Genomic DNA, 115,343 nt, shown 5'->3' with positions numbered 1-115,343 from the left:
CACGAACTTTACCTTGATTGCCTGTTGCTAATACGATTTTGCTCATAATGATTCTCTTACTCTTCTACGTAGAACTTTTGATTGAATTTTAATTTGCCTGCGCCTTTGGTATCAGCGGATACATCAATATCGAAACGGAAGGTTTCTTCGTTAGTGATTGGCAACTCAGCAATGTAATAAATAGCGTTTTGTTCCTTAATTTCACGGAAGGTTAACGTTTTCATTTGGCCAAGTAAATTTTTAGCGGTACCTGTTACTTTTGCCGCGATTGCTGGCTTTCCTGCTTGAGAGGTGTCTAAGACGCTAATATTAATTAATGCATTGTAACCAGAGCGCTTTAATTGATAAGCGCGCGCTACTTTTGGGGTAAGAAAGGTTGAGTTAAACGCAGAGTAATGCACCTCGACATTTTTTATTTGTACAAATTGTCCTGCAAAAGTGGGTAAGCTAAAAAGAAATAGGGACAAAAGTAAGGTTATTTTTTTCATAACGATCCTCATATAAAAAGATTTCCATATAAAAAAGCCGAGGGTTAACTCGGCACTAGTATTATTTTGATGGTAACAGCTGCTTAATTGCTTCTGGAATAATGTCTGGTGAATGAATTCGAACTTGCTTGTGACGATTCAGTTCTCCTTTTTCTACCGTAATTTTTCCTTTAGCAACTTTAAACAGTTTGGAGAAGTACTTAATTAAATGTGCGTTCGCCTTTCCATCAACAGGAGGAGCGGTAATCGCTATTTTGAGCTCTTCACCATGTATTCCTACAATTTGATCTCGACTGGCTTTAGGTTGTAAATACAGTCGTAAGATCAAATCATCGTTATCGTACTTAATCGGCATAACAGGATTACAAGCTATACCAAAGAGGACCAATTAGATCGCCCATCAAGAAATTAGCAAATTGAAGCACAATGAACAGCACTAATACGCTTAAGTCTAGTCCACCCATTTGAGGAAGGATTTTACGAATAGGAGCAAGCATTGGTTCTGTTAATTGGTGCATAACATACTCAATTGGACTGCGGCCTTGGCTCACCCAACTTAGGATGGCACGTACTAATAAGATCCAGAACAGTAAACCACCAACGGCTTTTGCTAGGGCAATTAAACCAATAAGTAAGAACTCAGGGCCAAATGTAATACCGCCTGCGACAACCATTTGAAGCGCAACAAATTTAACGACACATAGAACATAAGCAAATAATACGGTTGCTAAGTCTAGGCTGCCAATTGACGGAACAATACGACGTAAAGGAGAGACGATTGGTTGCGTTGCTTTTACGATAAATTGTGAAAATGGATTATAAAAATCAGCACGTGCGACTTGTAACCAAATTCGTAGGATCACGACCATGATGTATAAATCAAAAACGGTCGAGATTAAAAAGCTCATTGCATTCATAGTTTATTAACCTTAAAAATCATTGGTTTTGTAAATAGAGTAATTGAGTAGAGAAGGGTATCTTAAAATAACGATTCCATCTCTTCTGCACGAGAGACTGCGGCTTGCATAGCTTTAGCGACAATATCTTGCAGGTTGTGTTCATTAAACGTGCGTAGTGCTTCTGCGGTAGTACCACCTTTTGAAGTAACTTGCTCACGCAGTGTTGATAGTTCTGTTTCAGGGTTTGCAACCACCATTTCAGCAGCACCAAGAGCCGCTTGTTGTACTAATAGGCGAGCTGTATCTGCATCAAAACCTTGTTTAATTGCTTCTGTTTGCATCGCTTCCATAAATAAGAAGAAATACGCTGGAGCGCTTCCTGCTGCCGCAATAACAGAATTAATACCTGATTCTTTCTCAACCCAACAGACTTCACCTACCGCTGAAAGTAAGTTACCCGCATAGGTTTTGTCTTGTTCTGAGGTATGTTCTACCGCAAACAGACCACTCATGCCTTTACCCACTAATGCAGGTGTATTTGGCATGACTCGAACTAGATTTAATGTTGTTGCAAACATTTTGTTTAAACGCTGTGCTGAAATACCTGCCGCAATAGAAATGACCAATTTATCCGAGAAATCGACCGTTTGCAGAGGCTCTGCAGCACTGGCCATCATTTGTGGTTTTACCGCAAGAACAACGACATCTGCATGTTGAGTTGCAATAAGATTGTCAGTGCTGGTATTGATGCCATAACAGGTTTTCAAATGCTCAAGTTTCTCAGTACTTGGATTTGTTGCCGTGATCTTTTCTTTTGGATAACCACTGCTAATTAAACCCGCGATAATAGAGCGAGTCATGTTGCCCGCACCAATAAAAGCAATATTGCGATGTTCCATTCGTCTTCCTTACTTTATACCTATCATTCTATAGAGATTGGTATCATTCGAGTTGAGGTTTTTTTATTTTTACAATCTCTGGCACTAAAATCTTAGCCTCTAGTACCAAAAATAGCAGTGCCAATTCGAACCATTGTTGAGCCAGCTTCAATTGCAGCATCCATATCACCGCTCATTCCCATTGATAGGGTATCCACTTGAGGATATTGTGCGCGTAATTGATTTTGAATGGAAGCAAGTTGTGTAAATGCAGCCAGTTGTTCATCGTAATTAGAGACATTCGCAGGGATCGACATTAATCCGCGTAATGTTAGATTTGGCATGGCATTAATTGCTGCTGCAAGTTCCATTACTTCGTCGCTTGTCGTCCCAGATTTACTTTCTTCTGAACTAATATTGACCTGAATAAGAACATTTAGTTCGCCAAGTTCTTTTGGGCGCTGTTCATTTAATCGCTGTGCAATTTTTAGACGCTCAACAGAGTGAACCCAATTAAAATGTTCCGCTATTGGACGAGTTTTATTAGATTGAATAGGACCAATAAAATGCCATTCTAATGGTGTGTCAGAATGGTTTTTTTGGAAGTATTGAACCTTTTCAATGCCTTCTTGAACGTAGTTTTCACCAAAAGCACGCTGACCAGTTTCTATCGCTTGTTCGAGTAACTCGATAGGTTTGGTTTTGCTTACTGCTAACAATTGCACTGAATTTTGGCGTCGACCACATTTTTGAATGCTATTCTCTATCTGAAGAGTGATCTGGTGGATATTTTGCTTAATACTAGTCATAGAAACGATTACCGAGGAAAATTATGGACATCACAGAACTACTGGACTTTAGTGTAAAACAAAATGCATCAGATCTACACCTATCTGCAGGAGTTCCTCCTATGGTACGTGTTGATGGAGAAGTTCGTAAACTAACATTACCTGATTTTACACACGCAGAAGTTCACCGTTTAGTGAGTGACATTATGAATGATGCTCAGCGTAATGAATTTGAAGAAAAGCTAGAAGTCGATTTTTCATTTGAATTACCTAACGTTGGGCGTTTTCGTGTCAATGCATTTAACCAATCGAGAGGTTGTGCTGCGGTATTCAGAACGATCCCGGTAGAAATTCCATCGTTAGAGCGACTGGACGCTCCCGATATTTTTACGACGCTTTCAAATTACCAAAAAGGATTGGTATTAATTACCGGCCCTACAGGGTCAGGTAAATCAACAACCCTTGCAGCAATGGTTGATTACATCAATGAAAATCACAATAAGCATATATTAACGATTGAAGATCCGATTGAATTTGTTCATAAAAATAAAAAATGTTTGATTAACCAACGTGAAGTTCATCGTGATACTCACAGTTTTAACGCCGCTTTACGTTCTGCATTACGTGAAGATCCTGATGTTATTTTGGTTGGAGAATTACGAGACCAAGAAACGATTAGCCTTGCACTAACAGCGGCTGAAACTGGGCACTTAGTTTTTGGTACTTTGCATACCAGTTCGGCAGCAAAAACTATCGACCGTATTATTGATGTATTTCCTGGCAGTGATAAATCCATGGTCCGTTCTATGTTATCAGAGTCATTAAGAGCAGTAGTTGCTCAAACATTAATAAAACGCATTGGTGGTGGTCGTGTCGCATGTCATGAAGTGATGATAGCAACCCCTGCGATTCGCAATTTAATTCGTGAAGATAAAGTCGCTCAAATGTATTCAATTATTCAAACCGGATCATCTTTTGGTATGCAGACAATGGAGCAGAACGCGAAAAAAATAATTGCCCAAGGCTTAGTTGATCCTGATGAAGTTGCAAAAAAAGTTGAAATAACAAGCATGGGGTTTTAATTATGATGTTGGATGAATTACTGCATCAAATGGTTCAGCAAAAAGCATCAGATATTTATTTAACCGTGGATGCTCCCTGTTTATTACGAGTAGATGGTGAACTTAGAGCGATTGGCCATAAGCAAACTAACGACTCAGTTTCTGCTTTACTTGCAGAAATGATGGATGATGATCGTCAAACTGAATTTAACCAAACATTAGAAGCCAATTTTGCCATTGTAAAGAATGAAGGGCGATTTCGCGTAAGTGCGTTTTGGCAACGTGAACAACCAGGTGCGGTAATTCGTCGAATTGAAACAACAATACCATCGATGGAATCTTTGTATTTACCTGAGGTTATGAAGACGTTAGCGATTGCTAAACGAGGTTTAGTTCTTGTTGTTGGGGCTACGGGGTCAGGTAAATCGACAACAATGGCAGCCATGACAGGGTATCGTAATGCACATAAAACAGGTCATATATTAACGGTGGAAGACCCGATTGAGTTTGTTCATCCACACAATAAATGTATCGTTACTCAGCGTGAGGTTGGGTTAGATACAGAAAGCTATGAAACGGCTTTGAAAAACTCGTTACGACAAGCGCCAGATATGATTTTGATTGGTGAGATCCGTAGTCGAGAAACAATGGAATACGCAATGACTTTTGCGGAAACGGGTCACCTTTGTATGGCGACGCTTCATGCTAATAATGCTAACCAAGCATTAGAACGTATTCTTCATTTAGTGCCTAAAGATAATAAAGAACAGTTCTTATTCGATCTATCAGCTAACCTTAAAGGAATTATTGCTCAACAATTAATTCCTGATGTTAATGGCAATGGGCGTCATGGTGTTTTTGAGGTGTTATTAAATACCCCGAGGATTTCTGACTTAATTCGTCGAGGCGATCTCCACGAATTAAAAGCAACCATGACTAAATCACGAGAATCTGGGATGCAGACATTTGATCAATGTTTATTTGATTTGATAGTAGCAGATAAGATTTCAGTCGATGAGGGACTACACAGTGCGGATTCTGCTAATGATTTAAGATTGATGCTGAAGACGAAGCGTGGTGATTCATTTACGACATCGAAGTTTGATAATGTATCTATTTCGTTAGACTAAAAGCGACACGCTTCGCTAACTAGAAGGCTACGCTCTAGAAACGATAAGAGCAGTAATACCTAAAATTATTACTGCTCTTAATATCTGTTTTTGATCTTATAGGAGCGAAGCGTTCTAGTTTCTAGTTTCTAGCTCCATTGACTCTCAAACCAGCTTTCTAAAATAACCACCGCTGACTGACAATCAATATTGCCTTTCGATAACGCTTTATAGCCACCAAACTCAAATAAATCAGCACGAGCTTCTGCTGTTGATAAGCGTTCGTCGTGAAGCTCCACTTGATTACCAAAACGGCCATGTAGACGATTAGCAAATTTCTTTGCTTTTGGCGTGATGGTTTCTAATTCTTTACCATGAAGATCAGTTGGTAGGCCAACAACGATTAAATCGGGTTGCCATTCTTTAATTTGTTTTTCAATATCATCCCAGTTAGGGGTGCCATCTTGAGCTTTAAATGCTTTTAATGGACTTGCAGTACCTGTGATTTCTTGGCCAATGGCAGAGCCAATACTTTTGGTGCCAAAATCAAATGCCATGATGGTACGTGAACTCATGCGTGTCCAACCTCGCTGGATAAATTTGCAGGATTAATACCTAATATTTCAATCGCTTTTCGCCAACGATCGGGGATAGGGGTATCAAAAATAACTGAAGGATCTGCCTCTAGAGTTAACCACGTATTCTCAGATAGCTCTTTTTCTAGTTGACCAGCGTCCCATCCTGAATAACCAAGAGCAACCACATATTTATGAGGTTGAGATTCAGTACCTAATGTCGCTAAGATATCTTTTGATGTCGTAACGTATAATTCATTGGTGACACGTATACTTGATGTATAAATATCTTTTTCAGAGTGAAGAACAAAACCGCGGTCGTCAGAAACCGGCCCACCATTAAGCACTGGCTGAGTTAACGTATGTGGAAACACAATAGGAGATGGATTATCTAGTTTTATTTGATCTAGCATACCTTTCAATGAAATAGGAACGGTTTCATTAATACGTAGGCCCATGGTTCCTTCGGAATCATGTTCACAAATATAGATGACACTTCGTTGAAAGAAAGGGTCTTTCATATTAGGCATTGCGACTAAAAAATGGTTTTTTAAATCCACAGAGCCTCCTAAATAATTCAATTATTATTAAAGGGAGCTATGCACTCCCTTTATATTGCCTAGTTCAATTAAGCGTTAATTCGGCGCTCTATAGCGTCCATTAACTTGCCTGTAATTGAAATATCAAATGCAGCTTCGATTTCTTTGATACAAGTAGGGCTCGTAACATTGATCTCAGTTAGTTTGTCACCAATAACATCAAGGCCAACAAAAATTAAGCCTTTTTCTTTTAACGTTGGTGCAACGGCATTCGCAATTGCCCAATCAGTTTCACTCAGTGGGCGAGCCTCACCAGTACCACCTGCCGCTAAGTTACCGCGTGTTTCCCCTTTTGCAGGAATACGAGCTAAGCAATAAGGCATTGGCTCACCATCAACAACAAGAATACGCTTATCACCATTACTAATATCAGGAACAAATGTTTGCGCCATGCAGTAGTTTTGCTCGTGGTTAGTTAACGTCTCGATGATAACCGACACGTTTGGATCGCCTGCTTTCACACGGAAAATAGAGGCGCCACCCATGCCATCAAGAGGTTTAAGGATGATGTCACCATGCTCCTCACGGAACGCTTTGATCTTTTCTGATTTACGAGTAACTAGCGTTGTTGGTGTTAATTCAGGGAACCAAGCCGTAAACAGTTTTTCGTTACAATCACGTAGGCTTTGTGGTTTATTTACAATTAAAGCACCTTGAATTTCTGCGCGTTCAAGAATGTAGGTCGCGTAGATGTATTCAGTATCAAACGGAGGATCTTTGCGCATTAATACCGCGTCAAGATCAGCAAGGTCGATAGTTTGCTCTGATTTGAATTCATACCAACCGGTAGGATCTTCTTTCAGTTCAACGATTTTGGTATCAGCGACTGCTTTACCTTGGTCTAGGTGTAGGTCGGCCATTTCCATGTAATGGATTTCCCAGCCACGCTTCTGAGCTTCAAGCATCATGGCAAAGCTAGAGTCTTTCTTGATGTTAATGGATGAGATAGGATCCATTACGATACCGAGTTTGATCATTGTGTTTCTCCAGTTAACCAAGATCGCCGAAACGAACTTGTAAGGCTGTAATTGCGGTAAGCGCTGCGGTTTCTGTTCTTAGAACTCGAGGACCAAGCAACGTTTCTTCAAATTGATATTGTTCTGTCATGTTAATTTCATCAGACGATAAACCGCCTTCAGGGCCGATTAACAAGCGTACATTAGTGACAGGTTCCGGTAATGTATTGATAGAGTATTTTGCTCTTGGATGAAGATTTAGCTTTAATCCTTCATACTCTTCTGCACACCATTCTTCTAACGACATAATTGGACGAATTTCAGGAACGATATTTCGGCCAGATTGCTCACATGCTGCAATCGCAATTTTTTGCCATTGGTCGAGTTTCTTTTCAAATCGTTCTTTGTTTAATTTGACACCACAACGTTCAGAAATCAAAGGGGTAATAACATTAACACCTAATTCGACTGATTTTTGAATGGTGAATTCCATTTTATCACCACGAGAAACCACTTGGCCTAAGTGTAAATTTAATGGCGATTCGCTGCTGCGTTCAACACGCTCGCTGATCTCAACTTCGACACTCTTCTTTGACGAAGTGGTAATTAATGCTGGAAATTCAGCACCACTACCATCAAATAACAATACTGATTCGCCCTCTTTCATTCGCATAACACGGCCAACATGGTTGGCGGCATCGTCACTTAAATTAACTTTTCCTTGTGAAGGAAGCAGTTCTGGATGATGGATTCTTGGTATTCTCATGGTCTACTTTTCTTTAACTATCTTACATTTAAGGATGGAGGTTAAAATGTGCTTTTTCAACCTCTATTTAGCTGAATCTAATTTATTTAACACACGCTTTATAGACAAACTGATTATGGTTACCTTGAATTTTTGCAATACGCTTGTCTCTTTCGCATTCCCAAGCGGAAACAGGGTATTGTTTATTCCACGCTTCCATTAGTTGGCGCTGTGCTTTAGATAAATTAAAGCGATACTCTTTATTCATATACATATAGGTACGGGCAATCGCACCTCGTGATTGCGCTGGTGGCTCAGCAACGCGACCTTTAAAATCGACTTTAAAGCTACATTGACCATAATTAGCCCCTTTACTGCCATTCCATTGTGAAAAACGAAAGTTAGAACGGTCGCCATTTACTTCACCAATGGCAGGGACAAGGTTATGTAGATCCGCTTCCATTGATTTGAATTGTTTGTCGTTTTTGGTGCAATTTTTACGACCACCATTTTGCCAACATTGACGCTGGTGCCCAAACTGCCAGGCAGGTACTACGTGTTCCCATTCAATACGGCTGGCTCGTTTTTCTTGTTTACGAACTTGGTAGCCACAGCTTTCTAGATCAGGAATGCCTTTCTTTTTATTTTTCCAAGTGATGTCACACCCACAATAAAAAGAGGTTGGGTGATCAAGATAGATTTTTACAGCTTCTTTTTTTGCTTTTGAGAATGAAGAAGGAGGCGCAGCGAAAACATGGAAAGTGATACTAAAAATAAAGGTGGCAATAGCTAAGCGAATTAATCTCATAAGAGGCTCTACTGATTATTGTATTAATGCAGTAAGAGTAGCCTATTGTTAATTCGCATTATAGATAATTCAATAAACAGAATGGGAAATCTGATTACTTTTGAATTTTATGTCTACGAAGCTTGGCGCTTAGATAATTTTAGTGGTGATTGGCATGCTTTACAAAGGTATTGTGTTTCTTTGCGCTGAACTCTGTTGTGACGACGCACTGTCAGTTCATGCTGTGAGCATTTACAACGATATGGAAAGGTTTGCCCTTTAACTGATTCAATATTAAAACGGTGTGTTGTGCGTGCAGGTAAATTGAATACTTGATTCATTATCCCTTGCCATTCCTTACCATGAGGTCGTACTCGGCCATGTAATCTGAATGCGATTAGATGGGCAATTTCATGAGGGATCACTTCATTGATAAAAGTGTACTCATTTTCTTCTAGCAGGATAGGGTTAATTCGTACTTCCCAGCCTTGTAGACGGGCAGTACCGGCAATTTTCCCACGTTGAGTAAAGTTAATCGCGGGTAGAGAAAATGGACGATTAAAAAAAGTGGATGCTTGTTGAATACACTGCTGCGCTTTGGCTACGGATGCTTGTTGAAGTGGGGTCATTAAATCTCTTTATCTGAATATCAAATTAACGCTTTAACTATAAAGAGTATATGGGGTTAGAAAACAAAAAAGGAAGCCGAAGCTTCCTTTTTAAAAGAGTTCTTAAGTCTTGAATTACTTAATGCCAGCGAAATCACGAAGGATTTCTGCTTTATCTGTCGCTTCCCAAGGGAATTCTTCACGACCGAAGTGACCGTATGCTGCCGTCTTCTTGTAGATAGGCTGAAGAAGGTTAAGCATTTCTTGTAGGCCGTATGGACGTAGGTCAAAGTGCTGACGAACCGCTTCAATGATGATGTCGTGAGATACTTTTTCAGTACCAAACGTTTCAACCATGATTGATGTTGGATCAGCAACACCGATAGCGTAAGAAAGTTGGATTTCACAACGATCAGCCATGCCAGCTGCCACGATATTTTTCGCTACGTAACGTGCTGCGTATGCTGCTGAACGGTCAACTTTTGATGGATCTTTACCAGAAAATGCACCGCCACCGTGACGAGCTGCGCCGCCGTAAGTATCTACGATGATTTTACGACCAGTCAGGCCACAGTCACCCATTGGGCCACCGATAACAAAACGACCTGTTGGGTTAATAAAGAATTTAGTTTCTTTACTTAGCCATTCAGCAGGCAATACTGGTTTGATAATTTCTTCCATTACTGCTTCACGTAGATCGGCTGTTGTTACAGAATCGCTGTGTTGAGTTGAAAGTACAACCGCATCAATACCAACAATTTTACCTTGGTCGTATTGGAACGTTACTTGAGATTTTGCATCTGGACGTAAGAAGTCCAGCTTGCCGCTCTTACGTACTTCCGCTTGCTTTTTAACAAGTAGGTGAGAGTAAGTAATTGGTGCAGGCATTAAAATTGGTGTTTCGTTCGTTGCGTAACCAAACATGATACCTTGGTCACCAGCGCCTTGATCTCTTGGATCGGCTTTATCAACACCTTGGTTGATGTCTGGAGATTGCTTACCAATTGTGTTTAATACTGCACAAGAGTTAGCATCAAAGCCCATATCTGAATGAACATAACCAATTTCACGAACGGTTTCACGAGTAATTTCTTCGATATCTACCCATGCTGAAGTTGTTACTTCACCACCGACCATAACCATGCCAGTTTTTACGTACGTTTCACAAGCAACACGAGCTTTTGGATCTTGCTCTAGGATTGCATCAAGTACGGCATCTGAAATCTGGTCGGCAATTTTATCTGGATGACCTTCTGATACTGACTCAGAGGTAAATAGGTGCTTAGCCATTAAAGGAGCTCCAATTTTATAAATAATAAGTTCTAAAAATACCCACAATCTATATAAGTCTATACGTATAACAGTGTAGGTGTTTTTCCATCTAGACGGCTATAATAGAGAAAAACTGATTAATTACAACCCATTTCAACGAATGATATGAATATAAGACATAACCAATCGTTTGCGTTTAACAATCAGATTTATCTATAGAAATCTGATTTTCTTTCAAAATAGTGAAAAAAAGCACTTTATTTCCTAAGTAATCGTTTGCAGTGCAGATAAGGCTTTGCGACAATACGGCGCTGCAAATTTAAGTTAATCCATAAATATGGGTAACTAATCAAGAGTTAACTAGCTCAATAAATATATAGTCCTTCGAATTTTCAGGAGCAGGCATGTCTTCACGTAAACATTTAGCAAATGCAATCCGCGCTTTAAGCATGGACGGTGTACAACAAGCAAATTCTGGTCACCCAGGTGCACCAATGGGCATGGCAGACATCGCTGAAGTATTATGGCGTAGTCACCTAAATCACAACCCACAAAATCCAGAGTGGGCTGATCGCGACCGTTTCATTCTTTCGAATGGTCACGGTTCAATGCTGATTTATTCTCTGCTTCATCTTTCAGGTTACGACCTGTCTATCGAAGACTTAAAGAACTTCCGTCAATTGCATTCTAAAACTCCAGGTCACCCTGAGTACGGTTATGCACCGGGCATCGAAACAACAACTGGCCCATTAGGCCAAGGTATTACTAACGGTGTTGGTATGGCGATGGCTGAAAAAGCATTAGCTGCACAATTTAACCGTGAAGGTCATGATATCGTTGATCACAACACATACGTGTTCATGGGCGATGGTTGTTTAATGGAAGGTATTTCTCATGAAGCGTGTTCTTTAGCGGGTACATTAGGTCTTGGTAAGCTGGTTGCTTTCTGGGATGACAACGGTATCTCTATTGATGGTCATGTTGAAGGTTGGTTCTCTGACGATACGCCTAAACGTTTTGAAGCGTACGGTTGGCATGTAATCCCTGCTGTAGATGGTCACGATGCAGATGCAATCAATGCAGCGATTGAAGCAGCTAAAGCTGAAACGGGCCGTCCAACGCTTATTTGTACTAAGACAGTAATTGGTTTTGGTTCTCCAAATAAGCAAGGCACGCATGATTGTCACGGTGCTCCACTAGGTGCTGATGAGATTGTTGCGACTAAAGCGAAACTTGGTTGGGAATTTGGTCCTTTTGAGATCCCTACTGATGTATACGCTGAATGGAATGCAAAAGAAGCGGGCACAGCAAAAGAAGCGTCTTGGAATGCTAAATTTGATGCCTACGCTACTGCACACCCAGAATTGGCTGCTGAATATAAGCGTCGTGTAAACGGTGACTTACCTGCTGAGTGGGAAGAAAAAGCCTCTGCAATCATTGCTGATCTTCAAGCGAACCCTGCAAATATCGCATCACGTAAAGCCTCTCAAAATGCACTAGAAGCATTTGGTGCTATGCTACCTGAATTCATGGGCGGCTCTGCTGACCTTGCACCGTCTAACTTGACGATGTGGTCTGGTTCTAAGTCATTAACTGCAGATGATTTCTCTGGCAACTACATTCATTACGGTGTACGTGAATTTGCGATGACAGCAATCATGAACGGTATCGCTCTGCACGGTGGTTTCGTACCATACGGCGCAACGTTCCTAATGTTCATGGAATACGCACGTAACGCAATGCGTATGGCTGCACTGATGAAAATTCAGAACATCCAAGTGTACACTCACGATTCAATCGGTCTAGGTGAAGATGGTCCAACTCACCAACCTGTTGAGCAAATTGCGTCACTACGTTTAACTCCGAACATGAGCACATGGCGTCCATGTGACCAAGTTGAGTCTGCTGTTTCTTGGAAACTAGCGATTGAACGTCGTGATGGTCCATCAGCACTTATCTTCTCTCGTCAAAATCTTGCACAACAAGATCGTGATGCTGAGCAAGTGGCTAACATCGCAAAGGGTGGCTACATCCTGAAAGATTGTGAAGGCCAACCTGAGCTTATCCTTATAGCGACGGGTTCTGAAGTAGAACTAGCGGTTGAAGCTGCGGCTCAATTGACGGCTGAAGGTAAATCAGTACGTGTTGTTTCAATGCCATCAACAGATGCATTTGATAAGCAAGATGAAGCGTACCGTGAAGCGGTTTTACCATCATCGGTAACTAAGCGTATCGCTGTTGAAGCCGGTATTGCTGACTTCTGGTACAAGTACGTTGGTTTCGGTGGCAAGATCATCGGTATGACAACGTTTGGTGAATCAGCGCCTGCTGACGAGCTATTCAAAATGTTTGGTTTCACTACTGAAAATGTAGTAAACACAGCAAAAGAGCTTTTAGCTTAATCAAAAGTCATTCGCTTAATAAAAGTGAGTAACTGAATAAAAAGCGAAGTTATCGAAAGGTGGCTTCGCTTTTTTGATCCTTTAAGAAAAAAGCGAAAAGAGTACAATAGGCGACAAATAAATCTGAGTGAATGGAATTATGTTAAGAGTGGCGATAAATGGATTTGGTCGAATTGGTCGTAGTGTTCTTCGTGCTTTATATGAAAGCGGAAAACGTGATCAAATAGAAATTGTGGCTGTGAATGAATTATCACAACCTGAAGGGATGGCACACCTTTTTCAGTACGATTCAACTCATGGACGCTTCCAACATAAAGTGACTCATGATCAGGAATATCTTTATATCGACTTACCTGATGGCTCTCAAGATCGAATTCGTATTGTGCATCAAGCGAATATTTCCCTTTTGCCATGGCAATCATTGCAAGTGGATTTAGTCCTGGATTGTACAGGTGTTTATGGGTCTAAAGCGGATGGCGAGAGACACATTGATGCGGGCGCTAAAAAAGTGTTGTTTTCACATCCAGGAAGCGCAGACTTAGATAACACTATTATTTACGGTGTTAATCATGACACATTGCTTCCAGAGCATAGAGTTGTCTCTAATGGATCTTGCACTACCAACTGTATTATTCCTGTCATTAAAGCCATTGATGATGCGTTTGGTATTGATTCGGGTACGATTACGACAATTCACTCAGCGATGAATGATCAACCTGTTATTGATGCATACCATTCTGATTTACGACGTACACGAGCGGCAAGCCAATCTATTATTCCGGTTGATACCAAATTGCATAAAGGTATTGAACGAATTTTCCCGAAATTTTCTAACAAATTTGAAGCGATTTCCGTGAGGGTGCCGACGGTAAACGTCACTGCGATGGATTTAAGTGTAACAATTAATACAAATGTGAAAGTTAATGACATAAATCAAACCATTGTTAATGCATCTCGGTGTACATTACATAACATTGTTGACTATACTGAAGCGCCGCTTGTTTCTATCGATTTTAATCATGATCCCCACAGTGCGATTGTCGATGGCTCACAAACAAGAGTAAGTAATGGGCACTTAGTTAAAATGCTGGTTTGGTGTGATAACGAATGGGGATTCGCTAATCGAATGCTAGATACCGCATTAGTTATGAGAAAATAAAAGCGTCATTCAAGAAATTTGTGATGGAAAGAGAAAAAAGATTAATTATCACCTTGAAAAAAGTGAACTCCATCCCTATTTACTGAATAATGCAGTAAGAATTTAATCGGTTTGGCAATGATGCCGAACTTGAAAACTTTTTATTATTTAATTGAGAGGACAAAAAATGTCTGTAATCAAGATGACTGACCTGGAACTTGCAGGTAAACGCGTATTTATCCGTGCTGACCTAAACGTACCAGTTAAAGATGGTAAAGTAACTTCTGATGCTCGTATCCTAGCATCTCTACCAACGATCAAGCTTTGCTTGGAAGCTGGCGCTAAAGTAATGGTTACTTCTCACCTAGGTCGTCCAACGGAAGGCGAATACAACGAAGAGTTCTCTCTAGCTCCTGTAGTTAACTACTTAAATGACGCGCTAGATTGTGACGTTAAACTAGCTAAAGATTACCTAGATGGTCTTGAGTTAAACGCTGGTGAGTTAGTTGTTCTTGAAAACGTTCGCTTTAACAAAGGCGAGAAGAAGAACGAAGAAGAGCTTTCTAAGAAATACGCAGCATTATGTGACATCTTCGTGATGGACGCATTTGGTACTGCTCACCGTGCTCAAGCATCAACTCACGGTGTTGGCATGAACGCTCCTGTAGCGTGTGCTGGTCCTCTTCTAGCTGCTGAACTTGAAGCACTAGGTAAAGCAATGGACAATCCTGCTCGTCCACTTGTTGCAATCGTTGGTGGTTCTAAAGTATCAACTAAGCTAACGGTTCTTGAGTCTTTATCTAAAATCGCTGACCAACTTGTTGTTGGTGGTGGTATCGCGAACACATTCATCGCAGCTCAAGGTCACAACGTAGGTAAGTCTTTATACGAAGCTGACCTAGTTGAAACGGCTAAAAAACTGATGGTAGAGTGTGCAATTCCTGTTGCTACTGACGTTGCGTGTGCAAAAGCATTTGATGAAAACGCTGAAGCTGAAATCAAAAACGTTGCAGACGTTCAAGATGACGACATGATCTTTGACCTTGGTCCAGATTCTACTGCAGTACTTGCAGACATCATCAAGAATGCAAAAACAATTCTTTGGAATGGCCCTGTTGGCGTATTTGAATTCAAAAACTTTGAAGCGGGTACTGCTGGTATTTCAAAAGCAATCGCTGATTCTGAAGGTTTCTCTGTAGCAGGTGGCGGTGATACGCTAGCGGCTATCGATAAATTCGGTATCAAAGCTGACGTTTCTTACATCTCTACTGGTGGTGGTGCATTCCTTGAGTTCGTTGAAGGTAAAGTACTTCCTGCAGTAGCTATGCTTGAAGAGCGTGCTAAAGCATAATTATTTGAAAAGCGGGAATCTAAACATTCCCGTTTTTTACGTTTGTTGATGACAATTTTTATTGATACAATAAGAAAAGTTGTGAGCAAACGTTTGCAAAAATTTGAACGTAAGTTTTTTAATTTTAAAACGATAGAATAAATAGGACTATTTCCATGTCTAAGATCTTCGATTTTGTAAAACCTGGTGTTATTTCTGGCGACGACGTACAGAAAGTATTTGCAGTAGCAAAAGAAAACAAATTTGCTCTTCCTGCGGTAAACGTAGTGAATACTGATACTATCAATGCTGTTCTTGAAGCTGCTTCTAAAGCTAAAGCGCCAGTTGTTGTTCAGTTCTCTAACGGCGGTGCTGGTTTCTTCGCTGGTAAAGGCGTTCAACTTGAAGGTCAAGGTGCACAAATCCTTGGCGCTGTAGCTGGTGCAAAATACGTTCACGCAGTTGCTGAATCTTACGGTGTTCCAGTTATTCTTCATACTGACCATGCTGCTAAGAAACTTCTTCCTTGGATCGACGGACTACTAGACGCAGGTGAAGTATTCTTCGCTGAAACTGGTAAGCCTTTATTCTCTTCACACATGCTAGACCTTTCTGAAGAGTCTCTAGAAGAGAACATCGAAACTTGTGCTAAGTACCTAGAGCGCATGGCTAAAATGAACATGACAATCGAGATTGAACTTGGTTGTACTGGTGGTGAAGAAGACGGCGTTGATAACTCTGATATGGACGCATCTGAGCTTTACACTTCTCCTGAAGATGTTGCATACGCATACGAGAAACTAACGGCTATCAGCCCACGTTTCACTATCGCGGCATCTTTCGGTAACGTACACGGTGTTTACCAAGCAGGTAACGTTGTTCTTACTCCAACGATCCTACGTGATTCTCAAGCTTACTGTGCTGAGAAATTTGGTATCGCATCTGACGCACTTAACTTCGTATTCCACGGTGGTTCTGGTTCTTCTGAAGCAGAAATCCAAGAGTCTATCGGTTACGGCGTTATCAAAATGAACATCGATACTGATACTCAGTGGGCTTCATGGGATGGCGTTCGTGCATACGAAGCTGAAAACCGTGATTTCCTACAAGGTCAAATCGGTAACCCAACTGGCGAATCTGCGCCTAACAAGAAGTACTACGATCCACGCGTTTGGTTACGTGCAGGTCAAGCTTCAATGGTTGCACGTCTTGAAAAAGCATTTGCTGACCTTAACGCAATCGACGTACTATAATTTTTATTATAGACCGCTCGAATTGAGTTAATCAAAAACCCGCTGATGGCGGGTTTTTTTATGTCCCTAGTTCCTAAGTGACTTCTAATAAAAAAGCAGCCTGTAAATACAGGCTGCTTTTATTGTTTTAGATCGTAGCGTTATAGCTAGCGAAGCGTATAGAAATTACTTTTTCTTTTTCTTCTTTGGTGCGTTTTTCTTCGCTAAAGCCGCTTTTTTCTTCGCGTTCTTTTTCTGCTTATTCTTAAATACCGCTTTTTTATGTTGTGGTTTTAATCCTTCAACAAAGCGCTCTTTAATGATCTCATCTTCTTCTTTAACGTAGCGACCAACGCGTTCCATCATATTTTGGTCATGCGCTTCAATCAAAGAAACCGCATTACCTTTCTTACCTGCGCGAGCAGTACGGCCGATACGGTGTAAATACACATCAGCGGTACGAGGCATATCAAAGTTAATTACATGGCTTACATCAGGTAAATCGATACCACGAGCAGCAACATCCGTTGCTATCAATACGTTAACTTTGCCATCACGGAAACGAGTGATTGCGTTATTTCGGCTTTCTTGAGGCATTTCACCTTGTAACCAAGCACATGAAATCTTAGCTGTTTCTAAGTGACCACGAAGTTCAGCAAGACGTTCACGCGTTTTTACAAACACAATCGCGCGCTCAGTTTGGTTCGTTAGAATACTTTTCAGTAGTTCTATTTTATGCGGCAAGCTATCTGCACGATGATACCACTGAGTGATTTTTTTACGTTCACGGCGAGATGGCTCTGCGATGATTTTTGCTGGTTCGTTTAATAGATCAGCAGTAAAACCATCAACACCACGACCTTCTAATGTTGCAGAGAACAAGAAGGTTTGTTTACGCCAACGGCATTCTTTTGAAAGACGGTCAACAACAGGACCAAAGCCCATATCCAACATACGGTCAGCTTCATCAAGGATCAGTGTTTCAATAGCACGACAATCAAAGCGTTCAGCTTCGATGTATTCCATTAAACGTCCTGGAGTTGCTACAACGATATCTTGAGTTCTTGCAAGAATATCAGCGTGTTCTTGATAGCTGATACCACCGGTAATGGTGAATACTTTATGGTGAGTATATTTTGCTAACTCACGAGCTTCATCAGCGACTTGAATAGCAAGTTCACGTGTCGGAGTCAGGATTAATACGCGAGCAGGACCTGGATCACGACGTGGGAAATCGTCAAGATGCTGTAAAGCCGGTAATAAGAAAGCGGCAGATTTACCAGTACCAGTTGGAGCAGAAGCAAGGATATCTTTACCTTCTAATGCTTCAGGGATAGCCATAGCCTGAACTTGAGTTGGACGTTGATAACCAATCTCCTCAAGAGCGCGCAGTAGGTTAGGGGATAGATCGAGATCAGCAAACGTTTTGATCACTGTTGGATTCTCCGTTCAGGTCTAAAGAGTATAAATATGATGTTAGCCAGACATTATAATGATTTATTAGAGATGGATCCCGATCTTTTAATCCATATTGAGATAAAAACATCTAGTTAGGTTAATAAAGGCATCACTATAACTATTTTTGTTATGAATTATTAATGTAGTCTCTTGATAAACATAAGGAAAAAGAGATAGCTCTATTAGTAAGCGAGAAACGGATTTTTTTTCTGTTGTTTTTATTTTAGTTAGCTTAGTTAGCTTAAAATCGTGATTTTTAGCTATTTCAATAAATTTTTCGCCTTCAATGAGCGGAAGAATGAAACTGGCACGCCCCTGTGAAGAAAGTAATTTTTTGCATTGTGCTAGTAAATCAACAAATGGCAAGGCGTCAGTATGACGAGCAACAGAGCGCTCCCCCTTCTGTGATTGCTCTCCACTATTAAAATAAGGAGGGTTACAAATGATGGAATCGTATTTTTTTTGTGGAGAAAAAGAGAGAATATCTTGATGGAATAAGGTTATTTGTTTTGTCCATATACTATTTTGGAAGTTTGTTTGAGCGACCTCTACCGCAACAGGCATTAATTCAACCGCATCAATTTGACTTAATGGCTCTCTTTGAGCACACATCAAGCTTAATAATCCAGTTCCACAACCGATATCTAAGATCGATAGGCTGTTATTTATCGTTGCCCACGCACCTAATAAAACACCGTCAGTGCTTACTGGCATACCGCATTGCCCAATATCGATACGAAATTGTTTGAAAGTGAAACTTTTATTCATAATTAGCTCAATATGAGTGTGGTTGTTAGTGTTGTAATTTATATGTTAAATAGTGTGATATTCTATTTTTGATATTTTGTTGAATCTTTGAATGCTAATTGATCACTCTTTTATAAAACTAATTAATAGTGAATAACACTGCTTATTGGCTTTTTAGCAATTTGATTATGGTGTTTTTCTCTAGACTATTGCGAATTATTGATAATTTGTTCATTATTCTGACATAAATATCGAAAAAGATATAAAAACAACATTAAATACACACAACATTATACAAGGGTTTCCTATGAAACAGTCATTAAAACTCGCCGATATCATCGCCGTTGGCTTTATGCTTTTTGCCTTCTTTTTAGGCGCGGGTAATATCATCTTCCCACCAATTGCTGGTCAAATGGCTGGTGAACATGTTTTCAGCGCGATGAGTGGATTTTTAATTACAGCCGTTGGTTTACCACTATTTACGATTATTGCTATTGGTGTGTCTGGTGGTTCTTGGCATCATCTTACTCGCGATTTACCACCTAAAGTTGCAATGATAATGGCGATCTTAATGTTCGTTATTATTGGTCCGGCTTTTGCCGCGCCACGTACAGGATTGGTTGCCTATGAAATGGCGGCAAAACCTTTCCTTGGAGCTGATGCGGGTCAACTTTCTCTAACATTATTTTCAATCGCATTCTTTTCAATCGCAATGTTCTTTGCATGGTCTCAAGGTAAACTTATCGATACGATTGGTAAGTTCTTAACACCTGCATTATTTATTGGTTTAATTGTGTTAGCTATTGCTGTGTTTGTTAACCCTCAAGGTGAGATTGTTGCAGCAACAGGAAACTACATTGATAGCCCTTTAACTACGGGATTCTTTGAAGGCTATAACACCATGGATACCTTTGGTGCATTAATGTTTGGTATTTTGATCATTGATGCGTTAAAGAGCAAAGGAATTACTGAACACAAAGCAACAACTAAGTATTTAACTATTGCTGGTTTAATTGCCGCATCGGGCTTGGCATTTGTTTATATTTCACTATTTTATTTGGGAGCAACCTCAAGTGCAGTAGCGGGTGGCGCAGATAATGGTGGGGTTATTTTAACGGCTTACACACATGCATTATTTGGTTCTTCTGGCCAAATTGTACTTTCTATTATTGTTTTGATTGCTTGTTTAACAACAGCTATTGGTTTGATTTCAGCATGTGCAGATTACTTTAGCTCAATTTGTAAAGTAACGTATAAAACATGGGTTATTATTGTTGGTGTGGCATGTGCAGTGGTAGCTAATGTTGGTTTAAGCCAGTTAATTACATTGTCTGTACCTGTATTGTTCTTACTTTACCCGATAGCTATTGCTCTGGTTGTATTAGCTTTTGTGCGTAAGTTTATGCCAAATCCTCGCCTTGCTTATCAAGTTGTCATTTTAGTGGCTACGCTTTTTGCAATATTAGACGCTGCAAAAGTAGCGGGTGCGGATATGTCTGTATTCTCTATGTTACCAATGTTTGATCATGGTATGGCTTGGGTTATCCCAACGTTTGCATCGATGATTATAGTTCGTTTTGTTGGTAAGAAAGAAGACGAATTAGTAACTAAGAATGCATAATTCTAGAGATTAGAGACTATAAGAGCGAGTGTAACTGTTTAAGTTTACTCGCTCTTTTCTTTTATAGGAGCGAAGCTATCTAGTTAGTGAAGCGTATCGTTTCTAGTTTTAAAGTGAATCGTGATACTCAACTAACACCTGTTCACACCACTGCTCAATACGCTCATCACTCTTATCATATTGACTGTCTTCATCTAGCGCTAAACCTACAAAGTGAGATTCATCTTCAGTTAATGCTTTTGATGCATCAAATAGATAGCCTTCATTCTTCCAATAACCGATAAACTTAGCATCCGTTGATTTCAGTTCGTCATGCAATAAACCCATCGCATCTAAGAACCATTCGCCATAGCCTTCTTGATCACCTAACCCAAATAGAGCGATTGTTTTACCTTGTAAAGAAAGGCCATCAAGTTCTTCCCATACGGCCAACCAATCTTCTTGAATTTCACCAAAATCCCATGTGGAAATGCCAAGTAGCAATAGGTCATAATCGTTCATTGTAACCACTGGGGTCTCTTTAATATTGTAGATATCAACCAACTCTTCGCCCATTGTTGCTCTGATTTTTTCAGATGCCATTTCGGTGTAACAAGTGGAAGAGCCGTAAAACAGACCAATTTTCATTTTAACTACCATAATTAAAGAGGACGAAAGTCTAGTGTACCGCAAATGATAATTAAAATTAAACTTGCATTGAAAGCGCGTAAAATTGTTTAATACTGTGATTCTAACCAGTATTTTTTGGTTTTCAGTAAATGGTGATGGTAATGAACAGTGATATGGCTTTAATTGAGCGTTTTTTAGATACCATGTGGATGGAACGTGGATTATCAGAAAATACGTTGGCTTCGTATCGAAATGATTTGGTGAAATTACTGCAATGGCTAGAAGATAATCATTATAAATGCGCCTCTATTTCAGCGATGGGTCTAAATGAATATCAAGCATACTTGGTAGATAAAGAATATAAGCAGACTTCACGAGCGCGTATGTTGTCAGCACTTCGTCGATTTTTCCAATACTTACATCGAGAAAAAATTCGTGGTGATGATCCAACCGCTTTATTGATTAGCCCTAAATTACCGCAAAGGCTACCAAAAGATTTAAGCGAAGATCAGGTTAATGACCTATTGGAAGCCCCAAATGTAGAAGATCCATTAGAGCTCCGTGATCGCGCTATGCTAGAGCTGCTCTATGCAACGGGTTTACGTGTTACTGAGCTTGTGAGCCTAACTATGGAGAATTTAAGTTTGCGTCAAGGAGTCGTGCGGGTTACGGGTAAAGGGGACAAAGAACGTTTAGTGCCGATGGGTGAAAACGCGGTTGATTGGATCCAAACTTTTCTAGACCACGGCCGCCCAGCGTTGCTTGGCGAAAAAAGCTCGGATGTGGTTTTTCCAAGTAAACGTGCCCGACAAATGACAAGGCAAACCTTTTGGCATCGTATTAAACATTATGCAGTGATTGCTGGTATTGATTCTGATAAATTATCACCACACGTTTTACGCCATGCTTTTGCGACTCACTTGCTAAACTATGGGGCAGATCTTAGAGTCGTACAAATGTTGTTAGGACATAGTGATCTTTCGACGACACAAATATATACTCATGTTGCAACGGAACGTTTAAAACAGATCCATCAAGAGCATCACCCTCGTTCATAGTGTTCAGGGAACTTCTTGCTGGTTTATTACTCTAAAATTTAAACCTTCTACTTTTACTTTTTTTATAGGTACATTTTATGTCATTTATTCGCCGTACTAGCGCGATGTGTATTGCTTTATTGAGTGTGATTTCTTTTACTGCATGTTCTGATGAGCAAGCAAAAGAAAAAGCAGTATCGACATCAGTCGTTGAAGTATCCCAGGCTGATTCAGAGCAAGCCATTACTCAGCGTTTAACGACATTAGGTTTACCAGTTGAAGCAATTCACGACTCAGAAGTTGATGGTTTTAAACAAGTTGAAACCCCATTTGGTATTTTTTATGTATCAGATGATGGTAAGCACTTCATTCAAGGTCGTATTTTTGAATTTGATGAAAATGGCAACATGAAAGATTTGTTAGCCGCTCGGTTTGCGAAGCTAGTTGATAGCCAAAGTGAGAACATGATTGTGTTCCCTGCGAAAAACGAAAAGCATGTAATTACCGTCTTTACTGACATCACCTGTGGCTACTGTACAAAGCTTCATAAAGAGATGAAAGACTATAATGATGCCGGTATTACTGTGCGTTATTTAGCGTATCCTCGCCAAGGTTACCAAGGTTCTGTTGCGGATAAAATGGCTCAAATTTGGTGTGCAGATGATAAGCAACAAGCAATGGAAGACGCTAAATCAAACCGTGATATTAATGGTTCAAAACCAGCCACAGCACAGTGTAAAAATATCATCAAAGAACAATATTTATTAGGTCGTAAAATGGGTGTGAATGGTACACCTGCTATCGTACTTCCTAATGGCGATCTCGTTCCTGGTTATAAACCAGCACAAGAGCTTTTGAAAGATTTAGAAAAGTAATTCTTTCTGAACTTAATTTAAATCCCCGCACGACTTATTTTATATAAGCATGGTGCGGGGATTTTTTTATCTTAGTACCCCCTAACTTTAGGCTATTGTCATGATTGAAGTGAAACGTCGTCTTATTCCTGAAATACCTGCTTTACCAAGTTCAATTCCTTCAATCTTACAACGGATTTATGCTGCTCGTGGCATTACATCAAACGCTCAGTTAGACCGTGGGGCGAGATCGCTACTGTCATTTCAATCTATGCATGGCATTACTAAAGCCGTTGATATTTTAGTTGAGGCGATAGCAAAGCAAACTCGTATTATCGTTGTGGGTGATTTTGATGCTGATGGCGCGACGAGTTCGGCATTATCTGTCATGGCATTTCGATTAATGGGCAGCAGTAATGTTGATTACTTAGTGCCTAACCGTTTTGAAGATGGTTACGGATTAAGCCCTGATGTTGTCGACCAAGCCAAGGCTATGGGCGCAGAGATCATAATGACAGTGGATAACGGGGTTTCTTCTATTGAAGGCGTTGCCGCAGCGAAAGCCTATGGAATGCAAGTGGTTGTAACCGATCACCATCTACCGGGGTCTTCTTTGCCAATTGCAGATTCAATTGTTAACCCCAATCTTGAAGAATGTGCGTTTCCATCAAAATCATTAGCAGGCGTTGGTGTTGCTTTCTACTTGATGCTGGCTATCCGTGCTCGTTTACGCGAAAACAATTGGTTTGAAACTCAAAACATTCCAATTCCAAACCTGGCTGATCTATTGGATTTGGTGGCTTTAGGTACCGTTGCTGATTTAGTGGCTCTGGACGAAAATAACCGCATTTTGGTACATCAAGGTATTCAACGTATTCGTGCAGGAAAATGCCGTCCGGGTATTCAGGCGCTAATTGAAGTGGCGAATAAAGTCCCTTCTCGTATTGTTGCTTCTGATTTTGGTTTTGCGCTTGGGCCAAGAATTAATGCTGCTGGCCGATTGGATGATATGTCATTTGGTGTTGAGCTTCTTATGTCCAACAACATTCACGCTGCGCGTCGAATGGCTTCTGAGCTGGATGCGTTGAATCAAACTCGTAAAGAGATAGAGCAAGGCATGAAAGAGGAAGCGATGGCAATTTGTGAGCGCTTAGAATTTGGTGCACAAAGTGAATTGCCTTTTGGCTTGGTCTTATTTCAACGAGATTGGCATCAGGGTGTGATTGGAATTCTTGCTTCTCGTATTAAAGAAAAATATCACCGTCCTGTGATCGCCTTTGCTGATGGTGGTGATGGGTTTATTAAAGGGTCGTGTCGTTCAATTGCAGGGTTCCACATGCGTGATGCATTGGATTTAATTGATACCCGTAATCCAGGCTTGATTCTAAAATTTGGTGGTCATGCAATGGCGGCAGGCTTAACCATTAAAGACGTTGATTATAAGAAATTTAGCCAAGCTTTTGATGATGTGGTTCGAGAATCCGTAGAAGAAGAGGCGCTAAATGGGATTGTATTATCTGATGGGGAATTAACGCCAGAAGAATTTACTTTAGGCACCGCTGAAATCATTCGAGCAGGTGGGCCATGGGGACAAGCTTTTCCTGAGCCTACTTTTGATGGTGAGTTTAAAGTATTGAATCAACGATTAGTGGGTGAGAAGCATCTTAAACTGATGTTGGAACCTATTCATAGAGATTTTCCGACCAATAAAATGGTAGATGCCATTGCCTTTAATATTGATATTCGCCGCTGGCCTGATGCATCGGTGCAAAAAGTAAAATTGGCGTATCGTTTAGATATCAATGAATTCAGAGGCAATCAAACATTACAGTTAATGGTTGAATACATCGAACCTATATAAATAAACAATAGAAAAGCCTCTTATAAAAACGGCAAGGTTAATCATTACTTAACTTGTCGTTAAGAAATACCTAATGACATGTTAATGCTTTGCTTTGTATGAAAATGGAAAGGCTCGTATTCCGAGCTGAGGTTAAATAAAAATAAATTTGATGTGATTAAATTTACACCATTTTCTCAATACTTATTGTTCTTGCTTTCAAAGGGTGAAATACCTCGATTTCTATCACACTTTTGGTTAAAATCACTCGGTTATTTTTTATTCGGCGATGATAAACACCATGTTCGAAATTAATCCTATTAAAAACCGCCTACAGGATGTGTCTGATCGCACAAATATCCTGAGGGGGTACCTTTGACTATGATGCGAGAAAAGAGCGTCTAGAAGAAGTCAATGCAGAGCTAGAACAACCAGAAGTATGGAATGAACCAGAGCGCGCTCAAGCGCTAGGTAAAGAACGTGCCTCTTTGGAAGCGATTGTTGAAACAATTGATCAGTTAGATCAAGGCGGCGAAGACGTTGAAGGTTTACTTGAGTTAGCTGTTGAAGAGCAAGATCAAGAAACTTTTGATGAGATTGAACCAGAGCTTGCTGACTTAGAAGACAAATTAGCGAAATTAGAATTTCGCCGTATGTTCTCTGGTGCGCATGATTCTTCTGATTGTTATATTGATTTACAATCGGGTTCTGGCGGTACAGAAGCGCAAGATTGGACATCTATGATGTTGCGTATGTATTTGCGTTGGGCGGAAGCAAAAGGGTTTAAAACTGAGATTATCGAAGTTTCTGATGGTGATGTTGCAGGCCTTAAAGGCGCAACAGTACGTATCTCTGGTGAATATGCTTATGGTTGGTTACGTACCGAAACGGGTGTACACCGTTTAGTTCGTAAGTCTCCATTTGATTCAAGTGGTCGCCGACATACCTCATTTGCTTCAGCGTTTATCTATCCTGAAATAGATGACAACATTGAAGTGGATATTAATCCTGCTGATTTACGTATTGATGTATACCGAGCTTCTGGCGCGGGTGGTCAACACGTAAACACCACTGAATCTGCGGTACGTATTACTCACGTTCCGACAAATACAGTAGTGCAATGTCAAAATGATCGTTCTCAGCATAAAAACAAAGCACAAGCGATGAAGCAGTTGAAAGCGAAACTGTTTGAACTTGAGCTTCAGAAACAAAACGCAGAGAAACAAGTAAACGAAGATTCTAAATCCGATATTGGGTGGGGCAGTCAGATTCGCTCATACGTATTGGATGATTCGCGCATTAAAGATTTGCGTACCGGCATTGAAAATCGTAATACGCAAGCCGTATTAGACGGTGATTTAGATAAATTTATCGAAGCCAGCTTAAAATCTGGATTATAAGAAAGGGTTCATTATGACTGACCAAGTACAACTAGATGAAAACAAACTGATTGCAGAACGCCGTGGTAAATTAGACCATATCCGTCAAGCATGTAAGGCTAATGGCCACCCGAATGACTTCCGTCGTGACAGTCTTGCTGCGGATCTTCAATCGGAATTTGGTGAAAAGACCAAAGAAGAGCTAGAAGAATTAAACCACATTGTAGCAATTGCTGGCCGTGTAATGGCGAAGCGCGGTCCTTTCTTATTGATCCAAGAAGTGTCTGGCAAGATCCAAGCTTACGCATCAAAAGATGTGCAAAAAGAGCTTAAAGAAAAATACCAAGGCCTAGATATCGGTGACATCATCGGTGTTAAAGGTGCTCTACATAAATCAGGTAAAGGCGATCTTTACGTGAATATGGAAGAGTTCGTACTGCTAACTAAAGCACTACGTCCATTGCCTGAAAAATTCCACGGTTTAACTGACCAAGAAATGCGTTACCGTCAGCGTTATGTTGACCTTATCGTAAATGAAGATTCTCGTACTGCATTTATTATCCGCTCTAAAGTGGTTTCTGCAATTCGTAACTTCATGGTTGATAAAGGCTTCATGGAAGTTGAAACGCCAATGATGCACGTTATCCCTGGTGGCGCATCGGCTCGTCCATTCGTTACTCACCATAATGCACTTGATGTTGACATGTACTTACGTGTTGCACCTGAGCTTTATCTTAAACGTCTAGTTGTTGGTGGTTTTGAGCGTGTATTCGAAATCAACCGTAACTTCCGTAACGAAGGTCTATCTCCACGTCATAACCCTGAATTCACAATGATGGAATTCTACATGGCGTACGCTGATTACAACGATCTGATGGATCTAACTGAAGCAATGCTATCTCAAGTGGCAACATCTGTACTAGGCAGTGACAAAATGCCTTACGGTGAAGCGACAGTTGATTTTGGTGGTAAATATGCGCGTATGAGCATGTTAGACGCGATCAAAATGTACAACCCAGAGCACGCAGAAATCCAAGCGCTAACATATGAAGGCGTTCAAGATCGTGACTTAATGGTTTCTATTGCGAAATCAGTTCATGTTGAAGTTGAAAGCTTCTGGACATGTGGTCAGCTTTTAGAAGAGATCTTTGGCGAAACGGCTGAACCTCAACTAATGCAACCAACGTTCATTACAGAATACCCAGCAGATATCTCACCATTAGCACGTCGTAACGACAACAATGATTTCATTACAGACCGTTTTGAATTCTTCATTGGTGGCCGTGAAGTAGCGAATGGTTTCTCTGAGTTGAATGATGCACAAGACCAAGATGAGCGTTTTAAAGCGCAAGTTAACGCTAAAGAGTCTGGTGATGATGAAGCAATGTATTACGATGCAGACTACATTACAGCTCTTGAACACGGTTTACCGCCAACTGCGGGTCAAGGTATTGGTATCGACCGTTTAGTGATGCTATTCACTAACACTCACACAATTCGTGACGTAATTTTATTCCCTTCTATGCGCCCACAAGCATAATTTAGAATAAAATGTAGAGAAGAGCGGCTTAATAGTCGCTCTTTTTTTATTCTATTTTCTAACATATACGTATAAATCAAAAATTAATGACTTTCATATATCAATTGACCTAATTTTTACAATTCATTTCTTTCCCCATTTAATCTACTAAAAGTAATTAAAAAATTGTCTTTTATACTAAAAATATTTCAATTTCTTATAAATGAGTCAGTTTTTGTTCTGTTATGTTAACTATCATTTGTTTTATATTTTTTATTGTGTGTTTTTTGTTAAAAGAATGACGGGCATCTCATTTGTGAGACCTGGGTTCGTCTTAAAACCTGTATAGTTGCTCTATAAAGATTTTCAGTTGATTTATTTTAAAGAATTTTAGAGGTAAGGCTTATGGGTACTCAGTTTCGTATGGATTCTGTTCCAGGTTCATTAGTGGTTGTTGGCGGAAGTTATGAACCTTGGTTAGCAGTATTAGAACAAGTTGGTTGGCGTTGTCATCGTTGTTATGATCTTCGAGCAGCACAAGTATTGTTTGACGAAATTGGCCCATGCATTGGTATTGTAGATTTAAGCCAAGATGATTTTAGCCTTAATGGCATCGCCACGTTAGTTAATAACAATAAACAAGTACGCTGGATGGCATTCATTCGTGAATCTCAATTAAGCTCAGATACTATTTGTCAATTTATCGTTAATTTCTGTATTGATTTTTTCACAGCCCCAATCCCTGATGCACAACTGTTAAGTACGATTGGACACCAATTAGGTATGTTGAAGCTTGAACGTAAAGTTTGGCCTAATATGGGGACAAAATCAGATTTAGGTATTCTTGGTGAAGCACCTGCCGTTAAGCGTTTACGAGATCAAATTCGCCGAGTTGCACCAACGGATGTATCAATCTTAATTTCTGGTGAAAGCGGTGTAGGTAAAGATGCGGTAGCTAGAGCTGTCCATGATTCATCTGGTCGTAATAAAGGCCCGTTTATTTCTCTAAATTGTGGTTCATTATCTGAATTAAAAATAGAGCAAGAATTGTTTGGTCTCCATCTTTCTGAATATGAACAATCAAAGCTGTTTCAAGCGAATGGTGGTACATTATTCTTAAATGATATAAGCGATTTACCGATAAGCCAGCAACAACTGTTATTACGCTTCTTACAAGAAGGGAACATTGAAACATCGCAAGGTTTTATGGATATTGATGTGCGAGTTATTGTTGCTAGTCATATTGATCTTGAAAAAGCGATAGAAGAAGGTGGATTTAAAGAAGAACTTTATTACCGCTTAAATGTACTTCGTATTCATGTACCGTCATTAAAAGAGAGAAGCTCGGATATTATTATTTTAGCTGAACATTTTCTTCAACGTTATGCTAAAGAGTATAATACTCAGGCACGTACATTCTCTGAAGATGCGATGCAAACGATGCTGCATTACCCGTGGCCAGGAAATGTTCGTGAACTAGTAAACCAAGTGAAACGAGCAGTTCTTCTTGCAGATAGTATGACGATAGATCTTGAGCATTTAGATCTTCCTCAGCGCAACGATACAAAACGTAGTTTACGAGTAATCAGAGAAAACTCAGAACGAGATGCATTATTAATGGTTCTAGAGTCTCATGATGGTCAAGTTTCTTCAGCGGCAAAAGAGCTAGGGGTTTCTCGAGCGACAATGTACCGTTTATTGAATAAACACAATTTAATCTCTGAACCAAGAAGCTATAGCTAACGTAAGAAGCGAAAGCGAATTTAAAAAAGCGTAATCAACCGAAAAATCAAAAAGGCTTATCTCATTGAGGTAAGCCTTTTTTAATTAAAAAATGAGGTCAAAATAGCGTGAGTAAAATGAGTCTTTAAATAGAAACCTCTTGGTAAGGTTTTAATTGGTTGACCATTCTCTCCATAAGCCTCAGTAAGGGCTCGGCTGTTTGCCGCTTTAGGTCTTAGTTGTAAAACTTCACCGTGCTTTGCGGTAATAGATTCAACTTTACCTAGAACGATTAAATCCATTAGCTCTTCCCAATCTTGTTTTAGCCGTTGCTCTTCTTCTAATGAAGGTTGCCATAAAACAGGATAACCAACACGTCTATCGCCAACGGGGATCTCCCTTTCTCCCTCTACAGGGATCCACAAAACATGCGCTAATTTATGACGGACATGTGATTCTTCCCAACGTAAGCTATGAACCCCTGTTAGCGGAGCAACAGAAACAAACGTAGTTTCAAGAGGTTTTCCTGTGTGGCTGATCGGAATGGTCTTTAACTCAATACCAAGATCAATGAAATCTGGAAGGGGTTTACTGCCCGCAGAAGCACCTAGATGCCACTCTAATAATTGGCCAACCCATCCTTTATCTCTTTTTAAATTTTCAGGTACGGAAATGTGAGCTTGTTTAGCAAGCTCAGCTAACGTGTAGCCTGCAATATTTTCAGCTCTTGTTAGCAGTTCGCTAATTGTTGCAGGAGGTTGGTTCATAGTTGCTCATTAATAAGGGTTAAGAGGTTAGATTATCATATTAATTTAGAGTTTTAGTGTTCTTAATTGGATCTAATTAAGTTATCCACATTCACGATTGTTTATTAATCGATTTCTATTTTTATGGATCCATATACAGTATTATATTTATGAATAAGTTGTTGACTTTCAGGTGTATAGCACATTAAAGAGGGGGTTGTTGTGGGTAATTATAGGATTGCTCGATCTTTAACCGATCTGTAGTTATATTAATCGCAGGCTTTTTTTTGAAAAGATCACTCAAAGGATCTTTAATTTAACTTTTTGTTTAATATCATTTTTATTGATATTTACTTTTTCCCTCCCTCTTATTGATAAAATGATTTTTATCGTGTGATTTCGTTTGTTTTTATCTTCTTCACAAAGTTATACACAGAAAAGGTGAATAAATGTGGGGCAGCTCTCATTGTTATGTTGATAAGTGGTTAATTGATTAAAAGTTATTCAAGATTCGAGGTTATTTTAGTAAAACGTGACAAGAAAGCGTGATCCTGTTTGCTCAAAGAGGCGATCTGTGAAAAAATCAAAGGAATATAAGTTTATGATGAGGTCATCCAGTGATAGATGGCGATGGTTTCCGCCCGAATGTCGGGATAGTGATATGCAATAGCCATGGTCAAGTATTCTGGGCGAAACGATACGGACAACATTCTTGGCAATTTCCACAAGGTGGCATTGATGATGGTGAGACACCTGAACAAGCAATGTACCGAGAATTGTATGAAGAAGTTGGCCTGACTAAAAATGACGTACGTATTTTAGCAAGTAGCCGACATTGGTTGCGATATAAATTACCGAAGCGCTTAGTTAGATGGGATTCAAAACCTGTCTGTATTGGACAAAAACAAAAATGGTTTTTGTTACGCTTGGAATGTGACGAATCCAAGGTGAATATGCAAAGAGATCGCTCGCCGGAATTTGATGGCTGGCGGTGGGTTAGTTATTGGTACCCAGTAAGACAAGTTGTTTCATTTAAACGTGATGTTTATCGTCGAGCCTTGAAAGAGTTCGCGGTTATTGCCATGCCGTTTAAGGAACGAAAATTTAAAAGGAAAGGTAAAAAAGGGTAAGCTGTCTATACCTTATCACCTTAAGGATTGTTTAGTATGCTTACTCAACTCAGGGATATAGTTGATCATGTAGCTAAAGCAGAATCGTTAGATGATGCTTTAGCACTATTGGTGAAAAATACTCGACATTCGATGAGAACCGAATGCTGCTCAGTTTATTTAATGAGTAATGATAATCTTCGTTTAGAACTGATGGCAACGGAGGGCTTAAAAGCTAAGCCTAATACCGTATCGTTAGGTATTGATGAAGGGCTTGTTGGTCTTGTTGCACGCAGTTGTGAGCCGTTAAACCTTGCGAATGCATCAGTACATCCATCCTATAAATATATTCCAAGCATTGCTGAATATAAATTTAATTCATTTCTTGCTACACCAATTATCTATCGTCGTCAGAATTTAGGTGTATTGGTCGTTCAACAAAAAGAAAAACGTCAGTTTACCGAGATTGAAGAGTCATTCTTAGTGACACTTTCCGCTCAACTTGCGGTGGTGTTAGCATACGCTAAGGCCCATGAAAGTTGGTCGACTCAGTTGCAAGCTTCTTCTACACAACAAAAGCAGTTTAAAGGCATTTCGGCCTCTAATGGCGTTGGAATAGCCCCGCTGTGGTTTGATGATGCACAACCTAAAATTGAGGCAATTTTACCAAGTTCATGTATTGATATTGAGCTAGAAAAAGATCGCCTTGGTAATGCCGTCGAACTTGCTTTAAAAGATTTCCGACGAGCAAAGAAACGTTTTGAACAGGAATTAAATAGTGATACGTTAGCTATTTTTGATCTCTTTAGTCATTTGCTGAATGATCCTATGTTAAAGGCTGATCTTAAAAAACAGATCAATCAAGGTGACTCTGCTGAGTGGGCATTGCGTCAAGTCATAGAGTCTTATGCTGGACGTTTTGAGAGAATGAGCGATTCTTATTTAAGTCAGAGAGCAAATGATGTTCGAGAGCTTGGGCAAAGATTACTCTATTTTCTGAACTATGAAGATAAATTAGATATTGATCTTTCACACCCAGTAATTCTTGTTACGACTCAGCTAACTGCATCTATGTTAGCTAGCATCCCTAAAGATAAATTAAAAGCAGTTATTTCTCTCGAAGGGGCAGCAAACTCACACGCCGCTATTTTATCTAAGGCTCTTGGCATTCCAGCGATAATGGGGGTTGAGTTTAATCCTGCTCATTATCATAAATCACTAGCTATTGTGGATGGTTACAGTGGTTTACTCTATATCAAGCCAACTGAAGCCTTAATTCAAGAATATACCGATCTACAAAATGAAGAACTAGAGTTATCAAAACTCATAACTTTGGATCTTGATAAGCCAACACTAACGCTTGATGGCCATTTAATGAGCATTCATTTGAATGCCGGTTTAAGTATCGATTCCAATATAGCGGTTAATAAAGGGGTTGATGGCGTCGGTCTTTATCGTACGGAAATACCGTTTTTGCTTCATCAACGATTTCCATCAGAAGAAGAACAATATCTACAATATAAAGCGATTCTAGAAACTTACCCTCAAAAGCCGGTGGTAATGAGAACGCTTGATATCGGTGGAGATAAACCATTACCTTATTTACCTATCGAAGAAGATAACCCATTTTTAGGATGGCGTGGTATTCGATTTACTTTAGATCACCCAGATATATTTTTATTGCAGCTTAAAGCGATGATAAGAGCGAATATAGGAAATAATAATTTATCCATAATGCTGCCGATGATTTCGGGTATCCCTGAATTAAGACAGGCAAAAGCGTTTATTAACCAAGCTTATGAAGAAGTATTGAGTGAATCTGAAATTGATTTCTCTAAACCTCGTATCGGTATGATGGTTGAAGTGCCATCTATGCTCTATCTCTTACCAAGAGTGGCAGGGTTTGTTGATTTTATTTCTGTAGGCACGAATGATTTAACTCAATATTTGTTGGCAGTAGATAGAAATAACTCTCGAGTTTCGCACGTTTATGAGTCTTATCATCCGGCAGTGCTGTTGGCATTGAAACAGATTATAGAAACGGCAAATCAACATAATTTGCCTGTCAGTGTTTGTGGCGAATTAGCGGGAGATCCTATTGGGTGCTTACTCTTAATTGGGCTTGGTTATCGTAATTTAAGTATGAATACTTCCAACGTTGCTAAGATTAAGTACATTATTAGGCAAATAACATTAACTGAAATTGAAAGTATGACAAATATTCTTTTACATCATGATGATGCGGAGACAATTTTAACTGATATGATGTCTTTTTTTGAACAGAAAGATCTTTTAGGGTTTATTCGAGCAGGTAAATAAATGTCAGTGGATTTTTGGTCTATTTTCGCACTATATCTTTTACTTGGTAGTGTCGTTGGTGTAATGGCTGGTCTATTAGGTATTGGTGGTGGATTACTTGTCGTTCCCGCGCTGTTGTGGTTATTGCCTTTGGCTGGCATTGATTCGAGCATAGCGATGCAAATGGCGCTCGGTACATCATTAGCGACAATTATATTTACATCAAGCTCATCGGCATTGAACCATTTACGTTTGGGTAATGTCGAAGTGGGGTTAATTAAAAGTTTAGCACCCGGTGTTGTCGTTGGTGGCTTTATTGGTAGTTATCTTACTGAATTAATACCGACACAATATTTACCTAAAGTCTTTGGTATTATCGTGCTTTTATTGGCTCTACAGATGCTATTAGCACTTAAATTTACAGCAACAAGAACAATGCCATCGCCTCTTAAAACAGCGGCCTCTGGTGGAGTTATCGGTGTTGTATCTAGTTTAGCGGGTATTGGCGGTGGTTCACTTACGGTACCTTATTTAAGCTTTTATGGTATTGAAATGAGAAAAGCCATTGGCAGCTCTTCATTGTGTGGCACATTAATCGCGATAGCTGGCATGATAGGTTTTGTCATACATGGTGTAAATGTAGCAAACCTGCCAACGATGAGTTTAGGTTATGTTTATTTACCGGCCTTATGTGGCATAAGCATCACTTCTATTTTAACCACTAGAATTGGCGCTAAATTAGCATCGCATTTACCAACATCAACATTGAAAAAAATCTTTGCCGTATTTCTAGTATTTATCGGCAGTAAAATGTTCTTAGGATAAGAGAGTAGTCATGAGTCAGGGGTATTTAAACTTCCCACATATCGATCCGATATTATTTGAAATTGGTCCATTAGCAGTGCGTTGGTATGGCTTGATGTATCTTTTTGGTTTTATGTTTGCTTTATGGCTTGCAAATAAACGTGCAGATAAGCCGAACAGTGGCTGGACGAGAGATCAAGTCAGTGATCTTCTTTTTGCTGGCTTTCTAGGGGTCGTTATTGGCGGGCGTGTTGGTTATGTTTTATTTTATAACTTCGGTTATTTCTTAGATAACCCACTGTACTTATTTGAAGTCTGGACAGGCGGAATGTCTTTCCATGGTGGATTGCTTGGTGTGATCACCGCAATGCTTTGGTACGGTTATAAGAATAATCGTAGCTTTTTTACCATTGCTGATTTTGTCGCACCATTAGTGCCATTTGGTTTAGGGGCTGGTCGCCTTGGTAACTTCATGAATGGTGAACTATGGGGCCGTGTTACTGACGTGCCGTGGGCGATGGTATTCCCAACAGGTGGACCTTTCCCTCGTCACCCATCGCAGCTGTATGAATTTGCACTTGAAGGCGTTGTTTTATTCTTAATTCTAAATTGGTTTATTCGTAAACCTCGTCCATTAGGCGCAGTCTCTGGCTTATTCCTATTTGGTTACGGTACATTCCGCTTCTTAGTTGAGTATGTTCGTCAACCGGATGCACAATTAGGTTTATTTGGCGATTGGATCTCAATGGGACAAATACTGTCACTACCAATGGTGATAGGTGGTCTGTTGATGATGATTTGGGCATTTAAGCGTAATCTTTTTGCGACTGATTTGAAGAATAGTGGTACTAAGTCAGAGAAATCTAAACAAAAAGCAAAATAAACAAACTAAGAAAAATACGCTAGAATAGCGATAATAACGATTTATAGTAATGGCCTCTTCGTTTGAGGCCATTTTTTTAAGCCAATTTTAGAGAGCATGACCGTGAAGCAGTATTTAGATTTATGCCAACGCATTGTTGATGAAGGTCACTGGATTGAAAACGAACGCACTGGAAAGCGCTGTTTGACGGTGATTAATGCCGATTTAACCTATGATGTTGCCAATGGTGAGTTTCCATTAGTAACGACACGTAAGAGTTTCTGGAAATCAGCCGTTGCTGAAATGATTGGTTATATTCGCGGTTATGATAACGCAGAAGATTTCCGCAAAATAGGTACTAAAACTTGGGATGCGAATGCGAACCTAAACGACGTTTGGCTCAATAGCGCTCACCGAAAAGGTGAAGATGACATGGGCCGAGTATATGGGGTTCAAGGTCGTTCGTGGGCAAAACCAAATGGTGAGTTTGTCGATCAATTGAAAAAAATCATTGATGATTTAAGCAATGGTATTGACGACCGTGGTGAAATTTTAAATTTCTATAATCCTGGTGAGTTTGATATGGGCTGCTTACGCCCGTGTATGTACTCACACCACTTTTCACTATTAGGTGATACATTGTACTTAAATAGTACTCAACGTTCGTGTGACGTTCCGCTAGGCCTTAATTTCAATATGGTTCAAGTCTATTTTCTGTTGGCTATTGTGGCTCAAATTACAGGGCATAAAGCAGGTAAGGCCTATCATAAGATCGTTAATGGCCATATCTATGAAGATCAGCTTGAGTTGATGAAAGAAGTTCAGTTAAAGCGTAAGCCATTGAAGGCTCCAATCTTTAAAATAAACCCTAAGATTAAATCATTAGAAGATTTAGAAACATGGGTAACTATGGATGATTTTGAAGTGATTGGCTATGAAAGCCATGAGGCGATTAAGTATCCTTTTTCTGTGTGATTTTAAGATAGCCCTTTTAAGTAAGGGCTTTTTATTGGCGGTCTTTATTTAGAAATAAGTCCTTTTTTTAATAAAATCTCTCTTAGCTGCTCAACTCGCTTTCTATTTACACCAAAGTCAGAGTGCCCTGTTCGTGATTCAGAACGAACAATAAGTGTATCTCCTGATATTCGTAGCTCTAAATCATCAACAAATCGAAAAACTAAGCTCGTACATTCGATATGTACATAGTCATTGTCGGTAAAAACAACTTTTGCACCTTTTAGTTGCAGCGCTGCTGCGGCAATATTTTGGGTATTTGCAGTATTTGTTAGAGTAAAAGAAGGGATAGAAAATGTCTCACGATTTTCAAGAGTAGAAACGCAATTAGGTTTGTTTCCACACAGTTTTGTTGATTTATCCATTGTGATATCTGCCTTTTGGCTACAAGCTGATAATGCTAGTACTATAAAGATACAAGTTATTGGTTTTTTCATAAGTAATAAACGCTAATTTTAATTATGGATATTAGTAATATAGAACAAGTCAGTATGTTGTTGTATTTTGTTTTATACATTAGAACAAAAAAGGCCAACATCGAAATGTTGGCCAAAGGTTCGGAAGGAAACCTGAATTAATCTATTTCAAAAACTACGATGCTGATAGCATTAGCGAATCCGCTTTTGCTTCTAGATTCGAGTTACCCATAAGGTAAGCATCAACTTCTCTAGAACATTCACGGCCTTCATTAATACAACGAACAATCAGGGATTGACCAGTACGCATATCACCCGCGACAAAAACACCTTTTTGATTGGTTGCATAGCCATCGGTTGCTACGTTGCCACGATCATCAAGTTTGATATCTAACTGAGCCAATACACCCGTTGGTTCTGGATGTAAGAACCCCATCGCTAAGAATGCCTGATCACAAGGGATCACTCGCTCACTATTAGCGACTTCATCAAATCCTGGGCGTTCACCTGGTTTTGCATCTTGCCAAACGATGTCAGCAATACGAAGACCTGTCACATTACCAGCATCATCAGAGATGAATTCTTTGGTTAGAATATTCCAGTGGCGCTCACAGCCTTCTTCGTGAGACGTAGTTGTCTTCATGATCATTGGGTATTGAGGCCAAGGCATATTCGCAGGGCGTTTCTCTGGTGGGATCGGCATGATCTCAACCTGAGTAATACTTGTTGCACCATGACGATTCGACGTACCAACACAGTCAGAACCCGTATCGCCACCACCAATAACAACAACATGCTTACCTTTAGCATGGATCTCTTTAGTTTTAAGATCCATGTTATTAGCACGACGGTTGTTTTGACCTAAGAATTCCATAGCAAAGTGAACGCCATTGAGTTCACGTCCTGGAATGGGTAGATCTCTTGGTACTGTAGAGCCACCAGTGAGTAGAACGACATCGAAGTCTTGGCGTAATTGCAGTGCATTAATATCGACACCAATATGAGCATTAACTTCAAACTTGATACCGGCATCAGCCATTAAGTTGATTTTACGATCAATGATATCCATGCCTAACTTGAAGTCAGGAATACCAAAGCGTAGTAGACCACCGACTTTTTCATCGCGTTCGTATACAGTTACAGAGTGGCCTGCACTGTTTAGTTGTTCTGCTGCGGCTAAACCTGCAGGACCTGAACCGATAATAGCAACTGTTTTACCTGTACGAGAACGAGGTTTTTTAGGTTGCGCGTACCCTTCACGGTACGCGGTTTCTACAATCGTTTTTTCGATATTACAGATAGTGATTGGGTCTTGGTTAATACCAAGAACACAGGCACTTTCACAAGGAGCAGGACACACTCGGCCGGTGAACTCTGGGAAGTTATTGGTTGAACTTAAGATCTTCCACGCTTCTTCCCAGCTATCACGATATACCGCATCATTAAACTCAGGAATGATGTTACCAATAGGGCAACCGTTGTGACAAAACGGCACACCACAATCCATACAACGTGATGCTTGTGTACCAATCTTGTCAGCAAATTCATCATTCAATACAAATTCTTTATTGTCTTGAATTCGAACTGTTGGGTCGAGTTTCTTTGGTAGCTCACGACCATGTTCTAAAAATCCAGTAGGCTTACCCATTATACTGCCTCCACTTCTTCCGTTTGTGCCTGTTGTGCTTCAGCTTTACGCTTTTGAAGAACCGCTTTGTAATCACGCGGCATCACTTTAGCCAGAGAGGCCAAGTTTGCTTCAAAGTTATCTAGGAAAGACTGAGCAACTTCACTTCCTGTGAATTCAACATGCTTAGTTAGCATTTCTAATAGAAGATCTTTATCTTCTTGTTCAATAGGGTCTAGGTCAACAAGTTCAGAATTGAGTTTCGATTCAAAATCACCAGACTTATCCCAAACATAGGCAACACCACCACTCATACCTGCCGCAAAGTTACGACCTGTAGAGCCAAGGATTAGTGCGACACCGCCAGTCATGTATTCACAACCGTGGTCACCCACTCCTTCAACGACAACTTTTGCGCCTGAGTTACGCACACAGAAACGCTCGCCAGCCATGCCGCGAATATAAGATTCGCCAGAAGTCGCGCCGTAGAAACACACGTTACCTACAACAATGTTATCTTCAGCTACAATCGTTGATTTTACGTTTGGATAAAGCACTAGCGTACCGCCAGATAAGCCTTTACCCCAGTAATCATTCGCATCGCCTTCGACTTCAAATTTCACGCCTTTAGCAAGGAAAGCACCTAGACTTTGGCCTGCAGAGCCGTTGAACTTCACGTTCATTGGTTGCGGTAATCCGTGATCTTTATAGACTTTAGATATTTCATTTGAAAGCATCGTTCCGACACTTCGGTCAGTATTTAGAATATCAAATTCTGCATTAACCGGTTTACCTTCTTCGAGTGCTGGTTTGGCAAGTTTTATAAGTTTGCGATCCAATACATCTTCAAGGTTATGCTGTTGTTTTATTTGATTAAAAATACCATCTTCAGCACGAGGTTGTTCAACGTGCAGTACAGGAGATAAATCTAAGTTTTTGTATTTCCAGTGGCCGATATCATCACGAACTTTCAGTTTATGAGATTGACCAACCATTTCATCAATAGAGCGGAAACCCAGTTCTGCCATTACTTCACGTAGACCTTCAGCCATGTACTGGAAGAAAGTAACCACGTCTTCTACGCGACCGTCAAAGCGCTCACGAAGTGTTTTGTTTTGTGTTGCGATACCAACAGGGCAGGTATTCTTATGACACTTACGCATCATGATACAGCCTTCAACAACAAGAGCAGCAGTTGCTACGCCCCACTCTTCAGCACCAAGAAGTGTTGCTACTGCAAGATCTCGAGGTGTTTTCATTTGGCCATCAGACTGAACAACGATACGGTTACGTAACCCATTTTTCAGTAGTGTTTGGTGTGTTTCTGCCAAACCAAGTTCCCAAGGAAGACCAGTATGACGAATTGAAGACATTGGTGATGCCCCCGTTCCGCCATCAAAACCTGCGATAAGAACGACGTCTGCTTTTGCTTTAGCTACACCAGAGGCGATAGTACCAACACCGGCTTCAGATACTAACTTAACGTTAACGCGGCCTTTACGGTTGGCGTTTTTCAGATCGTAAATAAGCTGTGCTAAATCTTCGATTGAATAAATATCATGATGTGGTGGTGGTGAAATTAGACCAACTCCAGGAGTTGAGTGGCGTGTTGCACCAATCCAATCATCGACTTTATCACCAGGTAGTTGACCACCTTCACCAGGTTTCGCACCTTGAGCCATCTTAATTTGTAGCTCATCAGCGTTAGTTAGGTAGTAAGATGTCACACCAAAACGACCAGAAGCCACTTGTTTAATTGCTGAACGTTCCCAGTCACCATTGTCTTTTTTCTCAAAACGAATCGGGTCTTCACCACCTTCACCTGAGTTAGATTTAGCACCGATACGGTTCATAGCAACAGCAAGTGTTGAGTGAGCTTCGTGTGAGATAGAGCCAAACGACATTGCACCAGTAGCAAAACGTTTTAGGATTTTCTCAATAGGTTCTACTTCTTCTAAAGGAATAGATCCAGCTGGATTTTTGATGAAATCTAATTGGCTACGCAGTGTTGCTGCATCATCACCTTGGTCATCAACGGCTTTCGCGTATTTCTTGAATTGACCGTAATCTTTATTACGCGTTGATTCTTGAAGTAGAGAAATAGTTTCAGGGTTGAACAGGTGCTTCTCACCACGTTGTTTCCACTGATATACACCACCCACATCAAGCACTTGAACTGGGATCTCACGAGTTGGATAACCAACACGGTGACGAATTAGCACTTCTTTGGCGATATCATCAATCGTTAGACCTTGGATACGAGAAACGGTACCGGTGAAGTATTTATCAACCACTGATTTACTGATACCAAGTGCTTCAAATATTTGAGCGCCATGGTATGACTGCAGTGTTGAAATGCCCATCTTAGAGAAAATCTTAAGTAGGCCGCCGTTAACCCCTTTACGGTAGTTATCAAACAATTCTTTTGGATGTACCGTCGGATCTAGCTTTTTAACACGTTGAAGTTCAACAATCGTTTCAATCACTAGGTATGGGTTAACCGCATTTGCGCCATAGCCAACCAAGGTTGCAAAGTGATGAGTTTCACGAGCATCGCCCGTTTCAATCACGATGTCACACTTAGCACGTAACCCTTTACGGATTAGGTGATGATGAACCGCACCAACGGCAAGCATTGCAGGGATAGCAGCGTGGTTTGAGTTTACCGCGCGGTCTGTTAGTAGAATGATAGAGTAACCATCAACGACGGCGTCTTCAGCATACTGACAGATACGTTTAAGTGCACGCTCAAGCTTTCCTGAATCTTCATTGGCTTGGAAAACGATATCCAGTGTTTTTGCTTGTAGATGTTCGTTATCAATAGCACGCAGTTTTTCTAGCTCAGAGTTAGAAAGAACCGGTGATTCAAGCTCGACTTTCTGACAGTGCTCAGGCGTTTCAGCAAGTAAGTTTTGGTCTTTACCTAAGTAGGTGTTTAGCGACATAACCATACGCTCACGGATCGGGTCGATCGGTGGGTTAGTTACTTGGGCAAACAACTGCTTAAAATAGTTAGATAAATGCTGAGATTGATGAGAAAGGATCGCTAGTGGCCAATCGGCACCCATTGCAGTTAATGGCTCATAAGCCGTTTTCGCTAATGGTAGGATGATCTCATTCACTTCTTCTGAGGTAACACCAAACGCTTGTTGACGGTTGAGTAGGCGCTCAGGAGAAGGCTGGCTGTATTGGTTTGTTGCTTCAGGCAGTTTATTTAAGCTTAGAAGATTCTCTTCAACCCATTTTTCATAAGGTTGTGATTTCGCAATGCCATCTTTTACTTCTTCATCAGAAATAATACGGCCTTGTTCTAAGTCAGCAACAAAGATACGACCAGGTTGTAGACGACCACGGAACTCAATGTTTTCTGGTGCTATTTTTACAACGCCAGATTCTGATGCCATCACAAGGAAGTCATCTTTTGTCACGGTATAACGAGAAGGACGAAGACCATTACGGTCAAGTGTTGCACCTACTTGAACACCATCGGTGAAACAAACAGACGCAGGGCCATCCCAAGGTTCCATTACGTTCGCGTGGTATTGATAGAACGCGCGACGGGTAGGGTCCATGTTTTTATTTTCTTGCCACGCTTCAGGGATCATCATCATTAATGCGTGTGGCAAGCTACGGCCAGAAAGAACAAGCAGTTCTAGCGCCATATCGAAATTCGATGAATCTGAGCTGCCTTCCTGACAAATCGGAAGCAGCATATCCATTTCTTGCTGGCTAAAGAGATCAGACTCTATAATAGCTTCACGCGCTTTCATCCAGTTCAAGTTGCCACGAACTGTGTTGATCTCACCATTATGAGCAATGTAACGGAATGGTTGAGCCAGACGCCAGCGAGGGAAAGTATTCGTAGAGAAACGAGAGTGAACCAGCGCTAATGCCGTCACCATCGTTGGATTTTGTAAGTCTAGGAAGTACTGTGGAACTTGTTCAGTCGTTAATTGACCTTTATAAACAAGTGTTTTGTACGATAGAGAGTTGATGTAGAAATCATCACCAATATTAGAAATACTTTCCAAGCATACTCGAACGGTGTAGTTACGTAGAACATACAATTTACGTTCAAGTTCTTCTGGGGTCATTGATGGGCCACCAGAAATAAATACATGCTCAAATTGAGGCTCAGTACTTAGGGGATCGTCGCCTAGCATTGAATTATCGACAGGAAGAACGCGATAGCCAATGATTTCTAAATCAAGACGTTGAGCATTACGCTCTAAAATATCTCTGCATTGTTGACGTTTATGTTCGTCTTTAGGGAATAAGACAACACCGACACCGTATTTTTCAAAAGAAGGCAGCTTGATACCTAGTTTAACGGCTTCTTCTAATAAAAACTCATGTGGCTTTTGTAATAGAATACCTGCGCCATCGCCACTGCATGGATCACAGCCTTGACCACCACGGTGTTCCATACGAGCAAGCATATCAAGTGCTTGAGTAACCACATCATGAGATTTACGGTTTTTAAGGTGAGCGACAAAACCGATACCACACGCATCATGCTCCAATTCAGGAGTATACATGCCCTGTGTACTCTGCTCTCTATCTACCATAGATACATCCTTCCAGTATTATGCAGACACAACTTCTCTACGTAAGTTTCTGTCTAGTCCTTTGCTAATTTTCAAATCGAACTTGCTGTGAGTTAGCCTCAAGAGGTAGCAAGTTTGAATCCATTCTGGTGTTTGCTGGCATCACTTATTATGACGTGCAAACTAACCCATCCATTGTGATATCAATCAAATACAGTTTTATCCGTTGTATTTGTGGTTTGAGGGTAGATACCACTATCGAAACACATCAACATTCGTGTTGATGGCAAATTAATCTATTTAACGATGTAACTATCCTACATTTTTGTCATATTAAATACCAACGAAAGTTACACGTAATCTTCACTTTTTTTACTCAAAATGAATAAGTATTTATAATAAATGGGCTTTTTAACGATTAAATCGCCACTTTATGCGTCTTTTATTGATATAAATTAGAGTTAGGAATGGTTTATTTAGATATTATTTACGGTCTTTTTTTACAAACGAGTTAGCAACTTTCATAAATAGAAGTGAGACTTCTTTTTATTTGTGAACTAAGTGCTTGATTTACTTAATTGGTTATCGCAATGCAACTTCATGAATTAGCAAATACATTTGGTCAAGATTTACAACGTCGCTATGGCGAGAAAGTACATAAACTGACGCTTCATGGTGGTTTTAGTTGCCCAAATAGAGATGGGACCATAGGTAAAGGTGGGTGCACATTTTGTAATGTTGCCTCTTTTTCTGATGAGACAGAACAATTTAAATCAATCCATGACCAATTGACTGATAGAGCAGGGGAAGTGCAGCGTGCTAAAAAGTACCTTGCTTATTTTCAAGCTTATACAAATACCTTTGCTGAAGTTCAAGTACTTAAAAATATGTACGAAGAAGCACTTAAGTCAGCAAACATTGTTGGCTTATGTGTTGGTACGCGCCCAGATTGTGTACCTGATGCGGTGCTAGACTTATTGAAGGGATATGTTGATGAGGGTTATGAGGTTTGGTTAGAGCTTGGATTACAGACGGCCAATGATAAAACGTTAAAACGAATTAATCGCGGTCATGATTTTGCTTGTTATGATGTTATTACTCGAAAAGCCAGATCGCTTGGTATTAAGGTGTGCACTCATTTAATTATGGGGTTGCCAGGAGATACTCGAGATGATTACCGAACAACGTTAGCGAAAGTGCTCGAGACCGGAACAGACGGACTTAAATTACATCCTTTGCATATTGTTGAAGGAAGTACGATGGCGAAAGCATGGCGAGCAGGAAAAATTGAAGCGCCAGAAATGGATGATTATGTTGATATTGCTTGTGAAATTATTCGATTAACGCCACCTGAAGTGGTTTATCACCGTGTGTCTGCTACCGCAAGAAGACCAACGTTACTTTCTCCTTTGTGGTGTGAACCTCGTTGGTTAGGATTAACTAATGTTGGAATGGCATTAAATAAAAAAGGAGCACAAGGCTCTTTGATTAACCAACCCTTCAAATATACCCAGCCAATACTGAAAAAATAACTCAAATAGACTTAACCCTGATATTATTTAGCTGAATACTATCAGGGTGTGTTTATGAAGCAGTTAAAAATTCTCGCGCAATTTTATGTCGATCTCATGGTGAGACTTGGCATCGTTCGTTTTAGTCTCTTACTCGCTATAGCCTTAGTGGCGCTAGCTGTTATCGTTCAAGTCGGGGTTACACTTTTCTTGAGTGGGGAAGTGACAGACTTAGATATTGTTCGTTCTGTTTTCTTTGGTTTATTAATCACGCCTTGGGCGGTTTTTTTCCTCTCCGTTGTTGTTGAACATTTAGAGGATTCTCGCCAACGATTGTCTAAATTAGTCAGTAAAATGGAAGAAATGCGTACGCGTGACTTGGATTTAAATAAAAAATTACAAGGCAACGTAAAGAAGCTAAATCAAGAAATTGAAGAACGAGAAAAAGCAGAAGATGCTCGACAAGAAGCAATGGAAGATCTTGAAAATGAAGTTTTTCAACGTGAAAAAGCACAATTAGAATTAGCGGAACAAACGGCATTGTTACGCTCCTACTTAGATACCTCTCCAGATATCATTTATTATCGTAATGAATCCGGCTTATTTTCTGGTTGCAATAAAGCAATGGAAGATCTTATCGGTAAAACAGAGAAAGAATTGATTGGTCTATCGCCTAAAGATGTTTACAACGAAGAAGTCGCTGTAAAAGTTATAGATACGGATAGACAGGTACTAACCGGTAATCAAGCTTTAACTTACGAACAATGGCTTGATTATCCTGATGGGCGAAAAGCATGCTTTGAATTAAGTAAGATCCCATTTTATAGTAAAGGTGGACGCCATCTTGGTTTAGTCGGTTTTGGTCGAAATATCACCGACCGTAAAAGTTACGAAGAGGCGCTAGAAAAAGCCAGCCGTGATAAAACCACTTTTATTTCAACCATTAGCCATGAGTTACGTACTCCATTAAATGGCATTGTTGGTTTAAGTCGTATGTTGTTAGATACTCGCCTTGATGATGAACAACATAACTATATGAGAACCATTAATGTCAGTGCGATCACTCTTGGTAATATCTTTAACGACATCATTGATATGGATAAATTTGATCGTCGAAAATTAGAACTCCTGCCTAAGCCTCTTGATTTCCTTAGTTTTGTTACTGAAATGGAAAATATATCAGGACTAATGGCAGAACAAAAAGGTCTTCGTTTTGATTTGGAAAGACTAAGTGTTTTGCCTCCCCATATTATTGTAGATAGTACTCGATTGCGCCAAGTGCTTTGGAATCTGATTGGTAATGCGACTAAATTTACTAAAGAAGGTGGCGTAGTCCTGTCAGTTAGTGCGGATATTGGTCAAGATAATGCGGAAATAACCTTTGAAGTTGAAGATACTGGCATTGGTATCCCTGAATCTGAATTAGATAATGTTTTTGCTATGTATTATCAAGTGAAACAAGGTAAAGATAATTTACATGCGGTAGGTACAGGTATTGGGCTTGCTGTATCTAAAGAGTTAATTAATTTGATGGGCGGAGATATTACAGTAACCAGTGATATTGGCTTTGGTAGTACGTTTATAGTAACGATTAATGTGCCTTTAATTGATCATGTTGAAGAAGAGGAGGCAATGCCTGAAGTTAAGAGTGCCAAATCATTGCGTATATTTATGTTGGAAGATATAGAGCTAAATGTCACGGTTGCTCGTTCATTGCTAGAAAGTTTGGGACACACTGTCGAGGTTGCTATGTGTGGCGAAGATGCTTTAAAGCAATTTGACCCAACGAAATATGACCTGGCATTACTTGATATTCAACTACCAGATATGACAGGGTTTGATGTTGCTCAGGCATTACGAGAAAAATTTGATGAGTTGCCTCCTCTGGTGGCATTAACGGCTAATCTTTTAAAAGAAAAAGATGAGTATTTTGAAAAAGGCATGGATGAAGCGATCAGTAAACCATTAAGTGTTAAAGCACTGACAGAGGTTCTTGAGTTATTTTCAATGTCAGATAAGAAAGAGCTTAAAAAGAAATTAAAACAGCCAGTCAAAACACAAGAGCAATTAGATAATGAACAACTGATAGATCGTTTACTCGATATAGAAATGTTAGAGTCTTATATTGATATTGTTGGAACTAAACCAGTATATGCCAGTATTGAAATGTTTGAAAAAAGTATGAAAGAGTACATTCAAATATTGGATACTAATATGACGGCAAGAGATCAAGACGGTATCGTATTTGAAACTCATAAAATGAAAGGAGCGGCGGGATCTATTGGTCTTAAGCATATTCAGCAAGTCGCTCAAAAAGCGCAATCACCGGATCTTCCTGCATGGTGGGAAAATATAGATGATTGGGTTGAAGAAATTAAAAATGAATATGAAAATGATATTCAAATATTAAAAAGCTGGTTAGAGCAGCAAGCTAAATAAGGAATTCTATGAAAAAGGTACTATTTACTTCTGTAATGATGATGGCACTATCTGGATGTCAAATGACATCAGAATCTACAGTTGATTGGCAACAAGACAATAAAGTAGAAATCATGAACACTCAAATTCAGCTTAGTTCTGCGGTATGGATTGACCAAATGCCGACGATTGGCTCAGAAGAAGATGAGAGTAAGTTCAATGTGGCACTGACATTATCGTCAAAGCAAGTAATCGCTCCTGAACTAACTATTGAAAAAGTAGTTATGCGTCAAGGTGAGGAATCATGGGTTTTAACGGATGATGAATTTGAAGTTCGTGTTCATGATAATCATACGTGGGAAATTGCAGGTCAATCATTTCACACACTAGATTCAGCTAAATTATTAGACATTGCTGTTCAAGTAAATGATGAATGGATCATTGAAAATAATATTCAAATTGATACGGTGTATTAATTAATACAGATATAAAAAATGCCCAGCTAGTGATAGCTGGGCATTTTTATTTAGATGGGTTTAAGAAGAAATCTTATGCTTCTTCTAAATCACCACAAAAGCGGTAACCTTCACCGTGAATCGTAGCAATGATTTCTGGAGTATCAGTTACAGATTCAAAATGTTTACGGATACGACGAATCGTCACATCAACAGTACGGTCATGTGGCTTAAGCTCACGACCTGTCATCTTTTTCAGAAGATCTGCACGAGTCTGGATCTTACCTGGGTTTTCACAGAAGTGAAGTAAAGCACGGAACTCTGAGCGAGGAAGCTTGTAGCTTTCACCGCTTGGGCTAACAAGAGAACGGCTATTAATTTCTACTGTCCAACCATTGAATGCATAGCGCTCAACTGTTTTCTTATCTTCAACAGTTGTACTTTGATTCATTGAACGAGTTAATAAATTACGTGCACGAATAGTAAGTTCGCGAGGGTTGAATGGTTTAGTGATGTAATCATCTGCACCAATTTCTAGACCTAAAATTTTATCAACTTCATTGTCTCGACCTGTTAGGAACATAAGAGCCATATCACCACGCTCACGAAGTTCACGAGCAAGTAGAAGACCATTTTTTCCTGGAAGGTTGATATCCATAATCACTAGATTAAGTTGTTGCTCAGAAAGCACTTTGTGCATTTCTTCGCCATCGCTCGCTTCAAAAACATTGTAGCCTTCAGCTTCAAAAATGCTTTTAAGTGTATTACGAGTTACGTGTTCATCTTCAACGATTAGGATCTGAGGGGTTTGCATGGGCGGTACCTAACTAACTGATTAAAGTCAAAAGTAGAATTAAAAATGTTAATTCTATAATAAAAAATTTACAAATAGGAAATAGACTCTTCAATAGTAGACTAAAATGTCAAATGAAGAGTAAATACCTAAACGGTACGCCATCCTTGGTGGTTGTTATTGAATATATACCCAATAACATGAAAAAGCTCTAATTTTGTAAAATATTAGATGAAACTCCATTAGAAGGGAGATTTTAATCCTTTAACACCACTCTAACAATAAGCTATTTTTATTTCCATACATTTTATTGATTTAAGTCAATAGCAACCGATGTCAATACAGTGTAGTTATAAATAGAGGGACATACCTATATTATAATTGTAAATATTTATGCGAACTATCGATAATTACTTTAACAAATGTTGTTATTTTAGAAACGATTTTACAAACAAGGAGAAAATGAAATGGATTTATTACCTGATATTTGTGACCAATTTGAAGATAAAGTACAGCTCATTGATGTTGAGTTTAAAAATTATGGTGGAAAAGTGTGCTTTTATGGTGAAATTGTAACGGTACGTTGTTATCAAGATAATTCTTTAGTTAGAGATGTTTTAAAAACAAATGGACAAGGCAAGGTATTATTCATTGATGGTAACGGTTCTTGTCAAAAAGCACTGCTTGGTGATCAAGTTGCTACGTTAGCAGTACAGAATCAATGGGAAGGCGTGGTTGTTTTTGGAGCAGTCAGAGATGTTGGAGCGATAAAAATGATGCCTCTTGGTTTAAAAGCATTAGGCGCTTCTCCGTTTAAAACAGAAAAAAGAGGCGCGGGTGAGCAACAAGTATCCGTGACCATTAATACTCAAATAATTTCTCCAGGAGATTATATATATGCCGACCTTAATGGTGTATTGATGAGTAAAGAGTTGTTAATTTGATAACAAGTTAAAAATATTTAAATGTGAATTTAATAATTTTAAATCAATAGCTTAGCGTGATTTTTACTGCTTTTGTTAAATCGGTTGGGGAATTTCCCATTGACTTGTTAGAGAGAAGTAAGGTAATTATTGTACATCGTAAGTATTTATTTAGAGTTTTCATTAATATGTTCACTATCAGCTCAATGATTATTACCACAACAATTACCTGCACTATGGTTGCTGGGGTGGGCTGATACGCATAAGTATTTTAAAGAAGCCCGCACTGATTATCAGAGCGGGTTTTTTTTTGTAATTTTGTTACTAATTTTTAACTGCATTCTTTTATTATCAACTGAAAAGGTTATGATGCTAGGTATGCAGTAAGGATATTGCAGTAACACTCGTTTTAGGGAGGATAGTCATGCGAGTATTAAAATTTGGTGGTTCGTCATTAGCAGATTCAGATCGTTTTTTGCGCGCCGCAGATATCATTGCCAATAATGCACAGCAGCAAGATGTTTCTGTTGTTTTATCGGCACCAGGTAAGGTAACTAATAAATTAGTTTCTGTGGTAGATAATGTTCTAACCAATGGAGAAGCTGAATTACAAATCGTAGAGTTAGAAACTGTTTTTGTTCAGTTATTTAATGGAATTTCTACCGCACTTCCACAAGTTGATCTTAAAACGCTTGAAAATAAGCTTAAAGATTCACTGTCTCAGCTTCGTCAATACGTTCATGGGATCACCCTATTAGGCATGTGCCCTGATAACGTATACGCAAAAATCATCAGTAAAGGTGAACGCATTTCAATCGTTACGATGAAAGCGGTTCTTGAAGCAAAAGGACAGCCGGCTAGCCTGATTGACCCTGTTAAATATCTATATGCGCGCGGTGACTTCCTTGAAGGTGCTGTTGATGTTGATATATCTACCCTTAACTTTAGAAATGAACCGCTACCCATTGGTCATGTAAATATCATGCCTGGTTTTACCGCTGGTAATTCAAAAGGGGAGCTAGTAACACTAGGTCGCAATGGTTCTGATTATTCAGCAGCTGTACTGGCTGCCTGTCTTCGTGCTGAATGCTGTGAAATCTGGACAGATGTGGATGGAGTATATAATTGTGACCCTCGTTTGGTTGATGATGCTCGCTTATTAAAATCATTAAGTTATCAAGAAGCGATGGAGCTTTCTTATTTTGGAGCATCTGTTCTTCACCCTAAAACCATCGCACCTATTGCACAATTTCATATTCCTTGCTTAATTAAAAACAGTTTTAACCCTCAAGGCCCTGGCACTCTTATTGGTCAAGATACCGGTGAAGACAATCTTGCGATTAAAGGTATTACTACATTAAATAACCTAACAATGGTTAATGTGAGTGGCCCTGGCATGAAAGGCATGGTTGGAATGGCGAGCCGTGTATTTGGCGCTATGTCTACCGCCGGTATTTCTATTGTATTGATTACACAATCTTCTTCAGAATACAGCATTAGCTTTTGTATTGAAGCGGACGATAAAGCGCAAGCAGAACAAGTACTAAGAGAAGCTTTTGAGCTTGAATTAAAAGATGGTCTATTAGAGCCTGTTGAGTTCATGGATAACGTTGCAATCGTAACCTTAGTTGGTGATGGTATGCGCACATCGAAAGGTGTTGCCTCTCAGTTCTTTACTTCTTTAACTGAAGTTAATGTCAATATTATTGCGATTGCACAAGGTTCATCTGAGCGTGCTATTTCAGCGGTTATTCCAGAAGATAAAATTGCAGAATCAATTAAAGCTTGTCACGAGAATTTATTTAACAGTAAACATTTTTTAGATGTATTTGTTGTTGGTGTAGGCGGTGTTGGTGGTGAGTTAGTTGATCAAATTCAACGTCAACAACCCAAACTTGCGGAAAAAGGCATCGAGATCCGAGTTTGTGGTTTAGCTAATAGCCGTGGATTATTATTAGATAGCAAAGGGATCCCGCTAGAACATTGGCGTGATCGCATGAATAGTACAACGGAAGGTTTCAGCCTTGCTCGCCTTATCGCTTTAGTACAGCGCAATCATATTATAAATCCAGTGATTATTGATTGTACTTCTGATCATGGAATTGCAGCTCAATATGTTGATTTCTTATCTGCAGGCTTTCATGTCATCACACCGAATAAGAAAGCGAATACAGATTCAATGGCGTTTTACCATCAATTGCGTAATGCGGCTCGCGCCACTCGTCGTAAGTTTATGTATGAAACAACCGTAGGCGCAGGTTTACCAGTAATTGAAAACCTTCAGAATTTGATTGCTGCTGGTGATGAACTGGTGAAGTTTAATGGTATTTTATCGGGTTCTTTATCGTATATTTTCGGTAAGTTAGATGAAGGTATGTCATTAAGTGATGCGACGAATGTTGCGAAACAAAATGGCTTTACTGAGCCAGATCCTCGAGATGATCTTTCTGGTATGGATGTGGCACGTAAGCTCCTTATTCTAGCTCGTGAATCCGGTCTTGAAATTGAACTAGATGATGTTGAAGTTGAACAAGCTTTACCACCAGGGTTTGATGATTCAGGTACGGTTGAAGAGTTTATGGCTCGTCTTCCAGAAGCGAATGAATACTTTGCTCAAGAGTCGGCAAAAGCGGCAGAAGAAGGGAAAGTACTGCGTTATGTTGGTGAGATCCTAGAAGGTAAATGTAAGGTGCGTATCGCTGCTGTTGATGGTGATGATCCTATGTTTAAGATCAAAGATGGTGAAAATGCCTTAGCATTCTATAGCCGTTACTATCAGCCAATTCCATTAGTACTACGTGGTTATGGTGCGGGTACTGAAGTGACAGCTGCTGGCGTCTTCTCTGATTTAATGCGTACCCTCGGTTGGAAATTAGGAGTATAAAAATGAGTATTGTTGTTTATGCTCCAGCATCAATTGGTAATGTAAGTGTTGGCTTTGATGTATTAGGTGCGGCAGTTTCTCCGATTGATGGCACATTATTGGGTGATCGTGTTTTAGTTGAATTAGGCTCAGAAGCGTTCACTTTAGCAACGGCTGGTCGCTTTGTAGATAAGCTTCCAGAGGATCCAGAAGACAATATCGTTTACGATTGTTGGCGAGTGTTTGCAAGAGAACTTGCAAAGAAGGGTATTGAGCTAAAAAATATCCATATGGTATTAGAGAAAAATATGCCAATTGGATCTGGTTTAGGTTCAAGTGCTTGCTCTATTGTTGCGGCTTTAGATGCCCTGAATTTATTTCATGATAAACCACTAACCGAAATGGAAGTGTTAGCCTTGATGGGTGAGATGGAAGGGCAGATCTCTGGTGGTATTCACTATGATAATGTCGCCCCTTGTTATCTTGGTGGTTTGCAATTAATGGTCGAAGAGCTCGGGATTATCAGTCAAGAAGTCCCTTGTTTTGATGAGTGGTACTGGGTTATGGCATACCCTGGAATTAAAGTATCTACGGCAGAAGCTCGTGAAATTTTACCGTCTCAATATCGTCGACAAGATGTTATCGCTCATGGTCGTAATCTTGCAGGCTTTATCCATGCTTGCTATTCAAAACAACCTGAACTTGCGGCTAAAATGATCAAAGACGTAGTGGCAGAACCTTATCGAGAACGTTTGTTACCTAATTTTTCTCAAGCGCGTGAATACGCCGCTTCTGCTGGTGCGCTAACAACCGGTATTTCAGGTTCGGGCCCAACGCTATTTAGCATCTGTAAAGATAAAGACGTAGCAAATAGAGTCTCTCGTTGGTTGCAAGAAAATTATGTTCAAAATGATGAAGGATTTGTCCATGTTTGTCGTTTAGATAAACAAGGCTCACAAGTAACAGGAAGTAAACTATGAAGCTGTATAACATAAAAGAAAATGATGAACAGGTCTCTTTTGGCCAAGCGGTACGCCAAGGGTTAGGCCGTAATCAAGGGTTATTTTTCCCATCAGAATTACCAAAGTTTGATGATGTTGATGCGCTTCTAGCTGACGATTTTATTACACGTAGTACTAAGATTTTATCCGCATTTATTGGTGATGAGCTGCCTGTTGATACGGTAAGAAGTATGGTTGAAAATGCATTTCAATTCCCAGCCCCTATTCATGCCGTTAAAGATGGCGTATATGCATTGGAATTATTCCATGGACCAACCTTGGCATTTAAAGATTTTGGTGGCCGTTTTATGGCGCAATCTTTGGCGGCGGTAACTGAGGGTAATGAACAGATTACGATTCTAACCGCAACCTCTGGTGATACTGGTGCCGCGGTTGCTCATGCATTCTATGGTATGGATAATATTAAAGTCGTAATTCTTTATCCAAAAGGCAAGATTAGCCCATTACAAGAAAAGCTCTTTTGTACTTTGGGTAAGAATATCCACACTGTTGCTATCGATGGCGATTTTGATGACTGTCAGGCATTGGTTAAGCAATCTTTTGATGATGCAGAGCTACGTAAAGAAGTAGGATTGAACTCAGCGAATTCAATTAATATCAGCCGTCTAATGGCACAAATCTGTTATTACTTTGAAGCCGTATCTCAACTGCCAAAAGAAAAACGTAGCGATGTCGTTATTTCAGTACCAAGTGGTAACTTTGGTAATTTAACCGCAGGTTTATTAGCTAAATCACTTGGCTTACCTGTGAAACGCTTTATCGCTGCAACTAATGTTAATGACACCGTACCGCGCTACCTTGAAACGGGTAAGTGGGAGCCTAAAACGACAATTCCAACCATCTCAAATGCTATGGATGTAAGTCAGCCAAATAACTGGCCACGAATCGAAGAGTTATGCCAGCGATTAGGTTGGGGTTTAGAGACTCTTGGAAAAGGTGCGGTTACTGATGAGCAAAGTTCAGAAACCTTAAAAGCGATGAATGCTGAAGGCTATTTGTGTGAACCACACGGTGCTATTGCTTATCGTATTCTTGAAGAGCAGCTAAATGAAGGCGAAACAGGGCTTTTCTTATGTACCGCCCATCCTGCTAAATTTAAAGAAGTGGTTGATGACATTTTAGGTTGTGATCTTGAACTTCCTGCGCCGTTAGCAAAACATAATGCAATGGAACTATTATCTGAAGATCTTGCTAATGATTTTGATGAATTAAAAGCAGTATTACGTAAAGTTCAGTAATAATGATAAAAATAAGTCCCTGATTTAATATTTTAAGCCAGGGATTTTTTATATGTACTATTTAGTTAGGCGCATAAAAAAACGGCACTCATGAGCAATGAGTGCCGTTTTTATTGAATTCAATTCACTCTAAAATTATAGAGTTTCAGTGAAAGTACGCGCGATAACGTCTTTTTGTTGTTCTGTCGTTAGAGAGTTAAAACGCACAGCATAACCAGATACACGGATAGTTAGTTGTGGGTAATTCTCTGGGTGTTTAACCGCATCTTCTAAAGTATCACGTTGTAAAACGTTAACATTTAGGTGTTGGCCACCTTCAATTTTTGGCGCTTTTTCAATTGCAACGTCACGGCTTTCATATTCGCCTAGCTCGTTTGCAGCAATTACTTGGTCAGCTTCAAAACCTGACGTTGCAACAACACAACGCGCTTCATTTTTCTCGCTATCTAGTAGCCAGATTGAGTTAAGAAGATCGTCATTTGCAGCTTTAGTAATTTGGATACCTGTGATCATTTTACTTTCTCCTAGTCCACTTTGTGGTTATTTTGTAAATATCTTATGGGTCACATTATATACATGATACCCTTACTTTGTATATTGATATAAGTCAAAAAACAACAAAAAGTGATAATTAATTCATCTTAAAAAGATTGTTCTAAATCAACAAAGCACCATATAGTTAGTCTGTAGCACGATATTATCGGATTACTGCTTTGTTGGTATTAGGTTGTTTTGTAGTAAACTTACTACAAAATAATCTATTTTGTGTTTCTCTATTTTATTGATTTTAAGGAACGTAAATTAGAGAACTACTGACAAATAAAGCGTTTACCGTAATAATAGTGCGAAGATCATTTTGAAAGGAAAGTACTGAGATGAAATATATTGGCGCACATGTGTCAGCTGCCGGCGGTGTGGATCAAGCACCTAAACGAGCTTATCAAATAGGAGCAAATGCCTTTGCTCTATTTACTAAAAACCAACGTCAATGGGTAGCAAAGCCATTAACAAATAAGATCATCTCTGATTTTAAAGCGAACTGTAAGCGTTTTGGCTTTTCTAGTGATCAAATTTTACCTCATGATTCTTATTTAATTAATTTAGGCGCGCCAGAAACTGAAAAATTAGAAAAATCTCGTGCAGCATTTATTGATGAGATGGAACGTTGTAATCAACTTGGTCTAACGTTACTTAATTTCCACCCTGGAAGTCATTTAAAGAAAATTTCAGAAGATGAATGTTTAGCTTTGATTGCAGAGTCTATTAATTTAGCGCATCAAGCGGTTCCTGATGTGGTTGCTGTTATTGAGAATACAGCAGGACAAGGCACAAATTTAGGTTGGAAGTTTGAACATCTAGCGCAAATTATCGATCAAGTGGAAGACAAAGCACGAGTAGGAATTTGTCTTGATACTTGTCATACTTTTGCCGCAGGTTATGACTTAAGCAGTAAAGAAGCGTGCGAGCATACCTTTGCTGAATTTGAGCGCATTGTTGGTTTTCAATATTTGCGTGGTATGCACATTAATGATGCAAAAATTGAATTAGGTAGCCGAGTCGATCGTCATCAGTCTTTAGGTGAAGGTACGATTGGTTGGGGTTGTTTTGAATATATAATGCAAGATGAGCGATTTAATAATATTCCTTTAGTCTTAGAAACTATAAACCCTGATATCTGGAAAGATGAAATAGCTCAACTAAGAACATTAAGCGAGAAGCAATAATGGCAATGACTTGGGATCTGGTGATATCGGCTGAAAAAGAGAAGCCATACTATCAATCGATGATGAGTAAAATAGAGAACGAAAGAGAGAGAGGAAAAACGATTTTCCCTCAAGCAGATGATGTTTTTAATGCGTTTGATTTAACCGCTTTTCATGATGTAAAAGTCGTTATTCTTGGTCAAGACCCATACCATGGTGCAGGACAAGCTCATGGTCTTTCTTTCTCGGTATTACCCGGTATTAAAATTCCGCCTTCTTTACGTAATATGTATAAAGAATTAGCGCAAGATATTGATGGTTTTATCATCCCTGACCATGGTTATTTAGAAAGTTGGGCGAAACAAGGGGTCCTGTTATTAAACACGGTGTTGACTGTAGAAGAAGGAAAGGCTCATTCGCATGCTAAATTTGGCTGGGAGTTTTTTACTGATGCTATTATTCAGCATATTAACGAACATAATGATGGGGTTGTTTTCTTGTTATGGGGTGCTCATGCGCAAAAAAAAGGCGCAAATATAGATGAAAATAAACATTATATTTTAAGGGCTCCTCATCCTTCGCCACTTTCTGCCCATCGTGGTTTTTTTGGATGCAACCATTTCTCTCAAACCAATAAATGTCTAAAAATGCAGAACTTATCAGAGATCAATTGGAATCCAATTTCACCGCGTTAACTGTACAAACTTTGAACTGCATCCTGTGTTCTAATTTCAGTGATATACACTTATAGAAATAAGGTAATCACTGCATAGTAAAGGAGGACAGGATGCTTATAGAAAGTATTTATAAAGAGCACGGTTACATTAATAGTATTATTCAGTTATTAAATAATAAATTGGTTCGACTCGATGGTGAAAAAAACATTAATTATAATGTAGTTCGTGAGAGTGTAGATTATTTATCATCGGTAGCTGAAAAAGTGCATCATCCAAAAGAAGATATGATTTATCAATATTATATTAATCGGTATGGTGAACATGAAAGCTTAACCAATCTATTGAAAGAGCACGATACACTATCGGATGAAACTGAAGAGTTCTCTATCGCCATTACGATGATTTTAAATGATGCCATTGTTCCAAAAGAAATATTTAAGGCTAAGTTAAAAGCGTTTACTCATAGGATTGAAAAACACCTTGAGTTGGAAGAAAAGGAGATATTTCCTTTTCTAAAGGCAAATTTAACACTTGATGACTGGAAGGTGTTGGAAAAAAACTGGTGTGAAGAAGAGGATCCGGTTTTCGGAAGTAAAGCGGATAAGCGTTTCTTAGAACTAGCAGAAAAAGTTCGATAAGTTGATTTTTAAGTAAACAAAAGGAGAGCCGTTGCTCTCCTTTTTTATGTTTTCTTGATTTTTAAGTCTTATTTAAAAATAGAGGAATCGATACTCCCTTTAAAGAAAGGGTCTAACTCTTTTAATTCTTGTAGCAGTTGACGACGATCTTGAAGTTCTTCTATTTCACGCCATAGGCGCTTTGTTTGTTTCTTCTTTGTTGTTGATGTTTTCGTAGCCAATAAATCATTTAATGTGTACCCATCCATAAGCACCTCGTTTTTTTATAAATTAGTTAATTATTACAAAGAGTAAAGTATTTATTTAGCATGATATTAAGTATCACAGAGTAACAATTATGACCTTGAACTGTTTCGCATTTGTTTCTTTTTGGTGAACTTTTTATGAGGTGACGGTCACTAAACTGACTTAAATATAGTTCAGGTAAAGGAATGACCTTAGTTTTTAGACGTTCATAATTAATGATTAAGATATGTTTATGATTTATTTTTGTTGTAAAAATGAATTTAAATTCTAACTTTGCAGACAAAGCACCACTGAGGCGTCTCTGTTTTTTATTGATTTTTTAGTAAATACTGAGCATCATTCAGCTCTCTAATCCCATTAGATGAGTAAATATTTAAATTTACTGCAAATAAATGAATAGAGTTGCAATAAAAAGAGAGCTCAAGCATTAAAAGCGAATAACAGAAAATGAATATGGGGTTAGTAGGGACATTTAATACGATTAAATGTAAGACATACTAGCGTAACGGAGAAGGAAACGTGACAAGTTTTATTAATTTACTGAATGACCTGCTGTGGGGTTCAGTACTGGTATATCTACTGGTTGCCATTGGTATCTATTTCACTGTTCGATTAGGGTTTATTCAGTTCCGCCATTTTGGTCATATGTTTTCGGTACTGAAGAACAGCAGAAAATCAGATCCATCAGGAATATCATCATTTCAAGCGTTATGTACTAGCCTTGCCGCTCGTGTTGGTACGGGTAATATGGCAGGGGTTGCCGTTGCATTAACTGCTGGTGGGCCAGGTGCTATTTTTTGGATGTGGCTAATCGCAATGCTAGGTATGGCGACTTCTTTTGCAGAAAGTACGTTAGCTCAGTTATACAAAACCAAAGATGATGAAGGCAACTACCGTGGTGGCCCTGCTTATTATATGGAGAAAGGGCTAGGGATGCGCTGGATGGGCGTATTATTCTCTGTCTTTTTAATTATTGCTTTTGGTTTGGTTTTTAATGCCGTTCAAGCCAACTCGATTGTGGGTGCAATGCAAACCGCATTTGGTTGGGAGCCTCTTTATGTCGGTATTGCCATTGTTATTATCTCAGCGATTGTGATTTTTGGTGGTTTTAGGACCATTGCTCGTACCGCTGAAATTATAGTGCCGGTGATGGCATTGGCTTATCTAGCAATTGCCATGTTTATTATGGTCACCAATATTGAAAAACTACCAGGTGTGATTACGCTGATCTTTAAGAGTGCATTTGGTCTTCAAGAGGCGGCCGCCGGTGGTTTAGGTTATGCGATTGCACAAGCGATGATTAATGGTATTAAACGTGGTTTGTTTTCGAATGAAGCGGGTATGGGATCTGCACCTAATGCTGCTGCATCAGCGACGCCATATCCACCACATCCTGCATCACAAGGTTATGTACAAATGCTAGGTGTCTTTATGGATACTATTGTGATTTGTTCAGCTACGGTTGCGATCATCTTGATGTCTGGTGAGTACGTGCCTCATGGTGAAGTGACAGGAATTGAATTAACTCAACTTGCGCTAACAAGCCAAGTGGGTGATTGGGGCGGTATTTTTGTTGCTGTTGCTATTTTCTTTTTTGCTTTTACTTCTATTATCGCAAATTACTCTTATGCAGAGACAAACTTAATATTCTTAGAGCATAACCATAAAGCGGGTATTGGCATATTCCGTATTGTTGTATTAGGAATGGTAATGTTTGGCGCGTTATCTTCGCTACCCACTGTATGGGCTCTTGCTGATGTATCTATGGGATTAATGGCGATAGTTAATTTAATTGCGATTACTTTATTATCAGGGACCGTCATTAAGCTTGCGAAAGATTACAATAAGCAGCTTAGTGAGGGAAAAGTACCAACGTTTGATAGTAAAGATTACCCAGAGCTACATTCTCAGCTTGAAGAAGGCATTTGGGATAATACGAAAGAGCAAAAATGATCATTGCTTTCACCCATTAAAGAAATAGATAAAGCCACGCAACCTAGCGTGGCTTTTTTTTATCTTAATCGTTACTATCTTTGTATATAAAAAATATACAGGGATATCTTGCTCATGCTTATCGTCGTTTCTCCAGCGAAAACTCTTGATTACGAAACACCATTACCAACAGAGGTGTTTACTCAGCCTGATTTTATTTCAGATTCCGCAGAATTAATTGAGGTATGTAAAACTCTAACACCTCTCGATATCTCTAAACTAATGAAAGTCAGTGATAAGATTGCAAGTTTAAATGCGGTACGCTTTGAAGAGTGGTCAACGACGTTTACTCATGATAATGCACGTCAGGCTCTTTATGCTTTTAAAGGGGATGTTTACACCGGCTTAGATGCTAATAGCTTAACCAGTAATGATATTGAATACGCCCAAACACATTTACGCATGCTTTCAGGGCTATACGGCCTCTTAAAGCCATTGGATTTGATGCAACCTTACCGTTTAGAAATGGGCACAAAACTAGCGAATAAGCGTGGGACAAATTTATATCAGTTTTGGGGGAGCGCAATTACACAAAAGCTGAACCAAGTTATTACCGAGCAAGGTGACAATATTTTGGTTAACTTGGCTTCAAATGAGTATTTTAAAGCGGTAAAACCAAAAGAACTTGCCGCTACTATTATTACACCAGTTTTCAAAGATTGTAAAAATGGGCAATACAAAATTATTAGCTTCTATGCCAAAAAGGCGAGAGGTTTGATGGCCCGTTTTATTATTGAAAATAGAATATCTAGCATAGAAGAGTTGAAAAGCTTTACGGTTGATGGCTATTACTTTGTGGATGCTGAATCATCAGGTAGTGAACTTGTATTTAAAAGAGAAGAGCAGAAAAAATAATTGTAGCCAGACTTGAATGTGTGTTTTATGTAAGTAAAATGTATCACAATCAATTTAAATTTGATAAAACTGGGTAGGCTATTGTAATTCTGGTTGTTTTTCTTTTCTTATTGAAGAGAATATTAATCAAATGAATAGGTTTTAAAAAGGATTTTAGATCAAGCTGACGCTGATAGTGTTAGAATTGGTATAAATCGTCAACATAATGGCAACCATCTCATTTTATACTGAGAATAACTATAAAGGACAAATCAAATGGCAGATCAAGGCGCTGTAACTGGTTTAGCTACAAGTGGAGTAGCAAATTTAGAACATTGGCTAACCGATAATTCAGAGTTATTTATTACTTATGGTGTAAATATTATTTCAGCATTAGCAATTCTTTTTATCGGTAATATTATCGTTAAGAAAATTGCAAACGGTGTTGGTAAAGCTCTTGAGAAAAAGAAAATGGACAAAGCGGTTGTTAACTTTGTTCACACATTAGTTCGTTACCTTCTATTCATCATCATCTTAATTGCTGCGCTAGGTAAAATAGGCGTTCAAACTGCTTCTGTCGTTGCTGTTATTGGTGCGGCTGGTTTAGCGGTAGGTCTTGCTCTTCAAGGCTCTCTATCAAATTTTGCAGCTGGTGTGTTGATCGTTGCATTCCGTCCATTCAAATCTGGCGATTACGTTGAGATTGGTGGTGTTGCGGGTTCTGTTGATTCAATTCAAATTTTCCAAACTATTTTAACAACGCCAGACAACAAAATGGTTGTTGTACCAAATGGTGGTGTAATTGGTAGCCCAATCACAAACTACTCTCGTCATGCGACTCGTCGTGTTGATCATGTAATTGGTGTTTCTTACAGTGCTGATCTGAAGAAAACAAAAGAAGTGATCACTAAGGTACTTGAGTCAGATGAGCGTGTTCTTAAAACTCCAGCACCAACGGTTGGTGTTGTTGCTCTTGCTGATTCATCTGTAAACTTTGTTGTGCGCCCTTGGTGTAAAACTGAGCAATACTGGGATGTTTACTTTGATACGCTTCAAGCGATTAAAGAAGGTCTGGATAACGAAGGTATTGAGATCCCATTTCCACAAATGGATGTGCATTTAAATAAAGCGGATTAACTGTTATTTAAATTAATATCTGAAATGCCGCCTTAGGGTGGCATTTTTTTTACCTCTATTTTTGCATAATGCTGATGTCTGTAATTTGTTGTGTAATCAAAGAAGTAATTTTATTAATTTGCTTAATATAAGAACAGACAAAATGAATTATTTACGGCTATTATAGTCATATCCATATAATGTTACTTTGAGAAAGTTAGAATGAAAAAAATAATTAGTGCTTTATGTCTATCGGTTTGTTTAGCTCCTGTTGCTTTTGCATCGTCACCTGATTTTCCACATATTGAAGTATCGGGAAAGGGTGAAGTACTTGTCGTTCCAGATATGGCTCAGTTTTCTGTTGATGTTGTTGAAAGCAAAGCGACAGCAGAAAAAGCAAAACAAGCAGCAGATAAAGCAGTTACTGGTTTTCTTGCTCGTTTAGAGGTACAAGGCGTTAAGCGTGAAAATATTAACAGTGGCAATATTCGTCTAACACCAGAGTACCGTTATCCGAAAGGCCAAAAACCAGAGCTTGTTGGCTATAAGGCGATACGAAATATTACAGTAACAGTACTAGATTTGAATAAATTGAACGGTTATTTAGATAAAGCGTTAGGCGATGGGATTAACCGTATTAATCAAATAGAACTAAAAACCAGTAAAGAAAAAGAATACATTGAAGCTGCGCGTTTAGAGGCAATTAAAGATGCGAATGATAAAGCTACATCACTAGCTAAAGGCTTTGGTACGGCGGTTAAAGGTGTTTGGAAGGTGTCTTACCATAATAATTACAGCCAACCTGTTTTAATGAAAAGCATGAGAATGGATGCAGCATCGGATACTTCAGAAAGTTACCAAGATACTCAAATGGTTATCAGTGATTCAGTTTCTGTTGTATATCGTCTTAAAGAATAACTTGTTTTGTTTTTAGAATAGAAAAAGGGGTTACCAGATAGGTAACCCCTTTTTTATTTTGGGATTGTATTTTTTAAATCAACTTTTAGTGAAGAATACGAGCTCGTATTGTTCCTTCAATCGCTTTAAGTTGAATTAGAGCTTCCTCTGAGCGAGCCGTTTCAACATCAATAACTACATAGCCCATTTCTGCTGAGGTTTGTAGATATTGAGCGGCAATGTTAATGCCTTCATCAGCAAAAATGCTGTTAATTTTAGTCAAAATACCTGGACGGTTCTCATGAATATGCAGCAAACGAGACGTATCTGTATGCAATGGAAGAGATACTTCAGGGAAGTTAACTGATGATAATGTTGAGCCATTATCCGAGTATTTCGTTAATTTTCCAGCAACCTCTACACCAATGTTCTCTTGAGCTTCTTGAGTTGAGCCACCGACATGAGGTGTTAGGATAACATTGTCAAACTTTTGCAGTGGTGATTCAAATGGGTCTGCATTGGTCGCAGGCTCTACAGGGAACACATCAATAGCAGCGCCACCTAAATGGCCTGATTCAAGAGCATCACATAAATCTTGGATTTTTACGACAGTGCCACGAGCGGCATTAATGAATATTGCCCCTGGTTTCATTCTAGCGAACTCTTCTGCGCCCATCATGTCTTTTGTTCCTGCGGTTTCAGGTACATGAAGGGTAATAACATCACACTTGTTTAATAGTTCACTCATGGTTTGAATTTGAGTGGCATTACCTAATGATAATTTGTTTTCAATATCATAGTAGTAAACACGCATGCCTAGGTTTTCAGCTAAAATCCCTAATTGTGTGCCGATATGTCCGTAACCTATGATACCCAAACGTTTGCCCCTCGCTTCAAAAGAAGCATCAGCACTTTTTTTCCAGATGCCACGGTGAGCTTGTGCATTTTTTTCTGGAATACCGCGAAGCAGTAGTAGGATTTGACCTAATACTAGCTCAGCTACACTACGGGTATTGGAGAATGGGGCATTAAATACAGGGATACCACGCTTTGCCGCCGCAGTTAAATTCACTTGGTTGGTGCCAATACAGAAACAACCCACAGCAACTAATTTATTAGCAGCATCAAACACTTCTTGAGTAAGCTGAGTTCGTGATCGTAAACCGATAAAATGAACATCTTTTACTGCTTCAAGAAGTTCTTCTTCTGATAGAGATCCTTTATGGTATTCAATGTTGGTGTAACCGTCAGCTTGAAATACTTCAACACAAGATGGGTGCAATCCTTCTAAAAGAAGAATTTTAATTTTTTCTTTTTCCAGAGATACTTTTGCCATGTCGTTCTTATCCTTAAAAACAAAATCAATAATGATTAGGGAAGTGATTATTTATTGATGATTATAAAGTATCAAAAAATAACCAGTTTGGGTAAGAAAATCACGGAATAGTTAATAAAAAACGGTACTAATGAGTACCGTTTGTAATCGAATGACATTTTTATCTCTCAATTGAAGAGATAAGAAAGGAAATTTATTGTATTAATCGAATTTTTTTACACCGTCAGGAGAACCAACGAGCAGTACGTCTGCGCCACGGTGAGCAAATAAACCGACAGTGACAACGCCAGCAAGACTATTGATGTTATCTTCTAATTCTTTAGCGTTAGTGATCTGCATATTATGTACGTCTAAGATCATATTACCATTATCGGTAACTACGCCTTCACGGTACGCAGGATCACCACCAAGCTTAACTAATTCACGAGCAACGTAAGAGCGAGCCATTGGAATGACTTCAACAGGCAGAGGAAATTGACCTAATATTTCTACTTGTTTCGTATCATCAACAATACAAATGAATTTTTCAGAGATAGCAGCAACGATTTTTTCACGAGTAAGGGCTGCGCCGCCGCCTTTAATCATTTCATTTTTACCGTTGATTTCATCTGCGCCATCAACATAAACATCAAGGCTGAAAACATCATTACACTCGAAGACTGGAATGCCTAATTCTTTCAGCTTTTCAGTAGATGCTACAGAGCTTGATACTGCACCTTTAATTTCTTTTTTCATTGTCGCAAGTGCGTCGATGAAATGATTTACTGTTGATCCTGTACCCACACCAACAATGCTACCTGGTTTTACGTATTCTAACGCTGCCCAACCGGCTGCTTTTTTCATCTCGTCTTGAGTCATGACATTCTCCTAATGAAATAATAGTGTTCAATATGAAAGCGGCGTGATTATAACGTACTGACTTTTCTTCGTCAGAAAAAATAAGTGAATAAATGAGAAAAAACAGAATTAATGCAAACGTTTTCGTTTTTTATGTACTTGTTCTTCTTAAAGTATCAACCTCTCAACTCTTTTCTTCAGATAATTAGGGGGTTGGATTGAATGTAATGCTCTGTGTGTTTGTCGATAATAGTAAAAGCTACCATTGCCATATTCTATTAGGGGTAATTATTTTAGGAAGGGGAACGTCCCAAGATTCGCTTGGAAGTAATTCAACTTGTTGGCAGGTATGCGCAATCCCAATAGGCATTGGGCCAGTTTGAGAATGATGCCAATTAACCAAAGTGCGATCATAATAACCACCTCCCATGCCTAATCGGTTACCTGTTTGATCAAACGCGACAAGAGGAGTAATGATGATATCAAGATCATTAACGGGAACCACTTGAGTTTTATCTAATTTTGGCTCTGGGATCTGGTATCTATTTAGAATAAGCGGGGTATCTTGGTTATATTGAAGAAAAAGTAGATGCCCTTTACTAAAAGGATGAATAACAGGCAAAGAAACAGATTTACCTTGCTGCCAACACCATTTAATCAATAGTGATGTATTTATTTCACCATCAACAGAAAGATAAATCGCGATAGATTTTGCGTTTTGAATATAAGGGTCATTAGCGCATTGTAAGACAAGGTCTTCAGCGGCTTGATTTTGTTCTTGAGGAGATAAAGCATTGCGAGCTTGGCGGATTGATTGTCGAATAGGTCGACGAGATGTCATGGAATACCCCAAAGTGCCGTAGTGGTCGTAGCCCTTGAACCCTCGGTTCAAGGCGGATCAGCAACATTTACCGTAGGCTTCTCAGTACAAGCCGAGCATGCTCAATAGTAAATAAGTACTAACCCTAATTTGTGCTTATCGGCTCAGGGACATAGATCCGCCTACAAACACTCCAGGGTAAATTTGATTCTTTTGCTATCCTTAGCGACGGTTTCTATTCTGCCGTATTTTCTTCTATTTGGCTAGGCTTTACGGTAGAAATTGCCGCTTCTAATGCACTGGCAAGTAATCCCATCCGCTCATAAACGTCAGCAGAATGCTGACTTGCTTCTTTTTTAGCCATATGTAATTCATAGCAGATATTTAACGATGTAATTGTTAATAATTGCTCTGTATTGGTTACCTTAGTTCGTTCAGATAATTCATTTACTCGATTATCTAAATCTTTTGCGGCTTCCTTTAAGGCAGCTTCTTGACCAGAAGGACAGTTAACCTTGATGGCTCGTCCTAAGATTTGAACTTGCACGGCTTGGCTTGACATCAATACATTACTCATCGTTAAACTATAAGAATACACCGATAAAAAAAACGCATCAGTGATAAGTGAATGAAACTATAAGAAATGCGTGAATAAGATTCAAGTATTTCCCTTATCTTTGTTGACGGTGGTTAACTATATTCTTAATAAAACAACAATATGATGAAAAGATACGCAATTGCGAGAGATCGTGAGTTTTCTGGTTATGCTCAAAGTGGTAGCATGGTGACACTATTCATAAAATCAGAGACCACCCCATGAGCGTAATTAAGATGCCAACCTTCTTGACTGTAGAGTCAGCTTTAAAAGACAGTGGATTAGCCGTAACGCCAGCAGAATTACATGGTCTACTTGTGGGCATGATAAGCGGTGGACTTCCGTTAGATGATAAAACATGGAAACCTCTTATGTTTGATTACACGAATGATGGTATGGGATGGCCGGATAATGCACTTAAAATGGGCAGTGCTGTTTTTCAATGCACCGTTGCAGAGTTAAGTACTGATAATTTTGCTTTGGATATGCTGATCCCTGATGAAACAGAAACACTAATGAACAGAGCCGATGGGTTAAGTGAGTGGGTTAACCATTTCATTTCTGGTTTAGGGTTGGTTGAACTAAAACTAGATAAAGCCTCTGCATCATTAAAAGAAGCCTTATTAGATCTAGAAGAGATTGCTCGCCTAGGCATTGATGAGGAAGATGATCTTGAAGAGCAAGAAAATCTATTTGAACAAGTTATTGAACATGCTCGTATTTGTGTACTTACTATCCATGCTGAATTAGGCCAAAAAGTACATAACGACGCCTCTAAATCTGTGCATTAATTAGGTAAAACTATGACACATTATGATGTAGTGATTGTAGGTGGTGCAATGGCCGGTGCGACTTTGGCACTGGTTTTAGAGAGTATGAATAAAGACAATTTATCGATAGCGGTAATTGAAGCGGTAAAGCCCAATTTAGATCTTCATCCTGGCTACGACTCTAGGAGTATTGCATTATCAAATGGCACGTCCCAGTTACTAAAAGACAGTAACCTTTGGTCAGAATTCGACGCATTTACCACTCCGATCCATCATATTCATGTGTCAGATAGAGGCCACGCAGGCTTAACCGAATTAACCTCAAAAGAGCTTAATGTTAATGCGTTAGGTTATGTGGTTGAGTTGGCTGATGTTGGGCGATTTTATCATCAGGCGCTAGAGGGATCTAAAAACATAGATTTGCTTTGTCCTGTATCGGTAACGCATATTGAGCGTGAAACATCGTTATCAACGTTAACACTATCGGATGGTAATGTGATTTCAACCTCCCTTATTGTTGCCGCAGATGGTGCTGAATCAATGACATGTAAGAGCATGAATATTGAAAGCGAAAATGATGATTTTGAACAAGTCGCTATCATTGCTAATGTCACTACGGCTATCAACCCAGAAGGTAAAGCATTTGAACGTTTTACTGATAATGGTCCATTGGCCTTGCTTCCTATGTCACAAGGACGAAGCTCATTAGTTTGGTGTGTTAGTCCTGAAGAATCACAGCAAATACTGAAATATGATGATAAAGCGTTTTTAGAACACCTACAGGGTGCTTTTGGGTGGCGCTTAGGTCAGTTCGTTAAAACAGGGAAGCGGGCGCATTATCCATTATGGTTACGTCGCCAAAAACAACACATATCACATCGTTTTGCTGCCATTGGTAATGCTGCTCAGACACTTCACCCTATTGCTGGCCAAGGTTTCAATTTGGGTATTCGAGATGTATTTTCATTGGCGGAATGCTTAACTAAAGCGCATCGTTTAGGAAATGATATTGGTGAATATTGTGTACTTTCTGAATATCAAAAGCGACGTCAGCCAGATCAAATACAAACAATAACAATGACAGCAGGATTGGTTTCTATTTTCGCAAATAATTCGTTCCCAATGGTTGTTGGTAGAAACGTAAGTTTGTATGGTGTAGACACATTCCGTTCTTTTTTAAAGCCCCTGACATTACGAGCAATGGGCAGAGTGAATAGATAATTATGATGCAAAGTGTAGATGTTGCAATTATTGGTGGTGGCATGGTCGGTTTGACGGTGGCAGCAGCATTAGAAAAAAGTGGATTAAGAGTCGCTGTGATCGAAAGTAAATTGCCGTCTACTGAATTAGACGATTTACCTGATATTCGAGTTTCTGCCATTAGTCGAGCCAGTGAAAATATTCTTGAGTATGTTGGCGCATGGCAAGGGATCGCTTCTCGTCGATCTGCATCATATACGTCAATGAAAGTATGGGAGCAAGACAGTTTCGCTCATATTGATTTTGAGGCAGAGCAAATTGCCCAGAGTAATTTAGGACATATTGTTGAAAATCGTGTGATTCAATTGTCATTGCTTGAAAAAATAGAGAAGCAAGATAATGTGACATTATTTGCACCCGAGCGTTGCAGTAAAATTTTATTTGGTGAAAGCGAAGCGTGGATCAATTTAGAATCAGGTAAAGCAATTACTGCTAAATTAGTCGTTGGTGCTGATGGTGCTAATTCATGGTTACGTCAGCAACTGGACATCCCATTAACACATTGGGATTACGGGCATAGTGCTCTTGTGGCAAATATTAGAACCGTTGAGCCGCATAATAAAACCGCACGTCAAATATTTAGACCTGAAGGTCCATTAGCCTTCCTTCCTCTTGGTGAATCAAATTTAAGCTCGATAGTATGGTCATTAGATCCTCTTCATGCTGAAAATTTAGTTTCAATGCCAGAGGAAGAGTTTAATAAACAATTAACCGCCGCCTTTGATAATCAGTTGGGGCTGTGTCAGGTTGAAGGTGAGCGCCAAGCTTTTCCTTTAAAAATGCGTTATGCCAAAGATTTTGTAAAAGATCGTGTGGTATTGGTTGGTGATGCTGCCCATACGATTCATCCATTAGCCGGACAAGGTGTAAATTTAGGTTTAGCTGATGCTGCAGCATTAGCTGAAACTATTATGGAATTGCATTTAGAGGGTAAAGATATTGGCTTAAAGGCTAACTTGAGACCTTTTGAACGTTGGAGAAAATCAGAAGCAGCACAAATGATAGCGTCAATGCAGGGTTTTAAAGAATTGTTTTCTGGTGATAACCCAATTAAGAAAATGGTGAGGGGATTAGGGATGTCTCTTGCTAATGAATTAACGCCAGTAAAAGATGAATGTTTGAAAAGAGCATTAGGTCTGTCTGGACGATTACCAAAGATGGCGTTGAAAAAGTAATGTTTAAGCATTAACAAACATAAAAAAGGTAGCGAAAGCTACCTTTTTTATTCGTATCGATTTTACATATGGGTCTAATAAGAAAGGCGTAATCGAGCAACTTCCAAGTTAACCTCTTTTATCATTCTATATTGTTCGCGTTCAGCTTGAGAGGGAACAATTAGTTTTCCCGCTTCAAATCTAAATTCTCCAATACCATGAATATGAATCTTTCCGTTAAACAGTCGACTAATATGTTTAGCAATCATACCTGGGGCATAGTGCTTAAAAAATCGCATCACATTATCCTTTAGTGATAAATACTATAAAAGCATTTTATTTATACCAATAGTGCTAAAAATTAATTCTAATTCGCATTATGGATATTACTTTTGGAAGGCATTATAAAGCAGAAAAGGTGACGATAGTGTGACAAAAATGGAATTGAGTGACGAAGGTATTATTTTCTTGTGTTTTTATATTCTTAAATTTGATCTTTATTCGATATTAAATAGTACGTTTGAGTGTTGAATTAGGAATAGATAAAAAAAGCCCGAAATAAATTCGGGCAAACAGTCACAGATGCACTTCCAATATATATAGGTATATTGGAATAAATTGTTTGGAGTTAAACAATTTATGCGTTCCTTTGTAAGAAAAGAACATAAATAAGATAGCTAATTAATTACCAAATTGCTACTTATTCATAATAAATAAATAACAATTCAGTTTTTAATATTTAATTGTGCACTAAAGATCAATATTCAAAATGTAAGAATGTAAATTAATCTTACTCTCGACACTGTTAATGTTAGCGAACGATTTATTGTCTATAGACCTGTTTATTCTTCATCAAGTGAGTAAGGAAGAGGTTGTTTTTCCCAGATTGAATCTTGAAGTCTAAATTGAGAATCTTCATCAAGATTATTTGGAAGAATAGCTAAGGCAAGAGTCTCACCTTCAGCAAAACGGAAGGCAGAGACGATAATGCCACCTTTACGCCAGTTATCACCCACACTACGTTCAATCGGATCACCAGCGATTGGTGTTTGCTCTGAGTGTCCAGAGACTAAATACATTGCTCGCTTGTTGATGCCACGATACTTTGCTCTTGCAACGGTTTCTTGGCCGGTATAACACCCTTTTTTAAAGCTGATGCCACCCAGAGCCTGTAAGTTCATTGCTTGAGGGATATGTTCATTGCTTAATGCTGAATCAAGTTGAGGAAAAGCGTGCTGTAATTGATAAAGTGTCCACACGTCTTCGTTACATAAGGTAGCTTGAGTAACAGAAGCAAGTATGTCTTCTTTTTGAGTTATTGTTGTAACCAGTAACCATTGTAAAGAACCGATTTTTGCAAAGGTTCCAAATACAGAAGTACGAACATCTTCTTGTGAATCCGTATTATTATCAATCCAGACTTGAGCTTCTTCTCCTGTAAAACCAAGTAAAACTTCGTCACTAATAGCGATGTCTACTTTAGAGAATACTGAATATTTCTTAATTTCAGTAAGCTCGGTTTCTACTGAGCTTCTACGTTGGAATAAGGCATAACCTTCATTGTGGTGGAAAAGGTGGAATATGCTCCATAACTTACCTTTTGCATCGCAGTGGCCACCAAAGGTAATTTCATTTTGAGCTAAAGCAACCACATCACAGGTTACTTGACCATGTAGATACGATTTTTTATCGGCACCCACCATAGTAATTAATGCCCAATCATTCAGTTCAGAAATCGCAAAGCATGGAAGAGTGTTGCCTTTTTTTATTGATAACGCTGGGAATAGAGTGCTCATCATGAAATTCTTATTTGGTTAGATTATTTCCTTTATAGTAAATGCCTACATTTTAAATGTCAGTAAAAAGAAACAAGTAGTTTTATGTCTCATCTTCTTCAACTTGTGACCTTAGATCATGGTTGTGATAGAAAGAGACTGATAAACTCAGGCCAGTTATTTCTATTTTGATCTAGGGGACAGTATGTACAGTGTCGAAGAAAAAGCACGAGTCAAGTGGGCTTGCCGTCGTGGGATGCTGGAATTAGATGTGGTAGTAATGCCATTTTTTGATGAATGTTTTGAAGAGCTTACAGAAGCTGAACAGCAAGGCTTTGTTTCATTGTTAGAATGTGATGATCCTGATTTGTTTACTTGGATCATGGGACACGGCCGCAGTGACAACCTCGCTCACGCTGCAATTATAGATAAAATTGTTGAGCATAACCTCAGTAAACTCCGTTAAGGTCATACTTAACTTTTCTAATATCGCCTATCTTACTTTGCATGGTTGTTATCTTTGCGTTGGGTGGGCGATGTTATTAATCGATATTGTTCCATTTCCTTTATTACCTCTTCTCTTTCATTATAGTTACCAGCACCTTACTCTTGTTTATCATTCCCTTTTAGAGTTGCAAGGTTCATACACATTTATAGATAAAGAGTCTGATGACCATCGTGATTGGGTTGTAACCCGAACATTCTGGTTAAGTCGAAGCCTAAGTGTTTTTTATGCCCAAAATGAGTATACAGGTCGTTACTTTTATCTGTTTAACGATACGATAGATATAAAAAAGCACCATCAATTAATGGTGCTTTTAAAGTGATTAATTAAAACTCGTTATTTAAAGTCTTTTGGCGCTAAAATCGTAGGGCCTGATTCTTCTAGAGCTTCTGGATAATCTAGCGTGTAATGAAGACCACAGCTTTCTTTACGTTCCATGGCACAACGAATCATCAATTCAGAGACGTCTAATAAATTACGTAATTCAATTAAGTTATTAGATACACGGAAATTACTGTAATAATCGTGTGTTTCTTGCTTTAGCAATTGAATACGACGAAGCGCTCTTTCTAGACGTTTATCGGTGCGAACAATACCCATGTAGTCCCACATAAATAGGCGCAATTCATGCCAATTATGTTGAATTACGACTTCTTCATCTGAGCATTCAACTTGGCTTTCATCCCATGCGGGTAGTGATGGTGGAAGCTCTCTGTTTTTCATGTCTTTTATAATGCACTCAGCTGCTGACCACGCGTAAACGACGCACTCTAGCAATGAGTTCGATGCTAATCGGTTCGCACCATGAAGGCCTGTGTAGCTCACTTCACCAATCGCAAATAAACCATCTATGTCTGTTTGTCCTTGCTTATCGACCATTACACCACCACAAGTGTAGTGAGCTGCTGGGACAATTGGGATTGGCTCTTTGGTCATATCAATACCAAATGAAAGCAGTTTTTCATTAATGGTAGGAAAATGGTGATGAATGAATTCTTCAGGTTTATGGCTGATATCTAAATACATGCAATCAGCGCCTAAGCGTTTCATTTCAAAGTCGATAGCGCGAGCGACAACATCACGAGGCGCTAATTCACCACGTTCATCAAAATCAGGCATAAAGCGAGTGCCATCAGGACGACGTAAATAGGCGCCTTCACCACGTAACGCTTCAGACATTAAGAAGTTACGAGCGTCAGGGTGGAATAAACAGGTCGGGTGGAACTGATTGAATTCTAAATTTGCGACTCGACAACCTGCGCGCCAAGCCATTGCAATCCCATCACCAGAAGAAACATCAGGGTTAGAGGTATATTGGTAAACTTTAGAAGCGCCGCCCGTTGCTAATACCACAAACTTAGCGCGAACGGTTTCAACGTGTTCCGCATCACGGTTCCAAATATAAGCACCAACTACCTTGTCTTCTTCGCCGCCGACTTTATCTTCAGTGATTAAATCAAGTGCATTGTGTCGCTCAAAGATAGATATATTAGGATGGTTCACTACGTTATCTTGTAATGAGTTTTGCACTGCTCTACCTGTAGCATCTGCCGCGTGAAGAATACGACGATGGCTATGACCACCCTCGCGAGTTAAATGAAACTTTGGATCTGAAACGTCGGTTTCTTTTTCATCATCGTGATCAAAAGGAACACCGCCATCAATTAACCATTGAACGCAATGCTTAGCATTCTCTGCGATAAAGGTAACAACGTCTTTATCGCAGATATGGGCACCTGCAATAAGGGTATCGTCAACATGAGATTCAACAGTATCACTTTCATCAAATACGGCAGCGATGCCCCCTTGAGCGTAATAGGTTGAGCCTTCATTACGAGGCCCCTTACTTAAAACGATCACCTTTCCATGTGGTGCGACTCTAAGTGCAAGTGAAAGACCAGCAGCACCACTACCTATGACTAAAACGTCACAACTGTGTTCATTGGTTATGTTCATATATTCATCATTATCCTGTGATTATCTGAGTATTTTACCAGAATCTATGAGATTGCGTCATATTTTGAAGTGGAATCTTAAATATCAAGAATAAAAAATAGAAAATAGGCCATAAAAAAACCTATAGAAGTCTTAAAGTTAATCATGGAACTATTAAATTGATAAAAAAATGTAATAATAAAGGAACTTTCTAAATATTAGAAACTCATACATAGTGCTCAAGTTAATTGTGATATAGCTAAATAACAGTGTTAGCTATTGCGTAATGTAAACTTAATGCGCATCTAAGAAGAATAACATGGGAGTACCAGCTCCAATGAGTGAGCAGTTAACAGATCAAGTTTTAATTGAGCGTGTTCAACGTGGTGATAAGCAAGCATTTAATCACTTAGTGATTAAGTACCAAAACAAAGTATGTAACCTTATTTCTCGCTATGTGAAAAATAGTGGTGATGTGCCAGATGTCGCACAAGAAGCGTTTATTAAAGCATATCGAGCATTACCAACGTTTCGTGGTGATAGTGCATTTTATACTTGGTTGTATCGTATAGCCGTAAATACAGCAAAGAACTACCTTGTCGCTCAAGGTCGTAGACCTCCAGCATCAGATGTGGATGCCGTAGATGCTGAATATTATGACGGAGACAGTGCATTAAAAGAAATCACTAATCCAGAGAATTTATCGTTGACGGAAGAATTACGACAAATCGTATTTTCGACCATCGATGGTTTACCAGAAGATTTAAAAACAGCAATTACCTTACGAGAGATTGAAGGCTTAAGTTATGAAGATATTGCTGCTGTAATGGAGTGTCCAGTTGGTACGGTTCGTTCTCGTATCTTCCGAGCTCGTGAAGTTGTTGAGAAAAAGATCCAACCGCTAGTGCAGCATTAACTATTTTCCAACGGTCAAACGGTGAAGACAATGACTGATAAAGAACAAATTTCTGCGTTTATTGATAATGAAGAAATGGACAATGCGTTCATTGAATCACTATCTCAACCTGAAAATGCAGAAGCCTGGAAAAATTACCATTTAATTGGTGATGTCATGAGAGGGGATGCCCCCGCTAGCAATGAATGGAATATTGCAGCGAATGTAGCTCTTGCTCTTGAGGATGAACCTGTTCATCAAATGAATGACACTGTGACGACGTTTATGCCCTCACAACCAACACCAAGTGAAGCAAAGAAAACATTACCAAGCTGGATGACTCAGTTCACTCAAGTCGCCATGGCTGCATGTTTTTCTTTAGTTGTAATCGTCGGTGTGCAGCAGTATAACGGTGCCGATAATGGAGTGATTCCAGCAAGTGGTGACATACAAGTTTTAGATACTGTTCCCTTTAGTGGAACTGCTGAGCCGGTAAGCCTAACTCGTGATTCTTTAGTTAAGAATACGTCAACAGAAGCAGACGTAATGGAGCAGCGTAAACGCATTAATGCGATGCTGCAAGATTATGAACTACAACTTCGTTTGAATGCACACGATGGTTCAATTGATCGTGATCTATTAGAGCAAAATACACTATTGGCAGAATAATGAAACGTATACTGATCAGCTTTATTGCCTTGGTCAGCTTCTTCCCAATATTAGCCTCAGCAGAAGAGAGCCCTTCTGCTGAGGCTTTGTTACATCAAATGGGTGAGGCTAGTCACGAGCTAAATTATGAACTTTCTTACATTCTCGTAAAAAAAAGTAGCATAGAACCTTTTATGTATCGTCATTCCCATGTTGATAAAATGACGCTCTCACACCTTGTTTATTTAAGCGGTTCAATGCGAGAAGTCATCCGTAGGAATGATGAAATAACGTATTTAGAACAAGGTAATAAACCTTTTTCCATTAAATCAGAAACTATTGTTGCCCCCATTATTCCGCTATTACATAAAAATGTAGTCGTACTAAAAGAATATTATGATTTTGTTTCGATGGGGAGATCTAGAGAAGCGGGTTCTCCTGCTCAAGTTGTGCGAATTGTTCCCAAAGATGGAAATCGTTACTCTTATATTGTATGGATTGATGAGCGCAGTAATTTACCGTTACGGACAGATCTAGTCAGTCGTGAGGGGGAAGTCATTGAGCAATATAGAGTTATTTCTTACACCGTTAACGACCAAATATCAGATTATATGAATCAACGTTTAGGTGATGCAGAATTACCTAAAGTATTATCAGTACCACTCCCTACAGATGAAGAATCAACATGGCGCGTTCATTGGCTTCCAAATGGTTTTAAAAGCGTTCACTTTAACCGTTATCGTTTAGCTATGAATCAACGTTCAGTAGAGAGTAAAATGTATTCTGATGGATTATTTAATTTTTCCGTCTATATATCTGAAGCTGATAAACTGAGTAATAAAGAACAATCAATTCGCCAAGGTAGACGTTCGCTTTATAGTTATATTCAAGGCGACTATGAAATCAGTGTGGTTGGTGATATTCCTGCAATAACCGCAAAACGTATTGCAGATTCTGTTATTTTTACTACGCCAGAACCTAAAAACGAGAATAAGTAATACTTATGATGACTGCATTAGCAACAGTACTTGATATTCAAAATGATATTGTAGTGGTTGGCTGTCAACAAAAAACCAGCTGTAACCACTGCTCGTCTAAAGATTCGTGTGGTACCGGTATTGTCTCTAAAGTATTACCTGGAAAAGTGCATCACTGGGCTTTTCATACCGATAAAAAATTAACGATTGGGCAAATGGTTGAAATAGGGCTACCTGAGAAAAATTTATTACAATCGGCAACCATCGTTTATCTAGTGCCTTTGGCTTTTCTACTGTTTGGTGCATTATTGTCGGAATGGCTACTCTCTCCATTAATAGGCATCGGAGAAGTGACCACTATTGGTATGGCAGCACTTTCATCATGGGGTGGGTATTTTATTGCAAAACGCCTTTCTCATCGTATTGAGCAGAATACAGAACAACAAGTTAGCCTAATTAGAGTCCTTGGCGAACCTGTTTCTGACACTCTCTCGGTAAATGCTGCAGGAATAAGATAGCGACTTGCGAGGAAATTGGGTAGAATCCCATTACTTGATCTCACGATCCAATCCCATTAACTAATTGAGTTTGTCACGTCATTCATGAAGCATATTCGTAATTTTTCTATTATTGCCCATATCGATCACGGTAAATCAACACTATCTGACCGCCTTATCCAAATTTGTGGTGGCCTGTCAGACCGTGAAATGGCAGCACAAGTTCTTGATTCAATGGATCTAGAACGTGAACGTGGTATCACTATTAAAGCCCAGAGTGTAACTCTAAACTACACGGCGAACGATGGTGAAACTTATCAACTAAACTTTATCGATACACCTGGACACGTTGATTTCTCATACGAAGTATCACGTTCACTTGCGGCTTGTGAAGGCGCATTATTAGTGGTTGATGCCGGTCAGGGGGTAGAAGCTCAAACTCTAGCAAACTGTTATACCGCTCTTGAAATGGATTTAGAAGTGGTTCCAATCTTGAATAAGATTGATTTACCAGCGGCTGATCCTGAACGTGTTGCAGAAGAAATTGAAGACATCGTTGGTATTGAAGCGATGGAAGCAACGCGTTGTTCTGCAAAAACAGGTGTCGGTGTTGATGAAGTTCTTGAAACTATCGTTAAATCAATTCCAGCGCCTGAAGGTAATCCAGAAGGTCCAACTCAAGCGTTGATCATTGACTCATGGTTTGATAACTACTTGGGTGTTGTTTCTTTAGTTCGAGTTAAACATGGCTCATTGAAGAAAAATGACAAAATTAAAGTCATGAGCACAGGCCAAGTATGGAATATTGATCGCATTGGTATCTTTACGCCAAAACAAATTGATACCGATGGATTAAACACCGGTGAAGTAGGCTGGGTTGTTTGTGGTATTAAAGATATTTTAGGCGCACCAGTGGGTGATACATTAACTCACGCTAAAGGCGGCTGTGAAGAGCGCTTACCTGGTTTCCAAAAAGTGAAACCACAGGTATATGCTGGTTTATTCCCTATTTCATCGGATGATTATGAAAACTTCCGTGATGCATTGGGTAAATTAAGCTTAAATGATGCGTCTCTTTTCTATGAACCAGAAAGTTCTTCAGCACTTGGTTTTGGTTTCCGTTGTGGCTTCCTTGGTATGCTACACATGGAAATCATTCAGGAGCGTTTAGAGCGTGAATACGATCTTGATCTGATTACAACAGCACCAACGGTAGTTTACGAAGTTGTGTTGAATAATGGCGATTTACTGTACGTAGATAGCCCTGCAAAATTACCAGCAGTGAATGATTTAGACGAAATTCGTGAACCAATTGCTCGTTGTAATATTTTAGTGCCTGCGGATTATTTAGGTAATGTAATTAGCCTATGTATTGAAAAACGTGGTACTCAAGTTGATATGATTTATCATGGAAATCAAGTGGCATTAACTTATGACATCCCAATGTCTGAAGTAGTGCTAGATTTCTTTGACCGCTTAAAGTCAACGTCTCGCGGTTATGCATCATTAGATTATAACTTCCAACGTTATGAATTATCGAACATGGTTCGTGTTGATGTATTAATTAACGGTGAAAGAGTTGATGCGCTTGCTATCATTACTCACCATGATAATGCACAAGGTCGTGGTCGTTTATTAGTTGAGAAAATGAAAGAATTCATTCCTCGTCAAATGTTCGATATTGCGATTCAAGCTGCAATTGGTGCGCATATTATAGCGCGTTCAACAGTTAAACAGTTACGTAAAAACGTAATTGCAAAATGTTACGGTGGCGATATTAGCCGTAAGAAAAAACTGTTGAAGAAGCAAAAAGAAGGTAAGAAACGTATGAAGCAGATTGGTAATGTTGAATTACCTCAAGAAGCTTTCCTTGCGATTCTTCATGTAGGTAAAGATTAATTTATAACACCTGATACTTCAGAGTGAAGTAAACTAAGCTTTATTACAGCTAAAGAAAGCGATGATCCATGGTCTTCGCTTTCTTTGTTATGCAACACTTAATAACTTAAGGGAATGAAATGGCTAACACTTTTTCACTGATATTAGTTCTTGTAACTCTATTTACTGGCGTTATTTGGGCTATTGATAAATTTGTCTTGGCACCTAAGCGCAAACAAAAAATTGCAGCAGCAAGTGAGCAAGCGAATGGACAAGTTGATGAAGCAACACTTGCAAAAGTTGCGCCTCAACCTGCATGGATAGAGCAATCCGTTTCTATTTTTCCAGTGATTGGCCTTGTTTTAGTGTTGCGCTCATTTATTTATGAGCCGTTCCAGATCCCATCCGGTTCGATGATGCCGACGCTTTTAGTCGGTGATTTTATCTTGGTCGAAAAATTCTCTTATGGAATTAAAGATCCTGTTTGGCGCACACAACTTGTAGATGTGGGTAAACCAGAACGTGGTGATGTTGTTGTTTTTAAATATCCACCGCAACCAAATATCGACTATATTAAACGTGTAGTGGGTAAACCTGGTGATACTGTTATTTACAGCGCTGCTAAGCAAATTTGTGTGAAACCAAAAGGTGAGAGCAAGTGTAATATCATCCCGTTAACGAACATGAAAGACAGTGAATTCATGCAAGATCGCACTAACTTAGTTCAATATACCGAGCAGTTAGCAAGTGATACAACGCATGATATTTTGGTTAACCCAATGCGTTCTGATCGAGTATCTATGTACCAACCACGACCAGGGTATAACGAGTGGGTCGTACCTGAAGGTAACTATTTTGTAATGGGCGATAATCGTGACAACAGTGCTGACAGCCGTTATTGGGGCTTTGTCCCAGAAGCGAATCTAGTGGGTAAAGCGGTCGGGATCTGGATCAGCTTTGAATTTGAACGTGGTAGCGATAGTGTGCTGCCTTCCTTTATTCCTACTGGTGTACGTTTTAACCGCATCGGTAGCATAGACTGATTGAAATAATATGACATCTCCATTACAGCGCCTAGAACGTAAAATAGGCTATAAATTTAATGATGAAAGCTTTCTTAAGTTAGCACTGACTCACCGTAGTGCTAACGGAACTCATAATGAGCGTTTAGAATTCCTAGGCGATTCAATTTTGAGTTTCGTGGTTGCTGATGAGCTGTATCACCGTTTCCCTAAAGTGGATGAAGGTGATATGAGTCGTATGCGTGCAACGCTAGTTCGTGGTCACACTCTTGCTGAGTTAGGTCGTGAATTTGAGTTAGGGGATTACCTATTTTTAGGCCCTGGTGAATTGAAAAGCGGTGGTTTCCGTCGAGATTCAATTTTAGCGGATGCGGTTGAAGCGATCATTGGTGGTATTTATCTTGATAGTGATACCGAAGTCATTCGTCGAATTATTTTAGCATGGTACAAAACACGCTTAGATTCGATTGAACCAGGTATCTCTCAAAAAGATCCAAAAACACGTCTTCAAGAATACCTACAAGGTCGTCGTAAGCCGTTACCAACGTACACAGTGACAAAAATTAAAGGTGAAGCTCATAATCAAGAGTTCACTATTGAATGTATCGTAGCAGGCTTGGATAAGCCTGTTATCGGCAAAGGAAGCAGTCGCCGCAAGGCAGAACAGTCGGCTGCTGACATAGCATTAGGACAAGTAAACTAATGTCAGATGACAAAGAATTCGATCTAGATGCGTACTTCTCATCAGAAGCTAAAACAGAATCTAGCGACAACCAACACTGTGGCTTTATTGCTATCGTTGGTCGTCCAAACGTAGGTAAATCAACACTTCTAAACCAAATTTTGGGACAGAAGATTTCGATTACTTCTCGTAAACCTCAAACGACTCGTCACCGTATTATGGGTGTTGATACGGAAGGGGATTATCAAGCGATTTATATTGATACGCCAGGTCTTCATATTGAAGAAAAGCGTGCGATTAACCGCTTAATGAACCGTGCTGCAAGCTCATCATTAAGTGATGTTAACTTGGTTTTATTCTTGGTAGATGGTACTCACTGGACACCAGACGATGAAATGGTATTGAATAAGCTGAGAAAAGCAGAGTTCCCTACTGTTCTATTGGTAAACAAAGTAGATAACGTTAAAGATAAAAATGACGTTATGGCTCATCTTCAAACGATGACTGAAAAAATGGACTTTGTTGATGTGGTGCCAATTTCAGCGAAATCAGGCTCTAATGTTGATGTTGTTCAAAAGCTAGTTCGTGATCATTTACCAAAAGCGGTTCATCATTTCCCAGAAGAATACGTAACTGACCGTTCACAACGCTTTATGGCATCAGAGATTATTCGTGAAAAGCTAATGCGTTTTACGGGTGAAGAACTGCCATACTCAGTAACTGTTGAGATCGAGCGTTTTGATTACAATCCTAAAATGGATGGTTTTCATATTAATGGCCTAATTCTTGTTGAGCGTTTAGGTCAAAAGAAAATGGTTGTTGGTAAGAACGGTGAAAAGATCAAAGTCATTGGTCGTGAAGCTCGTATCGATATGGAAGGCTTATTTGACCGTAAAGTGTATTTAGAGCTTTGGGTTAAAGTTAAATCTGGTTGGGCTGATGATGAACGAGCACTTCGTTCTCTTGGTTACATCGACGATTTATAATTTCTAGAAACTAGAAACTAGAAACTAGAAACGATAAGATCTAGAACAAGATCCCGAATAACTTAATCACATTAATTTAAGTTGTTTGGGATTTTTTATTATAACGAAATACATCTTTTATAGTATCTAGAAGCGAAGCGTTTATAGTTAGCGAAGCGCATAGTGCATCCTTTTTTATAGGTAAAAAACGTGGAAGAAGGCTTACAGCGTTGTTTTGTCCTGCACCGAAGACCGTACAGTGAAAGCAGTCTAATTTTAGATGTGTTTAGCGAAGAATATGGTCGTTTATCTATTATTTCTAAAGGTGCGCGAAGTAAGCGTTCAAATCTAAAAGGTGTATTGCAAGCGTTTACCCCGTTACTGATGAAATGGTCAGGAAAGGGCTCCATGCGAACACTGCGTCAGGCTGAAAGTATCAGTTTGGCCATCCCTCTTACTGGGATAAATTTATACTCAGCCATGTATATTAACGAACTCGTTGTACGTGTTATTGAGCAAGAAACCCCATATCCAGCCCTCTTTCTCGACTATCTCACCGCCTTAACGGAATTGGCTCAAACTAACAATCCAGAACCGGCTTTGCGTCGTTTTGAATTAGCATTATTGTCTTCACTAGGCTATGGCGTCGATTTTTTACATTGTGCAGGCAGTGGTGAAATGGTGTCTCCTGAAATGACGTATCGTTACCGTGAGCAAAAAGGCTTTATGGCATCCATTCGACATGACCCATTAATGAGTTTTAAAGGGAATGAATTAATTGCTATCAGTGAACGTCGATTTATTACTCCTGAGCAATTAAAAGCGGCAAAACGCTTTACACGAATAGCCTTAAAGCCGTATCTTGGCGGTAAGCCCCTAAAAAGTAGGGAACTGTTTCTTCCAAGAACAAGGAGTATTCTAAAATGAGTTCAATTTTACTTGGCGTCAATATCGATCACGTAGCCACTCTTCGTAATGCAAGAGGGACTAAATACCCAGATCCAGTGCACGCTGCTGAAATTGCAGAACGTGCCGGTGCTGCGGGTATTACGATTCATCTACGTGAAGATCGTCGTCATATAAAAGACCGTGATGTGCGAATTTTACGTGAAACACTGCAAACTAGAATGAATTTAGAAATGGCAGTGACGGATGAAATGGTCAGTATTGCATTAGAAACACAACCAGAATTTGTTTGTCTTGTGCCAGAAAAGCGTGAAGAGTTAACCACTGAAGGTGGTTTGAATGTCGTTGGTCAACTTGAAAAAGTGAAAGCGGCAACTCAAACACTATCAAAAGCAGGCATTAAAGTATCCTTGTTTATTGATGCAGATAACGCCCAAATTGATGCAGCTGTTGAGTGTGGTGCACCTTTTATTGAGCTTCATACTGGTGCGTATGCTGATGCAGAAACAGAAGAAGCCGAACAAATTGAATTGAAAAAAATTGCGGCAGGTGCAACTTATGCGGCAAGTAAAGGACTGATTGTTAATGCGGGTCATGGTTTGACGTATCATAACGTTGAAGCTGTCGCAGCATTACCTGAAATCTATGAATTAAATATTGGTCACTCTATTATGGGAAGAGCAGTGTTTGATGGATTAGAGAAAGCGGTCGCTGATATGCACCGAATTATGCTAGGTGCTCGTAAGTAGTGGCTATTGTCGGTCTTGGGACTGATATTGCTGAAATAGAAAGGGTAGAAAAAGCCCTTTCTCGTTCAGGAGATGCGTTCGCTGAGCGCATCTTAAGTCAACTTGAACTTGAACAATATCAAGCTTTAAAGCAGAAAGGACGTTTTTTAGCGAAACGTTTTGCAGCGAAAGAAGCGGCGTCTAAAGCGTTAGGTACAGGCATCGCTCATGGCGTCACTTTTCATGATTTTACCGTCTCTAATGATGAGAATGGTAAGCCATTATTAACGCTTTCTGGTAAGGCGCTAGAGCTTTCTTTACGAAATAACGTTGCTCACATTCACCTTACTATTTCTGATGAACGTCATTATGCCGTTGCGACGGTTATTTTTGAATCTTGAGCTGAGTTTACCTCAGCCATTGAGCTGCATCCTTTGTTACTTTCCCCATCTCATCCTGAAGTTCGAATAATTCAGGTTCAATATCTTTAATTAATTGTTCTTGTCGTAGTGACGTTTCAATCAAATTACATAGTTGCTTTAATCTTGGAACGCCACAATAAGAACTGCTGCCATGCAGTTTATGAATATAGTGACATAACTCTTCAGTTGATAAGCTGCCTTCGATCGCCTTCTCTATCCATCCATTTACTTCAGGTATGAATTCAATCAGCATATGTAGCATTTCTTTTGCAAGATCTTCTTTTCCTGCGGATTGTTTTAAGGCGATAGTCCAATCGATACTTCCAGCAATGTTATCTTGAACTTCTTCCATTGATGCTTCAGGAATAACATCAGGGAGAATTGTTATTTTCTCGACATCGCTATTATCAGTAAGAGGGCTCCAATGAATAATAACCTGCTGAAGAACATGCTCTTCGATTGGTTTTGTTAGGTAATCGTCCATACCTTCGCTAATCAATCTTTCTCGCTCGCCTTCCATTGCATGAGCGGTTACCGCTACTACTGGTGTTTTGGCGTTTAAGGCTGTTTTTCGGATCTCTTTACAGGCCATCACGCCATCCATTTTTGGCATTTGGATATCCATTAAAATGATATCAAATTTTTGCTCGGTGGCTTGTTGTACTGCATCAATACCGTTTTTACAGGTCACAACGGTTTCAACTTGTTCATGTAGCAGTGCGGAGATCAGTTTTAGGTTTGCTGGATTATCATCAACAGCCATTACTTTAATAGGTAAACGTTGTGGAACATCGTGAGAGGCCATTAAATCAGGCAAGATAAGCGTATGCTCTGATTGTTTTTCAATTAATAATGCATCTAACAATTTCTTCTTAGCGAATGGCTTAGATAGACAGGTAATGTGAGGTAGCTGATTTAGCTTCTCTGTTAACGCAAGCTCGGTACTTGGTAAACCAATGACTATCGTTGTGCAGTAAGGTGCTAATTTATCCGAGATTATTTTTAATGATTCAGCACTCGGTTTTGCATTTGAACTTAGGCTTATTAGAGCAAAATCATGAGGCTCAATTATCTCTGGTAATGTTGAACGATAAGTAACAAAAACCCCATGATGAATAAATTGTTGTTGTAAAATAGAGGCTGATTGTATATTAGGCTCTATCAATAACAGTTTTTTCTTATCTAATTGTTGAACATCTCGTTCATCAATCATTGGTAATTCGGTTTGTTTCATCTTCATCGTAAACCAGAATGTAGAACCTTGGTGCAGACGACTCGTTAAACCGATCTCTCCCCCCATTTGAGCAACCAGTTTTTGAGTAATGACAAGACCTAAGCCTGTACCACCATAACGTCTAGAAATACTAGCATCGGCTTGGCTAAATGCTTGGAATAGTTGTGCTTGTTGTCGTTCTGATATACCAATGCCGGTATCTCTGACCACAAATTGAAGATCAACACTGTCATCATGTAAGTGTTTTAGCTCGATCGAAATATCAATATTGCCCTTCTCTGTAAACTTAATGGAATTACCAACTAGGTTATTAAGTACTTGCTGGATACGTAATGGATCCCCAATTAACCCTGATGGAACACGTTGATCAATTTTTAACGTAATTTCTAACCCTTTCTCATGAGCACTTGGTGCAAGAAGGCTAACTACTTCATCAAGGCTGTCTTGAACATCAAATGGTAAATTTTCAAGAAGTAACTTACCCGCTTCTAGTTTTGAAAAATCAAGAATATCGTTAATGATCGTGAGTAAGTTATTTGCAGAGCGCTCAATAGTTTGTAAATAATCTTGTTGGTGGGCAGAAAGTGATGTTTTGAGCATTTGGCGTGTAAATCCAATCACACCATTTAACGGCGTTCTTAATTCGTGAGACATATTCGCTAAGAATTCAGATTTAACACGAGCGGCTTCTTGTGCTCGTTTCTTCGCTATGTCTAACTCAACGTTTTGGATTTCTAATTGCTCTAAGGTTTCTCGTAAATCAGACGTCGCTTGGTCGATACTTTGCTGCATCTCTACGTGGTATTCAGATAAAGAGATCGCCATGGCGTTGATGCCATTTTTAAGGGTATCTAATTCACCATGTAATTTATTTTCAATACGTACATTTAAATGACCACGACGTATGCGGTCAACCACACTTACCATGTGTGAAATTGGTTGGGTTACATCTTGCATTAAGCGATATGCAAAAACACCAGATAAGGTAAGCCCTAGAATTAAAACGATTAACGCCGAGAATATCTCTTGGTATTGCTGCAAGCGTAAACTAGATAAATCCAGTTCAATAGCGATATAGCCCAAGGGTTCATTCATATGAGATGAATCAAAGTTGGATGTAAACTGACCTTCCGGAAGTATAGGCGTTCTCAGTATTAATGATTCATCTTGAAAAGAGATATTAAGCAGAAGAGGTATAGGTTTATCTTTAGGAAAGGTTAAGCTTTCAAAGTTAGGATGAAAATTAGATGTCACGAAAAGCTCGTGGTGTTCATCAAATACGGCAATACTTCGAACAATTTTAGAATGTTTTCGATGTGCATAACTGATCAAGCGTCTTACTGCTTCTCGGTTTTTTCCTGTCATTCCATATTCACTCGAAATCGCTAATGGTTCAATGATACTTGTACCGCTAGAAATAAGCTGAGCTTCCAAATCATTATATCGATTCATGGTAAAGAACCCACTGAGGAGCAAACCGATAATTAATGTTGGGGCTAATGTGAGGGTGATGACTCGTGCGCGTAAACCGTATTTTGTCATATTTATTCGTTCTGATTAACTTCCTTGAGCGCGTAGCTTAATCAAGTTAGAGGGTAAGCTCAATTATTCTGTGCTGAAATCGTAAGTTGAAACGTAAATGAATCATTAATCAGCGCTACATCTTAATGTGGTTTCGGTATAATGGCGTTAATTTCAGTAAATCAGGCAATAATCATGGCCCAATTCTTCAAAGCAAAAAAGAACACCTCAATAAACACGAAGCATCAATCTGTTGATGTGGTTCGGTTGGATCATAATGGCGCAGGTATTGCCTTTATCGATAAGAAACCAGTGTTTATCGAAGGGACTTTGCCTGGAGAGAAAGCGATCATTCAATTAACTGAACAGAAGAAACAATATTCTCGTGGTATGTTAATTAAATTGACAGAAAAAAGCAGCGAGCGACAAGAACCGATTTGTAAGCATTATCACGAATGTGGAGGCTGTAATTTACAGCACCTACAACATAGCGAACAAGTTTCCGCTAAAAATATCAAACTACAAGAGTTGATGCAAAAGCAAGGCGTTGAATGTTGTGAGATGGTTGCTCCTATTGTGGGTAATGAACAAGGGTATCGTCGCCGAGCTCGTATCAGTTTAATGATCAACAAACAAACGAATCAACTTGATTTTGGCTTTCGAAAAAAGCAAAGCAAAGCCATTGTTAATGTTCGCCATTGTCCTGTTTTAGTAAAAGAGCTTGATCAGCATTTAGAATCGCTATATACCCTGCTTAATCAGTTGAAAGGCAAAAAGAATTTAGGTCATGTTGAGTTAGTTCAGGCTGACAATGGCAGTGTATTATTGATCCGACATATCGCCGCATTTAATGTTAACGATCGCGCAGCATTACTTACGTATTGTGAAGAACGAGATATTATTCTCTACCTTATGCCTGAATCGGATGTGTTGAATCACGTACGCGGAGCAGAACCGTATTATGTGATTGAAGGGGCCAAAATTTATTTTACGCCTAAAGACTTCATTCAAGTTAATGCGTCAATTAATGACCGAATGGTAAATCAAGCATTGAATTGGTTAGCCCCTCAGGCTGATGATATCGTACTCGATCTATTTTGTGGATTAGGTAACTTCAGTTTGCCATTGGCTCAAAAAGTACAGAAAGTCGTTGGTATCGAAGGCGTTGATGGGATGGTTCAACGAGCCACATCAAATGCAAAAAGAAACCAATTAGATAATGTGACGTTTTATCAAGCGAATTTAGAAGAAACTATTAGTAAGCAAATGTGGGCGAGTACAAAATTTACAAAGATTTTACTCGATCCAGCGAGAGCAGGGGCTGCAGGTGTGATGCAAACTGTGGCAAAATTGAAACCTCAAGCCGTGGTTTATGTATCGTGCAACCCTGCAACACTTGCACGCGATAGCCAATTACTTATTCAACACGGTTACAAGCTTACTCGGTTAGGTATGCTTGATATGTTCCCTCATACAGGACATTTAGAATCAATGGCGCTGTTTGAGCGATAATTTATCGCTATCGAAAATTAAGTCAAACGCAGCCAAAAAGAATCATTATAAAATTGGATTATAGGAAACGGACATGGTCGCAGTTCGCGGAGCACATCTTAAGGAAAATGAAGAGTTCGAGTTGGGTGAATGGATTACTAGCCTCGGACAAGATAAAAACACCTCAAAAAAAATGACTGAGGTGTATCAGCAATGCCAAGAATTAGTGGCTTCTAATGAAGACGGAGCACTTCTTTTGTGGCGCGGACGAGAGATGATCGAAATTCTGATCACCTTAAGTATGGATAAGCCAACGCTTATTGCTGCCTTGTTATTCCCTCTGGTTTCATCGGGTGTATTAGACCGAGAAACGCTCGCAGAGAATTACAATAAAGAAATCGAAAAATTGATTGATGGCGTTGAAGAGATGGACGCCATTGGTCAACTAAATGCCTCTGTTGATGCGGAATCCGCGTCTTCTCAAGTGGATAATATTCGTCGAATGTTGCTTGCGATGGTGGATGATTTTCGTTGTGTGATCATAAAATTAGCGGAGCGTATTTGTAATTTACGTGAAGTGAAAAATGAATCAGATGAAATCCGTCGAGCAGCAGCTAAAGAGTGTAATAACTTATACGCACCATTGGCGAACCGTTTAGGTATTGGGCAGTTGAAATGGGAGATAGAAGATTACTCTTTCCGTTATCAACATCCAGATACGTATAAAAAAATTGCCAAGCAATTGTCTGAACGTCGTATCGTTCGTGAGCAGTATATCGAGGATTTTGTTACTGGATTGAGTGATGAAATGCATGAGTACAACATCAATGCAGAAGTCAGTGGGCGTCCTAAGCATATCTATAGCATCTGGCGTAAGATGCAGAAAAAAAGTTTGGCGTTTGATGAGTTATTTGATGTTCGTGCCGTCCGTATTATTGCGGATAAGTTGCAAGATTGCTATGCAGCTCTTGGGGTTGTGCATACTCGATTTAAGCACTTACCAAGTGAGTTTGATGATTACGTAGCGAATCCGAAGCCGAATGGTTACCAATCGATTCATACCGTTGTATTGGGCCCTGAAGGCAAAACGATTGAGATCCAGATCCGCACCAAGGATATGCATGAAGACTCAGAGCTTGGGGTCGCTGCACACTGGAAATACAAAGAAGGCTCATCAAACAGCAGTCGTAGTGGTTATGATGAAAAAATAACATGGTTACGTAAGTTGCTTGATTGGCAAGAAGAGATGTCAGATTCCGGCGAAATGCTTGATGAGCTGCGAAGCCAAGTATTTGATGACAGAGTCTATGCCTTTACACCTCGTGGTGATGTGGTCGATTTGCCAATGGGCGCAACACCATTAGATTTTGCGTATCATATTCACTCAGAAGTTGGTCATCGTTGTATTGGTGCAAAAGTAGGGGGGCGAATCGTTCCATTTACGCATCAACTCACTATGGGTGATCAAGTTGAAATTATTACTCAAAAAGAACCAAACCCATCACGAGATTGGTTGAATCCTACGTTAGGTTTTGTTAACTCAGGACGTGCTCGAGCTAAAATTAACGCATGGTTTAGAAAGCAAAGTCGTGAAAAAAACCTTGATGCAGGTAAGGACATTTTAGAGGTTGAATTAGCAAAAATTGGAGCAACATTAAAAGACGCTGAGCAATATGCATTGAAGCGTTTTAATGTGAATTCAACAGATGAATTATTTGCTGGTGTTGGTAGTGGTGATCTACGTATTAACCAAGTCATTAATCACATCAATGCTCTTGTTAATAAACCAACGGCAGAGCAAGAAGATCAAAAAGTATTAGAACAACTGCAAGAGTTAGAAGCTAAAGCTCAAGCTCATGCGCAAGCACAAAATAAAAAGCGTAACGATGCCGTTGTGGTTGAAGGGGTGGATAATTTAATGACCCACCTTGCACGTTGTTGCCAGCCAATCCCAGGAGACCCAATATCAGGTTATATCACTCAGGGGCGGGGTATTTCGGTTCACCGTAGTGATTGCGACCAGTTAAATGAACTGCGCCATCATGCGGCAGAACGTATTATTGATACGGTGTGGGGAAATGGCTTTGTTGGCTCTTATATTTTAACATTACGTATAACAGCAATGGATCGAACGGGTTTATTAAAAGATCTTACAAGCTTGTTTGCTAATGAAAAAGTAAAAGTGTCAGGTATGAAAAGTCGAAATGATTATAAGAAACAACTGACTATAATGGATTTTGATTTAGAAGTATTTAATGCCGATATTCTTGGTCGATTAATAACAAGAGTAGAGCAAGTTAAAGACGTTATAGAAGCGATGCGATTATCATAATCAAATAGCTGAGATAGAGTGATTTCATAAATTATTGATAAATCATTGATAAATAATGATTATATTGTAAAGCCGAATGTTATTTATAGCATTTGGCTTTTTTATTGGAAAAAAATCTCAAGTTATAAACTCTCAGGCCGTAAATAAAGGTATCAACGATGAATTATAGGCTTCTTATCCTATAACAATAAGTGAAGCCGACCGGAGTAAACATCATGGCAATTTCAGTAAATACAAACATTTCAGCAATGACAGCACAGCGTTATATGAATAATGCAACGGCAGCTCAAACTGATTCAATGGAGAAATTGTCTTCAGGTTCAAAAATCAACAGCGCTGCTGATGATGCTTCTGGTCTGCAAATTTCAAATCGTATGACAGCACAAACTCGTGGTTTGGACGTTGCTGTTCGCAATGCCAATGATGGTATGTCAATTGCACAAACAGCTGAAGGCGCAATGAAAGAAACGACCAACGTACTTCAACGTTTACGTGACTTATCGCTGCAATCGTCAAATGGCTCAAATACCGACGCGGATCGCCAAGCAATGCAAGAAGAAGCGAGTTCACTGACTGATGAGCTGAACCGTATTGCTGAAACAACTTCTTTTGGTGGTACTCGTTTAATTAACGGTGAGTTTGGCACAAAATCTTTCCAAATTGGTGCTGATTCAGGTGAAGCAGTGGCAATGACGCTAAACAGCATGCGTGCTGATGAATCAACAATGGGTGGTAAATCTTACTTTTCAGAAGAAGGCCGCGACATTAATTGGACTGTAGACAAAGAAAATACACAATTCAATGTGACTTATAACGATAAAATAGGTAACGAACAAAAGATCAACATTACAGCAAAAGCGGGTGATGATATCGAAGAGTTAGCGACTTACATTAATGGTCAAACAAATGAGTTAAGCGCTTCTGTTACTGAAGACGGTGTGCTTCAAGTATTCATGTCAGGCGAAACCATCTCTTCACCATTAGAATTCAATGGCTCTCTAGCAAACGAATTGAAAATGGGTGGAGAATCAGATGATACTGTTGCTTCTATGGATTTGACAACCGTTGGTGGCGCTCAGCGTTCAATTGACGTGATTGATGCCGCTCTGGAATTTGTTGATAGCAATCGTGCTGATTTAGGTGCTTTCCAAAATCGTTTCGAAAGTGCAATTAAAAACCTAACGAACATCAATGAAAATATTACTGATTCAAACAGTCAGATTAAAGACACTGATTTTGCAAAAGAGACAACGAACTTAACGAAAAATCAAATTTTAAGCCAATCAAGCTCTTCAATTTTTGCTCAAGCGAAACAAGCGCCAAATATGGCAATGAGCTTATTAGGCTAAGCTTTGTGAAGTGAAAAGATAAGCAGCCTTAACATAAGGTATATGAATTTTGAAAAAGCGATGACTATAATGGTTATCGCTTTTTTTGTTTTTAATCAAAGGTAAACCTATGACAAGCTCAAATAATATTGAACAATTGCTCTCAATTATGACGCAACTACGTGACAAAGAATCTGGTTGTCCGTGGGATCGAAAGCAAACCTTTGATTCTATTATTCCACACACCATAGAAGAGACGTATGAAGTGGTGGACGCTATTCATAAGAAGGACTGGATCAATTTAAAGGAAGAATTAGGGGATTTACTATTCCAAGTTATCTTCTATGCTCAAATGGCTAAAGAAGAGCAATTATTTGATTTTAGTGATGTCGTCGATACCTTAAATGAAAAATTGGTTCGTCGTCATCCTCATGTTTTTGGAGATGAAACTTTTTTATCAGAAGAAGAAATTACGGCCAATTGGGATAAAGTGAAGCAAAAAGAGCGTCTAGATAAAGAATTATTAGAAGATAATGTCCCTTCTCAAAAAAGTATTTTAGATTCAATTCCTGCGGCATTACCTGGCTTATTGAGAGCCAATAAAATCCAAAAACAATGTGCAAAGGTCGGTTTTGATTGGGATCAGCTACAACCTGTCGCCGATAAGGTCAATGAAGAGGTTGCTGAGGTACTTGAAGAAGCATTCAAAATACCAAGGGATGAAAAGAAGCTTGAAGAAGAATTGGGCGATTTACTTTTTGCTACTGTAAATTTTTCTCGTCATTTAGGAAAAAATCCTGAGCAAGCATTGTGTAAAGCAAATGATAAATTTGAGCGTCGTTTTCGCCAAATTGAAGCGAACGTCGCCAAAAAGAATAAAAAAATACAACAATGTGATTTAAATGAACTAGACTTTGAGTGGGAAAATGTGAAGCGAAGTGAGCGGAATTGATTTGGAGCAAAAAATAAATCAATTAACTGTGATACTTTTCACGTTGTGGCCATAAAGCGGTTCTGGTATATTCATTTCCCGTCCAGATAATATCCATTTTATTCCTCATTACACCAATTTCAGGTAACGTATGACGACGAATTACATTTTTGTAACTGGCGGGGTTGTATCCTCACTAGGTAAAGGTATTGCAGCAGCATCATTAGCAGCTATTCTTGAAGCTCGTGGCTTAAAAGTCACTATGATGAAGCTTGACCCATACATCAACGTTGATCCGGGCACAATGAGCCCAACTCAACACGGTGAAGTATTCGTCACGGAAGACGGCGCAGAAACTGATCTAGATTTAGGTCACTACGAGCGCTTCATCCGCACCAAAATGACTAAACGTAATAACTTTACAGCCGGTCGAGTATACGCAGACGTTCTACGTAAAGAGCGTCGTGGTGATTACTTAGGTGCAACAATCCAAGTTATCCCTCATATTACGAATGCGATTAAAGAACGTGTTATCTCTGGCGCTGAAGGCCATGATATCGCACTCGTTGAAGTTGGTGGTACAGTCGGTGATATCGAATCTCTGCCATTCATGGAAGCGATTCGTCAACTTGCTGTTGAGATAGGCCGTGAACATACAATGTTTATGCACCTAACTCTTGTACCTTACTTAGGCGCTGCAGGCGAGCTTAAAACTAAGCCGACTCAACACTCAGTAAAAGAGCTATTGTCTATTGGTATCCAACCAGATATCTTAGTTTGTCGTTCTGATCGTGTTATTCCAGCAAACGAACGTAAGAAAATTGCTCTTTTCTGTAATGTACAAGAAAAAGCAGTTATCTCAATGAAAGACGTAGATTCAATCTACAAAATCCCACAATTGATCCGAGCGCAAGGTACTGATGAATTAGTATGTCAACGCTTTGGTATTACAGCACCTGAAGCTGATCTTTCAGAGTGGGAACAAGTAATCTATGAAGAAGCTAACCCGACTGGTGAAGTTACTATCGGTATGGTTGGTAAGTACATTGAATTACCAGATGCTTACAAGTCAGTAAACGAAGCATTAAAACATGCGGGCTTGAAAAACCGTTTGAGCGTCACTATTAAATATATAGACTCGCAAGATGTTGAGTCTAAAGGTACTGAAATCCTAGAAGGTCTAGATGCAATTCTAGTTCCTGGTGGTTTTGGTGACCGTGGTATTGAAGGTAAGATCCTTGCTGCTCAATACGCTCGTGAAAATGAAGTACCATATTTAGGGATCTGTCTGGGTATGCAAGTTGCGCTTATTGAATATGCGCGTAACGTTGCTAATATGGAAGGGGCTCACTCTTCTGAATTCTCTAAAGACACGAAATTCCCTGTTGTTGGTCTAATCACTGAGTGGATTGATGGCGATGGTAAAGTAGAAGAGCGTACTGAGACATCAGATTTAGGCGGCACAATGCGTCTTGGTTCTCAGCTATGTCACCTTGCAAAAGGCTCTAAAGCTCGTGAGCTTTACGGTAACGCTACTGTTGAAGAGCGTCATCGTCACCGTTATGAAGTAAATAACAATTTACTTCCTCAGCTTGAAAAAGCCGGTCTTAAAATTTCTGGTCTATCAGCTGATAAGAAGCTTGTGGAAATCATTGAACTTCCTAACCACCCGTGGTTTGTGGCTGCTCAATTCCACCCAGAATTCACATCAACACCTCGTGATGGTCATCCATTATTTGAAGGTTTTGTTAAAGCAGCAGGCCAAAATGCTCGCGGTGAATTCGAAAAGTAATAGGATTTACGGATAGCTGCTCAATGTTGCAGCAGCTATTTTTAGCTTTTAAATTAAAGAAAATAGAGGAAACACAATGTCTAAGATCGTTAAAGTTCTAGGTCGTGAAATCATCGATTCTCGTGGTAACCCAACAGTTGAAGCTGAAGTTCACCTAGAAAGTGGTTTTGTAGGTATGGCTGCTGCTCCATCTGGCGCATCTACAGGTTCTCGTGAAGCTCTTGAGCTACGTGACGGCGACAAATCTCGTTTCCTAGGTAAAGGTGTTCTTAAAGCTATCGCAGCTGTAAATGGCCCAATCGCAGAAGCTCTAATCGGCAAAGACGCGAAAAACCAAGCTGAAATCGACCAAATCATGATCGATTTAGATGGTACAGAAAACAAAGCAAAATTTGGCGCGAACGCAATCCTTGCTGTTTCTCTAGCGAATGCTAAAGCTGCTGCTGCTGCTAAATCTATGCCTCTTTACGCTCACATTGCTGAACTAAACGGCACTCCAGGCGTATTCTCTATGCCTCTACCAATGATGAACATCATCAACGGTGGCGAGCACGCTGATAACAACGTTGATATCCAAGAATTCATGATTCAACCTGTTGGCGCTAAAACGCTTAAAGAAGCTCTACGCATCGGCGCAGAAGTATTCCACAACCTAGCTAAAGTTCTTAAGTCTAAAGGCTACAGCACTGCAGTTGGTGATGAAGGTGGTTTCGCTCCTAACCTTAAATCTAACGCAGAAGCGCTAGAAGTTATCGCAGAAGCTGTTGCAGCTGCTGGTTACGAGCTAGGCAAAGACGTTACTCTTGCTATGGACTGTGCTGCTTCTGAGTTCTACAACAAAGAAGACGGTATCTACGACCTTAAAGGCGAAGGTAAGAAATTTACTGCTGAAGAATTCAACCATTACCTAGCTGGTCTTGTTGAGCAATTCCCAATCGTTTCTATCGAAGATGGTCTAGACGAATCAGATTGGGCTGGCTTCAAGCACCAAACTGAACTTCTAGGTGACAAGATTCAACTAGTTGGTGACGATCTATTCGTTACAAACACTAAGATTCTTGCTCGTGGTATCGAAGAAGGCATCACTAACTCAATTCTTATCAAGTTCAACCAAATCGGTTCACTTACAGAGACTCTAGCTGCAATTAAGATGGCTAAAGATGCTGGTTTCACAGCAGTTATCTCTCACCGTTCTGGCGAAACTGAAGATGCAACAATTGCTGATCTAGCAGTTGGTACTGCTGCAGGTCAAATCAAAACTGGTTCTATGAGCCGTTCTGACCGTGTTGCTAAGTACAACCAACTAATCCGTATCGAAGAAGCTCTAGGTGAACTAGCGCCATTCAACGGTCTTAAAGAAGTTAAAGGTCAATAATCTCAATTTTTGAGAATATGACTTAATTCTTTAATCGTTCGATTAGAATTTAGATATAAAAACCGTCTCATTTGAGGCGGTTTTTTTTATTTCCGCTATACAGCTAGTGAAGTTCTAATGATGGATTGATATAGTTAGCGCTTCTTTCTATTGTTACTCATTTATTTATTGTCGGAGCTATTATGCGAGCATTCGCCGTTTTATTAATTATTGCTTTGGGTTGGCTGCAATATACCCTATGGTTTGGAAAAAATGGCATGGCGGATTACGCTCAAGTATCTAATGATGTTCAACTTCAAGAGGAAGTGAATCAGGGATTACGTAATCGAAATGGGCAAATGTTTGCTGAAATAGACGACTTAAGAAAAGGTTCAGCAGCAATAGAAGAACGAGCTCGGCATGAATTGGGGATGATCAAAGAAGGTGAAACATTTTATCGAATTATTGATGAAAATAGTGAGGGATAATTGATGACATCTTCACTGAATTATTCAATTACCGCGATAGTACCTGCCGCAGGGGTGGGGAGTCGCATGAAGGCAGATCGTCCGAAGCAATATTTACTCTTAAATGATAAGACGGTTTTAGAACATACCATTGAACAATTACTGGCTTATCCTGCTATCGATAACGTGATTGTTGCAGTTAGTGATACAGACCCTTACTTTAATGATTTAACCGTAGCAAAAAACAAGCGGGTTATTCGAGTTTCTGGCGGTTCAGAGCGTGCTGATTCAGTGCTCTCTGGGTTAGCTTATGCAAAAGATAATCATTTAAGTGAATGGGTTATGGTTCATGATGCAGCGCGTCCTTGTATCCGTCATAGCGATATTGATAAACTTATTAAAAATGTAATTCCCTCTCATATCGGCGGTATTCTCGCATCCCCCGTTCGCGATACAATGAAACAAGCGACGTTTGAACAACAAATAAATAAAACCATTGATCGAAGTGTTTTATGGCATGCATTGACACCCCAATTGTTCACTACTGAATTGTTATATACCGCATTAAAAACAGGATTAGAGCAAGGGTTATCTATTACGGATGAATCTTCTGCCATAGAATTCATGGGATATCAGCCTAAACTCATCCAAGGCAGATCCGATAATTTAAAGATAACTCAGCCTGAAGATCTTGAGTTAGCAGAGTACTATCTCCAAAAAATGAAAAAGGAAATCTACAAATGAGAATTGGACACGGTTTTGATGTACATAAATTTGGTGGAGAAGGTCCCGTTATTATAGGTGGCGTCAGCGTTCCTTATGAACAAGGATTAATTGCTCATTCTGATGGTGATGTTGCGTTGCATGCATTGTGTGATGCCTTGCTTGGTGCGATCGCCGAAGGCGATATTGGACGTCATTTCCCAGATACCGATGATAAGTGGAAAGGGGCAGACAGCCGTGCATTATTGCGTGATGTTTATCGTCGTGTAAAAGAGAAAGGGTTAGAATTAGGGAATGCAGATGTCACCATCATTGCACAAGCCCCTAAAATGGCACCGCATATTCATAATATGTGTGTGGCCATTGCTGAAGATTTAGAAACAAGTTTGGATAATGTGAACGTAAAAGCGACCACATCCGAACGTTTAGGCTTTACAGGTAGAAAAGAAGGCATTGCTTGTGAAGCAGTAGTGCTGTTAGTTAAAAAATCTTATTAATTAGAGACAAACTTATGTCAGACATCATGTCTACTTTTTCATGGTTATACGGAAAGCCAGTTGCAACTGGTAAATTAAAACAATTACCTGAGCATTTCATTGTAAAAGAAGTGTTAGGGTATGAGTTCACCGGTAAAGGTGAGCACTTAATGGTTAAGATCCGTAAAACGGGTGAAAACACCAAGTACGTAGCGAACGAATTAGCAAAATTTTGTGGTGTAAAATCAAAAGATATTAGTTGGGCTGGTCTGAAAGATCGCCATGCAATCACAGAACAATGGTTAAGTGTTCACTTACCAAAAAGTGATCACCTTAAGTTTGCTTTATTTGAAGCTACGCATCCCGGTGTTGAAATTCTAGAAATGACACGCCACAACAAAAAATTGCGTCCTGGCGATCTTTTAGGTAATAGTTTCCAGTTAATTGCGACTGAAGTGACTGACATGGATGATGTATTGTCTCGTTTAGAGAAAGTAAAAGTATCTGGTGTGCCAAATTACTTTGGTGCACAACGTTTTGGTCATGAAGGTAATAACGTCATCGAGGCACGTCGTTGGGGGCGTGAAAATGTACGCACTCGTGATAATACAAAGCGTAGTTTTTACTTGTCAGCTGCTCGTTCATGGATCTTTAATCAGATTATTTCTCAAAGAATAACAGAGGGTTACTTCTCTCTACCTGTGGATGGTGATATTCTACTTGATCATAATGGCCGTACGGTTAATGAGAATGTGACCTCTGAAGAAAGCATTCAAAAAATTCAAAATAATGAATGGTCAATCAGTGCAGCATTAGCTGGTGATAATCAGCTACCAACGACTGAAACAGCATTAACTTTAGAGCAACCACAGCTTGATGCGGAACCAGATTTAATGGCTCTTGTTCGTGGTAACCGTATGAGGCATGAACGCCGTGCTATTGAGTTACACCCTGAGAACCTAAGTTGGTCAGCTGATGGGGATACGTTAACTCTTAATTTCTCTTTAACATCAGGCAGTTTTGCTACGGTTATCGTACGTGAATTATTGCAAGAAATTGAAGTGGAACGTACATACGAATAATTCGATTTAGAGAAAGAAGCGGAGATAAGAGTGAATAAATTACGCATACTATTAAGTAATGATGATGGTGTTTTTGCAGAAGGGATCAATACCCTCGCGGCAGTATTATCAGATATTGCGGATATTACGATTGTTGCCCCTGACCGTAATCGCTCGGGAGCATCTAACTCACTTACTCTTGAATCGCCACTTCGAGTTCGACAAATTGAACAAAATATTCATTCAGTGCAAGGTACGCCGACCGATTGTGTGCATTTTGCATTGAATGAATTAATGAAAGATGACCTCCCTGATTTAATCATTACGGGTATAAATCATGGTGCAAACTTGGGTGATGATACTTTATACTCAGGAACCGTTGCGGGGGCTACAGAAGGGCACTTTCTAGGGTTACCAGCAATAGCAATGTCTTTAGTCGGGCGCACGTATTTTGATACAGCAGCTCAAGTTGCTTTAGAGTTAGTGACAATGCATTTAAAAACCCCGCTGACTACAGAACGGGTGTTAAATGTAAATGTCCCTGATTGTGAGTATTCTCAAATTGCCTCTTGGGAAGTAACTCGCCTGGGTGCAAGGCATCATGCAGAAAGTATGATTAAAGACACCGATCCTCGAGGAGAAACCATTTATTGGTTAGGTCCCCCAGGAAAGAAACAAGATGCAGGTAAGGGCACTGACTTCTATGCAATTCAACATAACTGCGTGTCAGTTACCCCATTACAGGTAGATTTAACCGCTCATGATTCATTAGCTATGATGAGCGATTGGCTATCAATTGAGAGATCTAATTAATGCTTCATTCTCGCACTGAACTACTCGATCAATTTTTACGTCAACAAGGTATTCAAGATGAAGCGGTTTTGTCTGCTATTCGTTCTTTACCGCGTGAGCGATTTGTTCCTGAAGTGTTAGCACACCAAGCTTATCAAAATAATGCCTTGCCTATTGGGGAAGGACAGACTATCTCCCAGCCTTATATTGTTGCGAAAATGACCGAGCTACTCATGCTACAGCGAGAGTCAAATGTTCTAGAAATAGGGACGGGTTCAGGTTATCAAACGGCAGTATTAGCGCAATTATTGGATCATGTTAATTCGGTTGAACGAATTAAATCACTTCAATGGAATGCAAAGCGATTATTGAAACAATTAGATATATACAATATTTCAACAAAACATGCAGATGGTTGGAAAGGGTGGGGAAATAAAAGCCCATTTGATGCAATCATTGTTACTGCGGCAGCAGAATCGATCCCGAATGATTTATTGTGGCAGTTAAAAGATGGCGGAAGATTGGTTATTCCTGTCGGAGATACCGAACAGCAGTTACTTCGAATTGTTCGTTGTGGAGATGAATTTCATTCAGAGGTCATAGAAGAAGTTCGTTTTGTTCCCTTAGTTGCAGGTGAATTAGCATAATCATAATGAAAAAAATAATAATGACACCTTCTCGTTTGTGGCTTATCGCTGCAATTTTGACTCTATTGCTTTCAGGCTGTTCTATGGGGCCTCATGGTCCTGCTCCTGTGTCTAGTGTAAATAAATCCAGTTCATCTTATGGTGGGGCAGAACGTGGCAGCTATAGAGGCAGTTATTATCGAGTAGAAAAAGGGGATACGTTATATTTTATTTCTTATGTTACTAATAAAGATGTCAAAGAGCTGATTGCTTATAATGAATTAAAAGCACCTTATGTTATTCACCCAGGACAAAAACTAAAATTGTGGGGACCTAAATATATAGCTCCTGCTTATGGTGATGATGGGCATTTAGTTAGTAAGGCCGACAGCTCTAAATCGACTAGTACAGCTGCCGTTGCCGTTGTTCCTCTCGCTAATAATAAACCGAGTACGAAAGCTAAACCAACTGTGTCGGCTAGCACAAAATCATCACCAGCACAAAAACAAAGTGCAAAAAAGGTTGAAAACACAAAATCTAAGGAGTATGTTAAATCTAACAAGTCGGTAACAACTGCAACATCAAAACCGACAGTTAAAGCTAAACCGGTAGCTAAACCGGTAGCTAAACCGGCAGCTAAACCAAAACCAGTACCTAAACCTAAATCAGTAGAAAAAAAATCGGAAAAGGTAGATTCATGGTTATGGCCAACAAAAGGGCGAGTAATCGCTAAGTTCTCAACAGGAGACCAAGGAAATAAAGGGATAGATATTGCAGGCCAACGAGGTCAAGACATCATATCTACCGCAAAAGGAACAGTGGTTTATGCAGGTAACGCCTTAAGAGGTTATGGAAATTTAATTATTATTAAACATAACGAAAATTATTTAAGTGCTTATGCTCACAATGAATCACTGTTTGTTAAAGAAGGTCAAAGTATCAATGCGGGACAAAAAATTGCATCAATGGGTAGCTCAAGTACGAGCAGCGTTCGTTTGCATTTTGAGATCCGTTTTAGAGGGAAATCGGTAAATCCACAACGATATTTGCCATAACAGGGATGACATAGCTGAGTTGTAATGTCTTGCTGGCTCGCCATGGGGAGGCGCTATGAGTAAAAGCAATGCAGTAACTAAAAATGAAGAATTTGATTTAGACGTAGTTGATGATGCTGAGCTAACCAAAATTCAAGAAACGGAATCTGAACGTCTTGAGGTTAGCAGTTCGCAGAAAGTAATGGATGCAACTCAACTTTACTTAGGTGAAATTGGATTTTCGCCACTCTTAACAGCAGAAGAAGAAGTTTACTTTAGTCGACTTGCCCTAAAAGGTGATATGGCAGCTCGTTCTCGAATGATTGAAAGTAACCTTCGATTAGTAGTAAAAATAGCTCGTCGTTATAATCACCGTGGCCTTGCTTTATTAGATTTAGTTGAAGAGGGCAACCTTGGTTTAATCCGAGCAGTTGAAAAATTTGATCCAGAGAGAGGCTTCCGCTTTTCTACTTATGCAACCTGGTGGATACGTCAAACCATTGAACGTGCCATTATGAATCAAACTCGAACTATACGTTTGCCTATTCATGTCGTAAAAGAACTTAATGTTTATTTACGTGCCGCTCGTGAGCTTTCACAAAAGCTTGATCATGAACCGACACCTGAAGAAATTGCAGAGAAACTAGATAAACCAGTCAGTGACGTAAGTCGTATGCTGCGTTTAAATGAAAGAGTTGCTTCTGTAGATTCGATGGTTGCTGGTGAATCAGATAAAGCGTTATTAGATATTTTACCTGATACTAAAAATAGTGATCCTGAATCTGAAACACAAAAAAATGATATTAATGCTTCTTTGGTTGGTTGGCTTGGTCAACTAAACCCTAAGCAAAAAGAAGTTGTTGCTCGTCGTTTTGGTTTATTAGGATATGAAACGGCAACGTTAGAACAGGTAGGTAAAGAAATAGGGTTGACTCGTGAGCGTGTGAGACAAATTCAAGTTGAGGGGTTACGACGTTTAAGAGAGATCATGACCCAACAAGGTTTGAATATGGAAACTCTGTTTGCTGTTGAAGAGTATTAATCGCTAATTTATAGCTATAACTCAGTTTAATAAAAGAATAAAAGCCCCAGTAAGTGAATTACTGGGGCTTTTTCTTTTTTATTAGAGTTGGTATTCATCCTGTTTTTCATTTTCTTTTAATGTATGAAATCCTGACCAAATTCGATTAAACGTTGTAATCCAACATAGTGCTGAATAAATGTAAGCAATTAAAGTAAAATGCTCTGGAAATAAACAGAATAAAATAAAGCAGCCAATGGTCTCAGTACCTTCAGTTAAGCCACTCATGTAATAAAGAGATTTGTTTTTATACACGGGGTTATCAATGTTTCTTTTCCCCGCCATGATAGCAAAAGCTAAGAAACTACTGCCTGTTCCAATAAAAGAGAAAATAATTAGAGCGCCAGCAATCGCATTTTGCTCTGGGTTTGCTAAAACAAATCCAAATGGAATTAGGGAGTAAAAAAGAAAATCTAAGCTGATATCTAGAAATCCCCCTGAATCAGTAATTCCAGTAATCCGAGCTAAAGCGCCATCTAAACCATCACAAATTCGGTTTAATAAAATAAAGATCAGCGCAATATTATATTCTTGAAGTAATAATGCAGGAAAAGCTAAGCAGCCTAAAATAAAACCAAATAATGTTGTTTGGTTTGCGGTAACGCCCAGCTTATGCAATCCGGAAGCTGAGATGGATAACGGTTTTCGAATAACTTGAATACTGAATTTATCAAGCATGATTTATCTCCATTGGCCAAAAGAATTGTTGGCTCTCTTTTGGAATATCGTCACTGTCATGAGTTACTAATAATGTAGGGATGTCCGCTTCCGCCAATTGCTCAAATACCCAGTCTCGAAATTGGATACGTAATGCTTTATCTAATTTACTGAAAGGCTCATCTAGCAAGGCAACATCGGGTTTTGCTAATAGCATTCTAACTAAGCTTATTCTTGCTCGTTGCCCACCTGAGAGTTGGTTTGGGAATGCATCAGATAATTGTTCTAATTGAACGTTTTTAAGTGCTTGCATTGCTTCTTTTTTTCTTTGTATGCCTTTGACTTTATTGGGTAAAGCAAATGCAAGGTTTTCCCAAATACATAAATGAGGAAACAGAAGATCTTCTTGAAATAATATCCCTACTTTTCGTTCGTGAGAAGGGGTTTTATTAACTCGCTTTCCATTAACCGTAATCTCACCTGAATAACTAAAATCACAACTTAAATGTCCAGCAATGACGTTTAATAATGTAGATTTACCACAACCGCTTGGGCCCATAACACTAAGCACTTCTCCTTTATCGATAGAGAAAGAGTAATCCGTTAATAAAGGAACGCCATGATTAGTGAGAATGCTGAGATTTTTTATTGATAGGCTCATTACCTGTCACATTCCTTGTTTTAGATTTAAATGAGAACGATGAGAGTAGAATCGTCCGATGAAGATAGCCAAGCTAAAGAAGATGAACGGTAACAGCGCTTGCCATAATCCATACAGGGCTGTAATTCGACGGTCGAAACCACTAGAGAGGGCAACCGCTTCTGTCGTTAATGTGATAACTCTGCCTGCACCAAGCATTTGTGTTGGTAGGTATTGAGCCAAACTCACGCTGATGCCTATTGCCCATGCGTATAAAATAGCGGGAAGCAACAAAGGAAGTTTTATTTTTATCCAACAGTGCCATGGAGATTTACCAAGGCTTAATCCTGTTTGAATCAGACGTTGATCAAAACTGCGCCATGGCCCATCTAAAGCAAGAAAAATATAAGGGAATGAAAAAAATACGTGCGCCCAAAGAACCCAAAACCAATATGACTCACTTGAAAAGTAAAGAGCACTTACTTGCAAACCAAATAATAAAGAGAGTTGAGGCACTAACATTGGAACGGCAATTAATAGCGGGGGGATATGCCAGCGATGTTTGATTTTAAATTCATGCCCAAGTAATGAAAAGGCAAGCGCGATAGTCGCTGACACTGTGGCGATAATAACGCTGTCCATTATGACGGGCAGTAAGCTTGTCCACTCATTATCCCAAAAACGAAGAGTAAAAACGCTTGGCAATAGATCGGGGAAACGCCACCGTTGGGCAAAACTCCATAGCACCATGATGGGTAATGATAAAATAATTATGCCAGCAATCGTGACGAAAAAAGATAAGCCAGGTAAGCGAAACCCCATTCGACCAGATATTTGCCAGTGGCGACAGTGTGTTGTTATTGCCCATTCTAATAAGCGGTGCAGTCCAATAAGTAATAAACATAGAAACAGAAGAATTATTGCCCCTGCCCCCGCTCTTGGTTGTAATTGAATGTCAGGATCGGTAAACCATTGCCATACTAAAACAGCAAAGGTTGGTGGGTTGGTTGAGCCAATAATTAAGCTGACATCAACCACTGATACGCTATAAGCAATGATAGCCAATAAAGGAAAACGTGCCTTTTTTAGCCATTGTGGGAACACACATTTCCACCATATTTGATGGCGCTGATAGCCTAGACTAGCGGCTACCTTTGTTGTTTTATCTATATTGAGTTGTTGCATAATAGGAATGCTCATTAAAAGAAGAAAAGGCACTTCTTTAATAATGAGCATTAAAATCAAACCGATATTGATTGAATCATTAATAATAATTGGAAAATTAACGTTACCAATAGGATTAAGCAGTCTGGCAAGCATCCCTGTAGGAGAAAATAAAAAAGCAAAACCAATAGCGAAAGCGACATGAGGCATAGCAAGTAACGGGGAGAGTAAAAATTCTATTTTTTTCCAAACAGGAAGTTTCCACGTACTTTGTAAAATAATAAAAGTAAGTAAAGCGGTAATAAGAGTACTGATAAAAGCGCTACTTAGGGTTAAAAATAGAGAGTGCCAAACTCCGCTCCATTCAAAAACAGAAACGTAGCCCTCTAGAGACAGATTATGTAAACCAATAGGAGGCATATAGCTGAAAGAGGCGCTAAGTACGCCAACTATTCCGGGCAGAATAGGAAGGATGCATACAATAACAAGGAAAATATAAAAAAGAGGGAATATCATTGTCTTGTTATTCATGCCTTAAGTAAAAATAAATAAACGATTCGACTAGGATTATAGGATTGTCCCATATCGTATTGATGATGTATTGAATAAGACTAAAAGTAAACTAAATAGTTCATTTTTATCTGTGGCGTTAATGTTGATAATTGGATTTATTACCAATATCAAAATGAAGTGGCATTTTCCATTTCTGAATAGCTAAAAAAAGAAAAATAACGCCAGCGATGGTCAAACAAATTAATGAGATAACCCATTTTTCCATAGCAAGCATGAAGGTAGCAGCACATAACAGAAATGGAATAAATTTCAAACCTAACACCTTGAAACAAAATGATTCTTTTAATGCTATTCCTGAAAACGTAACAAAAAGAAAGCCAATAGCAATCCAAACTAAATGGCTACCAATGAGTAAACTTAATAGAACTAGGCCAATCCAAGCTGACCAAGTAATGACGATTCTTATTTTTTTATCATAAACATGTAAGTTAGCTGCGCTCATAGCGGAAGAGATCGCAAGAGTAATAAAGGCAAATTCTTTTAATGATCCATCAATTAAGATCAGTGACATATCGTTAGCGATAGTAAGGCTGCATAAAAAGAGTGAAAAAGAAAATAATGTAATACCTAAACGGTAAGTAATGACACTGACTTTATCTAGAGAGTCTAATGTCTCGACATGTTCTGTATTTGCCATGTTAAGGACCTAATGTAGAGATTTCATTATTAACTTTAGCATGCTCAGTGAATGTTTATTGTGTGAATTTCGTTGAAAATGTTTAATTTTATCCTATTCATCAAGGTTTACTTTTCGTATTTGTAATTATTTGCTGTGAATGTTTTTCTAATAAGTAAAAATAGTAATTTTCATCACATAAAAGATGATTTTAAATCTGCGAGATGTATACTCCTTCCCCCAATACAAGCCGTCACATGGAACAGTGAATGACCCCAAGGACTCGGACCAGCTACTGTTAAACAGCTTGTAAAGGAACCCAAATGAACATCTTTTTATCTAATGTTATTCCGTCTTCTTGGAGTAACTATTTTATACCTCTATCGTCATCTACTATGGCGAGTCCTTTCGTTTCTTCATATTTACCTCAATTTATTAAATAGGCATTATTATGACCATTTTATTTAGCCTTATAGGCATGTGCGCGCTTATTTTTTGCGCGTGGGTATTTTCAGAGAAGCGTTCAGCTATCAATTGGAAAACCGTCCTTAGAGCCCTTTTTTTACAACTTTCTTTCGCGGCTCTTGTTCTTTATTTTCCTTGGGGACAAATGGCGTTGGCATCGCTAAGTAGCGGGGTATCGAGTTTATTGGGTTTTGCGGATGAAGGCATTGCCTTTCTATTCGGTGATTTAGCTTCAACTGGTTTTATCTTCGCAATTCGTGTCCTACCAATCATCATCTTCTTCAGTGCGTTAATCTCCGCTTTATATTATTTAGGTATCATGCAAAAAGTCATTGCTGTATTGGGCGGTGCAATCCAAAAATTCCTAGGTACTAGTAAAGTTGAGTCATTAGTTGCGACGGGTAATATCTTTTTATCTCAAGGTGAATCTCCTCTACTAATTCGTCCATTCTTACCTCAAATGACACGTTCAGAACTCTTTGCTGTAATGGTCGGTGGTATGGCATCGGTAGCTGGTAGTGTTCTTGGTGGTTATGCTGGTCTAGGTGTTGAATTAAAATACTTAATTGCAGCAAGTTTTATGGCAGCACCTGGCAGTTTATTGATGGCTAAGATCTTAGTTCCTGAACAAGAAACTCCGGTTGATCAACATGAATTAGCCATTGATAAAAGTGAACAAAGTAACGTGATTGATGCGTTAGCAAGCGGCGCAATGAACGGTATGAAAATCGCAGTAGCGGTAGGTACAATGTTGATCGCGTTTGTGAGTGTGATAGCTATGCTAAACAGTGGTCTAGAAATGGTTGCTGAATGGTTTGGTTTTGCTGGCGTGACATTACAAACTGTTTTTGGTTACTTATTTGCACCAGTTGCTTGGATTATCGGTATTCCAAAATCTGAAATGGTAATGGCTGGTTCTTATATTGGTCAAAAAGTGGTATTGAACGAGTTTGTTGCGTTTATTGATTTTGTTCAGCATAAAGATCAATTGTCAGCATACAGCCAAGTTATTATTACTTTTGCATTGTGTGGTTTTGCGAACGTGAGTTCTATTGCGGTTCAACTCGGTTCAATTGGTATTATGGCACCAGAGCGTCGTGCAGAAGTGGCAAATATGGGTTTTAAAGCGGTACTAGGTGGTACGTTAGCAAACTTAATGAGTGCGTGTTTAGCGGGTCTGTTCTTTAGTTTATCACTGTAAGATAATTAAATATAAAAAGCCCGTGATGCTTGTTTTTATTAACAGTGCACACGGGCTTTTTGTTATCTATCATTTATTAATTGTGTTTAATTCCCACGTTAGCCAATGACAATTTGACCTAAGACGTAACCAAGCATACACGCAGAAATGACACCAATTAAGCCAACGGACATAAATGAATGGTTAAAGTAGTATTTACCAATCTTTGTTGTACCTGAGCTATCAAAGTTAACCGTTGCAATGTCTGATGGGTAGTTTGGAATAAAGAAGTACCCATAAACAGCAGGCATTAAACCTATCACTAATGCAGGCTCTAAACCTAGAGCAAGACCAACAGGTAGCATCATACGAGCCGTTGCTGCTTGAGAGTTAACCACGACAGATACAATGAATAATGCTAAAGCAAATGTCCATGGGTGAAGCGTAACCATATCTACGATGCCAGCTCTAAATTGAGGCATAGCATATTGGAAGTAAGTATCAGACATCCAAGCGATACCAAAGATTGCAATCGCCGCAACCATTCCTGATTTGAATACCACACCATTAGGTACATCGCGAGGATCTGTTTTTGTTGCTAATAGAATCACACCACCAAACGCCAGCATCATCATCTGAATTACGACGGACATTTTGATTGGTGCACCGCCCTCTGTAATCGTTCTAACTTCAGGCCACATAGCGATGATAACGATAGATACAATCGCACCCAAAAAGATCAGTACCGCATTGCGCGCTTTAGTTGGCAGTTGTTCATCTAGAGAGGTTGATGTTGTATTTAAGATTTTTTCACGCCAAACAGGATCTTTTAAACGAGCTTGGTATTCTTCATCATCATCTAATTCTTTACCACGACGTAAGCTGTAAAGAGCGAGCATTAGCGTACCAAATAACGTAGAAGGCACGGTTACCATCAAGATAGACATTAAGGTAATTGAAGCATCTATATCGACTAATTGTGCTAGATAATAAACCACCGCGGCTGAAAGAGGTGAGGCAGTAATCGCAATTTGAGAAGCAACAGATGCCGCCGCCATTGGGCGCTCAGGACGAATGCCATTTTTTAAAGCAACATCACCAATGATTGGCATAATAGAATACACGGCATGGCCTGTACCTAGTAAGAATGTCATTGCATAAGTAACAAAAGGCGCAATGATAGTGACGCGTTTAGGATTCTTTCTTAAGATCCGCTCTGCCACTTGTAACATATATTTTAGGCCGCCAGCCGCTTCTAATATCGAAGCACAAGTGACTACAGCTAAAATGATTAACATTACGGTGACTGGTGGTGAGGTTGGCGGCATTTTGAAGATAAATACTTCAATAACTAAGCCAATCCCAGAGACTACCCCTAGACCTATTCCACCAAATCGGGAACCGATATAAAGCACGAGTAACAAAAAGAGAAATTCAAAATACAACATAGAGCCACCTGCATAAATGCAATTTATAATTAAAATCAACTACAGGCATTAATACCTTATATTTCATAGGGTTTTATTGAGCAAGTTCTCATTTGGTTTGTTGTTGGTTTTATAAATAGAGGATATGTTGATCTGAATTAAATGAAAGGTCATTTTTTATAAAAAAACAAAAAAATGGGCGCTATCTATCAGAATTTTCTGGTTATTATATGCTGGGAATAGGTGTTAATCAGATGATTAACACCTAATAAATATTAATCTCGGGTAAAGTTTTGCTCTGAAAAATGGTCCAAGTCGTATGGTGTTTGTTGGTAAACACAGTAATTTAACCAATTAGAAAACAACAAATGACCATGGCTACGCCATGTTGCTTTGGGTGGGATCTCAGGGTTGTCACCAGGGTAGTAATTGAGTGGTATTGTTGGTTCCATGCCTTCACCTAAATCACGAACGTACTCATGATGCAGAGTGAATGAATCATACTCTGGGTGGCCTGTGACAAACACATTTCGCTTATCTTTGGTTGAAGCAAGGTATACACCAGCTTGTTCAGATGTTGCTAGAATATCCAGATCAGTGTGTTCATTCAGGTAATCTGCAGAAAAATCAGCGTAACGAGAATGAGGTGCTAAAAATTCATCATCAAAACCACGTAAAATAGGGTGGTGTTGGTCAAGATTATCATGCTTATATACCCCTGATAATTTCTCTTTACGGGTGCGTTTGGGTAAATCATAAAGCAGTTTTAGCCCTGCTTGAGCAGCCCAACAGACATATAAGCTAGAAGTAACATGGTCTTTTGCCCACGTCATGATGGTTTGTAGGTGATCCCAATAAATGACATCTTCAAACTGCACTAATCCCAGTGGAGCCCCCGTAATGATCAGTCCATCAAAATTTCGGTTTTTAATACCTTCAAATTGGCGATAAAAGGTATCTAAATGCTCAGTTGGCGTATTTTTACTGGTGCGATTATCTATACGTAATAGCTCAACATCCACTTGTAATGGGCTATTTGATAGTAAGCGTAAAAATTGTGTTTCGGTTTCAATCTTCTTTGGCATCAAATTTAAAATGATCACTTTAAGAGGACGAATGGCTTGCGTGGTGGCGCGAGATTCTTGCATGATGAAAATGTTTTCTTCACGTAATACTTCGGCTGCTGGGAGTTGGTCTGGTATTTTTATTGGCACAACTTATCCTTAAGTTATTTCTTATTTGTAGCGTTCTATACGTCTATACACCTAAGCTACCTTATTATGAATAGTGTGTCGATAGTAGAAAGGGATCCTATATACCCTTTCGATATTTATTCACTTTATTATTTAATAGGTAATTGAAAAGCCAATCTGGGCTATTTGCTCGACTTTTTGTATTAATTCCTAGCCATTAAATCGTATTGCCAATATTTATGTAAAAATGTTTTACGTTTCAGCTATCTTGTTAGCCTTCAGAATATAGTTAGAATCAATGGCATACCAATAAGGTATTATCTATATATATCAACAACCTGTTGATTGAAAAGGTAACGTATTCCTCGATGAGAATTATAGAAATGACAACATTAACAGAAAAATCAGGCATTACTCTTATTAAATCTGGCAGCTTTAAATTAAATGATCTTAGCCAATTACTAAATGTATCAGGTCTGAAAAGTGATATGGCAGAAGTGGCTGTAACTAACAATACAAACTCATTAACTATGGGGCATTTTACAATGTCTCCAGGTGTTGAATTTGAATATTTCTATGATTCAGTAGAATACAAAGTAATTACTAAAGGTAAGATTGTAGTACGTGATGTAGATGGCAATAAATATGTTGCTGAAGTAGGCGACGTACTTTTATTCTCTCCAGATGTAACCGTTATTTTTGATGCAGAGAGTAATGGCGAAGCAATTTATACCGCTCATCGTCAAGCTGCAGAAGATTTTGCACCAGCTAAATAATTAAAAATTAATTAATGTTTAAAAGGGCTTCTTACTAATAATCAAAATTGGTAAGCAAGCCCTAATTGACTCGTTATTATAGGAAATAATCTCAGCATTAAATACTCGATTCATAGCGACCTCTCGCCCCTACGGAAACACTTCCTGCAACATCACCAACCGACCATTACAATCTTAATCATTTGTTATTTACCTTACCCACAGTGAAAAAGAGTTCTTTTTTTGTTCATTAGTTTTGACTACAGCACTTTAAATTAGCCTTATCTAATATTCATCTTGTTAAATTTGATTTTGCTAAATAAGTATTGACTAATATACCGTTCGTACGTATTCTTATCAATATGTTCAAAAAACAAACTAATGAGTAATAATGATGACTATTCCATGGGACTCTCTATTTGGCGGAATGCTGTTAGGTGTATCTGCTACTTTACTACTTTTATTCAATGGTAAAATTGCGGGTATTAGTGGTGTACTTACGGGATTAATGACACCGAAAAAACGTGATTACGCGTGGCGATGGCTATTCGTGCTTGGCATGATAAGTGGTGGTATCGCAGGTGTGCACTTTTTAGGCGCAGAGGTTCCTAGTGAATATTCAACGACGACAGGAATGCTTATTATCGCAGGATTACTCGTCGGGATAGGCACACGCTTAGGTAATGGTTGCACAAGTGGTCATGGTATTTGTGGTATTGGGCGTCTTTCAGTTCGCTCAATAGTTGCCACATGTATATTTATGGCTGCTGCTGCGATTACCGTTTTTGTTCGTCTTCATTTACTTTAATAGGAGTAAGGTATGAATAATGTATTGTTTCGTTTAGTTGCTCTTATTTCTGGTGTGTTGTTTGGTCTTGGTATGGTGATATCTGGTATGGCAGATCCCCAAAAAGTCATTGGTTTTTTAGACATCGTAGGGCAGTGGGATCCAAGCTTAATGTTTGTGATGGGAGGAGCGTTACTTGTCTTTATGCCTGCTTATTTCCTCTTGATAAAGCCTAAATCAAAACCTGTGAACGCAGAAGAATTTTGCTTATCAACCAATACTACAATAGATAAGCGATTAGTTACGGGTGCTGCTATTTTTGGATTAGGCTGGGGTATTGCTGGTGTATGCCCAGGACCTGTTGTGTCTAGTCTTGCTTTAGGTAATATGGATGTCATTGTTTTCTTTATTGCTATGATTGCAGGCTTAGGAATTACTCATAAAATGAGCCAATAGAAAATAAAATAGCTTTCCATTATATCTCTCACCCTAAAAGACATTGAAATAAGGCGTTCACAGCTAAAGTGAGCGCCTTTTTTATGCTTGTGACTTTTAGTTAGTAAGTATAGATTTGGCGTTCATGCTTTTCTTGAATAACGTCACAAGCTATGTTTAATAGTGAAATTCTTAATGATGGATATATTAGTTGTGTTTTTAGGTTTATTTATCTTTATTATCCATACATTATTCAAGGTTATAAGTTGATAAAAGTTGATCTGTTTACATTCTATTTATGTTGCGTTAATAATTAGTAAGTTTCATTAATATTAAAGATAAGGATATTAATGAGAAAAATGATGTTCTTATGTTATTTGATTTATCTGTGTTTTTTATTAAAGCCTTATATATCAGCCTATTAACTTATTTTCTGAATGGTGTTTATAGGGCGAATCTTGATGGATCCTAAGATTCCATTTTTGATATGGTAATAACATATCCTCGAATAAATAGTTTATTTATAATCCCCCTCTCTTTCATAAATAGTATTTTAATTAATCGTGAATCTTTATCTTTTGAGATGTGTAGGCTATTTATATTAATAACGATTTAACACTAATGAGTATCTTATGGTTGGATTATGTTTTCAAATTAATGACTGGACTCTTGTCATTGAAGAAAATAAATTATATCGCCAAGATAGGGAAGTCTCTGTTGAGCCACGTTTAGTTAATCTATTACGTTTTCTGGCTCAGCATTCAGGTGAAGTTTTTTGTCGAGATGAGCTCATTAATCAGGTTTGGGATGGGGCATTTGTAACAGATCAAGTCGTCACCCAGTCTATTTTTGAGTTACGTAAGATCTTAAGAGACGGTCGATTAGATAACGCAAGGTATCTTGTGACCGTACCAAAGCGTGGTTATAAGTTAGTCGCGGAAACAAAACTGATTAATTTTGAAGATACAGAGTTTTGGAAAGCTAGCGATTGTACTACGTTTTCAACGGGAGCTCCTACTTCTCAATCAGATTTTCAAAATAAAGCGCTAGAAAGAGAAGAAGAGGAAAAGTACCCTGATCTTTCTTTTCCTTCAGGCCCACTTACTCGAGCTATGACGACGATATCTAAAGACGTCGAAAAAGAGAAAAGTAAGCAAGGTTCTAGTTTTAATTCTTTCCATCGTTGGAAATTACTCGCTTTTGATGCCTTTCTTGTGTGCATTATTATTACTGTCATTATATCGACAACGTATCAAGAATCGGCGACACGTATTACAAAGGCTATTGATATCGATCTAATTCAATTTAGCTACCATGAAAGTCGAAATCAAAAAGATGATACTGCGTTTTTAGCTGATGGGATCAGCCAAAAATTAATGGCAGATATAGCCAGTGTTGGCAATTATCGTGTTCAATTAGATAAAACGGTATTTACTACGGGGATATTACCGGGAAAAGTAGTGAATGTTAGAGTCGAAGAACAACAAAATAAAACCTATTTGGATATTGAATATCGCAGTAATACGTCAAATAAAGTGCTGTTTAGTCGCCAATATAGAATGAAAAATACAAACCTAGATGATGTATTACGTCAATCATCTTTGGATTTAATGAGAGCATTAGGTATCTCAGTATCTAAAGAACAAATTGATATCCTAATGCTTGGTTTGCCTAAAGAAGAGGGATTGCTTGAAATGTTAATTCAAGCGAACCATTACATTAATCAACCCGATCCTGAGTTGTTTGAACAAGGTATTAGACTACTAGAAAAAATATCAGTACAAGAACCGGATAATGGCTACATATTAGCGGAGTTATACATTGCTTATAATGCATTTTCTGCGCTTAATCCTGAGCTGGAATTAAATGATAATACGTTGAAAATTGAAAGTTTAAGCCAAGATCTTGTTGCTGGTTATACGAATAATACGGAGGCAATACAACCAACCCGTATTTATGAAGCGTTAGCTATGAATGCGATTAAACAAGACGAAAAAGAAGAAGCTCAGAAGTACCTCAATTTGGCTTTTCAAAGAAGAGAATCTGCTTTTTCTTTTATACTTCAAGGTAAGTTGGCTGAATTAAACGGCAATTTAGAGCAAGCAGGGGATGCATATAGTCGAGCATTCTATATGGATACATCGTTAGAAACGTATACATTAAGTGAAAATTTAGTCTTTTATAGTGACTTAGAAACGGTTGCTTATTTCATGTATAGAGCGGTGACACCAAGTGAAATTCGATTAATGTAATCATCATGCTGTTGGAAATAAAAAAGCCCGTCGTAAGAGATACGACGGGCTTTTTTCATTTATGATTTAGGAAAGTATTTATGCTTTCTTTTTCTTTGGGTGCCATGCACCTTCTAAATCATCAAGTTCTGGGAACTTAGTACGATCAAACTCTGGCGTTTTACCCGCTTTAAGTTGAATTTCGTAATCTTTAATGATCTTGATAGCCAACTTAGAAAGTAGGATTAATGCAATGATGTTGATTAACGCCATCATGCCCATAGAGGCATCAGCTAGACTCCATACCACAGGTAGAGAAGCGACAGAGCCAAACATTACCATGCCAAGAACACACAGACGGAAACCAAATAGGCCTTTCTTAGAGTTACCATTCAAGAACATTACGTTTGTTTCAGCGTAGCTGTAGTTCGCAATGATAGAAGTGAAACAGAACAGAAGAATAGCCAGTGCCATAAAGTAGCTTGTCCAACCGCCTAACTCATTGGTTAGTGCTTGTTGAAGAAGGCTGATACCAGTTGCAGCATCAGGTTGGTCCATTACGCCAGAAAGCATAATCATTGCAGCAGAAGCCGTACAGATAACGATTGTATCGACAAACACACCTAGCATTTGCACAAAACCTTGTGATGCAGGGTGGTTAGGGTTTGGTGTAGCACTTGCTGCGATGTTAGCAGCTGAACCCATACCGGCTTCGTTCGAGAACAGACCACGAGCGATACCAGATTGCATCGCTTGCGCGATAGTATAAGCAACACCACCCGCCGCGGCTTCTTGCCAACCGAATGCGCTCTTAACGATAAGCGTTAATACTGCAGGAACTTCAGTAATGTTCATTACGACGATGATTAATGCAATGGCAAGGTAACCAATCGCCATTACAGGAACAATTTTAGATGATGCAGTAGCTACACGACGTAACCCACCCATAATGAAGAAAGCAGATACAGCAACAATGACAACACCCATGATGGTTTTATCAAAACCAAATGAGTGATTTAACGCGTCAGTAATTGTGTTTGCTTGAACAGCATTAAAGACCAAACCAAATGCGATGATTAAGAAGATAGAGAAAAGTGTGCCCATCCAGCGTTGGCCTAGGCCTTTTTCCATGTAAAAAGCTGGGCCGCCACGGTATTGACCGTCAACGTCTTTCACTTTGTACACTTGCGCTAGTGTTGATTCAATGAATGCTGTCGCCATACCAAATAGAGCAATCACCCACATCCAGAAGATAGCACCAGGGCCACCCACCGTTAATGCCACTGCCACACCTGCCATGTTACCCGTTCCCACGCGAGCTGCCATAGAGGTACAAAATACTTGATAAGAGCTGATGCCGTTTTCGATTTCTTGGCCGCTGCGTAAGATTTTAACTGAATGTCCAAGTTGGCGAAGCTGAATGAAGCCAAGACGTACTGTGAAGTAAACCCCCACACCAACAAGAAGGTAAACGAGAACTTGTCCCCAAAGAAGGCCATTGATCACACCAATAACGGACATCAATGCCTCGTTTATTGACTCAATTAGCGGTAAATCTGTGTTTGTCATGAAATTTCCTTATTATTAATCGTTAATTTATTTTTCTTAAATAATGGATAACGAAATGCCAATCTTTAAGAAATATAAGTAACTTTGTTATAAAGTTGTATAAAATATCGTTTGCTAAGGATTCGCGGCGATTAATATAGTTCAGTCAGCTTTGTATAGTCAATAATAATGAAACAATATGTCGTACTTTTTTTACGAATAAACATAATTATTTACAACATTTCGTTTTCATTTTTCTCTCTTTTATTATTTTTGTATTCAACAAGGAAAATGGCAGCAAGCTTGACATAACGGAGAGATAAACCTTTTCCTTTCTCGGTAAATATTTCAAAGTTGATAACTTTATCTTTTTTATTTTTTATCATTTTATCTAAATTGAAAATAATTAACGTAATGATA

At 39.1% G+C, this 115,343-nt stretch carries 106 protein-coding genes and 1 other RNA gene (1 of these 107 running past the window's edge); 67 read left to right on the top strand and 40 right to left on the bottom strand.

Annotated features, from left to right (window positions below; translation table 11 throughout):
- The 6 genes from A6E03_RS02355 to A6E03_RS02330 form a co-directional block, all read right to left on the bottom strand.
- Nucleotides 1–46, bottom strand: partial view of an XTP/dITP diphosphatase gene (locus A6E03_RS02355; RefSeq protein ID WP_065594055.1) — the 5' end (the start) only. The gene continues 551 nt to the left of window position 1, outside the view; the window shows 46 of its 597 coding nt (coding positions 1–46); the start codon lies at nucleotides 44–46; its stop codon lies beyond the left edge, outside the window.
- Between the two features lie 10 nt (nucleotides 47–56).
- Nucleotides 57–488, bottom strand: coding sequence for a DUF4426 domain-containing protein (locus tag A6E03_RS02350; protein WP_065600102.1), 432 nt, complete (start codon nucleotides 486–488; stop codon nucleotides 57–59).
- A gap of 61 nt (nucleotides 489–549) precedes the next feature.
- A complete protein-coding gene (gene yggU, locus A6E03_RS02345) occupies nucleotides 550–843 on the bottom strand; it encodes a DUF167 family protein YggU (protein ID WP_065600101.1) in 294 nt (97 codons plus the stop codon).
- 7 nt (nucleotides 844–850) lie between these two features.
- Nucleotides 851–1,405: a YggT family protein gene (locus A6E03_RS02340; RefSeq protein WP_065594053.1), complete on the bottom strand. Its 555-nt coding sequence runs from the start codon at nucleotides 1,403–1,405 to the stop codon at nucleotides 851–853.
- A 62-nt stretch (nucleotides 1,406–1,467) separates the two neighbouring features.
- On the bottom strand, nucleotides 1,468–2,286 hold the full coding sequence (proC, locus tag A6E03_RS02335; RefSeq protein ID WP_065600100.1) for a pyrroline-5-carboxylate reductase: 819 nt from the start codon (nucleotides 2,284–2,286) through the stop codon (nucleotides 1,468–1,470).
- A 92-nt stretch (nucleotides 2,287–2,378) separates the two neighbouring features.
- Nucleotides 2,379–3,074, bottom strand: a complete 696-nt coding sequence (locus tag A6E03_RS02330; protein WP_065594051.1) for a YggS family pyridoxal phosphate-dependent enzyme — start codon at nucleotides 3,072–3,074, stop codon at nucleotides 2,379–2,381.
- Between the two features lie 23 nt (nucleotides 3,075–3,097).
- Here A6E03_RS02330 and A6E03_RS02325 point away from each other — a divergent pair, with 23 nt between their 5' ends.
- Both A6E03_RS02325 and A6E03_RS02320 read left to right on the top strand, forming a co-directional pair.
- A complete protein-coding gene (locus A6E03_RS02325; RefSeq protein ID WP_065594050.1) occupies nucleotides 3,098–4,135 on the top strand; it encodes a type IV pilus twitching motility protein PilT in 1,038 nt (345 codons plus the stop codon).
- 2 nt (nucleotides 4,136–4,137) lie between these two features.
- Nucleotides 4,138–5,244: a PilT/PilU family type 4a pilus ATPase gene (locus A6E03_RS02320; protein WP_065600099.1), complete on the top strand. Its 1,107-nt coding sequence runs from the start codon at nucleotides 4,138–4,140 to the stop codon at nucleotides 5,242–5,244.
- 128 nt (nucleotides 5,245–5,372) lie between these two features.
- On the opposite strand, the gene ruvX is transcribed toward A6E03_RS02320, so the two are convergent.
- The 7 genes from ruvX to metK all read right to left on the bottom strand — a co-directional run bounded on the left by ruvX (nucleotide 5,373) and on the right by metK (nucleotide 10,783).
- Nucleotides 5,373–5,798: a Holliday junction resolvase RuvX gene (ruvX, locus tag A6E03_RS02315; RefSeq protein ID WP_060992489.1), complete on the bottom strand. Its 426-nt coding sequence runs from the start codon at nucleotides 5,796–5,798 to the stop codon at nucleotides 5,373–5,375.
- Nucleotides 5,795–6,358: a YqgE/AlgH family protein gene (locus A6E03_RS02310; RefSeq protein WP_065594048.1), complete on the bottom strand. Its 564-nt coding sequence runs from the start codon at nucleotides 6,356–6,358 to the stop codon at nucleotides 5,795–5,797. The genes ruvX and A6E03_RS02310 overlap by 4 nt, the downstream gene beginning before the upstream one ends.
- A gap of 68 nt (nucleotides 6,359–6,426) precedes the next feature.
- The gene (gene gshB / locus A6E03_RS02305; protein ID WP_065594047.1) at nucleotides 6,427–7,374 is read right to left on the bottom strand and encodes a glutathione synthase; all 948 of its coding nucleotides are present in this window, start codon (nucleotides 7,372–7,374) and stop codon (nucleotides 6,427–6,429) included.
- A gap of 13 nt (nucleotides 7,375–7,387) precedes the next feature.
- Entirely contained in the window at nucleotides 7,388–8,119 is a 732-nt protein-coding gene (rsmE, locus tag A6E03_RS02300; protein WP_065594046.1) for a 16S rRNA (uracil(1498)-N(3))-methyltransferase, read from the bottom strand.
- Nucleotides 8,120–8,201: 82 nt separating this feature from the next.
- Nucleotides 8,202–8,906 carry an endonuclease gene (locus A6E03_RS02295; RefSeq protein ID WP_065594045.1) on the bottom strand — a complete coding sequence of 235 codons (705 nt, stop codon included), beginning with the start codon at nucleotides 8,904–8,906 and terminating at the stop codon, nucleotides 8,202–8,204.
- A gap of 113 nt (nucleotides 8,907–9,019) precedes the next feature.
- Entirely contained in the window at nucleotides 9,020–9,514 is a 495-nt protein-coding gene (locus A6E03_RS02290) for a SprT family zinc-dependent metalloprotease (RefSeq protein WP_065594044.1), read from the bottom strand.
- Between the two features lie 114 nt (nucleotides 9,515–9,628).
- Entirely contained in the window at nucleotides 9,629–10,783 is a 1,155-nt protein-coding gene (gene metK / locus A6E03_RS02285) for a methionine adenosyltransferase (protein WP_065594043.1), read from the bottom strand.
- Nucleotides 10,784–11,169: 386 nt separating this feature from the next.
- Between metK and tkt the strand changes: the two genes are divergently transcribed.
- From tkt to fbaA, 4 genes are all read left to right on the top strand, one after another.
- Nucleotides 11,170–13,167: a transketolase gene (tkt, locus tag A6E03_RS02280; RefSeq protein WP_065600098.1), complete on the top strand. Its 1,998-nt coding sequence runs from the start codon at nucleotides 11,170–11,172 to the stop codon at nucleotides 13,165–13,167.
- A gap of 139 nt (nucleotides 13,168–13,306) precedes the next feature.
- The gene (gene epd, locus A6E03_RS02275) at nucleotides 13,307–14,326 is read left to right on the top strand and encodes an erythrose-4-phosphate dehydrogenase (protein ID WP_065594041.1); all 1,020 of its coding nucleotides are present in this window, start codon (nucleotides 13,307–13,309) and stop codon (nucleotides 14,324–14,326) included.
- Nucleotides 14,327–14,492: 166 nt separating this feature from the next.
- Nucleotides 14,493–15,656 carry a phosphoglycerate kinase gene (locus A6E03_RS02270; RefSeq protein ID WP_065594040.1) on the top strand — a complete coding sequence of 388 codons (1,164 nt, stop codon included), beginning with the start codon at nucleotides 14,493–14,495 and terminating at the stop codon, nucleotides 15,654–15,656.
- Nucleotides 15,657–15,811: 155 nt separating this feature from the next.
- Nucleotides 15,812–16,888, top strand: a complete 1,077-nt coding sequence (gene fbaA / locus A6E03_RS02265) for a class II fructose-bisphosphate aldolase (RefSeq protein ID WP_065594039.1) — start codon at nucleotides 15,812–15,814, stop codon at nucleotides 16,886–16,888.
- Nucleotides 16,889–17,053: 165 nt separating this feature from the next.
- Here fbaA and srmB read toward each other — a convergent pair whose 3' ends face one another.
- Together srmB and A6E03_RS02255 are read right to left on the bottom strand one after the other, a co-directional pair.
- The gene (gene srmB, locus A6E03_RS02260) at nucleotides 17,054–18,301 is read right to left on the bottom strand and encodes an ATP-dependent RNA helicase SrmB (protein WP_065594038.1); all 1,248 of its coding nucleotides are present in this window, start codon (nucleotides 18,299–18,301) and stop codon (nucleotides 17,054–17,056) included.
- Nucleotides 18,302–18,388: 87 nt separating this feature from the next.
- The gene (locus A6E03_RS02255; protein ID WP_065594037.1) at nucleotides 18,389–19,093 is read right to left on the bottom strand and encodes a tRNA1(Val) (adenine(37)-N6)-methyltransferase; all 705 of its coding nucleotides are present in this window, start codon (nucleotides 19,091–19,093) and stop codon (nucleotides 18,389–18,391) included.
- A gap of 286 nt (nucleotides 19,094–19,379) precedes the next feature.
- Here A6E03_RS02255 and brnQ point away from each other — a divergent pair, with 286 nt between their 5' ends.
- Nucleotides 19,380–20,693 (top strand): branched-chain amino acid transport system II carrier protein, encoded by a 1,314-nt coding sequence (brnQ, locus tag A6E03_RS02250; RefSeq protein ID WP_065594036.1) that lies wholly within the window; start codon nucleotides 19,380–19,382, stop codon nucleotides 20,691–20,693.
- 108 nt (nucleotides 20,694–20,801) lie between these two features.
- On the opposite strand, the gene fldB is transcribed toward brnQ, so the two are convergent.
- Entirely contained in the window at nucleotides 20,802–21,320 is a 519-nt protein-coding gene (fldB, locus tag A6E03_RS02245; protein WP_065594035.1) for a flavodoxin FldB, read from the bottom strand.
- 131 nt (nucleotides 21,321–21,451) lie between these two features.
- On the opposite strand from fldB, the gene xerD reads away from it, so the two are divergent.
- The 6 genes from xerD (at nucleotide 21,452) to A6E03_RS02215 (ending at nucleotide 29,674) form a co-directional block, all read left to right on the top strand.
- Nucleotides 21,452–22,360, top strand: a complete 909-nt coding sequence (gene xerD / locus A6E03_RS02240; protein ID WP_065594034.1) for a site-specific tyrosine recombinase XerD — start codon at nucleotides 21,452–21,454, stop codon at nucleotides 22,358–22,360.
- Between the two features lie 77 nt (nucleotides 22,361–22,437).
- Nucleotides 22,438–23,214 (top strand): bifunctional protein-disulfide isomerase/oxidoreductase DsbC, encoded by a 777-nt coding sequence (gene dsbC / locus A6E03_RS02235; RefSeq protein ID WP_065594033.1) that lies wholly within the window; start codon nucleotides 22,438–22,440, stop codon nucleotides 23,212–23,214.
- Between the two features lie 100 nt (nucleotides 23,215–23,314).
- Nucleotides 23,315–25,054: a single-stranded-DNA-specific exonuclease RecJ gene (gene recJ / locus A6E03_RS02230; RefSeq protein WP_065594032.1), complete on the top strand. Its 1,740-nt coding sequence runs from the start codon at nucleotides 23,315–23,317 to the stop codon at nucleotides 25,052–25,054.
- 280 nt (nucleotides 25,055–25,334) lie between these two features.
- Nucleotides 25,335–26,433 (top strand): peptide chain release factor 2 gene (gene prfB, locus A6E03_RS02225; RefSeq protein ID WP_141676993.1). Its coding sequence is split into 2 segments (ribosomal slippage): nucleotides 25,335–25,409 and nucleotides 25,411–26,433, totalling 1,098 coding nucleotides; the frame shifts between segments, so codons are not numbered across the junction.
- A 13-nt stretch (nucleotides 26,434–26,446) separates the two neighbouring features.
- Entirely contained in the window at nucleotides 26,447–27,952 is a 1,506-nt protein-coding gene (lysS, locus tag A6E03_RS02220; RefSeq protein WP_065594030.1) for a lysine--tRNA ligase, read from the top strand.
- 384 nt (nucleotides 27,953–28,336) lie between these two features.
- Nucleotides 28,337–29,674, top strand: coding sequence for a sigma-54 dependent transcriptional regulator (locus A6E03_RS02215; protein ID WP_065594029.1), 1,338 nt, complete (start codon nucleotides 28,337–28,339; stop codon nucleotides 29,672–29,674).
- Between the two features lie 80 nt (nucleotides 29,675–29,754).
- On the opposite strand, the gene mutH is transcribed toward A6E03_RS02215, so the two are convergent.
- Nucleotides 29,755–30,420, bottom strand: a complete 666-nt coding sequence (mutH, locus tag A6E03_RS02210; protein WP_065600097.1) for a DNA mismatch repair endonuclease MutH — start codon at nucleotides 30,418–30,420, stop codon at nucleotides 29,755–29,757.
- A 596-nt stretch (nucleotides 30,421–31,016) separates the two neighbouring features.
- Between mutH and rppH the strand changes: the two genes are divergently transcribed.
- From rppH to A6E03_RS02185, 5 genes are all read left to right on the top strand, one after another.
- Nucleotides 31,017–31,529, top strand: a complete 513-nt coding sequence (gene rppH / locus A6E03_RS02205; protein ID WP_005417607.1) for an RNA pyrophosphohydrolase — start codon at nucleotides 31,017–31,019, stop codon at nucleotides 31,527–31,529.
- A gap of 36 nt (nucleotides 31,530–31,565) precedes the next feature.
- Entirely contained in the window at nucleotides 31,566–33,827 is a 2,262-nt protein-coding gene (gene ptsP / locus A6E03_RS02200; protein WP_065594027.1) for a phosphoenolpyruvate--protein phosphotransferase, read from the top strand.
- Nucleotides 33,828–34,631: a sulfite exporter TauE/SafE family protein gene (locus tag A6E03_RS02195; protein ID WP_065600096.1), complete on the top strand. Its 804-nt coding sequence runs from the start codon at nucleotides 33,828–33,830 to the stop codon at nucleotides 34,629–34,631.
- 10 nt (nucleotides 34,632–34,641) lie between these two features.
- A complete protein-coding gene (gene lgt, locus A6E03_RS02190; RefSeq protein ID WP_065594025.1) occupies nucleotides 34,642–35,493 on the top strand; it encodes a prolipoprotein diacylglyceryl transferase in 852 nt (283 codons plus the stop codon).
- A 102-nt stretch (nucleotides 35,494–35,595) separates the two neighbouring features.
- Entirely contained in the window at nucleotides 35,596–36,447 is an 852-nt protein-coding gene (locus tag A6E03_RS02185) for a thymidylate synthase (protein ID WP_065600160.1), read from the top strand.
- Between the two features lie 44 nt (nucleotides 36,448–36,491).
- On the opposite strand, the gene A6E03_RS02180 is transcribed toward A6E03_RS02185, so the two are convergent.
- From A6E03_RS02180 to gltB, 3 genes are all read right to left on the bottom strand, one after another.
- Nucleotides 36,492–36,923 carry a DUF1499 domain-containing protein gene (locus tag A6E03_RS02180; RefSeq protein ID WP_065594024.1) on the bottom strand — a complete coding sequence of 144 codons (432 nt, stop codon included), beginning with the start codon at nucleotides 36,921–36,923 and terminating at the stop codon, nucleotides 36,492–36,494.
- Between the two features lie 154 nt (nucleotides 36,924–37,077).
- On the bottom strand, nucleotides 37,078–38,550 hold the full coding sequence (locus tag A6E03_RS02175) for a glutamate synthase subunit beta (protein WP_065600095.1): 1,473 nt from the start codon (nucleotides 38,548–38,550) through the stop codon (nucleotides 37,078–37,080).
- On the bottom strand, nucleotides 38,550–43,097 hold the full coding sequence (gltB, locus tag A6E03_RS02170) for a glutamate synthase large subunit (protein ID WP_065600094.1): 4,548 nt from the start codon (nucleotides 43,095–43,097) through the stop codon (nucleotides 38,550–38,552). The genes A6E03_RS02175 and gltB overlap by 1 nt, the downstream gene beginning before the upstream one ends.
- 569 nt (nucleotides 43,098–43,666) lie before the next feature.
- Here gltB and A6E03_RS02165 point away from each other — a divergent pair.
- The 3 genes from A6E03_RS02165 to A6E03_RS02155 are packed head-to-tail and all read left to right on the top strand — an operon-like array spanning nucleotide 43,667 to nucleotide 47,481.
- Complete coding sequence (locus A6E03_RS02165) at nucleotides 43,667–44,608, top strand: TIGR01212 family radical SAM protein (protein ID WP_065600093.1); 942 nt, start codon at nucleotides 43,667–43,669, stop codon at nucleotides 44,606–44,608.
- A gap of 54 nt (nucleotides 44,609–44,662) precedes the next feature.
- Nucleotides 44,663–47,026 carry an aerobic respiration two-component sensor histidine kinase ArcB gene (gene arcB / locus A6E03_RS02160; RefSeq protein WP_065600092.1) on the top strand — a complete coding sequence of 788 codons (2,364 nt, stop codon included), beginning with the start codon at nucleotides 44,663–44,665 and terminating at the stop codon, nucleotides 47,024–47,026.
- Nucleotides 47,027–47,034: 8 nt separating this feature from the next.
- Nucleotides 47,035–47,481: a hypothetical protein gene (locus tag A6E03_RS02155; RefSeq protein ID WP_065594019.1), complete on the top strand. Its 447-nt coding sequence runs from the start codon at nucleotides 47,035–47,037 to the stop codon at nucleotides 47,479–47,481.
- Nucleotides 47,482–47,554: 73 nt separating this feature from the next.
- Here the strand turns inward: A6E03_RS02155 and arcA are convergent, their stop codons facing one another.
- Nucleotides 47,555–48,274 carry a two-component system response regulator ArcA gene (gene arcA, locus A6E03_RS02150; protein WP_065594018.1) on the bottom strand — a complete coding sequence of 240 codons (720 nt, stop codon included), beginning with the start codon at nucleotides 48,272–48,274 and terminating at the stop codon, nucleotides 47,555–47,557.
- A 446-nt stretch (nucleotides 48,275–48,720) separates the two neighbouring features.
- On the opposite strand from arcA, the gene A6E03_RS02145 reads away from it, so the two are divergent.
- The 4 genes from A6E03_RS02145 (at nucleotide 48,721) to thrC (ending at nucleotide 54,299) form a co-directional block, all read left to right on the top strand.
- On the top strand, nucleotides 48,721–49,197 hold the full coding sequence (locus A6E03_RS02145) for a putative 4-hydroxy-4-methyl-2-oxoglutarate aldolase (protein WP_065594017.1): 477 nt from the start codon (nucleotides 48,721–48,723) through the stop codon (nucleotides 49,195–49,197).
- 403 nt (nucleotides 49,198–49,600) lie between these two features.
- A complete protein-coding gene (thrA, locus tag A6E03_RS02140) occupies nucleotides 49,601–52,060 on the top strand; it encodes a bifunctional aspartate kinase/homoserine dehydrogenase I (RefSeq protein ID WP_065594016.1) in 2,460 nt (819 codons plus the stop codon).
- A gap of 2 nt (nucleotides 52,061–52,062) precedes the next feature.
- Nucleotides 52,063–53,019 carry a homoserine kinase gene (gene thrB, locus A6E03_RS02135; RefSeq protein ID WP_065594015.1) on the top strand — a complete coding sequence of 319 codons (957 nt, stop codon included), beginning with the start codon at nucleotides 52,063–52,065 and terminating at the stop codon, nucleotides 53,017–53,019.
- On the top strand, nucleotides 53,016–54,299 hold the full coding sequence (thrC, locus tag A6E03_RS02130; protein WP_065594014.1) for a threonine synthase: 1,284 nt from the start codon (nucleotides 53,016–53,018) through the stop codon (nucleotides 54,297–54,299). Before thrB ends, thrC begins: the two co-directional genes overlap by 4 nt.
- 135 nt (nucleotides 54,300–54,434) lie before the next feature.
- Here the strand turns inward: thrC and grcA are convergent, their stop codons facing one another.
- The gene (gene grcA, locus A6E03_RS02125; RefSeq protein ID WP_060991789.1) at nucleotides 54,435–54,812 is read right to left on the bottom strand and encodes an autonomous glycyl radical cofactor GrcA; all 378 of its coding nucleotides are present in this window, start codon (nucleotides 54,810–54,812) and stop codon (nucleotides 54,435–54,437) included.
- Nucleotides 54,813–55,174: 362 nt separating this feature from the next.
- Here grcA and nfo point away from each other — a divergent pair, with 362 nt between their 5' ends.
- The 3 genes from nfo to A6E03_RS02110 all read left to right on the top strand — a co-directional run bounded on the left by nfo (nucleotide 55,175) and on the right by A6E03_RS02110 (nucleotide 57,317).
- A complete protein-coding gene (gene nfo / locus A6E03_RS02120; protein WP_065600091.1) occupies nucleotides 55,175–56,023 on the top strand; it encodes a deoxyribonuclease IV in 849 nt (282 codons plus the stop codon).
- Entirely contained in the window at nucleotides 56,023–56,697 is a 675-nt protein-coding gene (gene ung / locus A6E03_RS02115; protein WP_065600090.1) for a uracil-DNA glycosylase, read from the top strand. Before nfo ends, ung begins: the two co-directional genes overlap by 1 nt.
- Nucleotides 56,698–56,789: 92 nt before the next feature.
- A complete protein-coding gene (locus A6E03_RS02110) occupies nucleotides 56,790–57,317 on the top strand; it encodes a hemerythrin domain-containing protein (protein WP_065594011.1) in 528 nt (175 codons plus the stop codon).
- A gap of 68 nt (nucleotides 57,318–57,385) precedes the next feature.
- On the opposite strand, the gene A6E03_RS02105 is transcribed toward A6E03_RS02110, so the two are convergent.
- The gene (locus A6E03_RS02105; RefSeq protein WP_065594010.1) at nucleotides 57,386–57,565 is read right to left on the bottom strand and encodes a DUF3545 family protein; all 180 of its coding nucleotides are present in this window, start codon (nucleotides 57,563–57,565) and stop codon (nucleotides 57,386–57,388) included.
- A 517-nt stretch (nucleotides 57,566–58,082) separates the two neighbouring features.
- Here A6E03_RS02105 and A6E03_RS02100 point away from each other — a divergent pair.
- The 4 genes from A6E03_RS02100 (at nucleotide 58,083) to A6E03_RS02085 (ending at nucleotide 62,423) form a co-directional block, all read left to right on the top strand.
- On the top strand, nucleotides 58,083–59,516 hold the full coding sequence (locus tag A6E03_RS02100) for a sodium:alanine symporter family protein (protein WP_065594009.1): 1,434 nt from the start codon (nucleotides 58,083–58,085) through the stop codon (nucleotides 59,514–59,516).
- Nucleotides 59,517–59,630: 114 nt separating this feature from the next.
- The gene (gene yaaA / locus A6E03_RS02095; protein ID WP_065594008.1) at nucleotides 59,631–60,410 is read left to right on the top strand and encodes a peroxide stress protein YaaA; all 780 of its coding nucleotides are present in this window, start codon (nucleotides 59,631–59,633) and stop codon (nucleotides 60,408–60,410) included.
- Between the two features lie 255 nt (nucleotides 60,411–60,665).
- Nucleotides 60,666–61,526, top strand: coding sequence for a small-conductance mechanosensitive channel MscS (mscS, locus tag A6E03_RS02090; protein WP_065594007.1), 861 nt, complete (start codon nucleotides 60,666–60,668; stop codon nucleotides 61,524–61,526).
- 201 nt (nucleotides 61,527–61,727) lie between these two features.
- The gene (locus A6E03_RS02085) at nucleotides 61,728–62,423 is read left to right on the top strand and encodes an oxidative stress defense protein (protein ID WP_065594006.1); all 696 of its coding nucleotides are present in this window, start codon (nucleotides 61,728–61,730) and stop codon (nucleotides 62,421–62,423) included.
- A gap of 85 nt (nucleotides 62,424–62,508) precedes the next feature.
- Here the strand turns inward: A6E03_RS02085 and serA are convergent, their stop codons facing one another.
- The 5 genes from serA to zapA form a co-directional block, all read right to left on the bottom strand.
- Nucleotides 62,509–63,738, bottom strand: a complete 1,230-nt coding sequence (gene serA / locus A6E03_RS02080) for a phosphoglycerate dehydrogenase (RefSeq protein ID WP_065594005.1) — start codon at nucleotides 63,736–63,738, stop codon at nucleotides 62,509–62,511.
- A gap of 201 nt (nucleotides 63,739–63,939) precedes the next feature.
- Complete coding sequence (gene rpiA / locus A6E03_RS02075) at nucleotides 63,940–64,596, bottom strand: ribose-5-phosphate isomerase RpiA (protein ID WP_065600089.1); 657 nt, start codon at nucleotides 64,594–64,596, stop codon at nucleotides 63,940–63,942.
- A 238-nt stretch (nucleotides 64,597–64,834) separates the two neighbouring features.
- Complete coding sequence (locus A6E03_RS02070) at nucleotides 64,835–65,416, bottom strand: 5-formyltetrahydrofolate cyclo-ligase (protein WP_065594003.1); 582 nt, start codon at nucleotides 65,414–65,416, stop codon at nucleotides 64,835–64,837.
- A gap of 1 nt (nucleotide 65,417) precedes the next feature.
- A non-coding RNA gene (gene ssrS / locus A6E03_RS02065) (6S RNA) lies at nucleotides 65,418–65,598 on the bottom strand.
- A 32-nt stretch (nucleotides 65,599–65,630) separates the two neighbouring features.
- Nucleotides 65,631–65,957 carry a cell division protein ZapA gene (zapA, locus tag A6E03_RS02060; RefSeq protein ID WP_065594248.1) on the bottom strand — a complete coding sequence of 109 codons (327 nt, stop codon included), beginning with the start codon at nucleotides 65,955–65,957 and terminating at the stop codon, nucleotides 65,631–65,633.
- A gap of 254 nt (nucleotides 65,958–66,211) precedes the next feature.
- On the opposite strand from zapA, the gene A6E03_RS02055 reads away from it, so the two are divergent.
- The 3 genes from A6E03_RS02055 to A6E03_RS02045 are packed head-to-tail and all read left to right on the top strand — an operon-like array spanning nucleotide 66,212 to nucleotide 69,195.
- Complete coding sequence (locus A6E03_RS02055) at nucleotides 66,212–66,781, top strand: YecA family protein (RefSeq protein ID WP_065594002.1); 570 nt, start codon at nucleotides 66,212–66,214, stop codon at nucleotides 66,779–66,781.
- A gap of 12 nt (nucleotides 66,782–66,793) precedes the next feature.
- Complete coding sequence (ubiH, locus tag A6E03_RS02050) at nucleotides 66,794–67,981, top strand: 2-octaprenyl-6-methoxyphenyl hydroxylase (protein WP_065594001.1); 1,188 nt, start codon at nucleotides 66,794–66,796, stop codon at nucleotides 67,979–67,981.
- Between the two features lie 2 nt (nucleotides 67,982–67,983).
- Nucleotides 67,984–69,195 carry an FAD-dependent 2-octaprenylphenol hydroxylase gene (locus A6E03_RS02045; protein ID WP_065600088.1) on the top strand — a complete coding sequence of 404 codons (1,212 nt, stop codon included), beginning with the start codon at nucleotides 67,984–67,986 and terminating at the stop codon, nucleotides 69,193–69,195.
- A gap of 74 nt (nucleotides 69,196–69,269) precedes the next feature.
- On the opposite strand, the gene A6E03_RS02040 is transcribed toward A6E03_RS02045, so the two are convergent.
- Nucleotides 69,270–69,473, bottom strand: a complete 204-nt coding sequence (locus tag A6E03_RS02040; protein WP_065593999.1) for a DUF1107 domain-containing protein — start codon at nucleotides 69,471–69,473, stop codon at nucleotides 69,270–69,272.
- A gap of 543 nt (nucleotides 69,474–70,016) precedes the next feature.
- Nucleotides 70,017–70,973, bottom strand: coding sequence for a tRNA-modifying protein YgfZ (ygfZ, locus tag A6E03_RS02035; protein WP_065600087.1), 957 nt, complete (start codon nucleotides 70,971–70,973; stop codon nucleotides 70,017–70,019).
- A gap of 181 nt (nucleotides 70,974–71,154) precedes the next feature.
- On the opposite strand from ygfZ, the gene A6E03_RS02030 reads away from it, so the two are divergent.
- Entirely contained in the window at nucleotides 71,155–71,415 is a 261-nt protein-coding gene (locus tag A6E03_RS02030; RefSeq protein ID WP_065593997.1) for a succinate dehydrogenase assembly factor 2, read from the top strand.
- 70 nt (nucleotides 71,416–71,485) lie between these two features.
- Nucleotides 71,486–71,776, top strand: a complete 291-nt coding sequence (locus A6E03_RS02025) for a hypothetical protein (RefSeq protein ID WP_255310566.1) — start codon at nucleotides 71,486–71,488, stop codon at nucleotides 71,774–71,776.
- 14 nt (nucleotides 71,777–71,790) lie between these two features.
- Here A6E03_RS02025 and nadB read toward each other — a convergent pair whose 3' ends face one another.
- Entirely contained in the window at nucleotides 71,791–73,410 is a 1,620-nt protein-coding gene (gene nadB / locus A6E03_RS02020) for an L-aspartate oxidase (RefSeq protein ID WP_065593996.1), read from the bottom strand.
- A 316-nt stretch (nucleotides 73,411–73,726) separates the two neighbouring features.
- On the opposite strand from nadB, the gene rpoE reads away from it, so the two are divergent.
- The 11 genes from rpoE to acpS all read left to right on the top strand — a co-directional run bounded on the left by rpoE (nucleotide 73,727) and on the right by acpS (nucleotide 82,988).
- Complete coding sequence (gene rpoE, locus A6E03_RS02015; protein WP_065594246.1) at nucleotides 73,727–74,305, top strand: RNA polymerase sigma factor RpoE; 579 nt, start codon at nucleotides 73,727–73,729, stop codon at nucleotides 74,303–74,305.
- 30 nt (nucleotides 74,306–74,335) lie between these two features.
- Nucleotides 74,336–74,953 (top strand): RseA family anti-sigma factor, encoded by a 618-nt coding sequence (locus tag A6E03_RS02010; protein ID WP_065593995.1) that lies wholly within the window; start codon nucleotides 74,336–74,338, stop codon nucleotides 74,951–74,953.
- Nucleotides 74,953–75,930: a sigma-E factor regulatory protein RseB gene (gene rseB, locus A6E03_RS02005; protein WP_065600086.1), complete on the top strand. Its 978-nt coding sequence runs from the start codon at nucleotides 74,953–74,955 to the stop codon at nucleotides 75,928–75,930. Before A6E03_RS02010 ends, rseB begins: the two co-directional genes overlap by 1 nt.
- Before the next feature lie 5 nt (nucleotides 75,931–75,935).
- The gene (locus A6E03_RS02000; protein ID WP_065600085.1) at nucleotides 75,936–76,427 is read left to right on the top strand and encodes a SoxR reducing system RseC family protein; all 492 of its coding nucleotides are present in this window, start codon (nucleotides 75,936–75,938) and stop codon (nucleotides 76,425–76,427) included.
- Nucleotides 76,428–76,511: 84 nt separating this feature from the next.
- Nucleotides 76,512–78,305: a translation elongation factor 4 gene (lepA, locus tag A6E03_RS01995; RefSeq protein WP_065593992.1), complete on the top strand. Its 1,794-nt coding sequence runs from the start codon at nucleotides 76,512–76,514 to the stop codon at nucleotides 78,303–78,305.
- A gap of 119 nt (nucleotides 78,306–78,424) precedes the next feature.
- Nucleotides 78,425–79,327 (top strand): signal peptidase I, encoded by a 903-nt coding sequence (lepB, locus tag A6E03_RS01990; RefSeq protein ID WP_065593991.1) that lies wholly within the window; start codon nucleotides 78,425–78,427, stop codon nucleotides 79,325–79,327.
- 10 nt (nucleotides 79,328–79,337) lie between these two features.
- Complete coding sequence (gene rnc / locus A6E03_RS01985) at nucleotides 79,338–80,009, top strand: ribonuclease III (RefSeq protein ID WP_065593990.1); 672 nt, start codon at nucleotides 79,338–79,340, stop codon at nucleotides 80,007–80,009.
- On the top strand, nucleotides 80,009–80,974 hold the full coding sequence (gene era / locus A6E03_RS01980; RefSeq protein WP_065593989.1) for a GTPase Era: 966 nt from the start codon (nucleotides 80,009–80,011) through the stop codon (nucleotides 80,972–80,974). Before rnc ends, era begins: the two co-directional genes overlap by 1 nt.
- 189 nt (nucleotides 80,975–81,163) lie before the next feature.
- Nucleotides 81,164–81,880: a DNA repair protein RecO gene (recO, locus tag A6E03_RS01975; RefSeq protein ID WP_065593988.1), complete on the top strand. Its 717-nt coding sequence runs from the start codon at nucleotides 81,164–81,166 to the stop codon at nucleotides 81,878–81,880.
- A complete protein-coding gene (gene pdxJ / locus A6E03_RS01970) occupies nucleotides 81,877–82,608 on the top strand; it encodes a pyridoxine 5'-phosphate synthase (protein WP_065593987.1) in 732 nt (243 codons plus the stop codon). The genes recO and pdxJ overlap by 4 nt, the downstream gene beginning before the upstream one ends.
- Complete coding sequence (gene acpS / locus A6E03_RS01965; RefSeq protein ID WP_065593986.1) at nucleotides 82,608–82,988, top strand: holo-ACP synthase; 381 nt, start codon at nucleotides 82,608–82,610, stop codon at nucleotides 82,986–82,988. The genes pdxJ and acpS overlap by 1 nt, the downstream gene beginning before the upstream one ends.
- A 7-nt stretch (nucleotides 82,989–82,995) precedes the next feature.
- On the opposite strand, the gene barA is transcribed toward acpS, so the two are convergent.
- On the bottom strand, nucleotides 82,996–85,785 hold the full coding sequence (gene barA, locus A6E03_RS01960) for a two-component sensor histidine kinase BarA (RefSeq protein WP_065600084.1): 2,790 nt from the start codon (nucleotides 85,783–85,785) through the stop codon (nucleotides 82,996–82,998).
- Nucleotides 85,786–85,959: 174 nt separating this feature from the next.
- On the opposite strand from barA, the gene rlmD reads away from it, so the two are divergent.
- From rlmD to rpoS, 14 genes are all read left to right on the top strand, one after another.
- Nucleotides 85,960–87,276, top strand: a complete 1,317-nt coding sequence (rlmD, locus tag A6E03_RS01955) for a 23S rRNA (uracil(1939)-C(5))-methyltransferase RlmD (RefSeq protein ID WP_065600083.1) — start codon at nucleotides 85,960–85,962, stop codon at nucleotides 87,274–87,276.
- Nucleotides 87,277–87,349: 73 nt separating this feature from the next.
- A complete protein-coding gene (gene relA / locus A6E03_RS01950) occupies nucleotides 87,350–89,587 on the top strand; it encodes a GTP diphosphokinase (RefSeq protein ID WP_065593983.1) in 2,238 nt (745 codons plus the stop codon).
- Nucleotides 89,588–89,802: 215 nt separating this feature from the next.
- Nucleotides 89,803–90,936 carry a flagellin gene (locus tag A6E03_RS01945; RefSeq protein WP_065593982.1) on the top strand — a complete coding sequence of 378 codons (1,134 nt, stop codon included), beginning with the start codon at nucleotides 89,803–89,805 and terminating at the stop codon, nucleotides 90,934–90,936.
- A gap of 109 nt (nucleotides 90,937–91,045) precedes the next feature.
- A complete protein-coding gene (gene mazG / locus A6E03_RS01940) occupies nucleotides 91,046–91,867 on the top strand; it encodes a nucleoside triphosphate pyrophosphohydrolase (protein ID WP_065593981.1) in 822 nt (273 codons plus the stop codon).
- A 130-nt stretch (nucleotides 91,868–91,997) separates the two neighbouring features.
- The gene (locus A6E03_RS01935) at nucleotides 91,998–93,638 is read left to right on the top strand and encodes a CTP synthase (protein WP_065593980.1); all 1,641 of its coding nucleotides are present in this window, start codon (nucleotides 91,998–92,000) and stop codon (nucleotides 93,636–93,638) included.
- Between the two features lie 76 nt (nucleotides 93,639–93,714).
- Entirely contained in the window at nucleotides 93,715–95,013 is a 1,299-nt protein-coding gene (gene eno, locus A6E03_RS01930; protein WP_065593979.1) for a phosphopyruvate hydratase, read from the top strand.
- A 182-nt stretch (nucleotides 95,014–95,195) separates the two neighbouring features.
- Nucleotides 95,196–95,480, top strand: a complete 285-nt coding sequence (gene ftsB, locus A6E03_RS01925) for a cell division protein FtsB (protein WP_065593978.1) — start codon at nucleotides 95,196–95,198, stop codon at nucleotides 95,478–95,480.
- Between the two features lie 3 nt (nucleotides 95,481–95,483).
- A complete protein-coding gene (gene ispD / locus A6E03_RS01920; RefSeq protein WP_065593977.1) occupies nucleotides 95,484–96,203 on the top strand; it encodes a 2-C-methyl-D-erythritol 4-phosphate cytidylyltransferase in 720 nt (239 codons plus the stop codon).
- The gene (ispF, locus tag A6E03_RS01915) at nucleotides 96,200–96,679 is read left to right on the top strand and encodes a 2-C-methyl-D-erythritol 2,4-cyclodiphosphate synthase (protein ID WP_065593976.1); all 480 of its coding nucleotides are present in this window, start codon (nucleotides 96,200–96,202) and stop codon (nucleotides 96,677–96,679) included. Before ispD ends, ispF begins: the two co-directional genes overlap by 4 nt.
- A gap of 14 nt (nucleotides 96,680–96,693) precedes the next feature.
- Nucleotides 96,694–97,740 (top strand): tRNA pseudouridine(13) synthase TruD, encoded by a 1,047-nt coding sequence (gene truD / locus A6E03_RS01910; RefSeq protein WP_065593975.1) that lies wholly within the window; start codon nucleotides 96,694–96,696, stop codon nucleotides 97,738–97,740.
- Between the two features lie 30 nt (nucleotides 97,741–97,770).
- Nucleotides 97,771–98,532 carry a 5'/3'-nucleotidase SurE gene (gene surE / locus A6E03_RS01905; RefSeq protein WP_065593974.1) on the top strand — a complete coding sequence of 254 codons (762 nt, stop codon included), beginning with the start codon at nucleotides 97,771–97,773 and terminating at the stop codon, nucleotides 98,530–98,532.
- On the top strand, nucleotides 98,532–99,158 hold the full coding sequence (locus A6E03_RS01900) for a protein-L-isoaspartate(D-aspartate) O-methyltransferase (protein ID WP_065600082.1): 627 nt from the start codon (nucleotides 98,532–98,534) through the stop codon (nucleotides 99,156–99,158). The genes surE and A6E03_RS01900 overlap by 1 nt, the downstream gene beginning before the upstream one ends.
- Nucleotides 99,159–99,163: 5 nt before the next feature.
- Complete coding sequence (locus A6E03_RS01895; RefSeq protein WP_065600081.1) at nucleotides 99,164–100,192, top strand: peptidoglycan DD-metalloendopeptidase family protein; 1,029 nt, start codon at nucleotides 99,164–99,166, stop codon at nucleotides 100,190–100,192.
- 55 nt (nucleotides 100,193–100,247) lie between these two features.
- A complete protein-coding gene (rpoS, locus tag A6E03_RS01890; protein WP_065593971.1) occupies nucleotides 100,248–101,213 on the top strand; it encodes an RNA polymerase sigma factor RpoS in 966 nt (321 codons plus the stop codon).
- An 81-nt stretch (nucleotides 101,214–101,294) separates the two neighbouring features.
- Here rpoS and A6E03_RS01885 read toward each other — a convergent pair whose 3' ends face one another.
- The 4 genes from A6E03_RS01885 to A6E03_RS01870 all read right to left on the bottom strand — a co-directional run bounded on the left by A6E03_RS01885 (nucleotide 101,295) and on the right by A6E03_RS01870 (nucleotide 104,923).
- Nucleotides 101,295–101,930 (bottom strand): CDP-alcohol phosphatidyltransferase family protein, encoded by a 636-nt coding sequence (locus A6E03_RS01885; RefSeq protein WP_065600080.1) that lies wholly within the window; start codon nucleotides 101,928–101,930, stop codon nucleotides 101,295–101,297.
- Nucleotides 101,923–102,570, bottom strand: coding sequence for an ATP-binding cassette domain-containing protein (locus A6E03_RS01880; protein WP_065593969.1), 648 nt, complete (start codon nucleotides 102,568–102,570; stop codon nucleotides 101,923–101,925). Before A6E03_RS01880 ends, A6E03_RS01885 begins: the two co-directional genes overlap by 8 nt.
- Nucleotides 102,571–102,576: 6 nt before the next feature.
- Nucleotides 102,577–104,229, bottom strand: coding sequence for an ABC transporter permease (locus tag A6E03_RS01875; RefSeq protein WP_065593968.1), 1,653 nt, complete (start codon nucleotides 104,227–104,229; stop codon nucleotides 102,577–102,579).
- A gap of 133 nt (nucleotides 104,230–104,362) precedes the next feature.
- Nucleotides 104,363–104,923, bottom strand: a complete 561-nt coding sequence (locus A6E03_RS01870) for a DUF2301 domain-containing membrane protein (protein WP_065593967.1) — start codon at nucleotides 104,921–104,923, stop codon at nucleotides 104,363–104,365.
- 430 nt (nucleotides 104,924–105,353) lie between these two features.
- Here A6E03_RS01870 and A6E03_RS01865 point away from each other — a divergent pair, with 430 nt between their 5' ends.
- Nucleotides 105,354–106,568, top strand: coding sequence for a NupC/NupG family nucleoside CNT transporter (locus A6E03_RS01865; protein ID WP_065593966.1), 1,215 nt, complete (start codon nucleotides 105,354–105,356; stop codon nucleotides 106,566–106,568).
- A gap of 98 nt (nucleotides 106,569–106,666) precedes the next feature.
- On the opposite strand, the gene A6E03_RS01860 is transcribed toward A6E03_RS01865, so the two are convergent.
- Nucleotides 106,667–107,995, bottom strand: a complete 1,329-nt coding sequence (locus A6E03_RS01860; RefSeq protein WP_065593965.1) for an anaerobic C4-dicarboxylate transporter — start codon at nucleotides 107,993–107,995, stop codon at nucleotides 106,667–106,669.
- A 254-nt stretch (nucleotides 107,996–108,249) separates the two neighbouring features.
- The gene (gene metA, locus A6E03_RS01855; protein ID WP_065593964.1) at nucleotides 108,250–109,188 is read right to left on the bottom strand and encodes a homoserine O-succinyltransferase; all 939 of its coding nucleotides are present in this window, start codon (nucleotides 109,186–109,188) and stop codon (nucleotides 108,250–108,252) included.
- 308 nt (nucleotides 109,189–109,496) lie between these two features.
- On the opposite strand from metA, the gene A6E03_RS01850 reads away from it, so the two are divergent.
- The 4 genes from A6E03_RS01850 (at nucleotide 109,497) to cadC (ending at nucleotide 113,396) form a co-directional block, all read left to right on the top strand.
- Nucleotides 109,497–109,943: a hypothetical protein gene (locus tag A6E03_RS01850; RefSeq protein ID WP_083190362.1), complete on the top strand. Its 447-nt coding sequence runs from the start codon at nucleotides 109,497–109,499 to the stop codon at nucleotides 109,941–109,943.
- Between the two features lie 367 nt (nucleotides 109,944–110,310).
- Nucleotides 110,311–110,730 carry a YeeE/YedE family protein gene (locus A6E03_RS01845; protein ID WP_176703444.1) on the top strand — a complete coding sequence of 140 codons (420 nt, stop codon included), beginning with the start codon at nucleotides 110,311–110,313 and terminating at the stop codon, nucleotides 110,728–110,730.
- Between the two features lie 12 nt (nucleotides 110,731–110,742).
- Nucleotides 110,743–111,165: a YeeE/YedE family protein gene (locus A6E03_RS01840; protein WP_065593962.1), complete on the top strand. Its 423-nt coding sequence runs from the start codon at nucleotides 110,743–110,745 to the stop codon at nucleotides 111,163–111,165.
- Nucleotides 111,166–111,776: 611 nt separating this feature from the next.
- On the top strand, nucleotides 111,777–113,396 hold the full coding sequence (cadC, locus tag A6E03_RS01835) for a lysine decarboxylation/transport transcriptional activator CadC (protein ID WP_065600079.1): 1,620 nt from the start codon (nucleotides 111,777–111,779) through the stop codon (nucleotides 113,394–113,396).
- Nucleotides 113,397–113,474: 78 nt separating this feature from the next.
- Here the strand turns inward: cadC and A6E03_RS01830 are convergent, their stop codons facing one another.
- Together A6E03_RS01830 and A6E03_RS20175 are read right to left on the bottom strand one after the other, a co-directional pair.
- Nucleotides 113,475–114,944: a sodium:alanine symporter family protein gene (locus A6E03_RS01830; protein WP_065593960.1), complete on the bottom strand. Its 1,470-nt coding sequence runs from the start codon at nucleotides 114,942–114,944 to the stop codon at nucleotides 113,475–113,477.
- Between the two features lie 212 nt (nucleotides 114,945–115,156).
- The coding region (locus tag A6E03_RS20175) for a hypothetical protein (protein WP_176703438.1) at nucleotides 115,157–115,343 on the bottom strand (187 nt) is incomplete at its 5' end.

The sequence above is a fragment of the Aliivibrio sp. 1S128 genome, from assembly GCF_001691065.1.
Taxonomy (GTDB): Bacteria; Pseudomonadota; Gammaproteobacteria; order Enterobacterales; family Vibrionaceae; genus Aliivibrio.
This window is presented reverse-complemented; position numbering and strand designations above follow the sequence as displayed.

Bases quoted from the DNA above. Each gene is read 5' to 3' on its own strand.
- A6E03_RS02350 (WP_065600102.1), bottom strand. From the start codon at position 488: ATGAAAAAAATAACCTTACTTTTGTCCCTATTTCTTTTTAGCTTACCC.
- yggU (WP_065600101.1), bottom strand. From the start codon at position 843: ATGCCGATTAAGTACGATAACGATGATTTGATCTTACGACTGTATTTA.
- A6E03_RS02340 (WP_065594053.1), bottom strand. From the start codon at position 1,405: ATGAATGCAATGAGCTTTTTAATCTCGACCGTTTTTGATTTATACATC.
- proC (WP_065600100.1), bottom strand. From the start codon at position 2,286: ATGGAACATCGCAATATTGCTTTTATTGGTGCGGGCAACATGACTCGC.
- A6E03_RS02330 (WP_065594051.1), bottom strand. From the start codon at position 3,074: ATGACTAGTATTAAGCAAAATATCCACCAGATCACTCTTCAGATAGAG.
- A6E03_RS02325 (WP_065594050.1), top strand. From the start codon at position 3,098: ATGGACATCACAGAACTACTGGACTTTAGTGTAAAACAAAATGCATCA.
- A6E03_RS02320 (WP_065600099.1), top strand. From the start codon at position 4,138: ATGATGTTGGATGAATTACTGCATCAAATGGTTCAGCAAAAAGCATCA.
- ruvX (WP_060992489.1), bottom strand. From the start codon at position 5,798: ATGAGTTCACGTACCATCATGGCATTTGATTTTGGCACCAAAAGTATT.
- gshB (WP_065594047.1), bottom strand. From the start codon at position 7,374: ATGATCAAACTCGGTATCGTAATGGATCCTATCTCATCCATTAACATC.
- rsmE (WP_065594046.1), bottom strand. From the start codon at position 8,119: ATGAGAATACCAAGAATCCATCATCCAGAACTGCTTCCTTCACAAGGA.
- A6E03_RS02295 (WP_065594045.1), bottom strand. From the start codon at position 8,906: ATGAGATTAATTCGCTTAGCTATTGCCACCTTTATTTTTAGTATCACT.
- A6E03_RS02290 (WP_065594044.1), bottom strand. From the start codon at position 9,514: ATGACCCCACTTCAACAAGCATCCGTAGCCAAAGCGCAGCAGTGTATT.
- metK (WP_065594043.1), bottom strand. From the start codon at position 10,783: ATGGCTAAGCACCTATTTACCTCTGAGTCAGTATCAGAAGGTCATCCA.
- tkt (WP_065600098.1), top strand. From the start codon at position 11,170: ATGTCTTCACGTAAACATTTAGCAAATGCAATCCGCGCTTTAAGCATG.
- epd (WP_065594041.1), top strand. From the start codon at position 13,307: ATGTTAAGAGTGGCGATAAATGGATTTGGTCGAATTGGTCGTAGTGTT.
- A6E03_RS02270 (WP_065594040.1), top strand. From the start codon at position 14,493: ATGTCTGTAATCAAGATGACTGACCTGGAACTTGCAGGTAAACGCGTA.
- fbaA (WP_065594039.1), top strand. From the start codon at position 15,812: ATGTCTAAGATCTTCGATTTTGTAAAACCTGGTGTTATTTCTGGCGAC.
- A6E03_RS02255 (WP_065594037.1), bottom strand. From the start codon at position 19,093: ATGAATAAAAGTTTCACTTTCAAACAATTTCGTATCGATATTGGGCAA.
- brnQ (WP_065594036.1), top strand. From the start codon at position 19,380: ATGAAACAGTCATTAAAACTCGCCGATATCATCGCCGTTGGCTTTATG.
- fldB (WP_065594035.1), bottom strand. From the start codon at position 21,320: ATGAAAATTGGTCTGTTTTACGGCTCTTCCACTTGTTACACCGAAATG.
- xerD (WP_065594034.1), top strand. From the start codon at position 21,452: ATGGTGATGGTAATGAACAGTGATATGGCTTTAATTGAGCGTTTTTTA.
- dsbC (WP_065594033.1), top strand. From the start codon at position 22,438: ATGTCATTTATTCGCCGTACTAGCGCGATGTGTATTGCTTTATTGAGT.
- recJ (WP_065594032.1), top strand. From the start codon at position 23,315: ATGATTGAAGTGAAACGTCGTCTTATTCCTGAAATACCTGCTTTACCA.
- lysS (WP_065594030.1), top strand. From the start codon at position 26,447: ATGACTGACCAAGTACAACTAGATGAAAACAAACTGATTGCAGAACGC.
- A6E03_RS02215 (WP_065594029.1), top strand. From the start codon at position 28,337: ATGGGTACTCAGTTTCGTATGGATTCTGTTCCAGGTTCATTAGTGGTT.
- mutH (WP_065600097.1), bottom strand. From the start codon at position 30,420: ATGAACCAACCTCCTGCAACAATTAGCGAACTGCTAACAAGAGCTGAA.
- ptsP (WP_065594027.1), top strand. From the start codon at position 31,566: ATGCTTACTCAACTCAGGGATATAGTTGATCATGTAGCTAAAGCAGAA.
- A6E03_RS02195 (WP_065600096.1), top strand. From the start codon at position 33,828: ATGTCAGTGGATTTTTGGTCTATTTTCGCACTATATCTTTTACTTGGT.
- lgt (WP_065594025.1), top strand. From the start codon at position 34,642: ATGAGTCAGGGGTATTTAAACTTCCCACATATCGATCCGATATTATTT.
- A6E03_RS02180 (WP_065594024.1), bottom strand. From the start codon at position 36,923: ATGAAAAAACCAATAACTTGTATCTTTATAGTACTAGCATTATCAGCT.
- A6E03_RS02175 (WP_065600095.1), bottom strand. From the start codon at position 38,550: ATGGGTAAGCCTACTGGATTTTTAGAACATGGTCGTGAGCTACCAAAG.
- gltB (WP_065600094.1), bottom strand. From the start codon at position 43,097: ATGGTAGATAGAGAGCAGAGTACACAGGGCATGTATACTCCTGAATTG.
- A6E03_RS02165 (WP_065600093.1), top strand. From the start codon at position 43,667: ATGCAACTTCATGAATTAGCAAATACATTTGGTCAAGATTTACAACGT.
- arcB (WP_065600092.1), top strand. From the start codon at position 44,663: ATGAAGCAGTTAAAAATTCTCGCGCAATTTTATGTCGATCTCATGGTG.
- A6E03_RS02155 (WP_065594019.1), top strand. From the start codon at position 47,035: ATGAAAAAGGTACTATTTACTTCTGTAATGATGATGGCACTATCTGGA.
- arcA (WP_065594018.1), bottom strand. From the start codon at position 48,274: ATGCAAACCCCTCAGATCCTAATCGTTGAAGATGAACACGTAACTCGT.
- A6E03_RS02145 (WP_065594017.1), top strand. From the start codon at position 48,721: ATGGATTTATTACCTGATATTTGTGACCAATTTGAAGATAAAGTACAG.
- thrA (WP_065594016.1), top strand. From the start codon at position 49,601: ATGCGAGTATTAAAATTTGGTGGTTCGTCATTAGCAGATTCAGATCGT.
- thrB (WP_065594015.1), top strand. From the start codon at position 52,063: ATGAGTATTGTTGTTTATGCTCCAGCATCAATTGGTAATGTAAGTGTT.
- thrC (WP_065594014.1), top strand. From the start codon at position 53,016: ATGAAGCTGTATAACATAAAAGAAAATGATGAACAGGTCTCTTTTGGC.
- grcA (WP_060991789.1), bottom strand. From the start codon at position 54,812: ATGATCACAGGTATCCAAATTACTAAAGCTGCAAATGACGATCTTCTT.
- nfo (WP_065600091.1), top strand. From the start codon at position 55,175: ATGAAATATATTGGCGCACATGTGTCAGCTGCCGGCGGTGTGGATCAA.
- ung (WP_065600090.1), top strand. From the start codon at position 56,023: ATGGCAATGACTTGGGATCTGGTGATATCGGCTGAAAAAGAGAAGCCA.
- A6E03_RS02110 (WP_065594011.1), top strand. From the start codon at position 56,790: ATGCTTATAGAAAGTATTTATAAAGAGCACGGTTACATTAATAGTATT.
- A6E03_RS02105 (WP_065594010.1), bottom strand. From the start codon at position 57,565: ATGGATGGGTACACATTAAATGATTTATTGGCTACGAAAACATCAACA.
- yaaA (WP_065594008.1), top strand. From the start codon at position 59,631: ATGCTTATCGTCGTTTCTCCAGCGAAAACTCTTGATTACGAAACACCA.
- mscS (WP_065594007.1), top strand. From the start codon at position 60,666: ATGGCAGATCAAGGCGCTGTAACTGGTTTAGCTACAAGTGGAGTAGCA.
- A6E03_RS02085 (WP_065594006.1), top strand. From the start codon at position 61,728: ATGAAAAAAATAATTAGTGCTTTATGTCTATCGGTTTGTTTAGCTCCT.
- serA (WP_065594005.1), bottom strand. From the start codon at position 63,738: ATGGCAAAAGTATCTCTGGAAAAAGAAAAAATTAAAATTCTTCTTTTA.
- rpiA (WP_065600089.1), bottom strand. From the start codon at position 64,596: ATGACTCAAGACGAGATGAAAAAAGCAGCCGGTTGGGCAGCGTTAGAA.
- A6E03_RS02070 (WP_065594003.1), bottom strand. From the start codon at position 65,416: ATGACATCTCGTCGACCTATTCGACAATCAATCCGCCAAGCTCGCAAT.
- zapA (WP_065594248.1), bottom strand. From the start codon at position 65,957: ATGTCAAGCCAAGCCGTGCAAGTTCAAATCTTAGGACGAGCCATCAAG.
- A6E03_RS02055 (WP_065594002.1), top strand. From the start codon at position 66,212: ATGAGCGTAATTAAGATGCCAACCTTCTTGACTGTAGAGTCAGCTTTA.
- ubiH (WP_065594001.1), top strand. From the start codon at position 66,794: ATGACACATTATGATGTAGTGATTGTAGGTGGTGCAATGGCCGGTGCG.
- A6E03_RS02045 (WP_065600088.1), top strand. From the start codon at position 67,984: ATGATGCAAAGTGTAGATGTTGCAATTATTGGTGGTGGCATGGTCGGT.
- A6E03_RS02040 (WP_065593999.1), bottom strand. From the start codon at position 69,473: ATGCGATTTTTTAAGCACTATGCCCCAGGTATGATTGCTAAACATATT.
- ygfZ (WP_065600087.1), bottom strand. From the start codon at position 70,973: ATGATGAGCACTCTATTCCCAGCGTTATCAATAAAAAAAGGCAACACT.
- A6E03_RS02030 (WP_065593997.1), top strand. From the start codon at position 71,155: ATGTACAGTGTCGAAGAAAAAGCACGAGTCAAGTGGGCTTGCCGTCGT.
- A6E03_RS02025 (WP_255310566.1), top strand. From the start codon at position 71,486: ATGTTATTAATCGATATTGTTCCATTTCCTTTATTACCTCTTCTCTTT.
- nadB (WP_065593996.1), bottom strand. From the start codon at position 73,410: ATGAACATAACCAATGAACACAGTTGTGACGTTTTAGTCATAGGTAGT.
- rpoE (WP_065594246.1), top strand. From the start codon at position 73,727: ATGAGTGAGCAGTTAACAGATCAAGTTTTAATTGAGCGTGTTCAACGT.
- A6E03_RS02010 (WP_065593995.1), top strand. From the start codon at position 74,336: ATGACTGATAAAGAACAAATTTCTGCGTTTATTGATAATGAAGAAATG.
- rseB (WP_065600086.1), top strand. From the start codon at position 74,953: ATGAAACGTATACTGATCAGCTTTATTGCCTTGGTCAGCTTCTTCCCA.
- A6E03_RS02000 (WP_065600085.1), top strand. From the start codon at position 75,936: ATGATGACTGCATTAGCAACAGTACTTGATATTCAAAATGATATTGTA.
- lepA (WP_065593992.1), top strand. From the start codon at position 76,512: ATGAAGCATATTCGTAATTTTTCTATTATTGCCCATATCGATCACGGT.
- lepB (WP_065593991.1), top strand. From the start codon at position 78,425: ATGGCTAACACTTTTTCACTGATATTAGTTCTTGTAACTCTATTTACT.
- rnc (WP_065593990.1), top strand. From the start codon at position 79,338: ATGACATCTCCATTACAGCGCCTAGAACGTAAAATAGGCTATAAATTT.
- era (WP_065593989.1), top strand. From the start codon at position 80,009: ATGTCAGATGACAAAGAATTCGATCTAGATGCGTACTTCTCATCAGAA.
- pdxJ (WP_065593987.1), top strand. From the start codon at position 81,877: ATGAGTTCAATTTTACTTGGCGTCAATATCGATCACGTAGCCACTCTT.
- barA (WP_065600084.1), bottom strand. From the start codon at position 85,785: ATGACAAAATACGGTTTACGCGCACGAGTCATCACCCTCACATTAGCC.
- rlmD (WP_065600083.1), top strand. From the start codon at position 85,960: ATGGCCCAATTCTTCAAAGCAAAAAAGAACACCTCAATAAACACGAAG.
- relA (WP_065593983.1), top strand. From the start codon at position 87,350: ATGGTCGCAGTTCGCGGAGCACATCTTAAGGAAAATGAAGAGTTCGAG.
- A6E03_RS01945 (WP_065593982.1), top strand. From the start codon at position 89,803: ATGGCAATTTCAGTAAATACAAACATTTCAGCAATGACAGCACAGCGT.
- mazG (WP_065593981.1), top strand. From the start codon at position 91,046: ATGACAAGCTCAAATAATATTGAACAATTGCTCTCAATTATGACGCAA.
- A6E03_RS01935 (WP_065593980.1), top strand. From the start codon at position 91,998: ATGACGACGAATTACATTTTTGTAACTGGCGGGGTTGTATCCTCACTA.
- eno (WP_065593979.1), top strand. From the start codon at position 93,715: ATGTCTAAGATCGTTAAAGTTCTAGGTCGTGAAATCATCGATTCTCGT.
- ftsB (WP_065593978.1), top strand. From the start codon at position 95,196: ATGCGAGCATTCGCCGTTTTATTAATTATTGCTTTGGGTTGGCTGCAA.
- ispD (WP_065593977.1), top strand. From the start codon at position 95,484: ATGACATCTTCACTGAATTATTCAATTACCGCGATAGTACCTGCCGCA.
- ispF (WP_065593976.1), top strand. From the start codon at position 96,200: ATGAGAATTGGACACGGTTTTGATGTACATAAATTTGGTGGAGAAGGT.
- truD (WP_065593975.1), top strand. From the start codon at position 96,694: ATGTCAGACATCATGTCTACTTTTTCATGGTTATACGGAAAGCCAGTT.
- A6E03_RS01900 (WP_065600082.1), top strand. From the start codon at position 98,532: ATGCTTCATTCTCGCACTGAACTACTCGATCAATTTTTACGTCAACAA.
- A6E03_RS01895 (WP_065600081.1), top strand. From the start codon at position 99,164: ATGAAAAAAATAATAATGACACCTTCTCGTTTGTGGCTTATCGCTGCA.
- rpoS (WP_065593971.1), top strand. From the start codon at position 100,248: ATGAGTAAAAGCAATGCAGTAACTAAAAATGAAGAATTTGATTTAGAC.
- A6E03_RS01885 (WP_065600080.1), bottom strand. From the start codon at position 101,930: ATGCTTGATAAATTCAGTATTCAAGTTATTCGAAAACCGTTATCCATC.
- A6E03_RS01880 (WP_065593969.1), bottom strand. From the start codon at position 102,570: ATGAGCCTATCAATAAAAAATCTCAGCATTCTCACTAATCATGGCGTT.
- A6E03_RS01875 (WP_065593968.1), bottom strand. From the start codon at position 104,229: ATGATATTCCCTCTTTTTTATATTTTCCTTGTTATTGTATGCATCCTT.
- A6E03_RS01870 (WP_065593967.1), bottom strand. From the start codon at position 104,923: ATGGCAAATACAGAACATGTCGAGACATTAGACTCTCTAGATAAAGTC.
- A6E03_RS01865 (WP_065593966.1), top strand. From the start codon at position 105,354: ATGACCATTTTATTTAGCCTTATAGGCATGTGCGCGCTTATTTTTTGC.
- A6E03_RS01860 (WP_065593965.1), bottom strand. From the start codon at position 107,995: ATGTTGTATTTTGAATTTCTCTTTTTGTTACTCGTGCTTTATATCGGT.
- A6E03_RS01840 (WP_065593962.1), top strand. From the start codon at position 110,743: ATGAATAATGTATTGTTTCGTTTAGTTGCTCTTATTTCTGGTGTGTTG.
- cadC (WP_065600079.1), top strand. From the start codon at position 111,777: ATGGTTGGATTATGTTTTCAAATTAATGACTGGACTCTTGTCATTGAA.
- A6E03_RS01830 (WP_065593960.1), bottom strand. From the start codon at position 114,944: ATGACAAACACAGATTTACCGCTAATTGAGTCAATAAACGAGGCATTG.